This is a genomic window from Cohnella silvisoli, from assembly GCF_021190915.1.
Lineage (GTDB): Bacteria > Bacillota > Bacilli > Paenibacillales > Paenibacillaceae > Cohnella > Cohnella silvisoli.
Genome location: NZ_JAIOAP010000014.1, coordinates 57,672 through 173,014, shown reverse-complemented (window position 1 = coordinate 173,014; position 115,343 = coordinate 57,672). Strand labels below are relative to the sequence as shown.

General features: G+C 49.3%; 98 protein-coding genes and 2 pseudogenes (2 of these 100 cut by a window edge). 62 read left to right on the top strand and 38 right to left on the bottom strand.

Annotated elements, in window-relative coordinates:
• A protein-coding gene (locus K7P76_RS23730; RefSeq protein ID WP_232187827.1) for a TrkA C-terminal domain-containing protein crosses the window boundary here: on the bottom strand, positions 1-265 show its 5' portion. Its footprint begins 224 nt before the window's first position; 265 of the gene's 489 nt are visible here — the first part of the coding sequence; it begins with the start codon at positions 263-265; its stop codon lies beyond the left edge, outside the window.
• Positions 266-768: 503 nt separating this feature from the next.
• Here K7P76_RS23730 and K7P76_RS23725 point away from each other — a divergent pair.
• Together K7P76_RS23725 and K7P76_RS23720 are read left to right on the top strand one after the other, a co-directional pair.
• Complete coding sequence (locus K7P76_RS23725; protein ID WP_232187826.1) at positions 769-2,520, top strand: ABC transporter ATP-binding protein; 1,752 nt, start codon at positions 769-771, stop codon at positions 2,518-2,520.
• A 34-nt stretch (positions 2,521-2,554) separates the two neighbouring features.
• Positions 2,555-4,576 carry an ABC transporter ATP-binding protein gene (locus K7P76_RS23720; protein WP_232187825.1) on the top strand — a complete coding sequence of 674 codons (2,022 nt, stop codon included), beginning with the start codon at positions 2,555-2,557 and terminating at the stop codon, positions 4,574-4,576.
• A 99-nt stretch (positions 4,577-4,675) separates the two neighbouring features.
• Here the strand turns inward: K7P76_RS23720 and K7P76_RS23715 are convergent, their stop codons facing one another.
• Positions 4,676-5,440 (bottom strand): SDR family NAD(P)-dependent oxidoreductase, encoded by a 765-nt coding sequence (locus K7P76_RS23715; protein WP_232187824.1) that lies wholly within the window; start codon positions 5,438-5,440, stop codon positions 4,676-4,678.
• Between the two features lie 202 nt (positions 5,441-5,642).
• Between K7P76_RS23715 and K7P76_RS23710 the strand changes: the two genes are divergently transcribed.
• Positions 5,643-5,993 (top strand): winged helix-turn-helix transcriptional regulator, encoded by a 351-nt coding sequence (locus K7P76_RS23710; RefSeq protein WP_232187823.1) that lies wholly within the window; start codon positions 5,643-5,645, stop codon positions 5,991-5,993.
• A 173-nt stretch (positions 5,994-6,166) separates the two neighbouring features.
• Here K7P76_RS23710 and K7P76_RS23705 read toward each other — a convergent pair whose 3' ends face one another.
• The gene (locus K7P76_RS23705; RefSeq protein ID WP_232187822.1) at positions 6,167-6,322 is read right to left on the bottom strand and encodes a DUF1540 domain-containing protein; all 156 of its coding nucleotides are present in this window, start codon (positions 6,320-6,322) and stop codon (positions 6,167-6,169) included.
• Positions 6,323-6,587: 265 nt separating this feature from the next.
• Here K7P76_RS23705 and K7P76_RS23700 point away from each other — a divergent pair, with 265 nt between their 5' ends.
• The 4 genes from K7P76_RS23700 (at position 6,588) to K7P76_RS23685 (ending at position 11,573) form a co-directional block, all read left to right on the top strand.
• A complete protein-coding gene (locus tag K7P76_RS23700; protein ID WP_232187821.1) occupies positions 6,588-7,805 on the top strand; it encodes an SPFH domain-containing protein in 1,218 nt (405 codons plus the stop codon).
• Positions 7,806-7,817: 12 nt separating this feature from the next.
• The gene (locus K7P76_RS23695; RefSeq protein ID WP_232187820.1) at positions 7,818-8,564 is read left to right on the top strand and encodes a hypothetical protein; all 747 of its coding nucleotides are present in this window, start codon (positions 7,818-7,820) and stop codon (positions 8,562-8,564) included.
• Positions 8,565-8,582: 18 nt separating this feature from the next.
• The gene (locus K7P76_RS23690; protein WP_232187818.1) at positions 8,583-9,323 is read left to right on the top strand and encodes a hypothetical protein; all 741 of its coding nucleotides are present in this window, start codon (positions 8,583-8,585) and stop codon (positions 9,321-9,323) included.
• A 192-nt stretch (positions 9,324-9,515) separates the two neighbouring features.
• Positions 9,516-11,573, top strand: a complete 2,058-nt coding sequence (locus K7P76_RS23685; protein ID WP_232187815.1) for a DEAD/DEAH box helicase — start codon at positions 9,516-9,518, stop codon at positions 11,571-11,573.
• 64 nt (positions 11,574-11,637) lie between these two features.
• Here K7P76_RS23685 and K7P76_RS23680 read toward each other — a convergent pair whose 3' ends face one another.
• Positions 11,638-12,246 (bottom strand): TetR/AcrR family transcriptional regulator, encoded by a 609-nt coding sequence (locus tag K7P76_RS23680; protein WP_232187814.1) that lies wholly within the window; start codon positions 12,244-12,246, stop codon positions 11,638-11,640.
• Between the two features lie 180 nt (positions 12,247-12,426).
• Here K7P76_RS23680 and K7P76_RS23675 point away from each other — a divergent pair, with 180 nt between their 5' ends.
• The 5 genes from K7P76_RS23675 (at position 12,427) to K7P76_RS23655 (ending at position 20,680) form a co-directional block, all read left to right on the top strand.
• Entirely contained in the window at positions 12,427-13,617 is a 1,191-nt protein-coding gene (locus K7P76_RS23675; RefSeq protein ID WP_232187813.1) for a YhgE/Pip domain-containing protein, read from the top strand.
• A 125-nt stretch (positions 13,618-13,742) separates the two neighbouring features.
• Positions 13,743-13,955, top strand: coding sequence for a YwbE family protein (locus tag K7P76_RS23670; protein WP_232187812.1), 213 nt, complete (start codon positions 13,743-13,745; stop codon positions 13,953-13,955).
• Positions 13,955-14,434: a 23S rRNA (pseudouridine(1915)-N(3))-methyltransferase RlmH gene (gene rlmH, locus K7P76_RS23665; RefSeq protein ID WP_232187811.1), complete on the top strand. Its 480-nt coding sequence runs from the start codon at positions 13,955-13,957 to the stop codon at positions 14,432-14,434. Before K7P76_RS23670 ends, rlmH begins: the two co-directional genes overlap by 1 nt.
• 179 nt (positions 14,435-14,613) lie before the next feature.
• Positions 14,614-17,130, top strand: a complete 2,517-nt coding sequence (locus K7P76_RS23660) for a winged helix-turn-helix domain-containing protein (protein ID WP_232187810.1) — start codon at positions 14,614-14,616, stop codon at positions 17,128-17,130.
• A 190-nt stretch (positions 17,131-17,320) separates the two neighbouring features.
• Complete coding sequence (locus K7P76_RS23655) at positions 17,321-20,680, top strand: S-layer homology domain-containing protein (RefSeq protein WP_232187809.1); 3,360 nt, start codon at positions 17,321-17,323, stop codon at positions 20,678-20,680.
• 268 nt (positions 20,681-20,948) lie between these two features.
• On the opposite strand, the gene K7P76_RS23650 is transcribed toward K7P76_RS23655, so the two are convergent.
• The 6 genes from K7P76_RS23650 to K7P76_RS23625 form a co-directional block, all read right to left on the bottom strand.
• The gene (locus tag K7P76_RS23650; RefSeq protein ID WP_232187808.1) at positions 20,949-22,010 is read right to left on the bottom strand and encodes a response regulator; all 1,062 of its coding nucleotides are present in this window, start codon (positions 22,008-22,010) and stop codon (positions 20,949-20,951) included.
• A gap of 6 nt (positions 22,011-22,016) precedes the next feature.
• Positions 22,017-23,858: a sensor histidine kinase gene (locus K7P76_RS23645; protein WP_232187807.1), complete on the bottom strand. Its 1,842-nt coding sequence runs from the start codon at positions 23,856-23,858 to the stop codon at positions 22,017-22,019.
• 36 nt (positions 23,859-23,894) lie between these two features.
• A complete protein-coding gene (locus K7P76_RS23640) occupies positions 23,895-25,223 on the bottom strand; it encodes an extracellular solute-binding protein (RefSeq protein ID WP_232187804.1) in 1,329 nt (442 codons plus the stop codon).
• A 161-nt stretch (positions 25,224-25,384) separates the two neighbouring features.
• Positions 25,385-27,016 (bottom strand): extracellular solute-binding protein, encoded by a 1,632-nt coding sequence (locus K7P76_RS23635; RefSeq protein WP_232187801.1) that lies wholly within the window; start codon positions 27,014-27,016, stop codon positions 25,385-25,387.
• 58 nt (positions 27,017-27,074) lie between these two features.
• On the bottom strand, positions 27,075-27,956 hold the full coding sequence (locus K7P76_RS33515; RefSeq protein ID WP_232187798.1) for a carbohydrate ABC transporter permease: 882 nt from the start codon (positions 27,954-27,956) through the stop codon (positions 27,075-27,077).
• A gap of 29 nt (positions 27,957-27,985) precedes the next feature.
• Positions 27,986-28,969, bottom strand: a complete 984-nt coding sequence (locus K7P76_RS23625; protein WP_232187796.1) for an ABC transporter permease — start codon at positions 28,967-28,969, stop codon at positions 27,986-27,988.
• Positions 28,970-29,227: 258 nt separating this feature from the next.
• Here K7P76_RS23625 and K7P76_RS23620 point away from each other — a divergent pair, with 258 nt between their 5' ends.
• The 5 genes from K7P76_RS23620 to K7P76_RS23600 all read left to right on the top strand — a co-directional run bounded on the left by K7P76_RS23620 (position 29,228) and on the right by K7P76_RS23600 (position 38,174).
• Positions 29,228-34,132, top strand: a complete 4,905-nt coding sequence (locus K7P76_RS23620) for a discoidin domain-containing protein (protein ID WP_232187795.1) — start codon at positions 29,228-29,230, stop codon at positions 34,130-34,132.
• A 52-nt stretch (positions 34,133-34,184) separates the two neighbouring features.
• Complete coding sequence (locus tag K7P76_RS23615) at positions 34,185-36,515, top strand: alpha-L-rhamnosidase-related protein (RefSeq protein ID WP_232187792.1); 2,331 nt, start codon at positions 34,185-34,187, stop codon at positions 36,513-36,515.
• 292 nt (positions 36,516-36,807) lie between these two features.
• A complete protein-coding gene (locus K7P76_RS23610) occupies positions 36,808-37,137 on the top strand; it encodes an ArsR/SmtB family transcription factor (RefSeq protein ID WP_232187790.1) in 330 nt (109 codons plus the stop codon).
• Positions 37,134-37,553 carry an SRPBCC family protein gene (locus K7P76_RS23605; protein ID WP_232187789.1) on the top strand — a complete coding sequence of 140 codons (420 nt, stop codon included), beginning with the start codon at positions 37,134-37,136 and terminating at the stop codon, positions 37,551-37,553. Before K7P76_RS23610 ends, K7P76_RS23605 begins: the two co-directional genes overlap by 4 nt.
• A gap of 156 nt (positions 37,554-37,709) precedes the next feature.
• Positions 37,710-38,174 (top strand): DUF8821 family protein, encoded by a 465-nt coding sequence (locus tag K7P76_RS23600; RefSeq protein WP_232187787.1) that lies wholly within the window; start codon positions 37,710-37,712, stop codon positions 38,172-38,174.
• Positions 38,175-38,264: 90 nt separating this feature from the next.
• Here K7P76_RS23600 and K7P76_RS23595 read toward each other — a convergent pair whose 3' ends face one another.
• The 6 genes from K7P76_RS23595 to K7P76_RS33750 all read right to left on the bottom strand — a co-directional run bounded on the left by K7P76_RS23595 (position 38,265) and on the right by K7P76_RS33750 (position 42,581).
• Complete coding sequence (locus tag K7P76_RS23595) at positions 38,265-38,885, bottom strand: class I SAM-dependent methyltransferase (protein ID WP_232187786.1); 621 nt, start codon at positions 38,883-38,885, stop codon at positions 38,265-38,267.
• Positions 38,882-39,562 carry a DUF4386 domain-containing protein gene (locus K7P76_RS23590; protein WP_232187785.1) on the bottom strand — a complete coding sequence of 227 codons (681 nt, stop codon included), beginning with the start codon at positions 39,560-39,562 and terminating at the stop codon, positions 38,882-38,884. Before K7P76_RS23590 ends, K7P76_RS23595 begins: the two co-directional genes overlap by 4 nt.
• A complete protein-coding gene (locus K7P76_RS23585; RefSeq protein ID WP_232187784.1) occupies positions 39,546-39,764 on the bottom strand; it encodes a helix-turn-helix transcriptional regulator in 219 nt (72 codons plus the stop codon). Before K7P76_RS23585 ends, K7P76_RS23590 begins: the two co-directional genes overlap by 17 nt.
• Before the next feature lies 1 nt (position 39,765).
• Positions 39,766-40,212: a hypothetical protein gene (locus K7P76_RS23580; RefSeq protein WP_232187783.1), complete on the bottom strand. Its 447-nt coding sequence runs from the start codon at positions 40,210-40,212 to the stop codon at positions 39,766-39,768.
• Positions 40,213-40,910: 698 nt separating this feature from the next.
• On the bottom strand, positions 40,911-41,633 hold the full coding sequence (locus tag K7P76_RS23575; RefSeq protein WP_232187782.1) for a hypothetical protein: 723 nt from the start codon (positions 41,631-41,633) through the stop codon (positions 40,911-40,913).
• 693 nt (positions 41,634-42,326) lie between these two features.
• A complete protein-coding gene (locus K7P76_RS33750; protein ID WP_373692471.1) occupies positions 42,327-42,581 on the bottom strand; it encodes a cupin domain-containing protein in 255 nt (84 codons plus the stop codon).
• Between the two features lie 73 nt (positions 42,582-42,654).
• Here K7P76_RS33750 and K7P76_RS23570 point away from each other — a divergent pair, with 73 nt between their 5' ends.
• A complete protein-coding gene (locus tag K7P76_RS23570) occupies positions 42,655-42,864 on the top strand; it encodes an Lrp/AsnC ligand binding domain-containing protein (RefSeq protein WP_232187781.1) in 210 nt (69 codons plus the stop codon).
• Positions 42,865-43,083: 219 nt separating this feature from the next.
• On the opposite strand, the gene K7P76_RS23565 is transcribed toward K7P76_RS23570, so the two are convergent.
• Entirely contained in the window at positions 43,084-43,428 is a 345-nt protein-coding gene (locus K7P76_RS23565) for a helix-turn-helix domain-containing protein (RefSeq protein WP_232187780.1), read from the bottom strand.
• Positions 43,429-43,735: 307 nt separating this feature from the next.
• Here K7P76_RS23565 and K7P76_RS23560 point away from each other — a divergent pair, with 307 nt between their 5' ends.
• The 4 genes from K7P76_RS23560 to K7P76_RS23545 all read left to right on the top strand — a co-directional run bounded on the left by K7P76_RS23560 (position 43,736) and on the right by K7P76_RS23545 (position 48,614).
• Complete coding sequence (locus K7P76_RS23560) at positions 43,736-44,173, top strand: JAB domain-containing protein (RefSeq protein ID WP_232187779.1); 438 nt, start codon at positions 43,736-43,738, stop codon at positions 44,171-44,173.
• A 270-nt stretch (positions 44,174-44,443) separates the two neighbouring features.
• On the top strand, positions 44,444-46,867 hold the full coding sequence (gene helD, locus K7P76_RS23555) for an RNA polymerase recycling motor HelD (protein WP_232187900.1): 2,424 nt from the start codon (positions 44,444-44,446) through the stop codon (positions 46,865-46,867).
• Between the two features lie 64 nt (positions 46,868-46,931).
• The gene (locus K7P76_RS23550; RefSeq protein ID WP_232187899.1) at positions 46,932-47,795 is read left to right on the top strand and encodes a MerR family transcriptional regulator; all 864 of its coding nucleotides are present in this window, start codon (positions 46,932-46,934) and stop codon (positions 47,793-47,795) included.
• Positions 47,796-47,849: 54 nt separating this feature from the next.
• Positions 47,850-48,614 carry an SDR family oxidoreductase gene (locus tag K7P76_RS23545; RefSeq protein ID WP_232187778.1) on the top strand — a complete coding sequence of 255 codons (765 nt, stop codon included), beginning with the start codon at positions 47,850-47,852 and terminating at the stop codon, positions 48,612-48,614.
• Positions 48,615-48,687: 73 nt separating this feature from the next.
• Here K7P76_RS23545 and K7P76_RS23540 read toward each other — a convergent pair whose 3' ends face one another.
• Positions 48,688-49,737, bottom strand: coding sequence for a zinc-binding alcohol dehydrogenase family protein (locus K7P76_RS23540; protein ID WP_232187777.1), 1,050 nt, complete (start codon positions 49,735-49,737; stop codon positions 48,688-48,690).
• Positions 49,738-49,862: 125 nt separating this feature from the next.
• On the opposite strand from K7P76_RS23540, the gene K7P76_RS23535 reads away from it, so the two are divergent.
• Positions 49,863-50,240, top strand: a complete 378-nt coding sequence (locus tag K7P76_RS23535) for a winged helix-turn-helix transcriptional regulator (protein WP_232187776.1) — start codon at positions 49,863-49,865, stop codon at positions 50,238-50,240.
• Positions 50,241-50,302: 62 nt separating this feature from the next.
• Positions 50,303-50,887, top strand: coding sequence for a Crp/Fnr family transcriptional regulator (locus K7P76_RS23530; protein ID WP_232187775.1), 585 nt, complete (start codon positions 50,303-50,305; stop codon positions 50,885-50,887).
• Positions 50,888-50,895: 8 nt separating this feature from the next.
• Here K7P76_RS23530 and K7P76_RS23525 read toward each other — a convergent pair whose 3' ends face one another.
• From K7P76_RS23525 to K7P76_RS23515, 3 genes are all read right to left on the bottom strand, one after another.
• Complete coding sequence (locus tag K7P76_RS23525; RefSeq protein ID WP_232187774.1) at positions 50,896-51,615, bottom strand: DUF4386 domain-containing protein; 720 nt, start codon at positions 51,613-51,615, stop codon at positions 50,896-50,898.
• Between the two features lie 411 nt (positions 51,616-52,026).
• Positions 52,027-52,338, bottom strand: a complete 312-nt coding sequence (locus tag K7P76_RS23520; protein ID WP_232187773.1) for a hypothetical protein — start codon at positions 52,336-52,338, stop codon at positions 52,027-52,029.
• Positions 52,331-52,699 carry a DUF6864 domain-containing function gene (locus K7P76_RS23515; protein WP_232187772.1) on the bottom strand — a complete coding sequence of 123 codons (369 nt, stop codon included), beginning with the start codon at positions 52,697-52,699 and terminating at the stop codon, positions 52,331-52,333. Before K7P76_RS23515 ends, K7P76_RS23520 begins: the two co-directional genes overlap by 8 nt.
• Before the next feature lie 109 nt (positions 52,700-52,808).
• Here K7P76_RS23515 and K7P76_RS23510 point away from each other — a divergent pair.
• Positions 52,809-52,973, top strand: a pseudogene (locus tag K7P76_RS23510) (ROK family protein); the annotation flags it as partial.
• Between the two features lie 400 nt (positions 52,974-53,373).
• Here K7P76_RS23510 and K7P76_RS23505 read toward each other — a convergent pair.
• Positions 53,374-53,904 (bottom strand): phosphatase PAP2 family protein, encoded by a 531-nt coding sequence (locus tag K7P76_RS23505; RefSeq protein ID WP_232187771.1) that lies wholly within the window; start codon positions 53,902-53,904, stop codon positions 53,374-53,376.
• 256 nt (positions 53,905-54,160) lie between these two features.
• A complete protein-coding gene (locus K7P76_RS23500) occupies positions 54,161-55,267 on the bottom strand; it encodes a winged helix DNA-binding domain-containing protein (RefSeq protein ID WP_232187769.1) in 1,107 nt (368 codons plus the stop codon).
• Between the two features lie 154 nt (positions 55,268-55,421).
• Here K7P76_RS23500 and K7P76_RS23495 point away from each other — a divergent pair, with 154 nt between their 5' ends.
• The 5 genes from K7P76_RS23495 (at position 55,422) to K7P76_RS23475 (ending at position 61,602) form a co-directional block, all read left to right on the top strand.
• Positions 55,422-56,291 carry an alpha/beta hydrolase gene (locus K7P76_RS23495; protein WP_232187766.1) on the top strand — a complete coding sequence of 290 codons (870 nt, stop codon included), beginning with the start codon at positions 55,422-55,424 and terminating at the stop codon, positions 56,289-56,291.
• A 17-nt stretch (positions 56,292-56,308) separates the two neighbouring features.
• Complete coding sequence (locus K7P76_RS23490; protein WP_232187764.1) at positions 56,309-58,540, top strand: winged helix-turn-helix domain-containing protein; 2,232 nt, start codon at positions 56,309-56,311, stop codon at positions 58,538-58,540.
• Between the two features lie 85 nt (positions 58,541-58,625).
• Positions 58,626-59,543: an NAD(P)-dependent alcohol dehydrogenase gene (locus K7P76_RS23485; RefSeq protein WP_232187762.1), complete on the top strand. Its 918-nt coding sequence runs from the start codon at positions 58,626-58,628 to the stop codon at positions 59,541-59,543.
• 185 nt (positions 59,544-59,728) lie between these two features.
• On the top strand, positions 59,729-60,664 hold the full coding sequence (rbsK, locus tag K7P76_RS23480; RefSeq protein ID WP_232187760.1) for a ribokinase: 936 nt from the start codon (positions 59,729-59,731) through the stop codon (positions 60,662-60,664).
• Complete coding sequence (locus tag K7P76_RS23475) at positions 60,661-61,602, top strand: nucleoside hydrolase (RefSeq protein WP_232187759.1); 942 nt, start codon at positions 60,661-60,663, stop codon at positions 61,600-61,602. The genes rbsK and K7P76_RS23475 overlap by 4 nt, the downstream gene beginning before the upstream one ends.
• Positions 61,603-61,708: 106 nt before the next feature.
• Here K7P76_RS23475 and K7P76_RS23470 read toward each other — a convergent pair whose 3' ends face one another.
• Both K7P76_RS23470 and K7P76_RS23465 read right to left on the bottom strand, forming a co-directional pair.
• Positions 61,709-63,271 carry a response regulator transcription factor gene (locus tag K7P76_RS23470; protein WP_232187757.1) on the bottom strand — a complete coding sequence of 521 codons (1,563 nt, stop codon included), beginning with the start codon at positions 63,269-63,271 and terminating at the stop codon, positions 61,709-61,711.
• 16 nt (positions 63,272-63,287) lie between these two features.
• Positions 63,288-65,114 carry a cache domain-containing sensor histidine kinase gene (locus K7P76_RS23465; protein WP_232187756.1) on the bottom strand — a complete coding sequence of 609 codons (1,827 nt, stop codon included), beginning with the start codon at positions 65,112-65,114 and terminating at the stop codon, positions 63,288-63,290.
• A gap of 69 nt (positions 65,115-65,183) precedes the next feature.
• Here K7P76_RS23465 and K7P76_RS23460 point away from each other — a divergent pair, with 69 nt between their 5' ends.
• The 6 genes from K7P76_RS23460 (at position 65,184) to K7P76_RS23435 (ending at position 74,595) form a co-directional block, all read left to right on the top strand.
• A complete protein-coding gene (locus tag K7P76_RS23460; RefSeq protein ID WP_232187755.1) occupies positions 65,184-66,473 on the top strand; it encodes an ABC transporter substrate-binding protein in 1,290 nt (429 codons plus the stop codon).
• A gap of 150 nt (positions 66,474-66,623) precedes the next feature.
• A complete protein-coding gene (locus K7P76_RS23455; protein ID WP_232187754.1) occupies positions 66,624-68,318 on the top strand; it encodes an extracellular solute-binding protein in 1,695 nt (564 codons plus the stop codon).
• A gap of 75 nt (positions 68,319-68,393) precedes the next feature.
• Entirely contained in the window at positions 68,394-69,290 is an 897-nt protein-coding gene (locus K7P76_RS23450; protein ID WP_232187753.1) for an ABC transporter permease, read from the top strand.
• 18 nt (positions 69,291-69,308) lie between these two features.
• The gene (locus K7P76_RS23445) at positions 69,309-70,184 is read left to right on the top strand and encodes a carbohydrate ABC transporter permease (protein ID WP_232187752.1); all 876 of its coding nucleotides are present in this window, start codon (positions 69,309-69,311) and stop codon (positions 70,182-70,184) included.
• A 375-nt stretch (positions 70,185-70,559) separates the two neighbouring features.
• Entirely contained in the window at positions 70,560-73,877 is a 3,318-nt protein-coding gene (locus K7P76_RS23440) for an S-layer homology domain-containing protein (RefSeq protein WP_232187751.1), read from the top strand.
• 187 nt (positions 73,878-74,064) lie between these two features.
• Positions 74,065-74,595 (top strand): acyltransferase, encoded by a 531-nt coding sequence (locus tag K7P76_RS23435; protein ID WP_304518420.1) that lies wholly within the window; start codon positions 74,065-74,067, stop codon positions 74,593-74,595.
• Between the two features lie 83 nt (positions 74,596-74,678).
• Here K7P76_RS23435 and K7P76_RS23430 read toward each other — a convergent pair whose 3' ends face one another.
• Positions 74,679-75,281, bottom strand: a complete 603-nt coding sequence (locus K7P76_RS23430) for a TetR/AcrR family transcriptional regulator (RefSeq protein WP_232187750.1) — start codon at positions 75,279-75,281, stop codon at positions 74,679-74,681.
• Between the two features lie 230 nt (positions 75,282-75,511).
• On the opposite strand from K7P76_RS23430, the gene K7P76_RS23425 reads away from it, so the two are divergent.
• A complete protein-coding gene (locus K7P76_RS23425; RefSeq protein ID WP_232187749.1) occupies positions 75,512-77,005 on the top strand; it encodes a DHA2 family efflux MFS transporter permease subunit in 1,494 nt (497 codons plus the stop codon).
• Positions 77,006-77,205: 200 nt separating this feature from the next.
• Here the strand turns inward: K7P76_RS23425 and K7P76_RS23420 are convergent, their stop codons facing one another.
• From K7P76_RS23420 to K7P76_RS23410, 3 genes are read right to left on the bottom strand one after another with little or no spacing between them, the layout of a single operon-like run.
• The gene (locus K7P76_RS23420) at positions 77,206-77,562 is read right to left on the bottom strand and encodes a hypothetical protein (RefSeq protein WP_232187747.1); all 357 of its coding nucleotides are present in this window, start codon (positions 77,560-77,562) and stop codon (positions 77,206-77,208) included.
• Positions 77,540-77,884 carry a PHP domain-containing protein gene (locus K7P76_RS23415; protein ID WP_232187745.1) on the bottom strand — a complete coding sequence of 115 codons (345 nt, stop codon included), beginning with the start codon at positions 77,882-77,884 and terminating at the stop codon, positions 77,540-77,542. The genes K7P76_RS23420 and K7P76_RS23415 overlap by 23 nt, the downstream gene beginning before the upstream one ends.
• On the bottom strand, positions 77,853-78,926 hold the full coding sequence (locus tag K7P76_RS23410) for an ATP-grasp domain-containing protein (protein ID WP_349403264.1): 1,074 nt from the start codon (positions 78,924-78,926) through the stop codon (positions 77,853-77,855). Before K7P76_RS23410 ends, K7P76_RS23415 begins: the two co-directional genes overlap by 32 nt.
• A gap of 171 nt (positions 78,927-79,097) precedes the next feature.
• Between K7P76_RS23410 and K7P76_RS23405 the strand changes: the two genes are divergently transcribed.
• The 8 genes from K7P76_RS23405 (at position 79,098) to K7P76_RS23370 (ending at position 86,717) form a co-directional block, all read left to right on the top strand.
• A complete protein-coding gene (locus K7P76_RS23405) occupies positions 79,098-79,799 on the top strand; it encodes a PIG-L deacetylase family protein (protein WP_232187741.1) in 702 nt (233 codons plus the stop codon).
• 42 nt (positions 79,800-79,841) lie between these two features.
• Complete coding sequence (locus K7P76_RS23400) at positions 79,842-80,570, top strand: glycosyltransferase family 2 protein (RefSeq protein ID WP_232187739.1); 729 nt, start codon at positions 79,842-79,844, stop codon at positions 80,568-80,570.
• Between the two features lie 199 nt (positions 80,571-80,769).
• On the top strand, positions 80,770-81,225 hold the full coding sequence (locus tag K7P76_RS23395) for a DUF2269 family protein (RefSeq protein WP_232187736.1): 456 nt from the start codon (positions 80,770-80,772) through the stop codon (positions 81,223-81,225).
• A gap of 10 nt (positions 81,226-81,235) precedes the next feature.
• Positions 81,236-81,949 carry a hypothetical protein gene (locus K7P76_RS23390; RefSeq protein ID WP_232187735.1) on the top strand — a complete coding sequence of 238 codons (714 nt, stop codon included), beginning with the start codon at positions 81,236-81,238 and terminating at the stop codon, positions 81,947-81,949.
• A gap of 16 nt (positions 81,950-81,965) precedes the next feature.
• A complete protein-coding gene (locus tag K7P76_RS23385; protein WP_232187734.1) occupies positions 81,966-82,715 on the top strand; it encodes an SDR family oxidoreductase in 750 nt (249 codons plus the stop codon).
• A 51-nt stretch (positions 82,716-82,766) separates the two neighbouring features.
• Entirely contained in the window at positions 82,767-84,812 is a 2,046-nt protein-coding gene (locus K7P76_RS23380) for a LuxR family transcriptional regulator (RefSeq protein WP_232187733.1), read from the top strand.
• Between the two features lie 299 nt (positions 84,813-85,111).
• Positions 85,112-86,371, top strand: a complete 1,260-nt coding sequence (locus K7P76_RS23375; RefSeq protein ID WP_232187898.1) for a DEAD/DEAH box helicase — start codon at positions 85,112-85,114, stop codon at positions 86,369-86,371.
• Between the two features lie 4 nt (positions 86,372-86,375).
• A complete protein-coding gene (locus tag K7P76_RS23370; protein WP_232187732.1) occupies positions 86,376-86,717 on the top strand; it encodes a zinc ribbon domain-containing protein YjdM in 342 nt (113 codons plus the stop codon).
• Positions 86,718-86,734: 17 nt separating this feature from the next.
• Here K7P76_RS23370 and K7P76_RS23365 read toward each other — a convergent pair whose 3' ends face one another.
• The 3 genes from K7P76_RS23365 to K7P76_RS23355 all read right to left on the bottom strand — a co-directional run bounded on the left by K7P76_RS23365 (position 86,735) and on the right by K7P76_RS23355 (position 89,562).
• The gene (locus tag K7P76_RS23365; RefSeq protein ID WP_232187731.1) at positions 86,735-87,787 is read right to left on the bottom strand and encodes a bifunctional transcriptional activator/DNA repair enzyme AdaA; all 1,053 of its coding nucleotides are present in this window, start codon (positions 87,785-87,787) and stop codon (positions 86,735-86,737) included.
• Between the two features lie 147 nt (positions 87,788-87,934).
• Positions 87,935-88,990, bottom strand: coding sequence for an LLM class flavin-dependent oxidoreductase (locus tag K7P76_RS23360; RefSeq protein WP_232187730.1), 1,056 nt, complete (start codon positions 88,988-88,990; stop codon positions 87,935-87,937).
• A gap of 128 nt (positions 88,991-89,118) precedes the next feature.
• Positions 89,119-89,562, bottom strand: a complete 444-nt coding sequence (locus tag K7P76_RS23355) for a MarR family winged helix-turn-helix transcriptional regulator (RefSeq protein ID WP_232187729.1) — start codon at positions 89,560-89,562, stop codon at positions 89,119-89,121.
• A 120-nt stretch (positions 89,563-89,682) separates the two neighbouring features.
• Between K7P76_RS23355 and K7P76_RS23350 the strand changes: the two genes are divergently transcribed.
• The 3 genes and pseudogenes from K7P76_RS23350 to K7P76_RS23345 all read left to right on the top strand — a co-directional run bounded on the left by K7P76_RS23350 (position 89,683) and on the right by K7P76_RS23345 (position 91,014).
• The gene (locus tag K7P76_RS23350) at positions 89,683-90,270 is read left to right on the top strand and encodes an NAD(P)H-dependent oxidoreductase (RefSeq protein WP_232187728.1); all 588 of its coding nucleotides are present in this window, start codon (positions 89,683-89,685) and stop codon (positions 90,268-90,270) included.
• 227 nt (positions 90,271-90,497) lie between these two features.
• A pseudogene (locus K7P76_RS33745) lies at positions 90,498-90,620 on the top strand (type II toxin-antitoxin system RelE/ParE family toxin); the annotation flags it as partial.
• 94 nt (positions 90,621-90,714) lie between these two features.
• On the top strand, positions 90,715-91,014 hold the full coding sequence (locus K7P76_RS23345) for a helix-turn-helix domain-containing protein (RefSeq protein WP_232187726.1): 300 nt from the start codon (positions 90,715-90,717) through the stop codon (positions 91,012-91,014).
• Between the two features lie 94 nt (positions 91,015-91,108).
• Here the strand turns inward: K7P76_RS23345 and K7P76_RS23340 are convergent, their stop codons facing one another.
• Both K7P76_RS23340 and K7P76_RS23335 read right to left on the bottom strand, forming a co-directional pair.
• Positions 91,109-91,918: an ABC transporter permease subunit gene (locus tag K7P76_RS23340; RefSeq protein ID WP_232187724.1), complete on the bottom strand. Its 810-nt coding sequence runs from the start codon at positions 91,916-91,918 to the stop codon at positions 91,109-91,111.
• Positions 91,915-92,802: an ABC transporter ATP-binding protein gene (locus K7P76_RS23335; RefSeq protein WP_232187723.1), complete on the bottom strand. Its 888-nt coding sequence runs from the start codon at positions 92,800-92,802 to the stop codon at positions 91,915-91,917. Before K7P76_RS23335 ends, K7P76_RS23340 begins: the two co-directional genes overlap by 4 nt.
• A 204-nt stretch (positions 92,803-93,006) precedes the next feature.
• Here K7P76_RS23335 and K7P76_RS23330 point away from each other — a divergent pair, with 204 nt between their 5' ends.
• The 5 genes from K7P76_RS23330 (at position 93,007) to K7P76_RS23310 (ending at position 97,606) form a co-directional block, all read left to right on the top strand.
• Complete coding sequence (locus tag K7P76_RS23330; protein ID WP_232187722.1) at positions 93,007-93,555, top strand: TetR/AcrR family transcriptional regulator; 549 nt, start codon at positions 93,007-93,009, stop codon at positions 93,553-93,555.
• Positions 93,556-93,945: 390 nt separating this feature from the next.
• On the top strand, positions 93,946-94,593 hold the full coding sequence (locus K7P76_RS23325; protein WP_232187721.1) for a lysoplasmalogenase: 648 nt from the start codon (positions 93,946-93,948) through the stop codon (positions 94,591-94,593).
• 311 nt (positions 94,594-94,904) lie between these two features.
• Positions 94,905-95,162: a hypothetical protein gene (locus K7P76_RS23320; RefSeq protein WP_232187720.1), complete on the top strand. Its 258-nt coding sequence runs from the start codon at positions 94,905-94,907 to the stop codon at positions 95,160-95,162.
• Between the two features lie 555 nt (positions 95,163-95,717).
• Positions 95,718-96,281 carry a beta-class carbonic anhydrase gene (locus tag K7P76_RS23315; RefSeq protein ID WP_232187719.1) on the top strand — a complete coding sequence of 188 codons (564 nt, stop codon included), beginning with the start codon at positions 95,718-95,720 and terminating at the stop codon, positions 96,279-96,281.
• A gap of 152 nt (positions 96,282-96,433) precedes the next feature.
• Positions 96,434-97,606: an MFS transporter gene (locus K7P76_RS23310; protein WP_232187718.1), complete on the top strand. Its 1,173-nt coding sequence runs from the start codon at positions 96,434-96,436 to the stop codon at positions 97,604-97,606.
• A gap of 658 nt (positions 97,607-98,264) precedes the next feature.
• Here K7P76_RS23310 and K7P76_RS23305 read toward each other — a convergent pair.
• Positions 98,265-98,906, bottom strand: coding sequence for a GNAT family N-acetyltransferase (locus K7P76_RS23305; protein WP_232187717.1), 642 nt, complete (start codon positions 98,904-98,906; stop codon positions 98,265-98,267).
• Positions 98,903-99,472, bottom strand: a complete 570-nt coding sequence (locus K7P76_RS23300; RefSeq protein WP_232187716.1) for a hypothetical protein — start codon at positions 99,470-99,472, stop codon at positions 98,903-98,905. Before K7P76_RS23300 ends, K7P76_RS23305 begins: the two co-directional genes overlap by 4 nt.
• Positions 99,473-99,658: 186 nt before the next feature.
• Between K7P76_RS23300 and K7P76_RS23295 the strand changes: the two genes are divergently transcribed.
• Positions 99,659-100,246, top strand: coding sequence for a TetR/AcrR family transcriptional regulator (locus tag K7P76_RS23295; RefSeq protein WP_232187715.1), 588 nt, complete (start codon positions 99,659-99,661; stop codon positions 100,244-100,246).
• A 38-nt stretch (positions 100,247-100,284) separates the two neighbouring features.
• Positions 100,285-103,371 carry an ATP-binding protein gene (locus K7P76_RS23290; protein WP_232187714.1) on the top strand — a complete coding sequence of 1,029 codons (3,087 nt, stop codon included), beginning with the start codon at positions 100,285-100,287 and terminating at the stop codon, positions 103,369-103,371.
• 115 nt (positions 103,372-103,486) lie between these two features.
• On the opposite strand, the gene K7P76_RS23285 is transcribed toward K7P76_RS23290, so the two are convergent.
• Complete coding sequence (locus tag K7P76_RS23285) at positions 103,487-105,148, bottom strand: PucR family transcriptional regulator (protein ID WP_232187713.1); 1,662 nt, start codon at positions 105,146-105,148, stop codon at positions 103,487-103,489.
• A gap of 232 nt (positions 105,149-105,380) precedes the next feature.
• Between K7P76_RS23285 and pucG the strand changes: the two genes are divergently transcribed.
• From pucG to K7P76_RS23270, 3 genes are all read left to right on the top strand, one after another.
• Positions 105,381-106,625 (top strand): pyridoxal-phosphate-dependent aminotransferase family protein, encoded by a 1,245-nt coding sequence (gene pucG / locus K7P76_RS23280; RefSeq protein ID WP_309244790.1) that lies wholly within the window; start codon positions 105,381-105,383, stop codon positions 106,623-106,625.
• Positions 106,618-108,219, top strand: coding sequence for a gamma-glutamyltransferase (ggt, locus tag K7P76_RS23275; RefSeq protein WP_232187712.1), 1,602 nt, complete (start codon positions 106,618-106,620; stop codon positions 108,217-108,219). The genes pucG and ggt overlap by 8 nt, the downstream gene beginning before the upstream one ends.
• A 251-nt stretch (positions 108,220-108,470) precedes the next feature.
• Complete coding sequence (locus tag K7P76_RS23270; RefSeq protein ID WP_232187711.1) at positions 108,471-111,533, top strand: hybrid sensor histidine kinase/response regulator; 3,063 nt, start codon at positions 108,471-108,473, stop codon at positions 111,531-111,533.
• Positions 111,534-111,557: 24 nt separating this feature from the next.
• On the opposite strand, the gene K7P76_RS23265 is transcribed toward K7P76_RS23270, so the two are convergent.
• Positions 111,558-112,166: a hypothetical protein gene (locus K7P76_RS23265; protein ID WP_232187710.1), complete on the bottom strand. Its 609-nt coding sequence runs from the start codon at positions 112,164-112,166 to the stop codon at positions 111,558-111,560.
• A gap of 97 nt (positions 112,167-112,263) precedes the next feature.
• On the opposite strand from K7P76_RS23265, the gene K7P76_RS23260 reads away from it, so the two are divergent.
• The 4 genes from K7P76_RS23260 to K7P76_RS23245 all read left to right on the top strand — a co-directional run.
• On the top strand, positions 112,264-112,593 hold the full coding sequence (locus K7P76_RS23260; protein ID WP_232187709.1) for an ArsR/SmtB family transcription factor: 330 nt from the start codon (positions 112,264-112,266) through the stop codon (positions 112,591-112,593).
• Between the two features lie 102 nt (positions 112,594-112,695).
• Complete coding sequence (locus K7P76_RS23255) at positions 112,696-114,435, top strand: SulP family inorganic anion transporter (protein ID WP_232187708.1); 1,740 nt, start codon at positions 112,696-112,698, stop codon at positions 114,433-114,435.
• Positions 114,436-114,466: 31 nt separating this feature from the next.
• Positions 114,467-114,904, top strand: a complete 438-nt coding sequence (locus tag K7P76_RS23250; protein WP_232187707.1) for an Rrf2 family transcriptional regulator — start codon at positions 114,467-114,469, stop codon at positions 114,902-114,904.
• A gap of 81 nt (positions 114,905-114,985) precedes the next feature.
• Positions 114,986-115,343, top strand: partial view of an NAD(P)-dependent oxidoreductase gene (locus K7P76_RS23245; protein ID WP_232187706.1) — the 5' portion only. 281 nt of this gene lie beyond the right edge of the window; 358 of the gene's 639 nt are visible here — the first part of the coding sequence; it begins with the start codon at positions 114,986-114,988; its stop codon lies beyond the right edge, outside the window.

Below are 115,343 nucleotides of genomic sequence, written 5' to 3'. Positions count from 1 at the left end.
TCTCCAAAGTATGCCCGACCTGGGATGATTCCGGTCCGATGGGAATATCTATGAATGTATCCTCTTCGGTATGAAGAAGCACGTCTTTAATGGGCAGCTCATGAATCTCGAATTTCTGTTCAAGAGGAAGATTAAACTTGGTCGTCAGAATAGGTTTCATCGTCGGAAGCCGCAACAGGAAAAGGATTACGGACAGAACGATGGGGACGACGGCAATCTCGATGACCAGCAACACGATGAGAAAATAGATCGCAATAAACGGCACATCGCCAACCTCCTTCCCGGCTCCAGCTCTTCTACCGTTGTTTACCCATTCGAACACTCTAAACAAACGTATACTGAAATCTCAAATAAAAAACTTATAAATATTTCAAGAATGCCCGTTGACAGTTCTTGGGGGCCGATGGTAAAGTGACAAATATACTTTGATGAACGGAAAGGAGGGTTACGGACATGCGCAACGGACATCTTTATATTGCATTTCCGCCGGTTGGCGGAGCATATGATTTCAATGAATATGGACGTAACCCTCTCGCCAATTGATTATTACGAACTAGGGAATGGTGGATTCTCTTTCATTCGTAGTAGGGCGCATGGTTACGGTGACGTAATCGTGCGCCTTTTATATCGCATCGGGTAGTTGCGACGGTCTATGACCGGTTTCAACGCCCATTGCGGGAACGGATTGCTTGGCAATCCGTGAGGGCGTGTCGCTTACGGCGGTATGCCTTTTTTGTTCTTCATTTAGAGGGGTGTGAAACAACAGATATGTTTATCGTACTGAAGAAGTTAAGCTGGTTTTTCCGGATGCACTGGAAGAGATATACGATTGCTATTTTAATTCTTACGATCGTAGGGATTCTGGAAATCATTCCTCCGAAGCTTATCGGAGTGGCAATCGACGGTATCCATCAGGAGACGCTGACCGCGAGCAAGCTGACGCAGCTGCTCGTATTCTGGGGAGCGTTGACCGTTGGGGGATACATCCTGACTTATATTTGGCTTTATCAATTATTCGGAGGCGCGTTCGTGCTCGAGCGTATGATGCGCTCTCGTCTGATGCGTCATCTGCTGAAGATGAACCCAACGTTCTATGAACGCAACCGCACGGGAGACCTGATGGCCCGGGCAACGAACGATTTGGGCGCGGTGTCGGTAACGGCCGGCTTCGGAATATTGACGCTCATCGATTCTACTTTGTTCATGATCACGATTCTAGTGGTCATGGCGGGGCTGATCAGTTGGAAGCTAACGCTTGCGGCGATGCTGCCGCTGCCGATTATGGCGTTGCTCATGCAGCATTTCGGCAAGAAGATCCACGATCGGTTCATGAAATCGCAGGATGCCTTCGGCGGCTTGAACGATCAGGTGCTGGAATCGGTGTCGGGCGTCAGGGTTATCCGCGCTTTCGTACAGGAAGAAGCGGATCGCAAGCGATTCAGCAAGATGACGGACGATGTATTCGATAAAAATATCGCCGTCGCCAAAATCGACGCGTTATTCGAGCCGACGGTTAAAATTCTGGTAGGAATCAGTTACTTGATCGGATTATGCTACGGCGCGGTGCTCGTGTTCCGCAGCGAGATTACGCTAGGCGAGATGGTATCGTTTAACATGTTCCTCGGGATGCTGATCTGGCCGATGTTCGCCATCGGGGAACTGATCAATATTATGCAGCGCGGCAACGCGTCGTTAGACCGGATCAACGAAACGTTAGGCGTAAAGGCGGACGTGAAGGAAGCCGAGGCTCCCGTTGTGTTGGATGTCCCGGAATCGATCACGTTCGAAGACGTAACGTTCCGTTACCCATCCTCGTCTATCGACAATCTGGTCGATATCTCCCTATCGCTTCGTCGCGGTCAGACGTTAGGCGTCGTTGGACGGACGGGAAGCGGGAAAACAACTTTGCTTAAGCAGTTGCTCAGAGAATATCCGATGGGCAAGGGCAGCCTGAAAGCCGGCGGAGTTCCCTTGACGGAACTGGAGCTTGATCGCTTGCGGAGCTGGATCGGATATGTTCCGCAGCAGCCGATTCTGTTCAGCAAAACGATTCGCGAGAACATTTGGTTCGGCAGCACGGAGGAGGCCGCGGATGAGTCACGCCTTAATCGGGCGCTTGAGTTGGCGTCGTTCCGCAAGGACGTGGCGTTCTTGCCGGAAGGCCTGGAGACGCTGGTCGGCGAGAAAGGCGTGGCGTTATCCGGCGGGCAGAAGCAGCGGGTAAGCATCGCGAGGGCGGTCATCGCCGACCCCGAAATTCTGATGCTCGACGATGCGCTGTCGGCGGTCGACGCGAAGACGGAAACGGAAATATTGGAGGGCATCCGCACCGAGCGGGAAGGCAAGACGACAATCATTACGACGCACCGGCTAACCGCGGTGCAGCATGCGGATTGGATCGTCGTGCTGGACGAAGGACGGATTACCGAGGAAGGCACGCATGAGCAGCTTCTGAAGCTTGGCGGATGGTACAAGGAGCAATATGACAGGCAGCAACTGGCCTCTATCGTAGAGCAATAAAAAGTAAGAGACGAAATGTAGGTGACATTAACCAATGGGTAACAACGGCAAACGATTATTTCAATATGCTTTGAATTACAAGAAACCAATCCTACTCGCGCTCGCGCTGCTGTTGCTAGCGGTGGGCGTTGAACTGGTCGGCCCTTTCCTCGCTAAGCGTATGATCGACACGAACATCATGGGCATCGAGAAGAGCTGGTACGAGACGAAACAGGAAGAGAGCTACGCCGTTTCCTATGAAGGCAGTTGGTATAAGCGCTCGGATCATTGGAAGGCTGGAGAAACCCAAGGCCGGGAAGTCCGCGTCTTGCAGTCGGGGCGGACGTTCTACTTCGTCGACGCGGCGGGTGTTCCGAATACCGGCAAACGAACTGTCAGCGACGGACAATTGTCCATTCTAAGGGATGACGGGAGCACGCAGCAATTTCCCGCAACCAAGCTGACGGCAGGCGAGATGTACGCATTCTATAAGCCGGAGTTCCGCAGCATTATTATACTGGCGGCCAGTTACGTCGGATTGTTGTTGATAGGCGCTGTGCTGGCTTATTGGCAGAGGTATCTGCTCCAAGTATCCGCGAACCGGATCGTCCGTAAAATGCGCAACGACGTGTTCCGGCATATTCAACGCCTTCCGGTGCAATACTTCGATAATTTGCCTGCGGGTAAAGTCGTGGCTCGGGTTACGAACGATACGGAAGCGATTCGCGAGTTGTACGTGTCGGTTCTGGCTAATTTTTTCTCCGGAATTATTTATATTACAGCCATTATCGGCGCCTTGTTCGTGCTTGATACGAAACTCGCATTGTTCGCCTTGCCGTTTATCCCGATCCTGTACGTGTGGATCATGGTGTACCGCAAGTTCGCGGCGAAATATAATCACGTTATCCGTTCGCGGCTTAGCGATATTAACGGGATGATCAACGAATCGATCCAAGGAATGCCGATTATCCAGGCGTTCCGCAAGCAGAAGGAAACGATGACCGAGTTCCACGAGATGAACGACGAGTATTTCAAATATCAGAACAAACTGCTCAGCCTGAATTCCATCACGTCGCACAACCTGGTAAACGTGCTGCGTAACGTCGTCTTTATCGGGGTCGTATGGATGTTCGCAGGTGATTTGCTCGGTGCAGCGGTAACGGTCGGCGTTCTGTACGCCTTCATCGACTACATGAACCGGATGATGCATCCGATCGTCGGGATCGTGAACCAACTTTCAAACCTGGAGGTAGCTCGCGTATCGGCGGAACGGGTATTCACGCTGCTCGATGAGCCTGGGATTGAAGTGTCCGACAGCCGAATGGAGCGGTACAAAGGAAACGTGAGCTTCGAGGCGGTATCGTTCGGGTACAAACCGGGCGAGGATGTGCTGAAGAACATTACTTTCCGTGCGCGGCAGGGCGAGACCGTCGCTCTTGTCGGGCATACGGGGTCGGGTAAAAGCTCGATTCTGAACCTGCTGTTCCGGTTCTACGATGTGGAGCGGGGAGTCATTTCGGTGGATGGCATCGACGTGAGAGATATGCCGAAGCAGCAGCTTCGCCAGCATATGGGCATCGTGTTGCAGGATCCGTTCCTGTTCACGGGAACGATCGCCTCGAACGTCAGCTTGGACGATCCGTCTATTTCCCGGGAAAGAATCGAGCAGGCTTTGCGGGATGTCGGCGCGTACGATATGTTCATGCAGCTGCCGGGTGGGTTGGATGAGCCGGTTATCGAGAAGGGAAGTACATTGTCGGCAGGACAGCGGCAGCTGGTCTCGTTCGCGCGGGCGCTGGCGTTCGATCCGGCGATTCTGATCTTGGATGAAGCGACGGCAAGCATCGACACCGAGACGGAATCGATCATTCAGCAAGCGCTCGACGTGCTGAAGCGCGGGCGGACGACGTTCGTCATCGCCCACAGGCTGTCGACGATTCGCGCGGCCGATCAGATTCTCGTGCTCGACCGCGGCGTCATCACCGAGCGCGGCAACCACGACGAGCTGATGCAGCAGGGCGGCAAGTATTTTGCGATGTACCAGTTGCAATTGGGCGGCGTGGAGAGCGTGGCGTAAATAGGTTTGTGAGGGGAGAGTCCGCGGGCAGCCGCTGGGCTCTCCCCTTTTACTCTCGGTAACCAATTAGTTTGACTAACCCAACGTACGCTTATCGTATTAATGAATGGTTTTGACTAAACCGCCATCAATGATGTAATCCACGCCCGTTATCATCGAGGAATGGTCAGAAGCAAGAAATACGACAAGATCCGCAATCTCATTCGGCTCCGCAAACCTGCCCAACGAGATGCCGAAGGCAAGAGCCATCTCCCGGATGCCCTCTTCAGTCTCCGGCAGTCTGCCTGCCCACATCTCAGTGCGAGTTGGCCCAGGCGCTACCGTGTTGACGCGAATGCCTTGCGCCGCGAATTCTCCGGCTAAATTCTTGGACAAATTAGTGGCAGCGGCTTTGGAAGAGCTGTATGCGATGATAAAGGGATTAGGCATAATGGCGTTCATAGAAGAAATGTTGACGATCGAACCACCCGGTTTGGTCATGTGGGGCAAAGCGGCACGAGTCGATCTCACGACGCTCATTAAATTAATGTCCATCGTCTCCGCCCAATCTTCATCCGTAAGCTGCAGAAACCCTTGCCCTGCCCGAGTATCCGTTGCGCCGATGTTATTGACCAGAATATCCAGTCTGCCATAACGCCTGACCGTCTCCTTCACGACATGCTCCGCGCCTTCCGTCGTTGCGGCGTTCGCAGTAACGATAAACACATCGAAGGCAGCCGCCAGCTCCGCTAGTTCCTCCGTGACTTGCCGTGCGGCCGCCGTTACTTTCGCTCCGGACTCCGCCAACGCTTTAACGGTTGCCAATCCGATTCCGCGGCTTGCACCCGTAACGATCGCAACCTTGCCATTCAGTGAAATGTGCATCCTGATCTTCCTTTCTCAACTCTTGTTGACGAGTATTCGTTACAGCCCCATTATTGGCCACAATCGCACATTTGCAAAGTACGCAGTTTAAACGTACCTAGTATGGAAAAAAGGACTATGGATGCGCCACGGTTATTTTGTTAAGGTACGATTAGGGTGCAAATTTGGGTATAAAATCTCCAGTGAATAAGGAGTCGGATACATGCCAATAGAGACTCAAAGAGTTGCTTCAAAGGACGGAATATTGGTTACTTTGCATGTCATTGGCGGCAAGTGGAAGCCGCTGATCTTGTTCCTATTGTTGAACGAAGGTACGAAGCGGTTCGGGGAGTTAAGACGAGCGTTGCCGAATGTCACTCAAGGTATGCTGACTAATCAACTCCGGGAGCTGGAGCGGGATGGACTTGTCGTTAGACGGATCTTTCAGGAGATTCCGCCTAAGGTTGAATATTCACTGTCTGAACATGGAACAACGTTAAGCACTGTCTTAAACGATATGTGTGGATGGGGTTTTAAGCATATTGATTTTATGGATTCGAATCAGTACATCTGATCTTTGTCTCGTTCGGCGCTATGCTGGCTTTTGAGAAAAAGACATCGGTAAGCGTAGAGGAGCAACTTGCGGCTTAAGTCGGGCTGAGTGATAATAATTCTCAATGTTGGTTACAATACAGAGGAAAGAGCAAAAGGCATCCCGAAGGATGCCTTTGCCGTTCGTCGAAAACCCTACATTTTCGGCTCGAACGTCTTGCAGTCGGTTTCATCGGAATTGGAAGCCTGCTTGTTGCGATTGTTCACGACGTAGATCGATGAGGCGTTGCACGCGTTTCCGGGCGCCCAATACTTGCAAGAATTCACTTCGCACAGCACATCTTTAGCCATCGCTTGTCTCACCTCCTGTCATTAGGATGGTCGAAGGCGGTCGCTTTATACGTGCGCTAACCCGCTTATTCCCCTGAATGGGAGAATGGGACGGGTTTTTGGCGATGTTTAAAAAATCTTTTTCCTCCTATGGAAAATCATTCAAAGGAAATATATCCTATATGTAGAATTGGAAATAGAATCGAAAATTGTAGAATGGCGTAAAAAATAGGCACTAGGCATCATGGACCCCGGTTCTTAAGACATAGAGGAGGCAAAGCGGTTAATGGCTATTGTAGACGTCGTTAAATTTGATGGTCCCGCGGACGTGTACGCGTGGAAATACCCCAATCAGGAATTGGGAACTTGGACGCAATTAATCGTCAACGAAACGCAGGAAGCGATTCTGTTCAAAGGCGGCAAAGCGCTCGATCTGTTCGCGGCGGGCAGACATACGTTGAGCACGCAGAACATTCCGGGGCTGCAGGAGATCGTGAACCTTCCGTTCGGCGGGAAGTCCCCGTTCTCGGCGGAAGTGTGGTTCGTCAACAAGATTAATTCCCTAGACGTAAAATGGGGGACGGCTACTCCATTGCAGCTGCAGGATCCGAAATATCAGATTATCGTATCCGTCCGCTCGTTCGGGCAGTTCGGCTTGCAGATCGAGGATTCGCGGAAATTTCTTCTGAAACTAATCGGCACGCTTCCGGTATTCGACAAGGAAGCGATGACGAAGCAGTTCCGCGGCTTGTTGATGATGAATATCAAGGAATTGATTTCTTCTTATTTGATTTTCAAAAAAATCAGCATTCTGGAAATTAACGCTTATATCAGCGAGATATCGAAGCATATCGAAGAGAGAATCGGGCCCGTATTCCTGGACTACGGTATTCGAATTCTTAATTTTTATATCGATTCCATCAATATTCCGGATGATGATCCGGCTAGCGCGAGGCTGAAGGAAGCGCTCGCGAAGAAAGCCGAAATGGACATCCTTGGCTATACATACCAGCAGGAGCGTACTTTCGATACGCTCGAGGGCGCCGCGAAGAACGAAGGCAGCGGCAGCGCTAACGTGATGGGAGCGGGAATCGGGCTGGGCATGGGGTTCGGAATAGGCGGAGCTGTCGGTAATCAGATGGCGGGATTGACGAATCAGATGAACGCTTCCCCTGTTTTCGCCGCTCAAGCGGCTGAAGTGACTTGCAGCGCTTGCGGCAAGTCTTTCCCGGCCGGAGCCAAGTTCTGCCTTCATTGCGGAGATCCGAACAACGCCTGCGAGAAGTGCGGGGCGGACAATGCCCAAGACGCCAGGAGCTGCTCGAAATGCGGGCATTCCTTTGGCGGCAAACCTTGCTACAAGTGCGGAGAACAAGTCGATCCGGCAGGCAAGTTCTGCATGAATTGCGGGGCTAGCATGTCTCTGAAGTGCGGCCAATGCCAGCATGACGTGAAGCCGGGACAGAAGTTCTGCCTGGAATGCGGCAACAAGTTGATTGAGTAGGGGGCGCACGATATGGACAAACATCGGGATAACGCACGATTGGCGACGGTCATATATGTTCTAGCGTTACTGGTCACCCTCGCGGTCGTGTTTCTAATCGGTCTGCCTTTTGCGAGGATAAGTCATGCATGGATTTCGCTCTTCGCGTTGTTTATTGCAGAGACGGCGCTGTATGGATTGTCGCTATATTACATTCCGAATCGCAAGCATTCCGATGCAACGATTCCGGGATATCTCGCATTCGGTACGATAGCGGGACTTTATTTAATCGTTGTTATTATTTTCATCATCGTCTTCTCGTTGGTGCTCGATTTATCTACCTTTAATTATGGCCTCCTGCACTTTATCGCTCTGGGCGTCGCGGGAATAATGGCGAGTATGGTGGCTATCTACTTCCGACATGCGGATGATCAAGAAGTGAATTCCACGGCCCAAGTGCAATGGGTATCGGGAATGCGGTCGACTCTGCTCTCCATCAAGCAGGAGCTTGCGGGGTGGAACCATGAGGAGAGAGGCGGATTGGCCAAAGGCATCGCAGAGTTGGAGGAGAAAGTTCGCTACAGCGATCCGGTGTCCCATCCTTCCCTTGTCGGCACGGAGGAAAGCTTGATGCAGCAAGTTCATGAGCTGGCGAGCGGTATCAGCAGTCTCGTAAAGGAAACGGAAACAACCGGAGAAACCGAGAGGGTTGGCCGGCAGATTCGCGAGACGATGAACCTCCTAGAGAGCAGGAACCAGCGGCTTCTTCAATTAAAATGACAAGAAAGAGGGACTAACGTGCCAATAGATAAGCCGAAAATCCATGGCGGTTGGATTATTCTGGGTATGATTTTATTTTTCCCGGTTGGGGCCGTACTTCTTCTGATCAGGTTCGTTGCGCATTACAAAGTTAATCATCTGCGTGCCGACGATTATAAATTGGTGGGACATTCGTTCTTGGTGCTGCTCGGGTTGGTATGGGTAATCGTTGCCGCGGCATCCTCGGAAAGTACACCTGACGACACGAACGCGGTATTCATAGTGTTAGGAGTGTTCTTCGGAGTCCCCGCTATTATCTTCTACATTATCGCTTATCGCAGACGGATGAAGATGCAGGCCCTCTATAACCTTTATGATACTTTAATTTATGAGAAGGAAATGGAGTCCATCGATCAAATCTCTAGGCTTACCGGCCAGAGCGTGAACAACGTCATGCAGGATCTCGAATATTTGATCGACACGGAAGTGTTCACGGGTGCGACGCTCGATAAGGAAACTAGGGAAATCTTCGTGGAATACGAAGAAGATGATTCGGATGAAGAGTACGTTGAGGAAGATGAAGAAGAGATAGATGAAGAATATGTAGAGGAAAATGAGGAAGAGGATAATTATACTGAGGCGGTTAATCAAACGGCGGCAACGAGTGCCGCAGTACCGATGCCGATTACGTGCTCCGGATGCGGGGCGAGCTCCCGAGTCATTCCCGGAAAACATACGGATTGCGAGTTCTGCGGCAACGTACTGTATTTGCCGGTTTAGAGACATGTCATGCACGGAGTTAAACGAACCCGCTTGGTCCGTATAGGGACTTTAGCGGGTTTTGTTGTGGGCGAATATGCAGAACAGTACATTTCAATTGCCCGTATGTGGTAGGATAGAAGGTAATGGCTAAAGAATCGGATGGGTTTGGGAAGCCAACAAGGGTTTGGGATAAAGGATGGAGTGGATCAGGTGACGGATTTTGCGGGATTAGGCGTGTCGGAAAGCCGGGTTGCGATACTGAAAGCGATGGGGATCGTAACGCCGACGCCGGTGCAGGAAGAGACGATTCCGATCGTAACGGCCGGGCATGATGTCATTAGCCAGGCGCAGACGGGTACGGGGAAAACATTGGCTTTCGTGCTTCCTATGCTGGACAAAATAAAAACGGATTTGCCGCACGTGCAGGGTTTGATCGTAACGCCTACGCGCGAATTGGCGATACAGATTACGGCGGAGATCAAGAAGCTGATTCAGCCTGAGGATGGCATTAAGGTGCTTGCCGTGTATGGCGGACAGGACGTAGAGGCGCAGTTATTCAAGCTTAAGGGAAATATCCATATTATTGTTGCGACGCCGGGTCGACTGCTTGATCATCTGTCGCGCGAGACCATTTCGTTGGATAATGTGAAAATGCTCGTGTTGGATGAAGCGGATCAAATGCTGCACATGGGGTTCTTGAAGGAAGTCGAGGAAATTCTGAGCAAGACGCCTTATAAGAAGCAATCGATGCTGTTCTCCGCCACGATGCCTGGTTCGATCCGGGAAATGGCTGGGCGGATTTTGCGCAATCCCCAACACGTTACGGTGAAAGCCGAACGCGTGACGGTGAAGGACATTAGACAGTGGGTAATCGAGACTTCCGACCGCGAGAAGCAGGCGACTTTGGTTAAATTGTTAGAAGAGACTCAGCCGTATTTGAGCATAATTTTCTGCCGGACGAAACGGCGGGCGGCGGTATTGAACGAAGCGTTGCAGGAAATGGGCTATTCGTCCGATGAGCTGCACGGGGACTTGTCCCAGGCGAAGCGGGAGCAAGTTATGAAGAGGTTCCGCGATGCAAGGCTGCAGTTCCTGATCGCTACGGATATCGCGGCGCGCGGGCTCGACGTTGAAGGCGTTACTCACGTGTTTAACTACGACGTTCCGCAGGACGTGGAGAGCTACATCCACCGGATCGGTCGGACGGGCCGTGCCGGAGAGTCGGGGCTTGCGATCACGTTGATCTCGCCGAAGGATCGCCGGGAGCTGGCGGATATCGAGAATGGGATCCAGATGGCGATGGAACGCCGGAGCGAAGAGGGCGCGCCGCTAGGCGGCGGTGGATTGGAAGGACCGCGCAGCGGCGGCGGGCTAGGCAGGCCTGGCAGCGGCGCGAGTCGCGGACGCGGGAGCAGCGCGGGAATAGCGAAGGGCAGGAGCATCGGCGCGAGCAAAGCTCGTGGCGGCGACAAGTCTTATGGCGCCGGAGCGGGCGGTGGGCGCGGCGGCGATAAGAAACGCGGCGCGCCGGCCGCGAAGCCGGGTTCGGGCAACCGCACGAGCGCGGGCGCGTGGGTGGATCGCGGCCAGAGCCGCGATGCGGTGAAAGTTGGCCGCCCGGGCAGGTCTTCGGCGAGTGCTTCGGACGAGGCGATTGGGTTTACGTTCAGCGAGAGTGGTGAACGTAAACCTTCCGCCGGCGGCAGAACCGGAGGCGGTCGCAAGCCTTCCGACGATCGCGGCGGCTTTGGCCGGTCCGCGGGCGCCGGGACGGGCGGGGCTGGCCGATTGAGCGGCTCGGGTCGCATGGGTGGATTCGGCGGACGGAAGTCTTCCGATGATCGTGGCGCTAGTCGTCCTGGCGCAGGAGCAGGCTTCGGTAGAGCGTCTGAAGAACGCGGCGAGGGAAGGCCGAGCAAGAGTGGCGGATCAACCCGACGGAATTCTAGCGAACGGTTAGCCGAGCGGGTATCCGAAAGCGGAAGCTTCGGACGTAAAGGCGAAGAGCGCGGAGGGTTTAGCGGTCGGTCGAGCGCTGGTTCGTCCGGCGGCGGGTTTGGTCGTTCTGGAACGGGCGGCGGATCATCGTCAGGAGGACGCAAGTCGGAACAACGCGGCGGCAACAGCTTTGGCGGCGGAAGGTCTTCCGGGCCGAAGAGCGGCGGGTTCGGCGGCGGCAAAGCCGGTGGCGGATTCAAGGGTCCGAAAGGACCGTCCGGCGGAGGTAGTCGTGGCGGCGGCGGTCGCGGTGCATCGCGCGGCAGATAGATTTTTAACTAATTTAGCAATCCCGTATCACCCAATCTTGGGCTGGTGCGGGATTTTTTGCGCGTTAATTATTCCTTATCCCCGTTGAAGCAATCGGACCATGATTGACGATTTGCGTGATCATGAGACCCATTTGATAAGGAGTTTGCGTCATACCGGATTCAAGCCAATGCAGCACCAAGCCGAAGTGGGCGGAAGAAATGTAAGCAATAAGGTAGTCTCGAGGAATGAGGAAGTTCGTTTCCTCTGGTTGCAAAAAGTTAAGTTTATTGAAGATTTGGGAAGCCATGAAATTCCTAAACCGGATCGCATACGACAGGTCGCCGTTAGGCCCTAGTATCACCTTGAGAAAATCCGCATGACGGGCAAGCTCCTCGAAGATCAGAACAGATGTCGGATACGGCTCGGTATGGGTGGCATATTTCATGGCTTCTCTGAAATCGAGCGTGACCATGATACTCTGTATTTTGCCGAACACATCCTCCTTGATCTGATCCATCATGTCGGGCACATCCCGATAGTGCAAATAGAAAGTTCCTCGATTGATATCCGCACGGGTCGTTATATCTGTCACAGTGACTCCATCCGTACCCTTCTCCTCAATGAGCTCCATAAGCGCTTTATACAGAAGCAGCTTCGTCCGGGCTTGCCGCCGATCTATTTTATCAGACATTCCGCACCTCTTTATGAAAAAATAATGAAGATAATATACAGTTGCTTGTTGGAGTGACGATTAATGAACAATGTCGGTGTAAGGTGGTTATTGAATTCGCGGCTCATCTCATTATAATAAACAATGTGATTATTAATCAACATGTTGTTCATTAAAATAAAGAAGGAGCAGGTGGAGAAAATGGCTATTTTTAAGCAAAAATTGTTGTGGATCGGGATTGTTATCGTAATGGTCGTGCTGATCGTGTTCGGTGCGGCAATGATGGGGTCCGTTTTAGGAACGAAACCGAAGGAGATGCCCGTTGCGTTAGTCGTGTTGGATCAATCGGCAGAGCTGCCGACCGGAGGTAAGCTTGCGGTAGGGGAAATGATTCGGGAGAAGTTAACAGCGAATAAGCAGATTCCGATTATTTGGCAAATCGTTGGTTCCGAGGAAGAGGCTCGGGCTGGGCTCGATAAACACGAATACTACGGGGCGCTAGTGCTGCCGGCGGATTTAAGCAGCGGTTTATTATCGCTCGCGACCCCGGCTCCTAAACCTGCTACCGTGCAAATCATCACTAACGAGGGCATGAATATGCAAGCCGCAACGGCTGTGAAACAAATATTAGGCCAGGCGATGAAAGGCGTCAGCTTGGAGCTTTCGAAGCAATGGCTTGGGCAGATCGGGCAACAAACGGAACAGATTTCGGTAGGAGCGGCACAGGCGTTCCTCAGTCCTATTATCGTACAGGAGGAGAGCGTTCATCCGGTTGGCACCAATAACGCGAACGGCAATGCACCGGGGTTGCTTACTCAGATTATATGGATGGGCAGCTTGGTTACCGGGATGATTCTGTTCTTAACCAATCAGAAGGCAATTGCGGCGGGAGCTCGGAGATGGACGGTTATCGTCGCTCAGTCGGCGGCGGGATTGGGGATCACGGGTGTTGCTTCGGGATTCTTAGTCTGGATGGCATCGTCTTGGTACGGGATGGAGCTTACGCAAACTGTTGATACGTGGCTGTTCCTGTGGCTTGCAGGCTCGGCGTTCTTCCTGCTTCAGTCGGCTTTGTTAAACTGGATTGGGCTTCCGGCTATGGCGATCCTTGTTCTGCTTATGTTTTTCTCCATGCCGGTTCTCAATATGGCTCCCGAGTTCTTATCTCAGACAACGCAGGATTGGTTATATTCCTGGACACCATTAAGGTTCGTAGCGGCGGGATTACGCGAGGTCATGTATTTCGGCGGCTTGGATTCGGTTAGCTCAAATGCGGCCGTGTTGTGGGGAATCGCGGGATCATTCCTTGTGATCTTGCTCGCTTCAAGCGTGAAGAAGACGATGGCGGGGAAAATGGAGAAGAGCGCAGTTGTTTCTGCGCCGATCAATTAACGGTTGAAGATGATGAATGATGCCCGGTCAACTTTCTTCGGAGGGTTGGCCGGGTTTTTGGTTGCGCGGTTGTTGTGGTACGATAGGATTTACTAGATGAATTGAAGCAGGAGTTGAACGATTGTATGGCAGGCAGCGGTAAAATTCGTAATGATGTCAAGCCAGGGCTTGAAGTCGATATCGTATTGAAGCAGGATCAACGAACGGGGAAAACAACTCGCGGAATCGTGAAGGATCTGTTGACTAATTCGGCTCAGCATCCACATGGAATTAAAGTCAGGTTGCAGGATGGCCAAGTCGGCCGCGTTCAGAACATCGTAAGCGGGGGAAGCCAGTAATGCAGATTCAGATCGTCTGCGTCGGGAAGCTGAAGGAGAAATACTGGGTCGGGGCGATTGACGAATATTCCAAACGTCTCGGACCTTATGCCCGGCTCGACATTCGTGAGCTGCCCGATGAGAAAACGCCGGACTCCATGAGCCCGGCGGAGGAAGAGCAAGTGAAAGCCCGTGAAGGCGAGCGCATCTTGGCGGCTTTGAAGCCTGAAGCGCATGTTGTCGCACTCGCCATCGACGGCGAGACTTGGACGAGCGAGCAGCTTGCCGCTCAGATCGATAAGCAAGCCGTCTATGGCGGCGGCTCCATCGCCTTCGTCATCGGCGGCTCGCTCGGCCTAGCACCAGCCATCCTTGCCCGCGCCGACAAGAAGCTCTCCTTCGGCCGGATGACCTACCCGCATCAGCTGATGCGGGTTATTCTGCTGGAGCAGGTGTACCGGGCGTTTAAGATTAACCGGGGGGAACCGTATCACAAGTAGGGCGAAAATTATTCGCAGAATAATCCAGCAGGATAAATACAATGGGCCAAGGTGCTCTATTCCTAGAAGCGGGGTACTCTCCCGAATCCGAACACAGCTCTTTTTATATAGCAACTCTTGATTAGAAATCAGATATAATGAAGAATAGATGTTAACAGCCAGATTCGAGGTGCCGACCCATGATTCTGAGTACCAAACTTCATATCCCGCAAACGCGGCGCGATGACCTTGTTGAGCGAGCGGCGATCACCGAGCTATTAAATAAGGGATTAAAGAGCAAACTTACATCCGTAACGGCTCCCGGGGGGTACGGCAAAACAACGGCTTTGAGTCAGTGGCTGCAGCAGTCCGCCATACCTTCCGTATGGATTTCCTTGGGCCCTCAAGATAATGATCTGATTGAGTTTTGGAGCTATACGATCGCTGCAGTCAATAGTAAGAATCCCCAATTTGCGGAAACGGTCACCCCGTATTTGCCATCCTTAAAGTCGGGAGCGTTTGAGCCATTCATCTCAGCCATGATTCGCGAGCTTGACGGCTACTCGGATGAATTGATCATGATTTGGGACGATTATCACGCGATTGATCTTGCCCCCATTCACGCATCGGTGGCTTATTTTCTAGCTTATTTGCCCGCACACATCCACCTCTATGTAACAAGCCGGGCTGAACTGCCCTTTCCTACGGCAAGGCTGCAGACGACTGGTCAAATGGTGAAGATCACAATTCAAGAGCTGCGATTTCAACTTGCGGAGGGAATTCGTTACTTTCAGGATTGCATGGGATTGTCGCTGTCGGGAGAAATGATAGCTACTCTGGTCGACCGCACGGAGGGATGGATCAGCGGACTGTATCTTGCGGCCATTTCGCTGCAAAGAAGCGGCAATTATTCGGATTTTATCCGCGCCTTTAGCGGGGGACACCGCAACATATCCGATTATCTGTTTCAGGAGGTTTTTAGTCTCCAGCCGAGCGAGATTCAGTCCTTTCTATTGGAAACTTCGATCGTAGACAGGATGAACGGCCCGTTGTGCGAGACGGTTACCGGACAAGCGAATTGCCAGGAACTGCTGGAAATGCTGGAGCAGTATAACTTATTCATTGTTTCATTAGATGATCAGCGGGAATGGTATCGTTATCATCATTTGTTTTCCGAGTTTTTACGGAGGCTTTTCCGGCAGAGGTATGCGGGACAATCGAAGGAGTTGCATGTCAAGGCAGCCCATTGGCTTGTGGAGCACGGATTTTTGGAAGAAGCGGTAGAGCAACTGTTTATGGACGGGCATTATTACGAAGCAAGCGCTTTGATCGAAAAGCATCTGCAAAACCTTCATGCGAAGAGAGGGGTGCTTTATCGATGGTTGCGCGAGCTACCGGAGTCCTGTTTCACTGGAAAACCGGGAATTCAGTTTCTTTATGTCAAAGTGATGGTGGAAACGAATGAACTGGAGTTGGCACAAGCAAATCTTCGCCTAATGGAGGACAAGCTGTCGGAACCGGAATGGAAACCTTACGCGGGAACCGTTCATTTTTTGTCCGCGGCTGTTTCTTTTTACCGAAGGGACTATCGACGGGCGAATGAATATTTTGAAATATTTGACCGGCATACGCCGGAGGGCAGCTATGTCCAGATGATTGAAGCGAACTCGTTTTCGATGTATTTCGATACCTTATTGAGCTTTTTTAATGATTTGCATGATGCGGAGCGATTCTTCTATAAATGGATCAAAGTATGGGAAGGTAGAGACAATTACCCCTACGTCGGTTTTTTCTACAATACGTACAGTTTGCTGTTATATGAATGGAACCGTTTGGATGAGGCCGAAGTCTATGCGGAGAGGGTGCTAAAGTCAACGTGCATGCAGCCTTATGCTCTTATTTTGTTAAGCGCCACTGTCAATGCAGCGCGAATTAGTCAGGCCAAGGGGAATTCGGCCAAAGCGTTCGACTTGCTTGAGGGGATTGAGCCGAAGATCCATTCAGTGGACAAAACAATGTTTATGAGGCGGATAGAGGCGGAGAAGGCCTATTTGTCGCTTGCAAATGGTTCTTTCGATGAGCGTTGGCTGCAAACATGCGGCATCAAGCATACCGATACGATCCCGCCCGGTCCGATCAAAGAATATCTGATATTGGCAAGTGCGCTTATGGAACACGGGGAAGTCGATGAAGCATTGCAACTTCTAGAGCAATTGTATCGGCTTGCCGACAAAGCTGATCGGACCTGGGATAAGGTTAAGGTGACCATCCTGCAAAGCATGGCTTTTTATCAAGCAGGAGATAGGTCGAACGCTGTAATAAAGCTAGAAGCGGCACTCCAATTGGCGGAACCGGGGAAATACATTCGTAGTTTCGTGGATGAAGGGGCAAAGATGGCCGAGTTGCTGCGTGAATATATCCAGCAAAGGCAGATCAACGCTAACCGTAAGTCCGCGAGCATGCTCTACGCCAGGGAATTGCTTCTGCTGATGTGGGGTCATATGAATGAGACTGCAAGCTCGGGAGCCCTTATCACGAAACAAGAATCAAAAATATTACGGATGATTGACATGGGGTTGTCGAATAAGCAGATCGCCGAACACCTCCAAATCGCAACCGAAACGGTCAAGAGCCATTTGAAGAGTATGTACAGAAAACTTGATGCGAGCAGCAGAGAACAGGCACTGAGGCAAGGGAAAGAATTAGAATTGTTGTAGAGAGCGATTAATCGCAGTCGAGAAAATACATCATTATACAATAGGTATTGGCATGAGGTGCATCCCCCATCTTTTTTACGTCCCTCCCCCTTAGATGGGGGATTTTTTTATGTTTAATTAGTCTTATAGTAGGACGAGAGTGACAAAAGTCGACAAAACCATACGAATGACAGAAGAGGGGAATGCGTAAATGAAGCAGTACAAGTCAAGATTCGCGCAGTGGTCATCCCGATCAGGAAGGATATTTCTAGTCTTTTTGCTCGCCATTACGCTTGTCCCCTTCATGGGTGCAGGAAAAACGGCCCGCGCGGCCGCGGCAACGCCAACTTGGACATCGGTGGGCGCAGTAGAAGTTCCGCCATATGTACAAGCTTTGGTTGATGTCGATGGCACGCTATATGCGGGAACGAACGACGGCAGCGATGGAATAAGCAATGATGTATGGATGTACAGTAACGGCACGTGGACGCAGATGAGCGGCTCGCCGAGCCAAGTGACTTCGCTGGTCGGTGTCAACGGCTCGCTTTATGCGGGAACATCAGGCGGAGTATACATGCACAGTGACGACGAGTGGACGAGGATGAGCGACTCGCCTGTCGTAGTGACTTCCTTGGTCGCTGACAACGGTACGTTATATGCGGGGACGATCTCCAGCGACAACGGCCCCAACGAAGTGTGGATGTACGATAGTAACGCTCAAAACCCAACGTGGACGCCGATGACCGGCTCGCCGTACGTGGTGAATACCTTGCTCTATGACAACGGCACGTTGTATGCGGGGGGGGGGACCGGCATATACAAGTACAACAGCGGTGACGGCTGGACGAGAATGAGCCAATCGCCGAGCGAAGTGAGATCTTTGGTCGCTGTCGACGGCACACTGTATGTGGGGACGGACAACGGCAGCAGCGCAGGCGACGTGTGGACGTACAACAATACCGATGAAGCATGGCAGCGGGTATCTGGCTCGCCGTATTATGTGACTTCTTTGGTCAATGTCAACGGTACGCTTTATGTGGGGACGGGAGACAAAGTATCGACGTATAGTAACGGCACATGGACACAGATAAGCGGCTCGCCGTACGGGGTGTCTTCCATGATCTATATCGACGGCACGCTATACGTAGGGAGGAACGACGACAGGAACACCGTCTGGACGTATTATGACGGAACATGGACCCTGATCGGCGGCTCGCCGCCCGCTGTGAATTCCATGATCGATGTCAGCAGCACGCTGTATGCGGGGACGGACTACGGTGTATGGATATACAGCAGCGGCGCGTGGACGCGGAAGAGCGGCGGGCCGGATTATGTGCATGCCTTGGTCTATGTCGGCAGCACTTTGTATGCGGCGGCTGATAACAAAGAATGGTCGTACAGTAATGGTACGTGGACGCAGATGAGCGATTCGCCGAGCAATGTGTATTCCATGATCGATGTCAACGGTACGTTGTATGCGGGGGACTTCTGGGGCAGCGTATGGACGTACAATAGTAACGATGAAGTTCTAACGTGGACGCAGATGGTCGACTCGCCGAGCTTTGTGACCTCCTTGGTCGATGTCGATGGCACGCTGTATGCAGGGACGAGCAGAGGCGTATGGACGTACAATCGTAACGATGAGGTTCCAACGTGGACGCAGATGGACAACTCGCCGAGTCATGTATGGGCCTTGCTCTATGTGAACGACACGCTGTTTGCGGGACAATGGAGCGACAGCACTAACGAGGTATGGAAATACAGCGGCGGCACGTGGACGCAGATGGGCAACTCGCCGAGCAATGTATCCTCCTTGGTCGATGTAAACGGCACATTGTATGCGGGAACGGACAACGACAGCGACGACGTGTGGACGTATAACCTTGACGATGCAAATGCAACGTGGGGGTCGATGAGCGGTTCGCCGAGCAAGGTGTATTCCTTGCTCTATGCAAACAGTGCGTTATATGCAGGGGGAAGTCATGGCGTAAAACAATTATTGTTCTCTCCGGGAACGCCTGCGAACCTGCTGGCTGACCGCACGACGTCTTCGTCGACGACGCTGTCATGGGATGCCATGCCTGGAGCGGCTGGCTATCATGTTTACAAGAATGGCGATCAAACGCCGATTGCCAGAGTGACTGGCGCCGCCTATACGGTGGGTGATCTGACGCCGAACACCTCGTATACCTTTACGGTGAGCGCATTCAACGCAGCCGGTGAATCGGCGCAGAGTGGCGCGATCCAGATTACGACTTTGAGCTCTGCGAAGGCCATCACAGCATTCAACTTCGCAGGATTGAACCCTGCCGTTAATGGAACGGTTAACGAAACGGGCAAAACGATTGCATTAACGGTGCCGTTCGGAACGAATGTGACCGCGCTTGTACCTACGTTTACAACAACGGGTGCTAGCGTGAAGGTTGGAAACGACATGCAATTGAGCGGAGCGACCGCGCAGAATTTCACGAATCCGGTAACTTACACCGTAGTAGCGGCTGACGGTAGTACACAAGACTACGTGGTGACGGTAAATGTAGCATCATCAACGACATCGGAAGGCGGAGGCGGCGGAGGTTCAACGATATCGACAAGCGACACCCAAGTAACTTCTTCGGACGGTAAGTTGACACTGCCTGCAAACAGAGCGGGCGAGGTTAATCTGGACGATGCGATCACGGTCTCGATTCCATCCGGCGCAACCCAAAAAGAACTGAAGATCACCATCGAGAAGTTGGTGAACACGCAAAACCTTCAAATGAATAAAGGCGTACTCGTCAGCCAGGTCTACGAGATTCTGAAAAACTTCCAGGAGAACTTCGATAAGCCGGTTACGCTCACCTTCAAATTTGATCCGGCAAACCTGAAAGCTGGCCAGAAGCCCGTCGTCTACTATTACGATGAGGCTAAGAAGGAATGGGTGAAAGTCGGCGGCACGGTGAACGGGAACCATATCACGGCCCAAGTCAATCACTTTACGAAATTCGCCGTATTCGCGGAAGAGGAATCGCCGACTAACGCGGAGCCGGTGGTACAATTCAGCGACATCTTAGGCCATTGGGCGGAAGCAGCCATCAAGAAGGCGGTTAGCCTAGGCATCGCGAAAGGTTATCCGGACGGCACGTTCAATCCGAACCGTACCGTGACGCGCGCAGAATTTGCGGTCATGCTGATGAATGCGCTCAAGCCTCAAGTAGATGGAGCAGCGCTGACGTTTACTGATAAAGGAAAGATCGGAAAATGGGCGCAGAAATCGGTTGCGCAAGCGGTACAAGCTGGCATCATTGCAGGTTATAAAGACGGCACTTTCCGACCGGACGCCGAAATTACGCGTTCGGAGATGGCGGTGATGATTGCCAAAGCGCTGGGACAGTCAGTTGAAGCGACAACGGCAACAGGCTTCGCGGACGACAAAGACATTCCGGACTGGGCAAATGGTGCAGTTGGGGCCATGAAAAAGTTGAGTATTATCGAAGGTAAAGGCGCGAACGCATTTGCTCCGGGCGATAAAACGACAAGAGCAGAGTCGGTAACGGTGCTACTGAAAATGTTGGCGCAAAAGGGCAAGTAACGGAAAATCAAGCAAGGCTGCTTTGGAGTCAATTTCAAAGCAGCCTTGTTTTTGTGTTCGATAATAGTAATAATCTATCTAAAAAACTTGCCATTACAGGCAGCGCGGAGAAAAACACCACAAATGACTATTAATAAGGGGAAACTATTAAGCGCCGCGGCGCAGAAAATTTCGCCTTAGAGATGATGCGCTGAACCTTACCATAAGTGACGACGAAAAATTTGATTATGGGTATTATGATATTCGGGGGCTAGTCCGCAATAGTCCCTTACCTCAAGTCGCTTGGCGTGAAACCGAAGTATCGCTTGAAAGCGCGGCTAAAGCTCCGGTAATTCTGATACCCGACCATGGCGCTGACTTCGTTGATCTTATTCTCCTCTCTCACGATCAGCGTTCTGGCGAGCATCATGCGTTCACGAATGAGAAAATCATTAAAGTTTTCCCCGGTTTCTTTCCTGAACAACACGCTCAAATAGTTCGCATTCATATGCACGCGGTTCGCCAACCACTCCAGCGATAACTCCTCCGTCAAGTGCGCGCGAACGATCGATTGCAGCTTGCTGAACTCCTTGTTTCCTTGCGATACTTGCAGCTTCTCTTGCAAATCAATCGCAAGGTCGATCGTGTGATGCATAAGCTTGTTCAGGTCGTTCGTGCTGGGGGCGGCTTTGAATCGCTTGATTAAATCCAGAAATTCGGTTTGTCTTGCCGCATATAGCGACGAGCTGGAGTCGTTCAAATGGATTTCGATCTCGAATACCAGATTTTGTAGAAATAAGACAAGCGACTCCGCAGGAGGCTCCATATATCGCTGAAACGCAAGCAGATCATCGAACAAACGATTTGCGCTTTGATGCGCCGCGCTGCGATTCCCTTGCCAGAGGAGCGGCAATAAGCTCTCCGTAGCTTGTTTGGTTGTCTCCCTGATGCGGTTTCTTGTTTGCTCTAACGATTGTTGCTGAAGCCGCTTCGACGCGCGTTGAATGATTTGATTAATCTCGCGGTACACGATCGGCTTCAGCACATATTCGCTGACGCCGTAGGAGATGGCGCGCTGGGCATATTGAAATTCACTGTACGCGCTTATAATGACAATCTGCGATTGGATCCCCGACGCGCGCATTCGTTCGATCAGCTCCAACCCACTCATTCGCGGCATATTAATATCGATCAGGATGAGATCGGGAATATCCGATTCCATGAGAGCCATGGCTTCGATACCGTTCTTTGCTTCGCGAATATGGGAAAATCCGTTGATGTCCCAGTCGACGAAGGCGCGCAAATCCTCGCGAATCATCCGCTCGTCATCCACGATCAACGCTGTGTACATCAGTCATCACCTCTCTCTAGGAGTCTGTTCGATCGCATCTGCGGATTCCGGCGAATAGTGAATGTGCAGCGCTACTTCCGTGCCTTCCTCCACGCGACTGCGGATTTCCATACGATAGTCGTTTCCGAACCGATGGAGCATCCGCAGATGCGTATTGTACAACCCGACACCGGATGAATCGCCGGGTTGCGAAGAGGCTCCCTGCAACTTGTCCTCTATCTCTTGCAGCTGCGCCTCCTCCATGCCGCTCCCGTCATCGGCAATCGAGATTTGCAGCTCGCCATCTTTCCAGGCGCTCGTCACCGTAATCAAGACTCGCTCTTTGCCGGAGTTAAATACGCCGTGCTTAATGGCATTTTCCATGATTGGCTGCAAAATCAGATTCGGCACCAGTTTGTTGAGCGAATGGTAATCGATCTGCCATTTCACCTGAAACAGGTCGTCATAACGGATTTGCTGGAGATGCACATACGACCATAACAGGTTGAGCTCGCTCTCTAAAGTCACGAAGTTGCTTATGCGATAAATACTCTCGCGGAGCAACCGGGATAAATGAATAATCATATCGTTGATCTCGGTTTCGCCTCCGGTTTGCCGGATTGCGACCGAGTTGATCGACTGCAAGGTGTTGAACAGAAAATGCGGATTGATCTGGTTGTATAACGCCTTGATTTCGGCCTGGTTTTTCTCCTGTATGATTTGGCCTTCCAGCTGCTTCGCCTCGTGCATCTTCTGGAACAAGTCGCCGATCTGCACCGCCATCCGATTCAGGCAGGAGCTAATCTCATCGATCTCTCTGGCGCCCGATAATGGAATCCGCGTATGGAAAGCGCCGGCCGACAGCTTGTTGATCCCGCGCAGCACCGGGGAAAATAGGCGGGTCAATAGGCGAAAGATGTACATGACGCACAGAATCGAAATAATCAGAGTCAGAATCGGAACAATCACGATCGATTTGCCTGTTTCCAGCATATACTTCGCCAAGCTTGTTCTCGTATACATCGTAATCAGATAGGAGCCTGCCAGCGATTTTTCAACAAAGAAAATATGATCTTTGGTTTCTAACTGGCTAACGTCTTTGTCGAGCGCCTGAGTTTGCAGCAAATCGGCATAGGCATCCAGCCAGGGAGTCGCAGGAAACAGAAATAAAGGCTTCAGATCGCTCGTCGTATAGGCGAAGTTGACGTTGGGCGCGACGTTCAGCTTCTTGGTTACACTCGACAGTCGTTCAGGATTCAGACGGATCTCGATCGCGCCGATCATGGGAGCCGAAGACGAGGTGTTAAGCCTGGTCACTTTGGATATATTGAAATTTTTCATGATTTGCCATTGCGAGATCGAGCCGTCGCTGTTCGCGACCCAGACAAGAAGCGGGGTTTTTTTCTTCACGGCGATATATCCCTCCTGCTCCTCGTATTGGCGTTCGTTCTGAGGCGCTCCTTGGCCGACAAGGACGGCCTGGCGATGCCCGAACCAGATGCGGATGCTATCGATCTCGGTGGAGCTGTCGTAGTAGCCGTTCAAGAGACTGACCATTTCGGCTTTATACTCTGTCAGTCGAGCATCCGAGATATTATTATTGTTGTTTTGAAGAATCTCGTTGATCGCCGGGATATAGGCTTGTATGGTTTTATTTATCATCAGTTGGGTAGAGATTTGGCTGTATTTCTTGTTGTTGATCTCTAACGCTTCCATCGTATCTTTCGTGATTTGACCAATATACCGCTCATCGGAATGCTCGGTTTTGATGTGATTGTATCTCAGCGTCACGAAGGTCAGAATGACCGTTAAGGAAACATTCACGGCCAGAATAAGCAGGATGATTCGGCTCCGAATGGATTTCAACATGTTCTGCGGCACGCTCCAATCCCGTCTGCGGACGTTTTACAAGTTTCCGTCGATCTCCGCTTGAATCTCTGCTTGGAGGCGCTTGAGCTCGGCGGGGACATTCACATCCGAAAACAGCACGTTCTGCAGCAGCTTGTTATATTCGTTCCAGAAGCTCGGCGCATAGTCGGCATGCAGCGGTTTCGTATTTTGCAATTGCGCGGTCAGGACCATCTTCGCGGGATTGTTGGCGAACATCGGATCGTCGACAACCGAGCGCAAGACGGGAATTCCTTCCGTCAGCTTGATCCATTGTTTATAGATGGGCGGTGAATACAGAGCCGTCAACAATTCCTTCGCCGCCTCCTGGTTCGCGCTTGAACGGAAGATGGAAAACGAGAGTCCGGGCGCGAGGATGGACGTGCTCGACTTCATCGACGGGACGATGGAGAACCCGAGCTTGGATAAGTCCATGCCGCCGTTGGCAAAGGAAATTAAGGACCACCCGCCCGTCGTAATAAAGGCGGCCTCTTCACGGACGAAGGTATCTATCCAGTTGACATAGTCCGATTCAGGATTGGCGGTATAACCGTTCGCGACGAGGCTTTTCATCTTCAAGATGCCGAGCACCGCTTTCGGACGATCGAACAGCGCTTGTTTGCCGTCTTCGCTGAACATTTCCCCTCCGGCGCTGAAGATGAACGGAGAGGTCTCGTAAGCGCTGATGCGGAACGTCGTGCCGCTTACGGGTTGTCCATTGCTTGTGTGAAGCTTGGCTTGCTTGATTCGCTCCAGCATCTGCTCGTACTGGTCCCAAGTGAGCGAAGTGAAGTTGGTATTGGCAATGCCGGCTTTGCGGAGCAAGTCCTTATTATAGATAAGGAAAATCGAGTCGGCCTTGATAGGAACGGAATAAATCCTGCCGTCGCTCATCCCTTCCGCAAGCAGATTCGGATACATGTAGTCGCTTCTAAGCGAGGACCGGTTGAACCAATCGGTGATATCCGTCATGAGGCCGTTGCGCATCCACAAGGGGTTCGGAGCGTCTGCGATCATATCCGGCAGGTCTGCTCCGGCGAACAGCACGTCCACCTTCTGCGCCATTTCAGTTTGCGGCACGCCATCGAGCCGAACCTTGATGTTGTATATGGCGCTGTTCCTCGTAGCCAGATCGGCCGCTTGATCCAAAATGGCTGTATTCTGCTCGCGGTTGGTCGTATCCATCAAGATACTCAAAGTGACGTCGATTTTGGCATGGGGGGAGGTACTCGTGGCGAGAGTCCCCGGATCGATGTCCGGCTGCAGGCATCCGCCGGCAAACGCCAGGACAAGCATAAAGACAAATGAGATGAAAATTCGCTTGCGTGCAGCGGTTCGACTTATCATCGGTCCCTCCAACCCAAAAAATTGTAAGCGTTTACCTATGGCTTCATTATGACAGCTGGACAAAGGGGCTACAAGGTAAGACTGCATATGGAGCAAGAACGAGTTGGATAGCAACGAGCCGCCGAAGAAATCGGCAGCTCGCGTTAGAAGGTTTCATCCGGTTACATATTCAACGATTTTCTCATCTTGTCGGCGTTCGCGGTCCACAGCGCCTCCAGTTTCGGCACGCCCATATCATCCATTTTCTTGATAAAATCAGCGTAGCGCTGTTCCAACTCCGCCTCATTTTTCGCCATCAGGAAGGTTGGGAATGCGGCGTTGAAATCGGAAGTCGCCTTCGCCAGAATCGTCGCTTCTTCCGTCTCCGGCCCCGGCTCAATGCTCAACATATACAGCTTCAGATTCTTATGCGGCAAATACAGATCCAGCGCTTCTTTCTGCTCCGGATTTTTCTTCATCTCTCCGCCCTCGATCCAGTGGTCGTAGAGGTCGAGGTTAAACCAGTAGGCGCCCATGCCCAACTTCTTCGTATATTCCTGGTCGTTCTTGATGTTCGCGTTGTACTCGTCGGTTCTCACGGGCGTGCCGTTGTCCATCTTCCAGTCCTTGCCCTCGATGCCGAAGTGAGTCAGCTTCTCGCCTTCGTCCGACATCATGTAGGACATGAACTGGATCGCTTCTTTCTTGTGCTTCGATGTCTTCGAGATGGACCATCCCGCCCAGCCGATGCTGTTCTGCTGCAAAATCGTGGCGTCAGGAAACATCGGAGCGTACACATACTTGATGCTCTTGTCGCTCTCCGGGGACTGGTAGCCTGTCCCAACCGAACCTACTTGATAGAAGACGTTGCCCGAGTCGATAATGGATTTGCGCTGTTCATCGGTCAGAGCAATGTCGTTGCGGGTAATAATTCCGCTGGCGTTAAGCTTGTTCAGCCATTTGAGCGCATCCAGGTATTTCGGATTTTTATAATTCGCATACAGCTTGTTGTCTTTCTCGTAATACATCTCGACGCCGAAGCTGGCGAGGAAGAACTCGTAGCCGAACGGCTGCGCCGTAAACGGAAACTTCGAATTGCCGATGACGAGCGGCGAAATTTTCGGATACTTCTCTTTCACCTGCAGAAGGACATTGTACAGATCGTCCGGCGTATCGATTTTCGGCTTGCCCAGCGCTTCATAGATGTCCTGCCGGACAAGCGGAGCGGGGTTCCACGGACCGACCGGCAAGAACCTGTCGAGATTGCTCGGCCGGATCTCCGCGCTGTTGATCGTATAATTTTTGCCGTCCGCCGCCGCGTTCATTTTCCAGTAATCCTCGCCCATCCGCTGCTTCAGCTCCGGCGCGTACTGGTCCATGAGCGGGCCCAAGTCTTCAAAGAGGCCGGCATCGATCGCTTTATTATAGGTTGGGTTTTTCATATCGTTCACGACGAAGTCGGGCAAATCGCGGTTGGCAATCATCAGGTTGAACTGCTGATTGTCGTCGGCGTTCGGCTTGGTAAACTTCAATGTGACGCCGGTTTTCTCCGTAACCATTTGGGAGATCGTATTGGAGCCCCACTCCGGGAACGTATACCAAGCTCCATTATAGAAGAGCCCCAACTCGACCTGGTTTCCGGCATTACTGCTGCTGGCACCGGCGCTAGCCGCGGAGCTAGCCGTAGAGCTAGCCGTAGAGCTAGCCGTGGAACCGGCGTTGGAACCGGTGTTCTCTTTCGCGCAAGCGCTTAATACGGAACCCAATAGAAGCACAGCGGTCATACTCGACCATAGACGTTTTCGATTTCTCATGGAACAGCCCCCTCGATAGATTGGATGATGCAAGATTCCCCTTTGGCTAAACGTTTTTTTAACCTTTGACCGCCCCGATCAGCATGCCCTTGGCGAAGTATTTCTGAATAAAGGGGTAGATCAGAATGACAGGTCCGATCGAAATCATCATGGTGGCGTAACGAACCGATTCGATGGTGTAGGATGCCGTGTCATTCGTAATGCCGAGCTGTTGTTTCAATCGTTCTTGCCCTGCCGCGAGCGCGATAATCTCATAGAGAATGAGCTGCAGCGTCTTGAGGTGCGGGTTCGTGGTGAAGAACTGCGAGTCGAACCAGGAGCTCCACTGCCCGATGCCGTTCATAAGCGCGATGGTGGCAATGATCGGAACGGACAAGGGAAGGACAATTCTGGCGAAAATGAACACTTCGTGCGCTCCGTCGATTCGCGCCGACTCCAAGAGCGGAGCCGGGATCGTGCGAAAGAAGGACATGAACAAGATGACATTCCAGAAGCTTAATAGCGAAGGAATGATAAAGACCATGAACGTATCCAAGAGTCCCAAGTACTTCAGCACGAAGTAGAACGGGATAATACCTCCGCTGAAGTACATCGTAATGATGCCGATCACGATATATGTCCGTCTGAACATCAAATCTTGTTTCGACAGCCCATAGGCCACCGCAGCCGTGAACAGGACACTCGTCGCGGCGCCGATGAGCGTTCTTGCAACTGTTACCGTCATAGCGCCGCCCATGAGGTTGTTGTCCATCGCGCGGCGGTAGTTCTCAAGCGTGAACATTCGCGGGTAGAAGTACACGCCGCCCAGATTCGAATCGTGACCGTTGTTGAACGACAGCACCAGGCTGTTGTAGAACGGGTACAGCGTCACGATCAGAATGATGATCAGCACCGCATAGATCAGCACATCGGCTATTTTTTCTCCCAAGCTTTTTTTCACGTCGTCCCCCCTTGCTGCGTTGAAGCGGTTTAGAAAATGGCCTGCTCGTCACGATCGATTTTCTTGGCCACCCAGTTCGCGAGGAACACCAGAATCAAGCTGATAGTAGATAACAGCAGGCCGGCAGCCGCAGCGAACGAGAAGCGGCCGAGCTGCAAGCCCATGCGCAGGATGTACGTGTCCATCACATCGGAAGCGCTCATGTTCAGCGTGTTGCCGAGCAAGTAGCCGTAGTTGAAGTTGGAGCCGCCGAGCCCGCCGGTGAACATGGAACCGATGCCCAGGATCAGGATGACGACAATCGTATTCTGAATCATCGGGAGCGTAATTTTGTAGACGCGCTGGAAGCGGGTCGTTCCGTCGACGATCGAGGCTTCAATCACCTCGTGATCGATGCCGGCCATCGCGGCGATGTAGATAATGGCTGAGAACCCTGTAAATTTCCACACGTCGAGCAGAACGGTAATTACTTGGTAATAGCCCGGATACGTCAAGAACGGAATGGCCTCTTTCAGCATGCCGAACTTAACTAGGAGCGGATTCAGAATGCCGTCCGCTCCCCCGCTGAAGAACGTCGTGGCCATACTCGCGATAACGACCCATGAGATAAAATAAGGCAAATAGCTGGCTGTCTGCACGAACTTCTTGAAGAAGCTCGGCCGCAGCTCGTTAAGGAGAAGCGCCAGTATAATCGGGCTCACGAAGGTCAGCGCGAATTTCGCTACGCTCAGAATGACCGAGTTGCGGGCGGAGACCCAGAAAGCATCGTCGCTGAACAACATCCAGAAATGATACCAGCCGACGAACCGACTGAAGATGTAGCCTTTGGCCGGGTCGAAATCCTGAAACGCCATGACGATGCCGAACATTGGCAGGTAGCTGAAGACCAGCAGGAAGACTCCGCCCGTCAACGCCATGTATTGAAAGAACGCCTCTTTCCGGAATCGGAGGAGTCCCTGGCGAAATGTACTGCGTTTCGCAGGATTCAGTTTTGCAGGGCTCGTTGCGCTCATTGCTAATCACCTCCTTGCTTGTCATGTTGACTACTATTAATGGTGCAACGCCGACTCCATGGACTTCAATTGACATTTCCTTTGATCGGTGTTCCTTTTTTGAGTAGTTTCGAGAGACCGGACAAAGGAACGTTCCACAACTCAAAATAGGTGATCTTTTCTAAAGAAATGTCCGTTGAAGGCGACAAACGGGCGGTGCATCATAGGAGTTGAGGCCGTCGAGGTTCACTCGAAGAGCTTCAATTCGAAAGGGGGATTATGATGAGATTAAGTGAGGAATGGAATTTGGGCTGGCGATGGAACTGGAAACGTGGACTCGTCCTGTTGCTGGCTGTTACCCTCGTGACTGGCGGCTATATCCCGATCTTGGAAGGAGCGCGAGTCTACGCGGGGAACTTCAAATTGGCCGTGGCCTCGATATCGGCTTCAAGCGCTGCATCCGGGCATACGGCGGTTCAGGCTTCCGACGGCATTTATGCAAGCGCTTCAAATTACTGGACGCCCGCAGCGCCGCCGACGGTGACCGCGCCGCAATCGCTAGTGTTCGATCTGGGCTCGATGCAGAAAGTCGGCGCCATGGAGCTGTGGCCGCTGGCGGGCAACGGCCCGAAATCGTTCACGATCCAAACGTCCGTGGACGGCAGTACGTATGTGACCATGCTTACGGTGACAGGGAACAAAGACGGGCACAACTACTTCGAGTTTCAGCCGCTCAAGGCCAGGTATGTGAAGCTTAATGTGACGGAGGCGTATGGCAGCGGCGGCGTGCAGGAAGTGATGTTGTACCCGAGCTTCTTCTCGCCGACGATCGACTATGCGGGCACGGCCGGCAATATGATGAACTTCTCCACGACGACGAGCCAAGGCTTCGATAAAATCAAGGCAACCGGCGCGCAGGTGGTGAACCTGTTCTTGGCCGCGCAAGGGGACAGCGGCGTCATGCCGAATGGCGGCGACCTGACGGTGGCCGGCAACTATAATTTCACGAACCTGGACGCCTTGATTGCACGCTTCGCTTCTCATGGTCTGGATGTCCATTTGGGCGTTCCCGGGTTGCCCGCTTCGTTATGGCCGGACATCTACGCGCCGATGGTCAATGAAGATGGCGCTTCGAGCCAAACGACGATTAATTTCTTCAACGACGACACGATCCCGAAGTATATGGCGTTCATCAAGAATGTTACCCAGCACTACGACAGCAATCCTTATGTCAAAATGTTCGACATCAGCGGTCCCGGCTACTATGGCGGTGTGGAAGGCTATCCCGGAAGTTCGATGACGGATCCGAAGCTGTACCTGTACGACAATTATGCCAAAGCCAAGTTCCGTACCTGGCTGCAGACCAAGTATGGCAATCTGACGACGCTGAATGCGGCGTGGGGTTCGTCCTACGCCTTCTGGACGGACGTGCAGCCGCCGTTGCCGGATCGCAGCATGAGCACGGATATCGATATGAGGCACAGTTGGTCCGATCTGATGTACTTTTATCGGGACTCGTTGAACGCCTTCATGGAACCTTTGTTGACAGAGATGAGGCTGTGGACGAACAAGCCGATCAAACTGGAGACGGACGGCGGTTTTATTAACAACCCGATGGAGACGGGCGCTTCGATCGGTCTGACCGCTCGCTTGTTGGCGAACCATCGGCCCGGTGTGCTTGGAGACAGCGTGATGGACGAGAACTTCGGCACGGCGCATCTTCCCGGCTACAAGCGGGCCTATAATCTGGAGACAACGAGCGACAATACGAATATTCAGACGGACAAAATGGCGGAAGACGCTTTCTTCAACAAACTGGTCAATGGCGTCGGTTCGTATCATCGCGTGTATGTCGGCTCGGACTTCGCCGCTTACAACACGTCGACGGGAACGTGGAGCGGCACCGACTACAACGGCAATGGCCATTACACCCAGTTTGCGGATCGAGCGCACCGGCTCACGGACATGGTTCCCGCTTATGACGGGCAGACCGAAACGGCGATTTTCAACTCGATCCTGACGTCCAACTACCGCAAGGGCTATCGCAATCGCGATTATATGGACATCTACAATGCGGATTACTCGCCGGGTTATGTCACCACGCGCTGGGCCAATTGGGCGCGATACTTGTCGCAGCCGGACGTCGTGGACGATTTCTTCATCGAGGATGGACATTTGAACCAGTATAAGGTGTTGATCATTCCGAACTCGGGCTATACTCTCACTTCCCGCGCAGCCGTGGACGCCATCAAAAATTGGGTGTCTAACGGGGGCATTCTGATCGCGTTCGGCAAAGGCTCGCTCAGCTATACGATCGAGAACGATCGCAGCATCTCGGGGGGCACGGGTCTCTCGAATTGGCTGGCAGGGTTGACCGGAGGCACAGCTGCCGTCGCGGCCGCCGGCGACTACGCGCGAATTGTGTCGCCCAAGCCGGCGTGGATAAGCAGTACGTTCTACGCAGGGCAAGCGTTCACCTATGCGGCGGCCTCGGACCAGAAAATGGCGTTAAACACGCTCGCGTCTTCGGCTACGCCGGTGCTTATGGATGCGAACGGGAATGCGCTGATGGTCGAGAATGCCTATGGTTCCGGGCACGTGCTGTTCGGCACGATTCCGGTCAATCAATCCGAGCTGTTCCAAGACAGCGCCATGGGCAATTTGCTCGGCAATTATTTGGACGGCAAAGGAATTTACCGGCCTGTTCTTTTCGATGCGGACCGCTTTAATGTGGCTTACGCAGGCATCAACGAGGTGACGGGCAAGCCGCTGACGATTGTCGCCAACACCGCCGATTCGACGAGCGGGCAAAGCTTGTTTTTCTCGCACCCGGCCAGCTTCAACGGCAAAGAGGCCGAAGCGTTCGTCGTCGCGCCATGGCGCAACGTGGATGGCGGGGTTATCACGGAAACGTCGTTGTCGGGCAATGAGAAGAAGATTGATTATTCCATTTCGTCGGGTTCGGAAGTGAGTTTGCATAACTACCCGAATTCCTCGATTCCGGTCAAAACGGCGACGGCGAATCGTGCGGATAAGCCGATGGCCGCCAAGAAGGCGATCAATGGCATCCAAACGGAAGGGGATGGCTGGGACGGCGGACCCGCGGCGAGCGGCGATCCGGCGCAGATTACGTTCGATTTCGGCAAAACAAGAAACGTAAGCGTATTCGACTTGTTTCCCGAGACAGGCAGGGAACCGGACAGCTTGATCGCAGACGTCAATTTCGAGTTCGGCACCTATGCCGGAATGTCATGGACGACAACCGGCACGGCATTCGGAAGCGGTCCGAACGGAACGCCGCACGGCGGGATGAAGGGATGGCGCGGGGCGAAGTGGGCCGATTCTTACTTGGGCGGAGAGTCCGCTACAGGCACGCTGAGAAGTCCGGCGTTTACCATCGGCAAAGATGAACTGACGTTCCGCAAAGCCGGTTGGGACGGCTCCTCCGGAGGCAATCAAAACTACTATTATCTGAAGCGGGCGTCCGACGGGGCGATATTGTTCACGGCGAAGCCGCCGCAAAGCGATGCGTTCGTCCTGGAGCGCTGGGACGTGTCGGCGTATATCGGTCAGCAGGTATATTTCGAGATTGTCGACGGCAACGGTTCGAGCGGCTTTGCTTGGTTGGCTGCGGACGACCTGCGATATTCGGATAACCTGGATTTCGAGCGAGGCAACTTCCAGGATTGGACGGTAACCGGCAACGCCTTTATGGCTTCGCCGTCTTCCGTGCGAACCAACTGGGGTCATGTCGGGAACGTGCAGGGGCAATATTTTGCCGATTCTCGGGCGCTCGGGGCCAAAGAAAACCAGGCGGCTATCGACGGGGAATCACGGACAGGTACGCTGCGTTCCAAGACTTTCGTGGTGGAGAAAAATCTGCTTCTTTTCGACAAGGCGGGCTGGGACGGCCCATCTGGCGGAACTTCCAACAAATATTACTTGAAGCGGGCTTCCGACAACGCGATTCTGATGACGGATTCGCCGCCGCAGAGCGATAATTTCACCACCCAAGTCTGGAATGTAGCCCCTTATGTAGGTACGGCCGTTTACTTCGAAATGGAGGACACAAACAGCGGCTCGGGGTATGCCTGGATGGCGCTGAACAACATTCGCCAGGCCGACAACCGCGATTTCGTAACCAACACGTATGCAGGATGGACAACGACGGGTACGGCCTGGGGGGCGGCACCGCGGAACACCCCGCATGGCGGCTTAAGCGGCCAGCATGGCCCTTGGTGGGCAGATTCGTTCACCGGGGGCGAATCGGCCACCGGTACGCTGCGCTCGCAGCCGTTCGTCGTCGAAAGCTCGCGCATGTCTTTCCTGAAGGCGGGCTGGGACGGTCAGACCGGCGGCAGCAGCAACTTTTTCCGGCTGCGCCGGGCTTCCGACGACGCGATTCTGCTATCGAGCCCGCCGCCGCTGAGCGATGCGTTCGTCCGGCAAGAGTGGGATGTGTCGAGCTACGTTGGCGAGTCCGTTTACTTCGAAGCGGTGGACAACAATTCAGCATCCGCCTATGCCTGGATTGCCGTCGACGATCTGGAATGGAGAGGAGAGGGACCTAAGAGCTTTACGGTATCGACCTCGACGGATGGCGTTACGTTCGGCTCGCCTGTGCTGACCGTGACTAACCAGGGCAATCAAAGCGCGCAGTATTCGTTCCCTGCCGTCAATGCGCGATATGCGCGGATACAGGTAACGAGTGGGTACAGCGATATCCATTCGGCGTTGCGCGAAGTCGTCTGGTACAGCCCTTACAGCGAAATTCCGGTCGTTTCCGCAACCGCGAATTCGGAGCAGTCGGGAAACGGAGCGCTCAAAGCGATCGACGGCATAACGGATGCGGATAGCAATCTGTGGGCGCCAACGGGCAGTCCGAGTCTCGGCAGTCCGAATTGGATTACGCTTGACCTGGGCTCCGTGCAAACGTTCAAAGCGGTGCAGTTGTTCCCGCGGTGGAACCCGACCGGTCATGCGGGGGGACTGGGGCCGAAAGATTTTCAGATCCAGGTGTCAGCGGATAATGTGAACTGGACGAGGGTGTACACGGCCCAAAATAATAATGAGAATGCGGTCAAATATCACTTCCCGCAGCAGTCGGCGCGCTACGTCAAGCTCGTCATCACGAGCGGCTGGGACAACGCGACCCAGATTCGCGAGTTGAAAGTGTTGCGGTAACGCAAGCAGTACGGGGCGGAAGGGTATATCCGCTGAGGAAGGGGAGAGTCGGGTGGAAGACCGCAAGCGCTGGAAAGCAAGCTGGATATGGGCGGAAAAGGATCGGAACGTGCAGGGTAATGAAATGGTCTATTTCCGCAAGACATTCATCATTCAAGAAACGGGGGCTTCGCTCTCGGTATCCATAAGCGCCGATAGCCGGTATCGTTTATACGTGAACGGGCACTCTGCGGTAGTCGGGCCATGCCGCGGCGATCTTAAAACACAATACTACGAGACGGTCGATGTGAGCCGTTATCTGCGGCCGGGGTTGAATGTCCTTGCAGTAAAGGTCGTCCATTATGTACATGACGGGGCGAGGCCGGAAGGGGTATTCTTCTCTCATACGGGCGGACTCATCGTCGACGGAAGCGTTGTTTTGGCGGACGGAACATGTGCCGGGAGCATCGGCACGGACGAAGCCTGGCTATGTCTGAGGGACGAGAGCACCGTCTTTCTTCCAGAGACGATCACATGCGTGGGCGGACCCGAGAAGGTCGACGGCAGTCTTGTTCCTGAAGGGTGGGAGCGCCCGGAGGGGAGCGCAAGCGGAAACTGGCGTCCGGCTATCGTCGTGAAAGAGACGGAAAGTCCTGCCGACGGTTTTCTCGCGCCATGGCAGTTGGCGCCTCGTCCAATCCCTTTCCTCTATGAGCGCGAGAGAAGTTTCGTGCGAATCATGCGGCAGGAGGGCGAGGCGCGCGTGGCGAACGTCTTCTCCGGCCGAAACTGGCTGCGCGTGGAAGACGGAAAGTCCGCTGCGGTCGAACTCGATGCGGGGGAGCTGACGACCGGTTATTTACGGTTCGTGTTGGAAGGAGGCGCGGGAGGCCAAATTCGGTTTCTCTGCTCCGAAAGTTACGAGACACCGGATGGCCAGAAGGGCGTCCGGGACGACACCAGCGGCAAACAATTGCGGGGGTATACCGAATCCTATTCGGTTGCGGGGGGCAGGGAAGAAACGTATGAAACGTTCCTGTTCCGTACGTTCCGTTTTGTCCGTATAGAGATCGAGGCTTCCCTTGGCGAACCGCTTGTCATCCATCATGCAAACTACCGTGAAACCGGATATCCGCTTGACGTGAGGGCGTCTTTCGCCTGCTCCGACGCCTCGCTGAACCCCTTGTGGGACATTAGCGTTCGTACGCTGCAGCGATGCATGCATGACAATTATTTCGATTGTCCGTATTACGAACAGCTACAATACAGCATGGATACCAGGCTTCAGATTCTGTTTACTTACGCGATCAGCGGAGACGATCGGCTCGCGCGTAAAGCGATCTATGATTTTCATAGCTCGTTGATGCCGAGTGGCATGCTTCAATGCCGGTATCCGTCCGTGATCCAGCAAGTCATCCCCGGTTTTGCCCTGTACTGGGTCATGATGGTTTACGATCATCTGCTGTATTGCGGCGACAAGGCTTTCACGGCCAGATTCCGACCGACGGTCGACGCGGTGCTGGACTGGTTTGAGCGGGAGACCGGCGATGCGGGCCTTGTCGGACCGGCGCCTCTTCGCTACTGGTCTTATGTGGACTGGGTACGGGAGTGGGAGGAGACGCGCGGCGTGCCGGATACGAAAGGACCGGTTGCTGTATATAGTCTCTTGTATGCCGACGCTTTGAACAAGGCTGCCGTCATGAATGAGCAGACCGGGCGTCCGGATACGGCAGTCGAGTACCGTAAACGTGCGGCCCGTACGTTGGAAGCGGTGAAGCGGACTTGCTGGTCCGAAGAGAAAAAGCTTTTTCGGGACGGCCCTTCATTGGAACAGTATAGCCAACATACGCAAATTTGGGCCATTCTGGCCGGAGCAGCCGACGAAAGCGTCGCCGGTCGGCTGGCGGAGGCGCTGGTTGCCGATAAGTCGCTCGCGCAAGTTTCATATTCCATGGCCTTCTTCTTATTCCGAGCCTTGTCTGAGACCGGTCGATACGATTCTTCGTTTCCGCTGTGGGAACTGTGGCGTGAACAGGTGGCGCTGCATCTGACGACGTGGTTGGAGGACCCGATCTCTCAGCGCAGCGATTGCCATGCTTGGGGCTCGGTTCCGCTATATGATTTTACTAGCGAGATATTGGGGGTCAAGCCGGCGGCAGTCGGTTATGAGGCCATACGGATCGAGCCCAAGCCGGGACCGCTTGCATGGGCGAAAGGACGCGTCGTCGCAGGCGACCGCATCGTGGAGGTCTCCTGGGAGAAGGATGGCGATCTCTTCCGTTTGAGCGTAAGCGGGCTGGAGGACGCGCCTGCCGAAATTCGGCTGCCCGACGGTTCCGAATATGCCAGCAAGGGTAGGAACCGGTTCGACGTCGTTTCCGGCCGGGGACAAGCTGGCGCTTGACGAAGGCAATGCAAAGGACTTTCAAAATAAAACGGCGGTTCAGGGCGTTTTTGATGCCCCGGATCGCCGTTTTGCAATAAGAATTTTTTTCGCATGTTCCACGAGCAACCTTCCCCTTTATATGGAAATAAAACTAGAGGTACCTTTGCAGAAGGGTGCCTTTTAAATTTCGCTATTTTCATGCGGAGTTTAAAAACGCTGTTGACACGACACCGAAAGGTGTCTTATAATAAAACCGACACCACACGGTGTCTAATCGGATATAACAGGGCATTACTTAGGGGATGGTGTTGTGAGCGTAAACAACCATTTGCGGGACGTGTTTGACGCCATTGCAGATCCAACTAGGCGCCGACTGATTCGTCTGTTAGCAGAGGCAGAGGAGATACCGCTTCATGAGTTAACGGCACAGTTTCAGATGGGTCGTACAGCGGTATCCAAGCATTTGACCATCCTTAAAGAGGCCGGACTGGTACTTGACCGCAAAGTCGGCAGAGAAACGCGATTTAGGCTAAACGCCTCTCCACTCAGAGAAATTCAAGATTGGTTGGCTTTCTACAGCAAGTTCTGGAGTACGAATATGTTGCGCTTGAACCAACTATTAGAGGAGGAAGAAGAATGAGTTTAGTATTATCCTTGGATTTTCAGTACACGGCATCGATCGAGAAACTTTGGTCCGCCTTAACCGATTCAAGCAAGCTGGCCAAGTGGGTGGCCAACATCCATACCGGTGAGGCGATGGCAAATGATTTTAAGCCTGTCGTAGGACACCGTTTTCAGTTCCGTACGCAGCCGAACGAATGGTGGGATGGCATTATCGAGGGTGAAGTGCTTATCGTGGACGCACCAAACCGGGTGTCCTATACTTGGGCCAGCGGAGGGGAGAAGCACACGGTCACCTGGACGCTGCAGGATTTAGGGGACGGCAAAGTTAACCTTCATCTCGAACAAACCGGATTCGCCAATGCTCAAGGTCTAGAAGGCGCTAGGTATGGCTGGGGTAAATGGTGCGGCAACCTCGAACAGGTCGTTGCCTAGTCCCGATAATCGGTTACTGGGATCGGGAAGTCGCCGCGCTGGCAGGCGTTTGGATCGGCATCACCATGCTGGTGGCATTCCTTTCGCATTTCAGAGTCAAGCATCCCGTCGGGCAAGCTTAAGTTCGGGAATAAAAAGAGACAAGGAGAAATGAAAATGACGTATATCGTTGATTTTAATAATGTGTCTACGGTTGGTTTAGAGTCTTCACCCGTAGCAGAGGCGCTTGCTGGTTTACGTGCGAATGAAGCCCGTTACTTTATGAACAAATACAAGCATGAATTTACGGTTGTACCAGCTAGCGAAAGTCAGGAAAGCCTTGACTACGTGAACCGAATTTTGAAAGAAGAACGTAATATTGAGTTTGCGGCCAAGCCTTTAGAAACATCGCGTTTTCAAGTGGAAAATATCCGATTCACCTACGTCTTTTATGAGGATGGTCTTGGGATTAATGTCATGTATACGGTTGATGATGCAGGGAAACGGGCCGTTGGCTTTAAGCTTTCCGAGGGGATGGAGGTACCAAAGGAGTTAGAAGGGAAGTTTAAGTTTGCTAGGCAGAAGTCGAAACTTGCTGGAACAATTCGGGGCTCGTTTTTTGTGATTAAAGGACAATATTAAGGTAAGGTATATAAGCCTCTATTCCGAGCGGCGGAATAGAGGCTTTTTCTGGTACGCCCAGCATGTCCGTCATCTATACGGTGTAACATATCAAGTCTTCCTAGCAACAATGAAATATTCCTGAGAACTTTTTTTCAAGCAATCCGATTCGACAATTGAAAAATTCCCTTCCTCAATTGAATCGACTAAATTGCGTATTTTAAATGATCTTATATTCGGCACTAAACCAACTCTACCTGCAAAGAATAACAAGTTTCTTAGAAATATCTTTTCTCCCACGCATGGTGTTGCAGAAATCAATAATCCTCCTGGTTTCAACAGTTCATTCATTCTTTGTAGAACGATTTGTTCATCTTCCAACAAATGCAGAACATGAAAGACCAGGATGACATCAAATGAGCCTTTCTTATACCTTTCATCAAAAATGGTCGAATGAGCATAGTTTATATTTGCAATGTTTCGCTCTTTTGCCTTTTTTTCCGCAATTCCTATCATATTAGAAGATATATCAATCGCATGAATCCCTGTCACATATTCTGCAATTTCATTTGCTATCAATCCAGTCCCACAGCCGTAATCCAACACAATGTCGCTTATTTTGAGATGAGTTTTCGTTCTTTTTATTATATTGGCGTAAGTCTGTTCATCCTTCATCTCTGCTTGATCATATTTACTTGCTGTTTTGTCCCAAAAACGTTCTGATTTATTCATTTCAGTGACACCTCCGCCCGGTTGAATCCTTTAAGGATTAGCCATATAGCCAAAACCAATTGTTGAAAGGCTATTGGCATGTCCAACATCATATAGGTTGCATCCAGACCGATGAAGCGAATCATAAATAGTAAGCTTGCCAATATGGACAATGTAGTCCCAATAAGACCCGAAATGGATAACCAACGTGGAACTAATTTGGTTTGGTAAAATATGCAGTTAAACAAGAACATAGCCAAAACAAATGCCAGGGTCGTGGCCACATGGTTCGCCAAATCGCGTCCTTCCCGTAACAATCCACCCAGGGTCTGAAAATAAGAACCATTCAGAGCTCCAACTTTTGCAAAATCTTGGCTTAATGTCAGTAGCAACAATAGAATGATTACACCAATAATAATGAACACACCCGCAATGATGCCGAAAGCAACAGATCCAAGAGCTAAACCTTTATTATGCTTACTTAAAATCGGATACATCAAAATAGGAATACCCACATATGCAACAACCATTAACAACTGGAAAAACGCTCCTATTAGTACTTGATTTTCATTTGTAGAAGCCTTGACAAGGTAGTCTGCTCCATCTATAACAGGAACAACACTAAATATACCTGTAACCAACCCGGCTATTAATAACACCCCAGTAATTACTGCAGACCTTCTATGGCTTATCATCATATTGAAATACCTCTTCGATGGACTTACCGAAAACACGCGCGATGCGAAAAGCCAACTCCAATGAAGGTGAATAATTCCCCTTCTCGACAGCAACAATCGTTTGTCTGGTGACCCCAGCCTTATCTGCTAATTGCTGCTGGGTCATCTCGTTATGATGAAAGCGAAGATTCCGTATATGATTGCTGATCGCATCCTTTCCCATGTTAAACTCCTTTTCTATAAAAATATAATTGAGCGATACGTCCCAGTAGATCGGATAAAAAACCGAAGAGGATCAACACAAGAAACGTTAAGTAAGTTGGAAGATCCGTAACGAGCGGAACCATGGATAATATAAACCCGAGGAAAAACACATAAAGCGAAATCCGGTCTGCCTTCAACTCGATGATCTTATCAAACTCATCTTCAAAAGAAGGCTCATCTTCATTCGTGGCGATTTTATTGAAGATGACAAACCCGATATGAATGATAACCTTAGCTACAATCGACACCGGGAGCAGCACCAGAATGAAGGAACCCCAAAAACTGAAGTCGCTGGCCGAAGTGATGCTGCCTTCCTCGGCATTTTTTATCGCGTATAAAGTGTAGAGGGTGAAGATGAGTATACTGCTGATGATGGAAACAAAAATTTTTTTTTCTTGATAGGACATATTGACCTCCTAATTAAAGTGTAATTCACAAAATGTAAACTAAACTATACACAATGTAATTAAAACTAGATTTTTTGTCAAGTTTGTTTTACACAAGTGCAGATTATCCTACACCATCGCTTTCTAACAAGGAATAAAAATTATCGCGGTCATCGAATTTGCCAAGCGTCTTATCTCCCCATCGACCTGAAAAAAATTTTACGTGAAACCGGATGAATTGGAAAAAGCGATATCGCTCTTCATACTCGGAAATTCATTCCTATTTCGAAAGCATAAGAGGGGATCCCCCGCTATGTCACTCATTTGCACATTATCTCTTGACGAGATGAGATTTGGGGATTGTGATAACGTGCCGGTCAACTCAACAAGGTAAATCAATAAAAAGGCCGACTTTTCGAAGTGCCTCGGCACCGAATCGTCAGCCTGTCGTGCAGATCATGAAAATAAAAATCCATAAGAACATCAAAGAAGGAGCATGCCGCGGGCAGCTCCTTTCGCATTTTTCGCCGATAGACCCGTGTAACTTGTTAGGAGGCTAAAACGGGCCTTATTGATGATACGGACGACGGAAAGAGATGATGAACGGTATCATAAAGTTGTGGTAAAGAAGAAGTTCGAATTGAATAGTTTCAGTGGTGTTTAATTAACAGTAACCACTCATGTGGAATGTATAATAGTCGCCCTGCATACCAGTGCATTCAGCTATTAAACAAATTCATCATAAATAATGTTATAGGCGCAAATGCTGCTTGCATATTTGCTACTACTATCACCATCATTAACAAAGAAAGAACAGCCGTGGCAATTCCAAAAACAAAGTAGGCTTTTTCTTTAAATCTCCATTTTGAATCATTTGATTTAGCCCTTTTTATTAATGCGTTCCAAATATACACACTAAGTCCCACAAATAGTATCAACAATATTCCACAAACAATAGCTTTTGTAGTATGAAACTCAATGCGTTTATTTATCTTTTCCTGAAGAATAGACGGGATATTTTCATTACCTGATTGTATCCATTCATTAAACGCATAGCGTAATTCGTCCTTATATGTTGCTCCATTGGATATTTTAAACGAAACATTAAGCAATGAAAACCCATGCAACGGATTCAATGCATTTGTCAGATTTGCCACAACAATCAAAATCATCAATAAAGCGACGCTACTACTCAAAAGCCCGAAAGAAAAGTATGCTTTTCTTTCAAATCCCCATTTTAACTTGCTTATCTTAGGCGATCTTTTAAATTTAGTCCAAAAAATTATACTAAGCAATGCGAATATGAGTACCAAGCATCCACCAACAATAACGAGTACAGCATGATACTTAGTATAATCACTAATGAGTGCATTCACGGCGGGGTTAGATTGTGAACCTGATTCAATTATCTCACTTAACGTACGTTGTAACTCGTCATTCATTTTAACTGCCTCCGAAATTTGATTTGTGCTTTGTATTCTGTTGTGCCGATAACCATTTGCATGAATAAAAGTCCCACGAATATAACCGCAGGTGGAGCTTAATGAACGTGTCCGGTGTGACGTATGGGTGAAGATGGAGGACAGGCCCGGTGCCCACATCAGGAGCAGCATAAAGATCGGGGATTTCATCGCCAGCACATAGCCAAGTATGGAGAGAGGAATGAGCATTGCGAAGAAAACGAGAAGACCCCGCCTAGCAAAACGAATTCGCTCCTTCTCCCCGTCTGCCCCTATGGTAGGGGGGTGCTAAAGTTTGTTTTCAAGATCGTAGCCCCTTTTTTCAAAGTATGTATATCCATTTTGAAGTATAGCAATTGCTCCACCCTGATCAGAATCAGCTCAAGTCTAGTCTTTTCCCAGACCTAAGCCCTGTAAGGATTGACATATTGTTGAACATTCAGCAAACGGCAGCCGATCGATTTGACCGGCTGCCGGAGAGAAATTGTTTGTTAAGTTGGTGATTTGCGTAAATCCGTGCTGCCGCAAGCCAGATAAACTTGCCGGGATGCGATTTCGTTTAGCATACCGGATTTGCCCTTCCTGGATTGAGCCAGCACTAAAACCATTTTCGGTCAACGTGAGTGGGAACAAGGAGTCAGGTCCGTGAGTGCTCACATCATTCAAGTTTACTCTCTAAACTAACGACAATATTCCTTGGACTTCGAGCAACAAAAATTCAACTGGTTCAGTATAATCAAAATTATATTTAATGTGTGGTAAAAACGCAGGGACGTATATTAAATCTCCAGGCCCTAACTGAACATACTCTTTGAATCTCTCTCCATAGTAAATCCTTGTGTGACCACTCAAAATATAAACACCTGTTTCAGTCTCACCGTGATGATGCGTTCCAGATACTTTGCCGGGGGCTCCAGTAACACGTCCCATCCAAAGATGTGGCGCTCAACATCTGTTCTCATTAGCTAATTTTCGATTTGGTTAGTAGCGGTGTCAAGCTCCGATGCACGTACTCACTTTTATTCTATTAAAAACAGAACATTGCCATGAGTTAGTTGATTTTTGCGAAGGGGCCTGGGAAGTAACCGATTTATTTCGCATTAGTGGAGAATATAATTATCTCATCAAGATCCAAACAGCATCCATTAAGGAACTTTCCGAATTTCAAGATTCCCTTATAAAGCTCGGACCTTCAAGTCTCATATCAGTTTGAAAAATATATTGGAAAACAGGGTTTTGCTCTAAATACGAGAAAACACAATATAACATTCCACAAGTTATACAGTCATAATGCTGGTGCCTATCCATAAAGAAACCGCCGGATCGTGTAGACCGACGGTTTTGCTGTGTTGCGTGATAACAAACGATGGGCGATAAAGTAATCTTCTGACTACCTAATAAATTCCCCCGAAGCTACAGACAGTCATGGAGGTTATTTAAAAGCACGGGTGACTTCTTGAGTTACGCGGCGCAGTATAGCTAATTGTTCTTCCGTCAGTCCCTCCGTTATTGCGATAAATCCGTCAATGGCTTCTCTCCGCGCAATTCCCTCTTTATATTTATCTTGGTCTAGGTAGACCACTTCGTGTAAGGAGACGTTTAGCGCAGAAAGGACTTTTTCCAAAGTATCCATGGAAAAATTACGTTCTCCTCTCTCCAACGCCCCTATGTATCTATAGTCTAATCCAGAAGTATCTGCTAAGTTTTGCTGTGTCAGTCCTTTAGCAAGGCGGACTGCTCGGATACGATTGCCGACATAATTACGTAAATCTGCCATCTAACCACCTCAATACAAGCTTAGGCGAGTTAGAAAATTATATGCAGGGTATCATAAATAGTTTTTATTCTAAATAACTACTTAAAAGTAGTATAATAGTTTAGGATGTTGGCTATTACAGTGTGTGTAATTCTCAGTCTCTAATTATGAGTATACGAGGAGGTTAAAAGTAATCGAATATTCAATGTCGTTGACACCTAGGCTTTCGACCTCCGAGTTTAGAAAAAATGAGTCCTCGCCAACCCGCTTCAAGAGCATAGCCATAGTAAGTCTTCGTATTGTGCGTGAGGCGTCGTTGTTTTCTAGAATGAAAATCGATACTCCCGAGAAGGCCAACGATATATTTCGCCAATTTCTCGATTCTGAAAGCGATCGGGAAGGTTGCGCGCTGCTTTGTCTGGATAGCCACAAGTATCCTACGCACCTTCAAGTGATTTCCATTGGGATACTGAACGCGACGTTGATTCATCCTAGAGAGGTGTTTAAGACGGCAATTTTGGCCAATGCAGAATCAATAATTTGTGCACATTGGCATCCGAGCGGCGATCCTGAGCCGAGTATTGAAGATGTTAAAATTACGCATCGATTAGTAAGAACGGGCGAAATTGTTGGTATAGAGTTGATGGATCATTTGATTTTAGGCTCGGATAATGGTTTTATCAGTCTCAAGGAGAGCGGGCTAATGGACATGATGGAGTTCGTGGGATTAAATAGTTTGGCTGTCCAGGACCACGATATGCTGTAACTTCGAAAGACGATAAAAACTTAAAGCCAAGCCCAATGATTCGGAAACAAAAAGAAGAACCAGTGTATATCTGCCGGTTCTTCTTTTTATATAAAATGATTTGCATGCAAAGAAACATCGTGATAAGATTAAAGGGCCATTGCCAAAAAAATTTCTTAAGACAGAGAAATAACATTTTATCTACACTATTATCATACCACGAGGATTTGCGGTTTGTCAAACGTAATTTTGCTTCTCTATATAAGGCCGAAAAGGAGCGTGTTCGTGAAGATGATTAACGCGAAGGATTGGCAGCAAGAACAGGACCGGCTAGATCTGGTTACGGAAGGACTGCGATCGACAATCGCCGAACTGGAACCGGAGGTGGCCGGGCTGCGCGATCAGGTGGCGGACATTCGCAAGCGATTTTGGGAGGAAGTTACGGTCAACACGAGCACTGACGAAGATTTCGAAGAGACCTTCTACAGTATAAAGCAGCAAGAAGCGGTGTTGTCCGAACGTGAGCGCAGTCATCAACTACGGATGCAGCGATGGAAAAGCATGAAGCGACTGCTGCCGTCTCCCTACTTCGGGCGCATTGATTTTCAAGAGGATGGCCTGAGCGTCAGCGAGCAAATTTACATCGGCGTATCGTCTTTCGTCGATGCAGACGGGATGAGCTTTCTGGTGTATGACTGGCGAACACCAATTGCAAGTATGTATTACGACTATTCCCCGGGGGAGTCGACCTATGAAACGCCGGGCGGACAAATCACGGGCACGATGATGCTGAAGCGGCAATACCAGATCCGCGACGGTCAGCTCCAGAATGTGTTCGACACGAGCTTAACGATCGGCGACGAATTGCTTCAGCAGGTGCTTGGCAAGGGCGCGGATGCGCAAATGAAGAGTATCGTGGCGACCATCCAAAAGGAGCAAAACGCCATCATCCGCAACGACAAGAGCCGTATGCTCATTGTGCAGGGGGCGGCCGGCAGCGGAAAGACGTCCGCGGCTCTGCAACGGGTAGCATACTTGTTGTATAAACACCGCGATAGGCTCAAGGCGGACCAGATCGTTCTTTTCTCGCCTAATCCGATGTTTAACAGTTATGTATCCACGGTTCTTCCCGAGCTCGGCGAGGAGAACATGCAGCAGACGACCTTTCAGGAATATCTGGAGTATTGGCTTGGATCCACGTTGCGTTTAGAGGACCCGTTCGAGCAGATCGAATATGTACTAACGTCAACATTTTCTCAAGCGTATGAGTCACGGCTGAGCGGGATTCAATATAAGGCGTCCGAAGCTTTCCTGCAAGCTCTCCAAAGCTATGCGTTGTGGCTGGGGAAGGAAGGCATGCTATTCCGCAGTATCCGTTTCCGGGACCGCGAGTTAATTACCGCGGAGCAAATGAAATCCCAATTTTACAGCTACGACAGTTCCATCCGCCTGGCTAATCGCGTCGTTCTGCTGCGGGAATGGCTGCTGCGAGAGCTGACTTCGCTGGAGCGTAAGGAGCAGGAGGCGCTCTGGGTTCAAGATGAACTCGACTACCTCGACAACGAGCAATATGCCGAAGCCTACAGCGAGCTGCTCAAGAAATACCAGCGAGAAGAGGCCGTTTTCGATTTTACCAAACAGTATGTGGAAGTCTATGGGGAGTTTCGCGGGAAGGAGCAGGGGGAAGAAAACGTCTTCGACTTTTCCGTGCAGGAAGAAGAGCTGCTGAGCCGCATGATCGTGAAGGAACACTTCAAGCCGCTGAGGCGCGAGGTGAAGCGGTTAATGTTCATAGATGTGATCGGGCTGTACGATCAGTTGTTCAGTGAAGATGCCGCTTATCGGAAAATGACGAACGAGACCGAATTGCCCGAACGGTGGCCGGAAATCTGCAAGCAAACGAAGGAGAAGCTGAGTCGAATCGAACTGTTTTATGAGGATGCTGCCCCGTTCCTGTGTTTAAAAGAACTCGTCGAGGGCGCTCGGACGAACACGGAGGTGCGGCATCTATTTGTCGACGAAGGCCAGGATTATTCGCCATTCCAATTCGCGTTTCTCAAACAGCTGTTTCCTCGCGCACGCATGACGGTACTCGGCGATTTCGGCCAAGCGATCTTCCCTCAAGCAACGAATCTGCACGAGGCGGATTCGCCGTTGATCCGGCTTTACGGCGAAGGTGAAACGAGCCTGATCCGCCTTGTCCGAAGTTATCGTTCAACTCGCGAGATTGTGGAGTTTACGAAGTCGCTGCTGCCAAGCGAAGAGATCGTGCCTTTCCAGAGGAGCGGCAGGAAGCCGTACCTCTCGAAGGCTGGCAGCGGTGAAAAGCGGGCGGCGCGAATAAAAGAAGACCTTGCGGCGCTCAAGGCTGAAGGCTTCGACTCCATCGCCGTCATTACGAAGACTGCAGCCGAAAGCCGTGAGGCCTATGAAGTATTGACGGCACAGGGTTGCGAGTCTCTGCGGCTCATTACGAAGGAGACGCTCACCTTTGAGAAGGGAACGTTGGTTATTCCCGCCTATCTCGCTAAGGGAGTTGAATTCGACGCCGTGCTGATTTACGATGCTTCTTCGCAAACGTATCATCGGGAAAGCGAGCGTAAGCTCTTCTATACAGCATGCACGCGCGCGATGCATCGGCTTCTGCTTTACACGACAGGGGAATGGACGCTCTTCATTCAGGCAATGGATACGTCTTTGTATGAGGTAGTGTAACAAGGGTTTGATGCACGGCTGTTAGAGCCGGCGTTAACTTCATTAAAGCGAGGGGTGACGAGTCATTCTAAAAATCAGCTCTTTTTCTAAATTAAGTCATGTTTCAGTCAAAACATTACGATACTACGATCATCTGGGGCTGTTAATGCCGACTATAGTAGACCAAAGCAACGGATATCGATATTATTCCGCTGAACAGCTTTTGACTGTTAAACGTATTCAAGCGTTTAAAGAACAAGGTTTCACTCTGGAACAAATCAAGACCTTTCTGCAAGAACATGCAGCATCAGCCAATGTGAAAAAGACTTTGACCGCCAAACAAACGGAACTGCAGCTTACGATACAGGAGGCGCAACGTCAGTTAAATGAAGTTTCCGAAAGGCTTACCCGCTTTGAATATTCGGATGAGCCCGATGCGGCACTCCCCGTAACCATGCGGAAAGTAGCGCCTGAGCTTGTTGCATCCATTCGCAGTGTCGCTCCACGCTCAAATTTGTGTCTGCTGCTGGACGAGATCACTCAGTACACTCGCTCATATGGCGAGGATGAAAGTCGCTCATTGATCATAATCTGGCATGACTGGGAGAGTGAAGATCTAGCTGACATGGAGGTTGCCATTCCTATCAAGAAAAGCATACCAGAGAACGACAGAGTAAGAATGACTATGTTACCTGAGCTTAAGCTTGCTGCTTCCGTTGTACACTATCGCGATCCTTATAACAATGATTTTTCAGTTTCTGATGAGATCGTAACTTGGATAACGTCTAATGGGTACCGAGTGTCAGACAAAGAGCCGATAAGGGAAATATATTTAACCGCGGACAAGGATATTTATGGAAATAAACGCAAGTCGGAAATACTCATTCCAATCGACACTGCCCAAAAAAGATCCATTCCATTTCCTTTTTTATTTTTGATTTTAACTTGACTCTCCCCCTAAGGGGAGGGTGTAGGCTTTAACTACACGAAAGGAGTTAAGACAATGAGACGATTAGAAGGAAAAGTTGCATTGGTCACCGGCGGTAGCAGAGGCATTGGGAAAGGTATTGCGTTGCGATTAGCAGAAGAAGGAGCTATCGTCGTCGTTCATTATGGCAGCAATAAAGAATTGGCTGAGCATGTGGTACGTACAATTGAAAATAACGGGGGCCGGGCAATAGCTATTGGTGCAGCCCTCGATTCCGTCGCAGGAGTTACTCAACTTATTCACACCTTGAAAGAAAAGCTGACCCAATCATTGGGCGATAGCCATTTCGATATTTTAGTCAATAATGCCGGAATCGGAACATCGAACACTTTCGAGGAGACAACAGAAGAAGCTTTCGATGCATTATTTTCCGTTAACGTCAAAGCGCCCTTCTTTCTGGTACAGCAAGCACTGCCGCTTCTTCGAGACGATGGACGTATTATTAATATATCTTCCGGCGTGACACGAATCGCCTACCCCCACATTATGGCATACAATTTAACCAAGGGTGCTATCAATACGTTCACGCTGCATCTTGCCAAATTAGTTGGCTCAAGAGGCATCACTGTCAACGCCGTCCTGCCGGGCATAGTCGATACCGACGTTAATTCCTCTTGGCTGCATACCCCTGAAGGTCACAAACATGCGGTCGAAATGTCGGCACTAGGCAGAGTTGGTCAACCTTCTGATATTGCGGATGTCGTCGCCTTTCTCTCATCGCCGGACAGCCGCTGGGTAACAGCACAATTGCTGGATGCGACAGGAGGTTCTCATCTGTAACTGAATCTTGCAAAAGACCGGGGCAACTTAGGCTGCTTCCGGTCTTTTGCAAGTTGTAAACGATGAAGATTGATTAGAAATTTTCCAATACAATCTTTCCTATCGATCTTCCTGTTTCCACTTTTTCATGTACTAAACGCAGGTTTGCTGCATTAATTGGCTCTAGGCGTTCAGTTAAAGTCGTTTTCAACTTTCCGTTATCGATTAAATCAGCCAGTTTATTCAGCAGATCGTGTTGTTTGATCATATCTTTAGTTTGGAACATGGATCGGGTAAACATGAGCTCCCATACAAACGTGATACTTTTAGCAAAAAGCAGGTCCATATCCAAGCTTCCCGTCCAAGAAGCCTTATTTGCAGGAACGATTGAACAAATCTTACCTTGGGGGGCTATGACCTCTGCCATATTCGCAAAATGTTGTATCGTGTCATTTAAGCAAAATATATAATCGACCGTCTCAAATCCTATTTTCTTGAGTTGCGGTGCAAAATCGTTATTGTGGTTGATTGTAAAATCTGCCCCTTGATTTATGGTCCACTGGATTGACTCTGGGCGTGAGGCAGTACCAATTACAGTTAGACCTGCTAATTTAGCAAGTTGAGTAGCAATCGATCCTACTCCCCCTGCCGCGCCAATAATGAGTAAGCTTTTATTTTTGTTTTCTTCTGCGCTATGACTGATTCCTAAACGATCAAATAAGCCCTCCCAAGCAGTAATCGAGGTAAGCGGTAATGCGGCTGCTTGTGCAAAATCCAAACTTTTCGGCTTGTTTCCCGCGATTCGTTCATCAACCAAGTGAAATTCACTATTACCGCCTGGGCGAGTCACACTGCCCGCATAATAGATCTCGTCCCCAGGTTTAAATAATTGACAATCAGGTCCGACCTGTTCCACGATCCCGGCTACATCCCAACCAAGAATTTTGGGTGATTCTTTTTCATAGTTGTTGTTCTTTCGAACGCCCAAGTCGGCAGGATTGACGGAGATGGCTTTTACCTCCACGAGTAGATCACGACCTGTAGGAATCGGTTTTTCTATAAATAGATCAACAAGGCTCTCCGGATCGGATAAATCGAGATAGCGGTAAGCACCGACTGCTTTCATTTTTTGGTTATTGCTCATATTTTTCTTCCTTTCAAGTTAGTTTATCGTACATTCGAATTATATGTTGTATACTTACTTGAAGGAAGTACGCATAATTTTATTATATAGTATTAAAAATCATACCATTGAAGGGGGACTGGGAAATGGGCGATCGAAGAAACAAATACGGTGCTATTCCAAATATAGAAGGATGTCCTGTGGAGACAACTCTGGATGTCATCGGCGGAAAATGGAAAGGGATCATTCTCTTTCATCTTATTGATGGAACGAAAAGATTTAATGAATTCCGGCGTCTCAATCCGGGTATTACGCAGTTTATGCTTACGCTTCAGTTACGGGAGCTTGAACGGGATGGCATCATTCACAGAGAAGTTTATAAAGAAGTTCCGCCCAAAGTGGAATATTCTCTTACTGATTTTGGAAGGACCTTGGAACCGCTCATCGTATCTATGAAAGCATGGGGGGAAACTTATAAAATCAGACTTAGCGAAATTAGAACGCCACAAGGGGAAGATGCTTGAGTGTTCGGATGGGAGAAGTGCAGGATAAGAAAAATTAATGTACGAGATGAAAGGGGAGAAAAATGAAAAGCATATTGTTCAAGTATATGACTAAATTTACATCTCTTAACGATGAGGAACAACAGGCTATCGCTGAAGATATCCTTATTGAGGAATATACAAAGGGAACAATGCTCCTTAGACAAGGAGATGTCCCTGATAAATGTTATTTCGTATTGAAGGGATGTGTAAGGCAGTATTCGATAGATGAAACGGGAAAAGAGGTCACATCCAATTTCTATACAGAAGAGCAAGCGGTCTCTATTTATAATCGTCATCAACAAAATAAGACATCTGCGTACACCTTAACTTGTCTAGAAGACTGTATATTGGTTGTTGGTGATCTTGATGCCGAAAAGGACATGTTTCACAAACACTCACAATTGGAAACCATGATACGCAAGATGGTAGAAGAAAACCTGGGTGAGGTACAAGATGAATTGACTTCATTTATCGCTTCTGCACCTGAAGAACGCTACAAAGCGCTATTGCGAAAAAGACCTCATCTAGTCAATCGTGTACCTCAACACCAATTGGCGAGTTATCTTGGTATTACTCCAGAGTCATTAAGTAGAATCAAGAAGCGGATCAATACCAGTGATTTTTAGAAAAGTTGTCATGTGTTATTAGAGAGTTTTCCTCCTCGGAGAAGCAGCCATATCCCAAAGCCTAGTTCTCCTGCGACCATTGGTGCAGTAAATACAAGATTAAGTATTGAAATTACCCGATCATATTGTGGAAGAAACGTTTTGCTTAGATGAATGACAATATAGCCTATTGAAGCAAGCAACAATAAAATGCTGATAACTTTAGGAATGCTGCCTGATTTGAAAGCCACATAGCCCACAATCAACAGATGCCCACCAAAAACGATCAAACCAATAGACCAAATAGACTCGAATGCTTCAAGGAATAGCATCATAAGCGATTGCGTTTGTTCGATTTTAAATGAGGATAAATCGTTTGTATGTCTCGAGAGAAGCAGCACAAATATCAAGTTCATTATGGCAATTTCCAATATAGTCGAATAGGTAAGACGGAGCCATGCACCGAGCAATGAAAGGCTTTTGTTAATTGGCTTCAGGAAGATATAGAAAGCCCAGGTGACCACTATGTCACAGATCAGGATGATGACCCACCCAAAGATTTCAGCTTTGAAAAGGTTATTTGATGACACGATGTTGTTAAATGTGGCGATGGGATCGCCTTGTACCACAAGACTTTCATGGACAAAGCCATAGGAAAAAAATGAGGCAAGTGCCATAATGATAAGCGAAGTACCAGCAAATAATGCAGATTTTCGCTGATACGATAGTTCATTTACTGAGGTAGCCATAAGATAGCCTCCTATATAAGATTGTTTATTTTCATTATAATTAGGAGGAGTATGACTGGTCATTGACTTAAATCAAGTCGTTATGACCGTTAAGCTGAACCCTATCACAAGTAATAAATAAAAATGAAGCCCGCTTAGCCGTTTTATAGGCTGGAGCGGGCTTCATCAATTATTATTTTTTTATCGTCGCTATATATTTAGGGGCGTTTTTGTTTTTTATACGCATCATAAAAAAGAAATTCGACATAAATAGCGTTTATTCCTTTACTTAGCTGCTGCATATGTTCCTCTAGAGATGGCGGTCCGTGAGTTCATACATCACTCAAAAGAAACCGCCGGATCACGTGGACAAGTCCATGCGGGATTAAGTTGAAACGGTTTATTAAGATGTAAGAGCCCAGTAGATATTGGTCAACCGCCGGTTTCCTTCGATCGCGATCCGATCAAGTATCCGATAATCGTCATTTCGACGGGGAGCACCAGCGACCACAATTCCTTTAATCCGAAGTCGGCCGAACGGTACTTCTCGGGCGTTAAGGTATAGACCAACGCGATGAGGAGAATGCCGAGCGCGATCGTGCCTACGATGTACAAGCGGACGTTGTCCCCCGAGCCGAAGAACTTACCGAGGAAGCCGAGTTCGGCTTTGCGTTTTTCGCTCTCCGCGTTCGCCGCGATGATCTTGCTGGCGACTTTAGGGTCTTGGATTTCGATTTTATTCATGATCCGGGACCCCTTCCCCCGCGTAAAATGTAAAGTTCAGCAACCAAGCCGTCGAATCGAAATTGATGGTCACCTCGTAACGAAGAGACAGTTTGCGATTGTTCAGAACCCCGAGATGGATCATATCCTGGTTGCCGGTCGGCTTGCCTCTCGGAAAGTTGATGCATGCGATTCGCACCTCGTTGTGTCGGACAAGGCGAATGTCCGTCATGAAGTCATCCCGTTCCGGTTCATGTTCAATACAGAATACGAACGTCAAAGGATCGTTCTCTTCGGACAACGTGATTTCGATCGGGCTCATCCCGTAAGCGAATACTCGGCCGTGATAAACGACTTCGAATCCTCCAGACGTTATTTTCATGTTCATCCCCCCCGAGACAGACTTTCATTCGTACGAGCTTTATCTTTCTATTTTACGATAGTAGCGATCGGTACATGACAACTGACACGGGTTTTCCCGAAGTAAGGTCCTTTATTTGACGGTGGGCACTGGAATTGGCGGCGGAGCAGTCGTAAACGGAAAAGTTTGAGAGGGATTCAGTCACCCTGAAATGGGACATATCAAAGTTCAACCGCACCCGCACGATTCTTTTCATGGGTTATGTCCGTTTCTTCTTTCAACGATATCCGGGATCGATGAAAAGAGTAAAATTTATTTTGTTCTTCATCCATAAAGAAACCGCCGGATCGCGTTGACCGGCGGTTTTGCTGTTGTTGCGTGATAACAAACGATGAGTCGAGTACGCCATTGGCTATACGAGGATGTTCCGACGTAGAAAATATTTCGGACCAAGCCAATAGCTGGTTTTTATGCGCTAATTTTTATTATCGAGGGGAATAGTCGTCAGTTGCTGCCAACCTTATTCCGAAGCTTCATTTTCGCATGTTTCATGGGCTTTTTACACCGAATAGTTATTCTAATGATCATGACAACTGCTATGAATACAAAAACAAGCCACGAAATCTTTAATGCATTCATGGCTATTATTGTATCAAAGTTCATCATAAGTGCTCCTTTTGTTGCTAGTCTCTAAACTAATGAATCAAACCGACCATGAATAGAGCGCTGAATGTTCCGAGCAAGCATCCGGCGATGCAGTCCGAGGGATAGTGAAGTCCCATGTAAATGCGCGATAAGCCCACATTCAATGCCAGCGGTATTAAAATGAAAGTCAGCGAATGAGAAACAAATAAGAATGGTGTGATGATCGAGAATATTGCCGTCGTGTGTCCCGATGGAAAAGAATGATCCTTCAGCGGATTTCTGCCTACTTTTGTTTGCGGTAAAACCAAATATGGCCGAGGTCTTTGAATCTTCTTCTTGATTATCGCTGCAATAATATGACTCGCCGTCAAGGCGGCCATGCTCTGCCAGCCTGCAGTGCCCCATGCACTAGGGGCAAACAGGGCCATAGACAACGTGAATAGGATCGTAAAGGTTGCTCCGCCGATATGGGTGAGTAAGCCGAAAATACGATCGAGAGACGTATGACGTATCGTATGATTGCACCAGATAAACATACGTTTTTCATGGCCATGCAGCCATTCCATATATTGATTTATCATAAACCCCCACCGATTGAACCCCGCTAAGAAGATGTTTTTTATCCTACCATATAATTCTGAAGATAAAATGAGTGATTTTCTAAATTTATTTTAAAGACCGAATTGGGTGCGACAACCCCCTCCGGAGAACAATCGGTGACAATCTTCCTCGGGAAGTTATATAGCCATAAAGCTGGTGCTTGATCCATAAAAAAACCGTCGGATCGCGTAGACCGGCGGTTATGCTGTTGTTGCGTGATAACAAATTCCATTGGGATTATTCCACCACTTGAAAGGACGTTGCAGCGACAGGCAGTCCCATAAATTCGCAATATCGCGCGGCAGCCTCGATGATGCGCTCTTCAATGTCTTTCAGAGGCGCAAATAGGTTAAATTCGATATCGATCCCTTTACTTTTAATCGTCCGTTTCCATTTGCCGGCGACTTGACCGTCGATAACGATGGTCGGCATGAATACGCCATTATTGCCGGGGACAATATGGGGGGCATATTCTGCTTTTAATACCGCGCTCCGGTCTTTATAGCCAAGCAGATATTCATCGTATCCCGGAAGCAGATAGACAGTCGGTCCTTCATCTATTGAGCCAATTTGGACGTGGTCGGCTCTCCAATACTCCTGTCCGCCTATCTTTTCCGATACCAGCCGGGACTGTACAGCTTCGACTCCCTGTCTTGCATCCGAGAGCGTGATGCCAGCCCACCAGGCCAAATCATATACGGTTGCTGGACCATGGCTGGTATAATATCGCTCCGCGAGCAAAGCGAGCGCCTCGCTCCTGGATAATTCCTTCGCGGCAGGCACCCACTCATCCAGCAAAACAAAGGTTTGCTGCTTGCCTTCCTTCGGCCCTAGACAAATGTGGCCGCTCTGCGCGAGATACCACAGAAGATGATATCCCCGCTGATTTTTCGTGCTGATCCCATCTTCCTCCAGCAATTGCATGAGATTGGGCCGGGTTATCCGCTTGTTCCCTTGCAATGCGTCATAGATGATCTGCCTGCAGCGTTCGATGATCTGCTGGTTAAGCTCCAATTGTTCCAGTCTACGCTTATCCTGCGCCAGAATGCGCGAAGCCAGAAGCTTCAGCATCCATCTCACGTCTTCTGGAGACACGAAATGAATCGTACCGCGGATCGGCCAAGTCAGCATAATTTTACGATCCTCGATGCTTTGCTCGATATCCGCCGCAGTAGCAGATTGCATACGCATTCCGACTGCCCACAAGGCCTGATGATAATCCTGTGCCTGCAGAGCGCCGAGCTGTTGGACAACCTGTTCTGGCTTGTCCACCTTCCCGCCAGCTATGAGCATATTGTACATCCGTCGATAAGGAATGCTTTGTTCCCTCATGGATTCCATCATGGTCTTGTTTCTCCTTTCATTAAAGTAATACCTTCAAGTGCTGAGTTAATATAAAAAGTTAGAAATCGCATAGCATCAACGTCAAAATAGCTAAAACCGAAATATTGCATGAATGTTGTATGGTATTAGTATAAACAGATTGGGAGTGATTGAAATGAAAAAAATCGTAACACTTAGTGACGGTTCCACATTAGAAGTTGGTTTGACTGGAAAGGCTTCTAGTAAAGTAATTATGCTGCCGGCAGCGAAAAAATCCGTTTATGGTCAGGAAGCGGAAAGCTTGAAATTGTGGGGGGTAGACCCTGAATTAGGGAAAAATTTGGTTGAAGGGCTGTCTGACAAATTTCAAGTTTTGTACTTTGATTATGAAGGTCACCTTTTTGAAAATCCCCAACCAGATCATCTCACACCTGCAAACATTGCAAAAGATTTATTACGGATAGCCGATGAAATGAATGTTGGGAAATTTAGTTACTATGGTTACTCATGGTTAGCTCTAGTTGGATTACAATTGGCAATCAGAACGAATAGACTAGAAAGTTTGATTATGGGAGGGTATCCACCCTATGAAGGACCTTATAAAGAAATGATGATAGTAACCAATAAGACCTACGAGCAAGCTTTGAATAATCAAAATACTTCTGAGTATCGACAAGAACAAATTACTAACCCTGAAGAGATTGATTGGGATAATATACAGGTGAAAATGGATCCAAATCAAACGAAACAGTTTGTTACTATGTATAAGGACTTAATGGATTTCGACGATAAAAAAATTCAAAATACGTTGACTATCCCTAAGCTAGCTTTTGCAGGAGAGAAAGATACTATTGTTTATGGAAAAAATTTCGGGAGTGTTACTGTAGATATAGTCGGATTATTACGGAAAAATAAAACGGAATTGGAGCATTTAGATTGGGATGTAGAAATATTAAAAGGGAATGACATGGATCATACAAAAGCTATGCAGCCTGCTACAGTTTTACCGTTAATTAAACCCTGGTTTATTGATAATTTATTGTAGGTTAGTATAATGAATCTATGACGATACCGATTGTATCCACCAAACTATATATCCCTCCGCCGCGGACGATAAGGGTCTCCCGGTCACGCCTAACCGAGCGGCTAAACGAGGGCTTGCATCGCAAATTGACCCTTGTCTCCGCCTCCGCCGGGTTTGGCAAAACGACGCTGGTCAGCGAATGGCTCGCCGGCTGTGAACGGCCGGCTGCCTGGCTGTCGTTGGACGAAGGGGACAACGATCCGGTTCGTTTTCTGACTTACCTTCTCGCCGCTTTGCGAACGATCGGGGCGAACATTGGAGAAGGAGTGTTTGGCGCGCTCCAATCCCCACAGCCACCGCCGATCGAATCGATTCTAACGGTTCTGCTCAATGAAATCGCCACCTTCCCGAACTCCTTCATCCTCGTCCTTGACGACTACCACGTAATCGATGACAAATCGATAGATCATGCCCTTGCTTTTCTGCTCGATAACCTGCCGTCGCAGATGCACCTAGTGATCATCACTCGCACGGATCCACGATTACCTATTGCCCGGATGCGTGTCCGTGATCAATTGACCGAACTGCGCGTCGCGGACTTGCGATTTACCCACTCAGAAGCAGCCGGTTTTCTCAACCGCGTGATGGCTCTAGATCTCACATCGGAAGAGATCGCCCGGCTTGAAGCCCGCACAGAAGGCTGGATTGCCGGTCTCCAATTAGCAGCGATTTCGATGCAGGGACATGATGATGCCGCCGGCTTCATCGAAACTTTCACCGGCAGCCACGGCTTCGTGCTGGACTATCTGGTTGAAGAAGTCCTGCAACAGCAATCTGAAAGGGTTCAGACTTTCTTGCTCGGCACGTCGATTCTAGATCGCATATGCGGTCCTCTTAGCGATGCCGTTCTGCGACTCGTCCCCCCGTCAAGCGGGCAAGAAACGTTGGAAGAGATCGAACGCGCCAACTTGTTCATCGTCCCGCTGGATAACGAGCGGCGTTGGTACCGCTATCACCATCTCTTTGCGGATTTGCTGAGGCACAGATTGGATCGGAGTACTGCGGCGGAATTACACCTGCGCGCCAGCATATGGCATGAACAGAATGGCTTGGAACTCGAAGCTTTTCGCCATGCCGTCGCCGCGGGCGATGTCGAACGCGCCGCGCGATTGACGGAAGGAGAGGGGATGCCCTTGCACTTTCGCGGTGCGGTGTCCCCCGTACTGAACTGGCTTTCGTCCCTGCCGAAGACGGAACTGGATAAGAGGCCTTCGCTGCGGGTGATCTATGCCTCGGCGTTGTTGATGGTCGGCCAATTGACCGGTATCGAACAGCAACTTCAAGCTGCCGAAACTTCTCTTCAAGGAATCGAGCCGGATGAAAAAGTCCGAGACCTTATCGGTCATATTGCCTCCATAAGGGCTACGGTAGCGGTTAGTCAGCACCAAGTAGAGACGATTCTTGTTCAGTCGCACCGCGCTTTGGAGTATTTGCGCCCCGATAACCTGCCTATCCGCGCGGCAACTAAATGGACGCTTGGATATGCTTACCAGCTCCAGGGGGATCGTGCCGCGGCCAGGATGGCCTTTACCGAAGCATTATCGATCAGTCAAATGATCGGGCATGTCATTATCACCATTATGGCTACAATTGGCCTCGGCAATATACAGGAAGCTGAAAACCAGCTTTATGTGGCGGCTGAGACCTATCGGCGGGTTCTGAAATTGGCAGGTGATCCGCCGTTTCCAGTTGCTTGCGAAGCGCACCTGGGCTTAGCCCGTATTTTATATGAATGGAACGACCTGGACGCAGCTATGCACCACGGACAACAGGCCGTCCTACTGGCGCGGCAGTTAGAACACAAGGACAGAGTCGTTGCAGGTGAGGCGTTTCTCTCCCGACTGTTCCGGACCTTTGATGACAAGGGATATCCGATGGCTAGATTATTGTCCGAAGCAACTGCTCGCGGAATGATGCCAGATTACGTAGGCAAGTTGCTGGCTGAATTCGAAGCCGAGGAGCCGAAGAGCGATCCCCAATCTTTGCTGCGCCAACCCTCGTCATACCCGCCCCTTATCGAGCCGTTAAGCGGGCGCGAGCTAGACATTTTACAGCTCATTGCCCAGGGACTTTCGAATCGCGAGATTAGCGAGCGGCTTTTCCTCGCGCTTAGTACGGTTAAAGGGCATAACCGGAATATTTTTGACAAGCTGCAGGTTAAGCGGCGCACCGAAGCTGTAGCGCTTGCCCGCAAATTGGGTCTATTGTAAGTTTTGCAAAACAATACTTAAGTATCTATATGTCAATACCGTGCAGCAGATATACTAATTGCAAATTGAGGTTTGGAGGAAACCCATGAAAGCAATTGTATGCACCAAATACGGAACACCGGATGTTCTTCAACTCATAGAGATAGAAAAACCAACTCCCAAGGACAATGAAGTCTTGGTAAAAGTTCATGCGACAACCGTAACATCAGGGGATTGTAGAGTTCGAAGTTTCGAAAGCCCTATCTTGTTATGGATCCCCATGCGATTATTCTTAGGCCTCAGAAAACCAAGAAAACCTATTCTGGGGGTCGAGTTAGCCGGGGAGATTGAGGCAATAGGCAAAGATGTGAAGCGATTTAAGAAAGGTGACCAGGTTTATGCATTAACGGGGATGCGCTTTGGTGCTTATGCCGAATACACATGTCTGCCTGAAGACGGAGTCGTGGCACTGAAACCGACGAATGCGACTTATGAGGAAGCCGCTGCCGTACCTTTTGGAGGAACTACGGCCTTGCATTTTTTTAGAAAAGGAAAGATCCAGAACGGACAAAAAGTTCTTATTTATGGAGCTTCCGGGGCGGTAGGGACTTCCGCGGTACAGCTCGCCAAGTACTTCGGGGCAGAAGTTACCGGGGTATGCAGTGCCACAAATTTGGAATTGGTGAAGTCTCTGGGAGCCGATAAGGTAATGGATTACAGGAAAGAGGATTTTACGAAAAGTGGAGTGTTATATGATATCATCTTCGATGCAGTTGGGAAAACCTCAAAATCAAATTGCAAGAAAGCACTAACTCCGAACGGGACATACGTGTCAGTTGCGCAGGGGATGGCAAGGGTACGTACCGAAGATTTGCTTTTGCTCAAAGAGCTTGTCGAGACGGGAAAGATAAAATCGGTCATAGATAGACGCTATCCGCTGGAACAAATTCCCGAGGCGCACAGATACGTTGAACAAGGGCGCAAAAAGGGGAATGTGGTCATCACGGTGGGACGTGAGAATTAAGCCTAACAAACAAGAACCGAAGGCGCTCGGGCCCTCGGTTCTTGTTTGATTTAAACGGTTATCGTGCATATTGCATACCTTAAAAAGTGTACCGCAAGTCCTTAAAATAGTAGACCCGCGTTCTTCTATAATGGGGGCTGTGTACGCCTAGAACCAAATCCATTAGAAAGAACGTGACAGCCCCAATGAAATCCATATGCGTGATCGGAAGTTTGAACGTGGACATGGTCGCAGCCGTCGAACGTTTCCCGCAGCCCGGAGAGACGTTGACGGCGGACGGCTACTCCGTCTTCTTTGGTGGGAAGGGGGGCAATCAAGCCGTCGCTCTCGGCAAGCTGGGTGCCAAGGTGAAGATGGTAGGGAAAGTCGGGGAAGATATTCACGGGAACGATTATATTCGCCACCTGCGGATGAACGGAGTCGACGTCAGTGGAATTAGTACGGAGAAAGGCGCGGTAACGGGAACAGCTATGATCTGGGTCGACAGGCAAGGGGAGAACCAGATCGTCGTCTCGCCAGGCGCGAACGGCTGCATGCAGCCCTCCGATATCGACGCGATGTGGGAGGAACTCGTCGAATCGGATCTTTTCCTATTCCAGTTGGAGATTCCGATCGGCACCGTAGCCTACGCGGTAAAACGGTTGAAGCAGGCGGGAAAGACGATCGTGCTCGATCCGGCGCCAGCTTCCCAGCTGCCCGAAGCCATTTTCCGCTACATCGACTACATGACGCCGAACGAGACGGAAGTCCGATACTATGCGGGTAAGCAAGACCGATACGTCTATCAATTAAAAGAAGCGGCCGGTATCCTCATACGCAGAGGCGTCGGAACGGTAATCGCGAAAGCGGGCGAGAACGGCGCCTATTTGATACGGGATACGGAACTGTCTCATATCGATGCTTATCCGACCCAGGCGATCGATACGACCGGAGCCGGTGATTCCTTCAACGCCGGTTTCGCTTATGCACTGGCTTCTGGCCTCGAAGTTAACGAAGCGGTTCGGATCGGCAATGCGGTGGGCGCGCTGTCCGTTCGCCAAGTAGGCGCGCAGTCGGCGATGCCGACCAGAGAAGAATTGGATCGTTTCCTGGAAACCAGTCAGAGGAGGATAAAGCTATGAACGATAGCAATGGATATCAGCCAACCGGGACGCCGGTCCCGATCCTGTTGGATACGGATATCGGCCCCGACTGCGACGATGCGGGGGCCGTGGCCGTCTTGCATGCGCTGGAACGAATGCGCCAGGTTCGTATCGTCGGCATGATGCACTGCACTTCCAGTCGTTGGGGAGCCGGCTGCCTTGATGCGTTGAACAGCTACTTCGGAAGGGGCGATATCCCCGTCGGCACCTTAAGGCGGATCTCGAGTTTCCTTGATTCCGACGAGTTATACGGCAAATACAACAAAGGTATTGCGAAGGGTTACCCAAACCGATACGCTGAGGGGGAAGAGGCGCCCGATGCGACCGATCTGTATCGCGAACTGCTCTCGAAAACCGAGGACGATACGGTCGTCTTTGTGGCGATCGGGCCGCTCGTGAACCTTATGTATTTACTCCAGTCCGGCCCCGATAGGCATTCCGACTTGTCCGGGGCTGAGCTCGTCGCTCGCAAGGCGCGGCATCTCGTTGCCATGGGCGGCCGTTTCCCGGAAGGCAAGGAGTGGAATTTCGAGATGCATCCCGAATCGGCGGCCTACGTCGCAGAGCACTGGCCTACCGGCATCACGTTCACCGGCTATGAGATCGGCGCGGAGATTCGAACCGGTCGCCGACTTCATACCGATACGCCGGTCGACCATCCCGTGCGGAGAAGCTATGTGTGGTATGGCGGGGAGGGCGGCGTTCGCGAGAGCTGGGATCTAACGGCTGTGCTATACGCTGCGGAAGGGCCGGGCGACTATTGGGACGTGGTCCGCGGCTGCATCGAAGTGGATCCCGATAGCGGAGCCAATCGATGGGAGCCGCATCCTGAAGGCCGGCATGGTTATTTAACGCGCAAGATGGAGCCGGAGAAACTGGTCAACCTGCTCGACGATTTACTTGTACAGCTGCCCTGAATAACGGAAGAGACAGAGAGAGGCCGCATCCCGCCGGCATAGCTGGTAAGCGCGGTCTCTCTCTTTTGTATGCTAATGGGAACTGCTCCTCAAGTTACTCACCTTATCACTCGCCGAGCTGCTGCTGTCGATAATCGGTCGGCGTATAGCCGGTTTCCTTCTTGAACACTTTGTAGAAATACTTCGTATTCTCGTAGCCGGTCATGACGGATATCCGGTCGATGCGGTACTTGGTCGTAAGCAGAAGATGCTTGGCCCGTTCTATGCGGATTCTGCGCAAGTAATCCTGGAATGTCTCGCCCATCTTCTCCTTGAACATGACGCTTAAGTAGACGGGATGTAGGAAGAAACGGTCCGCGACTTCTTCCAGCGTTAGCTGATGCGCATAGTGGCGGTCGATGTATTGCTTGATCTGCTGCGAGAGTCCGGCCGCTTTGGCCGTCCGCCCGGGCACTTGTCCGACTGCGTCTCGCACGAACTGCAGGAAGTGCCGCTCGAACGCTTCGGCATCGATTTCATGACTCAAGAGTGGCAGCATCTCAAGCCGTGCATCCGGAGAAATCCGATGAACGGAGCCAAGATGCTCGACGATGCGGTGGTACAGCGTCCGGCAAATCCGTTTGACCGCTTGCAGCGTAAAGCTTTCGTCGAGCCGGCAAGTGGAGAACAAGTCAGCGGCGAGCCGTACGGCTTGCGCTTCGTTGCCTTCTTCCATCTCGTAGAGGAAATCCTCCATGTGAGGCCAGCGCCATTCCACCCCGTTCTCGGCAGGCTCGCCGGGGCTGCCACTATTCGAAGACATCCGGTGCACGCCGGTCATTCGGCCGAAGGGCCGAGCCTCGAGCAGCGAGAGAGCGCTCCGGTAGGCGCGGGGCAGGCCCTGCACGGAATTGCATTCGCCGCTGACGGCGGCGATAGTCTCGGCCCTTCTAGAGTATTCGGCCAGACAGGCATTGATTTTCGCGGTCGCGGCTTGCCTGCCTGTAAGAGCATCCGAACAGACGAGAAGAGTGACCCCCGGTATGTCGGGATGGGGGAACCGTAAACAGCCGTCCGGCAGCATCTTGAAATCCTCGCTTTCGTTCGCGCCGGTCTTCTTCTCCGAGACGGATGGCTCCAGGAGAACGGCAACGACGAAGGAACCCGCCGACAGAAAAGCACGCAGCGGCTCTGACGAATAAGACTCCGGGCGGGGGGATACATCTTCGTCGGATTGCCGGCACAGCCAGGCCGAGAAGCGCACGAGATCAAGCTCCAACTCGATCTCCATCGCGTTCTTGCGGCTCAGCTTGGTTTGTTCAATCCGATCGATTGCCTTCGCCAGCGCTTGCCGAAGCTCTTCGTTGTCGAACGGTTTCAGAATATAGCCGGCTACGCTGGAGGTGATTGCTTCCCGCGTGTACTCGAAATCCGAATAGCCGCTGACGACGATAAGCTGCGCTTCGGAACGCCGGTCGGTCACGGCCTGCAGGAACGAAACTCCGTCCATGACCGGCATGCGCATGTCGGTCAGCATGATATCGGGGCGTTCCCGTTCGACCAGCGCCAAACCTTCCTCGCCGTCCTCGGCTTCTCCCACCCAGGCAAGGGGCAGCCCGAGCGAAGATATTTGCTTGACGATCGCTTTGCGGATGAGAGCCTCATCATCGATGATCACATATCTGTACATACCTATGATGCTCCCTTCAGAAGTTGGCGGTTGAATTGGTACGTTTCGCAAGAGAATCACCTTCGCTCGGCATAGTCGCGGGCAGCCGGATGCGGACGGTCGTGCCCCGATTATCCGCGCTGTCTACCTCTATCCCGTACGCATTCCCGTAATACAAAGCAATTCGCGCGTGGACGTTATACAGACCGATGGAACGGGCGTCGTTCTTGCCGGGATGGAGTTCTTCTAATTCGGCTGGTCGTCCCAACATGCTCCGAACCTCCATAAGCCTGTCCGGAGGAATACCGACCCCGTCGTCCTGCACTTCGATGCTTATGCCGCCGTCCTGTTCCCAAGCGCGGATGCGAACCGTACCATGGCCTTTCTTCTTCTCGATGCCGTGATATACGGCGTTCTCTACGATCGGCTGAAGAATAAGCTTCAGCACCGGGAAAGTTTCGAGCTTCGGAGGGATCTCCGTCTCCAGGCGAATTTTATCCCCGTAACGGAAAGATTGGATCGTCATGTAATTGTGGACGTGACCCAGTTCCTCCTTGAGCATGACCAGGTCCCGGTTGATCTTGATGCTGTACCGGAACATGTCGCCCAGCGCCTTGGACATTGCGGACAGGCTGTGCACTTCCTCGAGCACCGCGATGCTGTTCATCGTGGCCAGCGTGTTGAACAGGAAATGGGAGTTGATCTGGGCCTCAAGCGCTTTCATTTTGGATGACATTGCGATAAATTGATTGTGGTACCTCTCGCGAATCAAGGTATCAATTTCATGCAGCATCGTGAAGTAACGGTTGTATAAAATGCCGATCTCGTCCGTCCTGCGTTCGTATCGTTCGAGACGGGGCGGAAGCTGGCCGGTCTGGTAACGCTTCATCATCTGAGCCATGAGGTTAACCGGTTGAGAGAATGCCTTCGCGATCCAAAGCGATAAGCCGATGGCCAGAATCGCCCAGCAGATGCCGAACCATAAAGCAAAGCGAGACGTTGATCGGGCTTCTCCGGTAACCGCATCAAGCGAAACGGCGATGACCATATGCCAGTCGTATTCCGAGAACGTATTGTGCAGAATAAGAGTGTTGCTCCGGTCATCGATGCGGCTTCCGGCACCGAAGGCGGAAGAAGCCCATTCCTCGTCGAATTCGCCCTCTCCGTAAAGCCGGTTTCCGATGCCGTTCAACAGAAAAATTCGTTGTTCGGCTAGCATTCCCTCTTTCAGCTCATCGAATAGACTCAAGCTGCAATTGATGAGCAGGACGCCGATCCGACGATTGGTGGCCGGCTCGTACAATGCCCGGGAGAACGCGATGGACGGGTTGCCGGACAACAGGAAGTCTTGATTCTCCAGCTCTCCGACGACCATTTTGCCTTTTGCTCCAATCGTATCGCGGTACCAAGCAGATGATAGAGGACGATAGTCGGTTTTCAGCTCGGAGCCTTTGGTGTTGGCGAACACCGTGCCGTCCTCCGCGAACACGTACAGCCCTTCGATATAGTCATGGTTGAGCAGCAAGCTCTCGGTCGCGGTCTTGAATTCGCGCGTATGGCGCAGCCGATCGTACGGAAGAATGTCTTTTCCTCCGGCATGCTGCCCGAGAAAGGACAGGATCGTGTCCGAGTCGGCAGTCTGCCGATAGGCCAGATAGGCGGACACTCGTCCGATTTCTTCGAGTCGGTTCGTCATCCGAATGGAAGAACGGTCAAGCAGGTTCAGAGACACTTCCTTCACTTGACTCTCCACGAGAGCGGCGTAATTGCGGTTCGTCACGACGACGACGATGACAATCGGAATGAGGGAGAGCAGCAGGAGCGCGACCAACAAACGATTTTTCAGTCCCCAGGCGAACTTCATTCGCATCTTCTCCGGACATGCATTTTTATTTATAATAGTAACATATTTCGACTCTATCGAGGTGAGACGTTGAAGCGAACATGGACGGGTCTTCTTCAATTGCTCTTAGGGTTGTTTATCGTATCTGGCTGCGCACAGCATCCCGGCGAGGATCGGCCCGTGCCGAACCCCGTAACGCTAAAATTTATGCATATGGGCGTATCCTCCGACGGAAGGGACAATAATAGGTACGTCATGCAATTGTTCCCAACGATGGTCGAGGATCGGTTCACCGACATTCGCATCGCGACGGAGATGCTGCCTGAGGACGCGTATACCAAATCGATGCTGATGCAGCTTTCCGCGGGAAAAGGTCCGGATTTCTTCGAATGGTGGCCGATGCGGCAACTGGAAGGATTGGCGCGCGCGGGATACCTGCAAGACTTGACCGGAATGGAGATTCTGAAGGCGTTCTCTCCGGACGCTCTCGAAGGCTTTACGGTCGACGGCCGGGTGTACGGTCTTCCCAAAGGCTTCAGCATGATGGGGGCTTGGTACAATAAGGAACTGTTGGAACGTTACGGCGTAAGGGATTGGCCAAAGGATTGGGACTCGTTTCTGGCGCTTTGCGAGACGCTGAAGCAGGCGGGGGTTACGCCGATCATTATGCCGGATAAGGATTGGTGGTTTCTGCAGTTCGGCTTGTATCCGCTGGCGGCCTCGGTCGTCTATCCGGGGGATCCCGATTTCGACAAACGTTTGTTGGACGGTACTCAAACTTTCACCGGATCGAAATGGCGCGACGTGCTGAATATGTACAAGCTGCTATACGACCGGGGATATATTAGAGCGGGTTCCCTCGAGACCGGTGAGGCGCAAGCTGCGGCTTGGTTTAACGACGGCAAGGCGGCTATGATTTTCGGCGGCAACTGGGATTACGGTAGCCTGACGCGAACAGGCGACGTCCCATTCGGCAGGGGTTTTATGCCCTTGCCCGGCAACGCGCCGGGAGCTCCCCTGATCTTGTCCGTAGGTCCTGCCGGCGGTACGGTCATCAACAAGAATACCGGCAATTTGCCGGAAGTGCTCGACGTAATGGCCTATCAATTCAGCCCGTCCTCCCCTTTGTACCGGGAGTTCAAGCTGCAGTACCAAGTATTCCCCGCCTTCAAGGGGGAAGACGTCGGCATCGCCGAGTTCGAGGAGTATGCGGCTCTCATGCAGAGTAACGAATCCGTGGTTTTCAGCAATCAGGCCTGGCCCGTCGGCGTGGCGGAGACGTTGTGCACCGGATTTCAAGACTGGATCGCGGGCAAAGGAGACGCGGACGCCATTCTCGCCGCGATGGATCGAACGTTGGAGAGGCTCCGGGGAACGTGACCTTTGGAAAGTATACTTCAACTCCTTAAAAGAATAGACTTACATCCTTTTATAATGATGACCATGAACACGTACAACGTGTTTGCGGTCATCTTTCGTTAAGAGGGGTCGGAACTCGGTTTGAAAAAAGAACATAACGGAGGTAACGGTATGAGAGGACAAAAGATTCGCGGCATGATCATGGTAGTAATGGCAATGCTTTTGGTTTTCGCTGCGGCCTGTTCGAAAAAGGACAACGGTCAGGCAAGCGAGTCTCCCGCGGCGCAAACCGGAAGCGCTTCCCCGAGCGCGAGCGCGACGAATACGGAGGCGGAGGCACAGACAGAGGATCCGTTCGGTAAGTATGATCCCCCGATCGAAGTGTCGGTCGTCGGAACGACGGGAACGAACGTCCTGTTCGCCGACGGGGAAAGCATCAACGACAATATTATGACCCGGACTTACAAGGACATTCTCGGCATTCAGTTCGTGAACAAGTGGGTGTCCGACGCTTCCCAAACCGTCGAGAAGATGAATTTGTCTATCAACACGAATAATCTCCCGGATATTTCGAAGGTCGACGTCAACCAACTGCATCGGATGATCAAGCAGGGTCAACTGGCCGATCTGACCGAAGTTTACGAGAAATACGCGTCTCCCTTGCTCCGCAAGGCTATGGAATACGGCGGAGGAGAAGGCTTCGAGGCAGCCAGCGTGGACGGGAAAATCTACGGCATGCCCGTTCCGGTCGACTACTATGAGAACGTAGCCATCATGTATATTCGCCAGGATTGGCTGGATAAGCTGAAGCTCCAAGCGCCGAAGACGATCGATGAGCTCGTAACCGTCGCAACCGCTTTTGCGCAGCAGGACCCTGATGGCAACAACAAGGCCGATACGTACGGAATGGCGTTAGACAATACGTTAGGAATGGGCTTCGACGGAGTGGCTGCCGCTTATAAGGGATACCGGGCGATCTGGATCAAGGATGGCGAAGGCAAGCTGGCTTATGGAAGCGTCCAGCCGGAGATGAAGGCAGCGCTGGCGAAGTTGCAAGAGCTCTATAAAGCGAAAGCGATCGACCCCGAATTCGGCGCCAAGGACTGGGGCAAGACGGCGGATGACATCGGCGCGGGCAAAGGCGGTATTTATTTCGGGGCATTCTGGCAGCCGCTTTATCCCCTCTCGACCACCAAGACGCATACTCCGAATTCGGATTGGAAGGCCTACCCGATTCCGGCAGGTGTGGACGGCGTTGTCGTACCGAAGCGACCGACGAACGTCTATAACTGGATGGTTGCCCGGAAGGGCATGGAAAACCCCGAAGCTCTCGTCAAGTCCATGAACTTGTGGGCGGAGATGTGGATCGAAGGCGGTAAGTACAATGACCTTTTCTACAAGGAAATTCAAGGCAGCGATAAATATAAAGACAAGCAAGTTCATCAATTCGCCAAGCCGTACTTCTTCGACGATCCAGGCAAGAATATGGTGATCGGCAAGCAGTTCAGGGCAGCCATGGAGAAGGATGACGGTTCGCTCGTCACTCATCCGGACGGCAAATGGAAGTGGGATGCCTACAAAAATAATGAACAGAACGGATGGGCGTTCATGAAGTACCTCTCCGAGTCGGAAATGGTGCTGGAGCAGTACGGCGAGAACTACGTTCCCCAGTCGTTCCTTGGAGCGCCGACGGATACGATGGTCAAGCGGCTGGCGAATTTGAACAAGATCGAGTCCGAGACTTTCACCAAGATCATTATGGGCAACGCGAATATCGACGAGTTCGATAATTTCGTCAAGCAGTGGAAGCAACTGGGTGGAGATGCGATCACGGAAGAAGTTAACGCTTGGGCATCGACCAAGTAACGGGGAACGGGGGCGCGGGGACTTTGCCGTCAGGCAAGTCTTCGCGCTGCTGCTCGCAGGAGGTATCTATCGCACATGAAGATTACGAAGAAAGATAGGGCGTTCTTCCATCTGCTGCTGGCGCCCGGCATGCTCATTCTGTTCGTGTTCGCCTATCTTCCGATGTTCGGCATCGTTATCGCCTTCCAGGAATTCAATCCGACTCAGGGCTTTATTCGTTCCGAATGGGTCGGACTTGAGCATATTCGGTTTCTATTCGAGCTGCCGGACACGATGCAAACCGTGTGGAACACGGTAGAGATTTCGCTCATGAAGATCGTAGCGGGATTGCTCGTACCGATCGTCTTCGCCCTATTGCTGAATGAAGCGAGAATCGTATGGTTCAAGCGAACGGTGCAAAGTCTCGTTTACTTGCCGCATTTTCTGTCGTGGGTCATTCTGGGCGGTATTCTGATCGACGTTCTCTCCATTAATGGGGGAGCGTTCAACCAAGTCTTGGCGACGTTGGGGATCAAGCCGATCTTCTTCTTCGGAGACGAAGCTTGGTTCCGCGTCATGCTGGTCGTCACCGACGTCTGGAAGGAGTTCGGCTTCTCGACGATTATCTATCTGGCGGCGCTTACGGGGATCAATCCCGCATTGTACGAGGCTGCCTCGATCGACGGCGCGAGCCGCTGGCAGCGGGTTGTCTATATAACGTTGCCCGGTATTCTTCCCGTCGTCGTGCTGATGTCGACCTTGAGCCTCGGCAACGTGCTTAATGGCGGCTTCGATCAAATTTTTAACCTCTACAACCCGATGGTGATCAGTTCGGCGGATATTATCGATACCTATATCTACCGGATGGGGCTCATTCAGGCGCAGTACGGACTCGCCACCGCAATCGGACTGTTGAAGTCGCTATTCGGCTTTGCTTTGATCGTGACCTCTTACCGATTGGCATACCGCTACGCGAACTATCGCATTTTCTAAAGGACGGAGCGACTCGTTATGAGAATACGCCTGCATCGCTTTCAGGCTTTCGATATTTTGAATTACATCGTGCTCGCCGCCGTGTCGCTGCTCTGCTTGGTCCCGATTTGGCATATCGCCATGGTCTCCATGAGCGGGGAAGGGCCGGCGAACCAATACGTCGTTGGATTGATTCCGATCGAATTCAACCTAAGCTCTTACGCGAACATTCTGCGGCTTGACAAGTTCTGGGACGCGTTCGGCGTCTCCGGGCTGAGGGTCGTTCTAGGCGGATTGCTGAACTTCCTTCTCACCGTCATGATGGCATATCCGTTGTCCAAGGAGAGTGTCTACTTCAAGAGCCGGAGCGTATACATCTGGGCGCTCGTATTCACCATGCTCTTCAGCGGCGGGCTCATTCCTAGTTACATGATCATCAACGAGCTGCACCTGATCGATACGATCTGGGCGCTCATCGTGCCGGGAGCCGTACCGGTGTTCAACGTCATTCTTATGATCAACTTCATGCGCCAACTGCCGAAGGAGTTGGAGGAAGCATGCCTGGTCGACGGGGCTTCGCAATGGTCGATCATGACGCGGATCTACGTCCCGCTTTCCTTGCCGGTCATCGCGACCGTGACGCTGTTCAGCGTAGTCGGACATTGGAACTCGTGGTTCGACGGGCTGATCTACATGAATCAGACGGAAAAATATCCGTTGCAAACATATCTTCACGTCGTACTCGCTTCGCGTAATCTGGTGAACGCAGACCAGAATTCCGTTATGGCTTCGCTCACGAACCGATCCGCGATATCGGCGCAGATTATTCTTGCTTCGCTGCCGATTCTTATCGTGTACCCGTTCCTGCAGCGGTTTTTCATCCATGGCATCGTTATGGGGTCGGTAAAGGAATAAAACGCGGCAACTTTATCAAGGCAAAGAAGAGGCCCGATTAGCTTATTAAGAGCTAAAGCGGGCCTTTTTGGTTTGACGGTGCATCGACTATGGAGTGAAAGTCTCTAGTACTGCGGGGTGGCCGATGTGTATAGCTAATCAGTAATGCGTAGTCTGCGCTAGTGCAGGATGTAGGTTCGATTAGGGGGGCGTGTTCATGAATTGGAGCGCCGACTCGGCCTGTTATTTATTCAGATTTCTAAATGGTTTCGCAAGCAAGCATCATTCCTAAACGTCCCTAATCCAAGGGGTTTTTTTGTCGTCGAAGTTTGTCATTTTGCCGTCATTGGGGTGTGATAGGATCAATTTCATTAAAGAAAAACAAGGAGGACTATCATGAAGAATAAGGTATTCAAGAAGGTTGTATCATTTCTGGTTGTTGCATGTCTGCTATTTTCGTCGTTTGGAGTCGCTTTTGGTGCATCGGCAGCCGTGACTTCGGACATTAAGGGACATTGGGCGGAAGCTCAAATATCCGCATGGATGGATAAAGGACTTATTAAAGGATACGAAGATGGGAGTTTTAAGCCAAACAATAATATTACGCGAGCAGAATTCATTTCAATGATTAATCGATCTTTTGGATTTACGGAAGAGACGGCGATTACGTTTAGTGATGTTCAAGCAGGAAACTGGGCCTATCCGGAGATTGCAAAAGCAGTCAAAGCAGGCTACATAACAGGTTATGCAGACGGCACCATAGGTGCAAGCAAGCCGGTTAGCAGACAAGAAGTTGCGGCGATTGTAGATCGTTTGCTGGGACTATCTAAAAAAGAAAACGCAGCAACTGCAGCTTTTACGGATTCAAGCTCCATCGCAATATGGGCTAAAGGATCTGTAGATGCAGTCGTGGCTAAAGGAATTATGAAGGGCTTTTCAGGAGGCGATAGCTTCAAGCCCGGCAAATCTACTACGCGTGCGGAAGCAGTTGTTACGTTGGATCGCGCGATTAACACGCAAGCAGTTGTATATAAAAAGGCCGGTACCTATGGTCCCGCCGCAGGTGTAGAAACGATTAATAAGAACGTGGTTGTTCTTGTTGCTGGAGTAACCTTGCAGAATATGGTCATCAACGGCGACTTATTATTAGGCGAAGGTATTGGAAACGGCGATGCGTTCTTAAACAATGTTAAGGTTACAGGCACTGTAACGGTTCAAGGCGGCGGCGAGAATAGTATCCATTTCAACAACTCCGTGCTCGTGGATATTATTATCGATAAGAAATCCGGGACAGGCATTGTTCGTATTGTTTCGGAAGGCTCGACAACGGTGTCTTTAGTCGTGGTTAATTCCCCGGCAACGATTAGAGAGATGAATACATCGGGCAAGGGCTTCGCTAATATTAACCTTAGTCCTGCCATTCCGGCTGGCTCGAAAGTAACCTTACTTGGCGCATTCAATACTGTGAATGTAAGCTCGCAGCAGATCCAAGTTGATGTACCCGAAGGCAGCATCGAAACTTTGAATGCAAACGCGAGTGCAACAGGGATAACTGTTAATCTTACAGAGGGAGCGAAAATAAACGCACTCATCTTAGATGCAATAGTCAAGGTATTAGGCAAAGGCACGATTGTAACGGCAACGGTTAACATTCCGGGCACTACATTTCAAACCCCTCCGCAAACGACTACAACACCAACACCAAAACCTGTAGTCACTACGCCACCAAGTGGCGGAGGTGCTCCAACAACACCAAGTGCAGTTATCGTAAGCGGTATTACCGTCACAGGTGCAGGAAATGCTACCACTGTAGTATTTGGTGGGACTTTGCAGATGAATGCAGCGGTAGCGCCAGCAAATGCAACAAATCAGACGATTGCATGGGCGGTTGCCTCTGGAACAGGAGCAGCAACGATAAACGCAACAGGGTTATTAACAGCAACAGGAGTTGGCAATGTAACGGTCACAGCAACTAATGCAGCTTCTGGAGTTACCGGGACTAGAGTGATTACCATAACAGCAGACCCGCTGATTGCTGCGTATACGAATGCGGCAAACGTTGCAGCAATTCAAACCTTGCTTGATGCGAATGCATTGGGATTAACATTAACGGATTATGCTGGCTTAGATGCGACTGGCAAGACAGAAGTAGCAACAGCCCTATTTGGTACGAAAGCTACATTAACAACAAAAGCATTGATCCAGTCCGCAGCAGACGCGGCGATCGGCTTAGCAAAGCCTGCATCAGAAGTGAGAAAAGAGGAGGCATTAGTAGCTCAGTATACGAATGCTGCAGATGTAGAAGAAGTTGAAGCCTTGCTTATTGCGAATGAATTGGCATTAACATTAACGGACTATGAGGGCTTAGATGCTAGAGGCAAGACAGAAGTAGCAGAAGCACTATATGGTATGCAAGATGATTTAACAACAAAAGCTTTGATCCAAGAAGCAGTAACATCAGAAATCTCCATCGCAAAGGTTTTTTCCGACTGGAGAAAAGCGCAAGTAGCTATGTATACGAATGCGGCAGATGTAGGGGAAGTTGAAACATTGCTTGGTGACAATGCATTGGGTTTAACATTAACAGATTATGATGGCTTAGATGCGACCGGCAAGACAGCAGTTGCAACAGCACTATTCAATACTAAAGCTACATTAACAACAGAAGAATTGATCCATTCCGCAGTAACAGAGGCAATCATCGCAGCAAAGCTGGCATCAGACGCGAGGAAATTGGCAACATTGGTAGCTCAGTATACGAATGCGGCAGATGCAGCAACAGTTCAAGCATTGCTTGGTACGAATGAATTGGGATTAACATTAACCGACTATGAGGGCTTAGATGAGGCTGGCAAAACAGAGGTAGCAGAAGTACTATATGATTTGCAAAATGATCTAATAACAAAAGAATCGATCCAGACCGCAGTAATAACTGCAAGCGCCACAGCAAAGCCTGCATCAGACGAGAGAATACAGGCAGCATTGGTAGCTCAGTATACAAATGCAGCAAATGCATCAGCCGTTCAATCATTGCTTATTGAGAATATGTTGGAATTAACATTAACCAATTATTGGGGATTAGATGCGACCGGCAAGACAGCAGTAGCAACAGCACTATTCAATACTAAAGCTACATTAACAACAGAAGAATTGATCCAGTCTGCAGTAGCGGCGGCAATCGCCTCAGCAAAGCCTGCATCAGACGCGAGAATACTGGAACCTTCACTGGTTGCTCAGTATAGGAATGCAGTTAGTGTAGCGGCAATTCAAGCATTGCTTGATACGAATGTGTTGGGACTAACAGTAACATTCTATCTTGCCTTAGATCCGACTGGCAAGACAGAAGCAGCAACAACGCTATATAGTTCTAGAAGTACCTTTGTAGCCGACGGATTTTTTACTACAGATAAAGCAGCGCTCCAGAACCAATTAAATATGGCATCTGGTCAAGCATCGAGTGCATCGAATGCGAGAATAGCGAACGCAGTTGCAGCAATCAATAGTGCAGCCGATGAAGCGGCAATGGCAACGGCAATTACAAATCATGCAGCAACACTAGGACTAGTCTTAATAGACTACAATGCCTTAGCCAACAAAGTTCCAGTGCAAATAGCAATGATAGCACAGGCCTTTGCAAACAGAGCAACAGTCGTAGCAGCTTTCAATACTGCAGTAGCAAATCAAAAAGCGGTAGAAGCCGGCCAAGTAATATGAAATTCCTGAGCCATTGATTGTAATAAACAAAAAGGGTGCCCATTTCCATTTGGGCACCCTTTTTGTTTGGAATGGTTTTGATTGTCTTTAATAAGCTATTCAAAATGAATAACTAATTACCAAAAATCTGCACAACCTCTGGTATACTATTCATTAAGCATACTATTCGGAGGGGGAAGATGTTGATATGGGATATAAGGGAGCATTGTACAAACTTAAAGGTCTCTATAAATTTGGTGATATAACATCGAAGATACGCGGCAAAGTGTTCATTAATAAAAGGGGACAAATCCGAGTCGGAAAAAACCTTTCTATAGTAGGCCATCCGTGGGCTGTTCAAATTACGAGTACCAAGGGTGCCAACTTGGTAATCGGGGATCATGTATACATAAATGCAGGAGTGGGAATAGCGGCTAATAAGGAAATTGTCATTGGAGATAACGTCAAAATTGGTCCAAGAACGAGCATTTTTGACAGCAATTATCACCGTATGGATTCGACCGACAAGGGTGAACTCTGCAAGAAAATAACAATCGGAAATAACGTTTGGATTGGAGCGGATTGTACCATACTTCCGGGAGTCACCATCGGAGATAATTCTGTCATTGCGGCCAAGAGTACCGTTAATAAGGATATTCCTAACAATGTATTGGTCGGAGGAAGCCCTGCTAAGTTGATTCGTGAACTCATCATAGAGGATGGCTGGGTTAGAGATTAGCTGGCTTGCGGTCGATTGGAACAGGGATGAGGCGAAAAAGTGTTGGTGCAGGAGGTTCCTGTAACAACACTTTTTGTTTTTGATCAATTGCTGCTTGTTTGATTTTGATCTAAACGGAACAGCACGGAAAGCTGCTTGGCAAGAAAAAGCGGCGTGTAGGGCATATCATTGCGAAGCCAGAAGGCAATTGTACCTAGGAAGGCGGAGGAGCCGTACCAGATTGCGATATCTTTCGGGACGCTCACAGTCGAAGCAGATGGGGAAGCGCCTCGCTTCTCGATTTTGCTGTTGATAACATCAACCATCAGCTTCAGAAGACGTTCGGTAAAGACCGGTATACGTTTGGAAGCGAGCAGCACCTTGTAAAACTTTGAATTTTCCGCGATATGCTCCAGCATTTTGACCAATATGAACCAATCAGGGTCTATGGAACGGGACTGATCCAAGACATCCTTGTAGATAGCTTGAATCTCATTAACCATGTCATCCGCCATCTTCTCCAGCATATCCGGAATATCCCGGTAATGAAGATAGAAGGTGACACGATTGATGGTAGCGCGTTCCGCAATCCGATTCACGGTTATTTTCTCAAGTTCAATCTCCTCAAGCAAATCGATAAATGCGTCTCGAATCAATTGGCGAGTGCGAAGTATACGCGGATCCGTACGCTGTGATTTTGTTGACATGTGCTCTCATTTCCTTTCCCCATAAATGCTTTAGACGACAATTGCTTCCCGATTTGTATATTATTTTTCGCATAGACGACAGATCCCGTGCAACTGTAAACTAATAAACATTTTTCAAAAAGCTGTTGCTTGTGAAATAGAAGAGAGATGATATAATTCTTTACATTACATTGAGTCTATTATACAACAAAGTGTCTATTAATTTCACGTGAATTTTGAAGGGATTGAGAATGTTGAGTAAAAATTCAGCCTTTGACAGCAGTTCCATTAAGAAAGGTCCCCTGTTGTTTGTCATGATTCTGGGGGCGTTCCTCGCCGTTCTGAATCAGACCATTATGAGCGTCGCGCTGCCGGAGCTAATGGTCGACTTTGATATTGCGGCGTCTACGGCTCAATGGCTGACAACAGGCTATATGTTGGTAAACGGGGTTCTTATTCCGATCACCGCATTTCTAATGCAGCGCTTTACGACCCGCGAGCTTTTTCAGACTTCCATGATTATTTTTCTCGGCGGAACCATTGTTTCGGCAGCGGCGTCCAGCTTTGACATTTTGCTTGCCGGTCGTCTGATTCAAGCTGCGGGTGCCGGTATTATTATGCCGCTGCTGATGAATGTCGTCCTGACCATTTTCCCGCCTGACAAGCGAGGAGCCGCTATGGGCTTGGTCGGTTTCGCCATTATTTTTGCTCCTGCTATCGGGCCGACACTCGCCGGCTATGTCATGGAGCATTATTCCTGGCGTACGATGTTTTATGGAATGATCCCGCTTGCCGTTATTGTTATTGTTGTTGCCTTTATTTATCTGAAAAATGTAGCTGAACGCAGCTATCCCAAGATTGACATTTGGGGTGTCATTCTCTCGACAATCGGGTTCGGTGCTCTTCTTTATGGTTTTAGCAGTGCTGGGAGCAAGGGCTGGTCAAGTGCGGAAGTGCTTGTATCTCTTGCGGTGGGTGTTGTCTCTCTGGTGCTGTTCACCTGGCGACAGTTGGTCTCCAAGAGCCCGCTTCTTGATCTCAGGGCGTTCAAATACAGCATGTTCTCCCTGACTACCGTTATTAATATTGCGGTTACGATGGTCATGTATGCGGATATGATGCTGCTTCCCTTGTATTTGCAGAATGCACGGGGATATACGGCTATGGAGTCCGGACTGCTGATGCTCCCTGGCGCGCTTCTGATGGGATTTATGATGCCGTTGACAGGAAGGCTGTTCGATCGCTTTGGAGCGAAGTGGCTGTCCATTATCGGTATGGCGATTACGATTGTGACAACAATCGGTTTCGTTAATCTGACCGATTCTACTAGTTATACGTATTTACTCCTGATGTCCACAGGACGACGCTTCGGGATGGCCATGTTCTTGATGCCAATCACAACGGCAGGCCTAAACCAATTGCCCGCAAGACTGAATGCGCATGGTACGGCTATCTCCAACACCATCAAGCAGGTGGCCGGCGGGATAGGTACCGCGCTGCTTGTCACGGTTATGACGACTAGCACCAAGACTCATCTTCAGGATATGATCGCCGCAGGCGGCTCCTCTTCAAAGGAGCATATGGTGATGGAGGCGTCTATCCAGGGTATTAATGATGCGTATCTTGTCATTATTGGAATCGGAATTGTCGGGCTGCTGCTTTCTTTCTTCATTAAACGTGCAAGGCAGACCGAGGAAGAAGAAACCGTAATAACCCTGGACCGAACAAGGGTTAGGGAAGCATAAGAAGAGGATTGATCATGTTAGATCGGGCGCCAGCTTCCAGTTTGCTGAAGTTCGATACTATCCAGGCATAGCAGAGCAGTCCTTCGGAGGCACGTGGCCGTCGAGGGACTGCTTTTTGGTCTTTCTTGGCTTAGGAAGCGGATGCCGATTCTGTCATGCATGTGTCGCGAGTTTACCAATGGTCATCTTGTATTTATTTTTCACCGAGCAAGTGGTTTTTTCTTGTTTAGTAAATACTGACGAATATCTACAATCCGAAATCCTCCTTTACCCGTTATTTCTTTGACCTTCCTGCTGTTTAATATCAAATCTTTTACGGAGTGGCTATCCGAAGAGATCAGAAATTGAACCCCCCTATCTTTAGCTTGCTTGATGACCTGCTCGTCGATTCCATTGTATCGGACATTAAATTCCATAATTTTATTGGACACGGCTATTCGGTCGCTAATTTCCCGCAAGGGCAGGTCTTCGTCTCGGACTCCGAATGGTTTTAACTCGGACAATGGGTGGGCGATAATATCTACTCTGGGGTTTTCAAGCATCCGATAAAAGGCCATGAGCCAGTTTTCGATAATCGATCGCTTCGGTAACCGCTCCGCATCCGCTTTGGAGGTCGAAAGTGAGATCCGCGTCAATGTCGCCTTCCAAAGAAACCACCTTCGCTTCAATCCCCGAATAGAGTGTTATCTTATTTGCATATTTCTTCTTCAGTGTTTCAAGATGAGCGGAATAGGCCGGAATCCATGTGCTAGATTTCCAGACATGATCTGTAAGTGCGATAGCTTCATATCCAATTTTAATTGCCGCTTCTATCATTTCTTCGGGCGTATTTTTCCCATCCGAGTAATTAGAGTGCAAATGAAGATCCATGAGCATCATAGAATACCTCTTCCCAATATCGTGTCATTCGAGTCCCCCACCGTACATTCAACTCCGCTTCGGTTGGAGCGATTCCTAAGGCTTGTTTTACTGCAAGCACTGGAAGGTTGATTCCCGCGGCGGTGCAATGAACGATTGTGCCTTGTATTCTTGGATTAATTTCAACTATTTTAGGTGTTCTATTTCGGTCCCTTCTAACCTGCACTCCAATATTTCCATTCAATTGCAGTTTTTCTACGACCAGCACCGCATAATCAATAATATCCTGCTCTTTGGCGATGACGCATTTCGTTGAAATTCCGCCTACTGTAGCCACCCTCAACCGGGGAACAGCCACGACTACCTTCCCTTTGTTTACAAGAAGGTCTACGCTATATTCCTCGAAAGGCAAGAATTCCATCGCAATCGTCTCTGGAATCTCCGTTCTCTTGTCGATAATTCCAAATAGTTCTTCCTCGCTAATATGAGCTGAACTCGGTTTTTCATGAAAAAGCATTCGAAACTTGTCAATTTCGTTATTCAAGATATGGAACCCCCTGCTTCCATCGGAAACGGTAGGTTTAAAACAAACAGGGCGATGCGGGTATCCTAAATGACGGATTGCTTGTTTAAGGTCATCGGCGGTCCGGACAATACGGAAATCAGGCACAGGGATGCCTATTGCTTGAAGCTCCTTGTATAATTCCCCCTTATTGATGACCTTCTTGAGGGAATTTGCAGGGGATATGAGCAAACGAGTTCCAAGCATAAGAAGTTCTTGTTCTGCTTCGGACAATGGAATGAGTTCATCCGTAACAAGGGAAAATAGGAGATCAATCTTCTCATTTACACAAATTTGCCGGATAAAAGGCATGAACCCGTCAACCGAAGCGCGGGGAGCCGTGAATTGCCGGTTTGCCATATGAAACCCGATCGCATCGGGATTGCAATCCACGCCAACAATGTCAAAGTCAATCTCATTGCTTAAGCGGAGAGATCGAATGACACCGGGTGCTGCAGGAGAGCCGACACCCGTCAATAGAATTCGAACGTATGGCTTCACGGATTATCTAACACCACTTTCTTTTTAACCAATATACTCAACTCAAGTTCCGTAATCTTTGGACATGCAACTAATCTTACGAATAAATAGGCAACTACATTTACCATTATTATTTTCTCTCATAGATTATGGAGTATCGATATTACATTCTGAACAAAGGCGGCGATGCGAATGGTAGGCATCCTGTATTCAAATCAGTGCGTTCTGGTTTTAGCGCCGCATGCCGACGACGAGACGCTTGGCTGCGGCGGTGTCATCCAAAAATACATCCATAGCGGCAGCAAGGTTAGAATTGTCATTGCTTCCCTTTCGCTTAGCAACTCCAAACGTTATAAAAAAGAGTCGAAATCCTATAGTTCCTATAACGGAGAAACTCGGATCGAAGAATTAAAAGAAGCCATGCATCGTCTCGGGGTTACGGATTATCATATTATGTTCCCGGATCAAAGCGGAAAAGAAATATACGACGGTAAATTGGATCGAATCCCGCGAGTGGAAATTGTTGCTCAAATCGAACGTCATATCCAGGAATTGGAACCCGAGGTCATCTACATCCCCTCCATTACCAAACATCAGGATCACGAAGCTCTGCATCAGGCCGCCGTAGCCGCCACACGACCCTACTTTTGGAACGGCACTCTATTGATCTATGAAACCGACGGTGAAATTTCGTTTCAACCGAACTTATTCATTCCGCTTACATCAGAGGAGATGGACAACAAAATAAAGGCATTGGAAGCCTATCAAACCCAGATAGAAACGACTCGGCATCCCGTTCACCCTGAAAGCTTGCTGAATAAAGCCAAATTTCGCGGAAATCAGGTCTATGAAGAGTTTGCCGAGGCATTCCAAGTTCAACGTATTCATGGATAGCGATAATAATTTAGAGCAGTCAGGCGCGGGAGCTGATATAAAATGTCCAGGTATTCCATTCGGCATAATGGGGTTTCTGTCATCACGTGTACAAATCGACCTCTCTTTTTTAATCAGATATTAAGTAATTACAGAAGGCAGTTGTATAATAATAAAGAGTTAATCATCATATTAAATAAGGATAGTATGAAGCTATCGGACTATCGCAAACAGGTCCGTTTATACTCGAATATTACTGTGTACCAAGTCCCGCAGAAGTTCACGTTGGGCAGATGCCTGAATGTTGCGGCGGATAAAGCGAAATACCAGTTTATCGCGAAGTTCGATGACGATGACTATTATTCGCCTTATTATCTTCTGGAGCAAATGAGCGCTCTTCACCGGTCTGGGGCCTCAATAGTCGGAAAAACAGCCCATTTCAAATATTTCGAGGGGAAAAGACTGCTCGCCATAACCTCTCCGAAGAGGCAGCATAAATTCGTGAAGTTCGTGGCAGGGGGCACTCTACTATTTAAGAAGCGCTTATATAGTGCAGTCCGTTTCAAAAACATTACTCTTGGTGAAGATGTAGATTTTATGCGGCGCAGTCGTAATAAGGGATATAAAATATACTCTTCTTCGCCCTATAATTTCGTAGGAATTCGAAGAAAAAATAAAAAGAGCCATACTTGGAAAGCAAGCGATGAAAAAATTCTAAAAAACAGCCGGATTATTACGAAGACAAGCCAGTTTCACAAAATAGCCGTTCGCCCCTTGGGATTAAAGGATTGAAATCTGAATTTGTCGTTAACAACAGCCTAAACTCAACCCGACACCTGTGTTGGGCTTTTTTATTTTTCACCTTCTACCCATCTACTACCTTTCTTCTACCTGAGGATACTATCGATCCAATTGCACGCATGGTAAATTTAAGAAGTTCTTGGATGACGCGTCTTCAGAACGAATGATGGAGCTTGGGAGTGAACGGACAATGGAATGGCTTGTTGTGATTCATGTAATGTCGGCGATTATTGGCATCGGGCCGACGTTTTTCGGTCATATTTTGTTCAGGAAGAGACAGCAAGAGGAGCAGCTTCGACAGTCGCTGGCATTATTTCAGACGCTCAACTATTTCCCCAAAATAGGCGGATCGATTGCTGTCGTGTCGGGTGTGGCGCTTGTCGTCTTGTCCGACTGGGAATTCTCGGATCTATGGATTTGGATTTCTCTCGTATTGTATGTGCTCATTCAGGTGGTTGCAGTAGGTATGCTCGGTCCTGTTATGAGTCAATTAATGAAGATATTGAACGGTGGGGATGAAAGACCAGCTGCGATGGATACATCGACGAACAAGACGGCACTTCTCACGAAAGCCAATCGTCTGTACAACACCGCTTCGTTCCTAGGTATCGTATTGTTTATTCTAATGATTGTAAAACCAATGTGAGGTGCTAACAATGAAACAAGTAGGATTATTGGTTGTGTTGATGATGGTGTTATTCGCGAATACGGCTGCTGCGCATAGCAGTACCTCAGCGTCTGAAGCTAAAAAGAAATCCGCGGCGTTATCCGTTTTGATTAATGGCGTTCCCGTGCAATCGAAAGCCAATCACAATCGCAATGGTAAGGTATATGTATCCGTAGAAGCATTCGCCACCGTGCTGGAGCAGAAAGTCTCCTACAACAGCAAGCATACGCAAGCCGTGCTTAACGGCAAAACCATCGCAAATCTGCTCTCGAACAAAGGAGAAGCAACGGCATGGGTGAAGGATTTAGCAGATGCGATCGGCGCTCAAATGGTGACATGGGACCCGCAGAAAATGGAGCTGTACGTGCTCGCTCTGCCGAAGGGAACCATCCCGCTCGATCCGGCCGTCGTTCCGGCGATGGGCGCGCATTGGGCCAATCCGCAAGCAGGTGATGCGCCGATGGGGCCGATCTATGGCGTGTATAAAGGGAAGCTCGTATTCATCGAATATATGATTGCCCAAGAGGATTTCGTTCAAGGGAAGAGCCACATCAACCTTGGTGGCACGAAAGGAATGCCGATGCCGCGGATCGAACAGACGGACATTGAGTTTCAACCAGACGGGCATCCCGGCTTTGAAGTGCCGCATTATGATATTCACAATTATTTCGTGACGGATGAAGAGCAGCAGCTCATCAAATAAGAGGAGCAAACAACAGATGAATTTACATGGGAAAATAGCATTCATCTCGGGAGGCTCCCGAGGAATCGGAGCGGCTACGGCGCTGATGCTGGCCCAACAGGGCGCTAAAGTTATCGTAAATTATGTTCAGCAGGAGGATTCCGCCCAGGCGATCGTGGATCGGATTCGGAACGCCGGGGGGAAAGCCGAACTGGCAAGGGCGGACGTGCGTGATCCCGAGCAGGTGAAGAGCGTCGTGGACCCTATTCTAGAAACGCTTGGAAACATCGACATCCTAGTGAGTAATGCGAATATGTCTTTTGTAATGAAACCGCTGATCGAGATGCAATGGGAGGAATTTGCCCAGAAGCTGAATGATGAGATGAAGGCAACATTTACGTTGACACAAGCGATTTTGCCTGCTATGATTGCCCAAAAATATGGAAGAATCATCTATATATCCAGCAGTGCGGCCGATGTCGCGACGCCTTATATGGCGGCGCATGGCTCAGCCAAAGCAGCGCTCAATACGTTTGCGAAATATGTAGCGTTGGAGAACGCCCCATATGGGGTGACGGCGAACGTCGTTTCACCGGGACTCGTCCAGACAGACGCATCACGGTATACGCCGGACGCGGTCAAGCAGCATATTGCGGCCATGACGCCGCTGCAACGGGTGGCGATGCCTGATGACGTGTCGGGCGCGATTGCTTTTCTGGCCAGTGAGGAGAGCCGGTTCTTAACGGGTACTTCTACTAAAGTGAATGGCGGATTGATTATGGTGTAAGCAGGCAACTCAGCAAGCGGTATTCGGCGGGGGAAGGGAGTGGTTCGGAGCATGTCGAAGGAAAAGGGCAGAGCTGGAGAAGCTGGGGAACGATTCGTTCACGAAATCGATCAGATTGAACGGCATTATCTGGTAGGAAGGCAGAAGGAGATCCAATTTTTCCGTGAACAGCTGTCAAAGAAGAGACATAGAGGACATATTCTCAATATTTATGGCACCGGCGGCGTAGGCAAAAGCTACCTCCTCGACGAATTCCGCCGGATCGCCCTTCATTCGTGTTCACGGTTCCTGCTGCTCGACAGCAGGGATTTCCCGCATAATCCGCAGGAGTTCTGTCTCCATCTGCTGCGGCTGCTTCGCTACAACTTGTCAAAGGATGAGCAAACGGATAACTTAAGCCGCTTGATCGAACTATGCCAGGAAGCGATTCAGCAAGAGCCTGAGCCGGGCGGAGTCGTCCTCGCGCTGGATACGTTCGAGGAGTTGGGAGAGCTCGAATACTGGTTCCGCGAAGAGTTCCTTCAGCAGCTCCATTCCGAAGTGCTCGTCGTCATATCCGGACGCTACCCGATTCAAGGCGCATGGCTGTCCTCGCCCGCTTGGCGCCAGTTGATCAGCCATATGCCCATTGGGGATCTGGATTATTTCTCGGTGAAGGAGTATCTGAGCCGTTCTGGCATCGAGGTGGAAAACGACATCCACCAAATTTGGAGCAAGACCAAGGGGCATCCGCTAACCCTGTCATTGCTCGTTTCCACGACGCTGTCCCAAGCGATGCAGCCATTGGCGATCGCGGACGATAACGGCGTGTTCGCCCAGGTGGTGCATACCTGGCTGAAGGAGCTGCCGGATCCGCAACTTCGGGGGCTGGTGGAGACAGCAGCGGTGATGCGTCATTTCAATCAGGAGCTGCTCTCGTGTGCTATGGAAATACCGGTTACGACGGAGCAATTCCTTAAGCTCGTGGGGCTTTCCTTCGTCCGCCGAGTGGATCGGGGCTGGCTGCTTCACGACCTCATGCGTGATGCGATCTGCCACGAGCTGCAGGTGCGCGCGCCTGAGCAATACAAGGGGATTCGGAAGCGCTGTATCCTTTTCTATTATGATCTGATCAAGGAGTCGGTGCAGAAGAAATTGGTCGCTTGGGAGACTGCGGAGTGGTTCTATTATATTGGCGATCCGGCAATCCTAGCCTTCTTCTATCAGAATTCAGGCACCCATCGGTGGGAACCGCTCAACAGCTTCAACTGGCGCGAGGCTGAGCGATATATCGAGAACAGGTACTCATCGAGCAAAGAGGCGAAGATTACCTATACCAATCCGGAAACCTTGGAACGCTACGATTACGTGATTTCTGCGGAAGAAAACCTATATACTTTGAAGCATATCCATCTCCAAGAGTTGCATGAGTTGGATCCGAGTATCGTTAAGCTGATCCGGAACGGGCAAGGGGTTCTGTCGGGGCTGTCGGTGATCATACCGATCAACGTTCACACATTGGACTATCTACGCACTCAGCCTCTGTCCTCGGCTTATTTTGCAGGCTTGTCGGAGCAGATGCTGAAGGAATTGAAAGTATCGAAGGAGTCGAAGGCGGGGTATTTCGTGAAGACGATCGATATTCCCGACTTCGCCGACCAATCGATGCGTGCAGCTGCCGGCTTAACATTCATCACGCATATCATTTCAGCCGGATTCCTCGTCGCTGCGCCTCCGGCTAATCCGTTCTTCGGAGAGATCCACCAAGGCCTCGGCTGTCAGGTTGCCAAGCATGCGGTGCATTATGATTATGACGGCATAACTCCGACGCCCTATTATGTCATTGATACAAGAGGAAATAAGCTGCAGAGTTATCTGAACAAAATGCTTGCGAACTACGGCATGCTGGACGAACGCAGAGATGCGCAACAGGAGCTCGCCGCCCTGACATCGCGAGAGAAGGAAGTCGTGGAGCTGATCATTAAAGGCCATACTAATATGGAGATCGCAGGCAAACTGTACCTCAGCGAGGTTACGGTGAAGAAGCATTTAACGAATATTTTTAGGAAGCTTGACATTAAGAACAGAAGCCAACTGATTCAGAATTATAAAGTGTAAGGAATAGATATTGATATCGTCAAGTTTGGTGGGATATTTCAGAATGATAGAAGAACATGCGAAAGAGCTTCTCCGCTTTGTAAAGCTGGAGAAGCTCTTCTGTGTGCGGGGAGATTGAAGAAATGCGTAAACCCGCGAACTCTGGTGGATAAAGGGCATCTCAATCATGTGGCAAGAGGTTTATCCCTCCCGGATGGCCTGATATACAAGATGGCATTGTATGACGTACAATTAAAAGAACTGGAAAGGTCATCTTGCACTTTGTGAAAAATATAGATATCCAAGATCAAGGAGATAAAATGACATTTAATGACTTAGGTATAATACCCGCGGTTTTAAAAGCTTTAAGCAAGGAGAACTATACTGCACCGACACCCATACAGGAACAGGCGATACCTGCAGTGTTAGCCGGCAGAGATTTACTTGGCTGCGCCCAGACTGGGACAGGAAAAACGGCCGCATTTGCCGTGCCGATTATCCAGCTATTAAGCGAACAGCAAAGCAGACCCATTACGCAACGCCGCATTCGCTCATTGATTTTAACGCCTACAAGAGAACTTGCTCTTCAGATTTCCGAGAACATTCAAGCGTATAGCCAATACACCCATTTGCGTTGTTCTGCCATCGTTGGCGGCGTTTCGCAAAAAGCTCAGGAGCGGTCGCTAAATCAAGGTGCGGATATTATTATTGCAACTCCGGGCAGACTCATCGATTTAATGAATCAAAAGCGCATTGATCTGCAATATGTCCAAATATTAGTACTTGATGAAGCCGACAGGATGCTGGATATGGGCTTTATTCATGATGTAAAGAAAATTATTCTAAAAATGCCCAGCAAAAAACAAACTCTTTTCTTCTCGGCAACGATGCCGCCAGAAATAGCCAAAATGGTTAAATCGCTGCTGGTTAATCCGGTGAAAGTGGAAATCACTCCGGTGTCTTCTACTGTGGATAGGATAAAGCAATCTGTTTATTTGGTTGATAAGGCAAATAAGCAAAATCAATTGAATTACCTTCTACAAGATAAATCCATTGTTTCCGCGCTCGTGTTTACCCGTACAAAGCATGGCGCTGACCGTGTAGTGCGAGACCTAACTAAAGTGAAAATTTCCGCTCAGGCCATTCATGGAAACAAATCTCAAAATGCCCGCCAAGCTGCACTTAGTAATTTCAAGAGCGGCGAAACGAGGGTGCTGGTAGCGACGGATATCGCAGCAAGAGGAATTGATATTGAGGAACTTTCTCACGTGATCAACTTCAACCTCCCTAATATTTCAGAAACCTATGTTCATCGAATTGGCCGTACCGGTAGAGCAGGACTGAGCGGGATCGCTATCTCCCTTTGCGAAACCGAGGAGATTCCGTATCTTAAGGATATTGAGAAATTGATCGGGAAAACCATTCCCGAAGTGAAAGACCATCCCTATCCGATGCTAGGTACAACCCAGCCTTTAAAGGCAGAAGATTCATCGACATTAGCAGCATTGAAACCTCCTAAATCCAAGGCAAACCCAGTGCTCAAGCCCAAATCCGAGTGGTTTAAAAAAGGAAGGAACTGAGATTATGTCTAATTTGCCAAATTGCCCACAATGTAATTCAGAATACACTTATGAAGATGGAAGTTTCCTGATTTGCCCGGAGTGCGGACATGAGTGGACTTTAGAATTAGGAACCGATAATGGCGGAGAGAATAAAATTATCAAAGATGCAAATGGCAATGTCTTGAACGATGGCGATTCCGTAACCGTAATCAAAGATCTGAAAGTTAAAGGAACCTCATCGGTTGTAAAAATAGGTACGAAGGTTAAAAACATCCGTTTGGTTGATGGAGATCATGATATCGATTGCAAAATCGACGGTTTCGGAGCCATGAAATTGAAATCCGAATTTGTTAAAAAGATATAGATTACAAAAGAGCCCCTCTAGTTTGAAGGGCTCTGTTTTTCATGATGGAGCAGCCAGCTTTTCCTTGCTAAGCCGCCGCCATAACCGCCCAAATCGCCATTCGAGTTAATGACTCTGTGGCAAGGGATCACGATGGCAAGCTGATTTGCGCCATTGGCTTGAGCTGCGGCGCGAAAAGCGGATGGTTTACCCAGCGAGATAGCGATGTCGGAATAGGATCGGGTTTCTCCCGGCGGGATCCTCATTAATTGCTCCCACACGCTTTTCTGAAAAGGCGAACCCAATAAGCAGAGGGAGGTTTTGAATTCGGTCAGTTTTCCGTTGAAATATTGGCTTAGTTCGCTTTCAATCGATTCTATGGGCCCCGTGGTACCAGGGATAATCGCCGACTTCGTCCTTATTCTGAGCCGTTCCACCTCGCGTTCCAGACCTCGGCGATCCACGAATTCCAGAAGATAGATCGCATCCTCATCTCCAATGGCAATCATGGGGCCAAGCTTTGTATCTATCCAAGATGCTTTGAGAATCTTGTTATCCGCTAACAAAGTAGGCGCTGCACCCATAATTCGAGAAAAAGCGTCTCTAAAGCCGCTGCTCGATTCATAGCCGGTCGATAGTTGGGTATCGATGATTGTTTGACCTCCTCTAATATTCTTTAAGGCTAGTCCCATTCGGCGAGCGCGTGCGTACTCAACGAATGTCATTCCGAATCGCTTCTTGAATTGACGACGCGCCGTTGATTCATCCACCGAGAGATTTTTGAAATCTTGCTGTTTCCAACGTTTTTCAGGATTTTTCTCTACGACATCAACGAGCTGACGGACGATATCGGAGACATGATTCGGATGGGATAACGGGCGACATCGTTGACAAGGCCGATAGGAAGCGAGAAGCGCTTGCTGAGCCGTCTCGTAAAACTCGCAGTTCTCGTACTTTGGCTTCCGCGCCGGACAAGTCGGGCGACAGAAAACGCCGGTAGTCTTGACTCCTACATAGAATACGCCTTCATATTCCGATCTTTTTTCCAATAACGCCTTGTAGTATTCTTGATTGTGTTCGGCAGGTATCATTTCATGTACCCCTTAGCTTGAAAGATGTTCCTATTATAGCTCCTCCAATAATCAGATGTAGCCGAAAATCAGGCATTCATTTTTAAAGCCGCTTACAGCTCCCGATGGGGTGTAAGCGGCTTTTATCTTTCCCTGGTTCCTTGCCCCTTACCGGGCCAGCTCCTTACGTACGATCGGTGCGACCTTGGTGCCGAGCAGCTCGATCGCGCGCAGGACTTCACGGTGCGGCATCGTGCCGACATTCACATGTAGGAAGAACCGGGTGATCCCCAAATTTTTGCGCAACAGAAGGATTTTTTCCGCGACATATTCGGGATCGCCGACATAGAGGGCGCCCCGGAGGCTGCGCGCTGCGTCATAAGCTTCCCGGCTGTATGGAGGCCAACCCCGCTCTCGCCCGATGACGTTCATTTGGGCCTGAGTTGAAGGGAAGAACAGATCGGCAGCTTGTTCGGTTGTCTCTCCGACAAATCCGTGCGAGTGTGTCGCTATGGATAACGTTTCAGGGTCGTGTCCGGCCCGAGCGGCAGCCTCCTTGTAGAGATTGACTAGTGGAGCGAACTTCTCCGGCATTCCTCCGATGATGGCGAATGCGATAGGGAGACCCAACATGCCTGCCCGAATAGCCGACTCCGGATTCCCGCCGCTTGCAATCCACACCGGCAGCGGGCTCTGAACGGACCTTGGATATACACCCAGGTTATCGATGGCGGGACGATGACCGCCGCGCCAAGTCACCTTTTCCGAGGATCTGATCGCAAGCAGCAGTTCTAGCTTTTCTTCGAACAATTCGTCATAATCATCTAGGCTATATCCGAATAGCGGAAAGGATTCAATAAACGAACCCCTGCCTGCCATGATTTCCGCCCGACCGTTAGAGATACCGTCAAGGGTGGAGAAAGCTTGATACACACGAACCGGGTCATCCGAGGATAATACGGTAACGGCACTCGTGAGCCTGATCCGCTTGGTCATGGCAGCAGCGGCTGCCAGTACGACAGCGGGCGAGGTGCCTGCATAATCGGCTCGATGATGCTCCCCTATTCCATACACATCGAGACCGACCTGATCGGCCAGCACGATCTCCTCAACCGCGTTGCGCAGCCGCTCGGCATGGCTGATAACCTCTCCTGTCACCGGATCCGGCGTAGTCTCCAAAAATGTACTGATTCCTATTTCCATTGTATTTGCAAGATCGGTCATTCAGATCCCCTCCTTCGATAGCTTTAGTTTACTAAATTATTTATTGTTTCTCAACTAAAGTAAGCGACTATCCTAAAAAGACAAGCTCTCCCTAGTCTAGGGGAAGAGCTTGTCGGCGTGTACTCCCATTACAATGATTTACCTGAATGAAACACTTTTGTGTTAAGCACATCCAGAGCGCGATCGATTTCTTCCAGCTCTTCTTCGGAAACATCCTTTATCCGTTGCAGGAAACGGGTTTCGATGTGTTTAAAAGCTTCATTCATCATGGCCTCCCCGTCTTTGGAAAGACGGATAAATTGCTTTCGTCGATCTTCGGCAACGGCAAATTTTTCGCATAAATTTTTCTCGCTTAGTTTTTTTAGTTCACGGCTCGTGTTCGGCATGGACATATGCTGACAGTCGCTAATTTGACTAAGGGTAACGGGCTGGCTAACCGCTATATATTCAAGAATACTGTATTGAACGGGGGTAATGACATCGGATTTAACACCTTTTGTAATCTCGTGCGTCATTTGATGAACAGCAGTAGTAAAGGCCACGAATTTATGGAAAAAAGCTTTGTTGTCCATAGGGATCACCTCTTACTGACACGATATCAAAATAATTATCATAATACAATTATCATTTGACAACTAAAAATGGATTGTGTTACGATTTGATTGTCAAATGATAAGTAAAGAGGTGGCGCGATGAAAACGCTGATTATTTATACGCATCCTAATCATGAGAGCCTAAGTTATGCATTTTTGCAAAAAGTCATCCAAGGGAGCAGGGAGAATCCCAATCTAACGGACATAAAGGTGCTGGATTTATATGAGGAGGAGTTTAATCCGGTCCTCGTTTTCAATAAGGATAAACGCAGAAGGGATATGCACACCGATCCACAGCTTGCAAAGTATCGAGAACAAATCATTTGGGCAGATAAAATCGTTTTCGTGTATCCGATCTGGTGGGGAAGACCTCCAGCAATGCTTTTGGGTTATATTGATCAATTGTTTGCTTCAGGTTTTGCTTACCAAGATAAGGGTGGAATTATGCCGGAAGGACTTTTGAAGGGAAGGTCGGTTGTTTGTATTTCAACAATGATGGGGCCTCCGCTGTATCCTTTGTTCTGGTTGAATAATGCGCACAAAGTATTAATGAGGAGAGCCTTGTTCCGTTACGTGGGAATAAAAAAAGTGAAGTTTTTTGAATTCGGGAATATGGAAAGTCCGAAGGGAAAACATGACGAGAAATTAAACAAGGTGTATCGTTATTTCAAAATAATAGATCGTTAAAAATGTAAATTTCCGATATCGGAGAATCTTTATAATAAAATAGAAACTTGAATATTTATGCCGAATACGATATTATTATATCATATTCGGCATATGCTATTGTTGCATTGGAATTAGTTATGAAGGAGCTAACCGACCAGTGTATGAGGTTGAAATTTATGAAGATATGGATGGCAACTCAGCACTGAAAGTTTGGCTACGCGAACTCAAAGGAGGGAACTTACGCTCCAGAGGACATTGCCAAACACATTATTGAAGATATTTGGGAGCTACGCCCTGATAAATATAGGGTAATGTTTTTTCAAGTTAAGGATGGAAGGCTCATTTTGTTGAATCACTTCCGTAAATAAACGCAGAAAACCCCACCAAAAGAAATCAAGAAAGCAATGCAATTAAGAGATGACTGGAACAAAAGAAATCAATAAGTGAAGTGGAGGAACTGCAATGAAATTCGATGATTTTATGAAAGAAATCGGGGAAGATACAATAGAAACTGAAACGATTCGACAGCTTGCACATATGGTATCAGATATAGTTAAGCGTCGCAAAATGCTTGGATTAACTCAGGATGAAGTTGCCAAGAAAGCGGGTCTTACTCAAGCCCAGGTAGCACGCTTAGAAAACAGTTCGCAAATTCCTAGAGTTGATACTCTGATTAAAGTAGCTATTGCTCTTGGGTTAAACATCAAATTCAATGAGGTGGATGAAGAGGCTGCTACTCTGAGTCGCTTAGCGCACGTTTAAGAATAGTAAGTTTGCCGCCCCCATCCCGAGAAAAATAAAACTCCAAGCCGCTTGTGGACTTGGAGTTTATTCATTTGCACGTAATTCATACATGCTACAAAAGCAGGTCTCGTTTTCGAAACAGAACAATGGCTAGGCTGATCGAAACCAACCCGATGACGGCGAGAATGAGGAAAGGTACAGCCAAATCCGCATTACCGTTAATAATTTCGCCGGGTTTATATAAGGAGAAGATGGAGATGTTTCTAACCCAATCGATCTTTTCGCTGAATTTACCCACCAGATCCAAACTGAAGAACCCGAACGTAATCAATCCGGAAATGCTAAGCGCCTTCTTCTCGTCATTGGAAAGAGAGGATACCAGGAAGGAGACGCCGCCGACAGCAAAGAAGAGCAAGAACGCAGCCACATTCATCTGAATGAACTTGGATGTATCAAATACATAACCATCTCCAAGAAACCATGCATTTCCAGCAAACCCGGCGATGGTCGTGACGGCCATAATCAGGAATAGTCCGGTCGTCAAAACGCTTGCTTGCGTGAAAGCGACTTTCCCTCTTGTCGTCGGACTGGACAATAAATAAGCCATGGAGCCTTGATCCACTAATTTAGCCATAAGCTGAGTCGATACCTGAACGCATACGATAGAGAGGATGAGAACTAAAATTAATCCGTAGTATTCCCCCGAGATGAATGCTTCTGCACTGCCAAAGCCGTTGAGACCGAAGGCTTTCCCTACACCTTCCGGCATGGTTTGGACCAATTCATCGATGGCTTTCGTGTTTTTGGCGAGACTGGGATATAACCAAAACATGAGAAGGATATAAAAGGCAGATCCGAATGCATAATTCATGAAGCTCTTCATGTTCACTTTCATCATCTGTTTATATAAGGTGGCATTCATTTCATCGTCTCCTTTCGTTCATAGTAATTCATGAATATATCCTCAAGGTTTTGGGTGAAAATATCGATATTGCGTATCTTGTACTTTGCCGTCTCTTCCACAAACTTATCGTAATTGCCCTGGACGGAAACCCTTACCCGATCCCCTTCGTGCGATTCGATAAGCAAGCCGGAATCCAGAAAAGTTTTCGCCTCGGCTTGGTTTTCGAAGGTGACTTCGAACAGCTTTCGCTGCATCGATTGCAGTTCATGAACATCCTTGACGGTAATGATGACGCCATCCTTGATAATCGCAGCCCTGTCGCAGGTTCTCTCGATTTCCGGAAAGTTGTGCGAAGACATCAGGAACGTTTTCCCGCGGGCCTTCTCCTCAAGCACAATTTCAATAAATACCTTTTGCATGAGCGGGTCTAGACCTGAGGTCGGTTCATCCAAAATAATCACGTTAGGGTCATGCATGAATGTGGCTACGATGCCAACCTTTTGCTTCATGCCTTTGGACATTTTGCGGATGGGAGTATGGACGTCGAACTGCAGACGATCGATTAAGCGTGCGCGCTTGGACAAGTCTTTCATCCCCTGCATGTCAGCCATGAAATCCAGAAAAGTCTTACCCGTCATCCCATCGAAAAAAGAAATTTCTCCAGGCAGGTACCCGACGTAAGATTGAAATTTTCCCTGCTCTTTCCAGGTGTCCAGCCCATTCACCTTCACGTATCCTTTGTCCGGTTTCATGAAGCCCATGATATGCCGGATCGTCGTAGATTTGCCCGCCCCGTTCGGTCCCAGAAAGCCGAAAACCTCCCCTTCCTTCACCGAAAAAGAGACATCGAAAATTCCTTTCCCGTTTGAAAATGTCTTCGTCAAATTTTGAACGGTTAACATACCGGCACCTCCGTAAATAAAGAAATGAAATATAACTACTATCATATTTCATATGTTATACTATACCCGACCGACTGGTTCGTCAATGGTTTTGTGAACTATTTTTATATTATTATTTCATAAAATTTATAATATTCTATGGAGTTAGGGTGAACCGTGATGAATGGTTTTGAGAAAAGGGCCAAATTAATCAAAGAGAAAATCATGAAAACCACCTTGAACATGCTGCGGACATCGGACCCCAAGAGAATTCGAATCGCCGATATTTCCAAGATGGCTAATGTTTCGCAGGTCACGATCTATAATTATTTCGGAAGCAAGGAAGCTCTGCTCCGCGATGTGTTCAAGAACTACTTCGACAAGGCCACTCGCGATTTCGAGGAATATATGAACGAAGGCCACTCGTTAAAGGAAAAGATCGAGCATATTATCTTTCTGGAGAAAGAAACCTATAGGGATTTCCCGCCCGGTCTTATTAAAGAACTATTGATCGAAGATGATGAACTAACTCGTTATATCGATGAGCAATACAAGTTGAGAGCTATTCCATTGACCATTCGGATCATTGAGGAAGGGAAAGCCAGCGGCGAGATTTCGGAAGACGTTACCACTGAGAACGTTCTGGCTTTTATTCAACTGTTTATGAATCAGTACGAGGCGGTACTGGAAATGGCCAAACAAAGCGCGGATATGGATAAATTTCTCCAAGGCATGGTCCATATGTTCTTTTACGGCGTCTGCGGGAAATCATAAACTGCTTAGCGGATAGACGCAGCGGAACAGGTACTCCGGCATTATGGAACGGATAAACGGCGGGTTTGTATAAGAAACCTTCTACAAGAAAAACGAGCCTTAGAAGCAATTCTCTAGGCTCGTTTTTCTTTGGCGTTCCATACGATCAACAACTCCCCGCAGACTAGCGCATTATTGACGGGGGGTGATCTCCCGGCTTCCTCTTTACAGGCGAAATGCGATGGGAAGACCCAGCGTTCCTGTCCGAACGGCTGACTTAAATTAAGTAAGCTGTTTTCGGGACGGATTTGGGAGAATTTTGAGAGTGTGTTCTGATATCCTTCTATCAGATTGTCAATCAAGCTGGAGCTTAGCGATCGTTTCATAATTTATTTTTGGAGGGGTACTAGGATGAGCCGAGAGCGAAAGCTATTATTAGCCGCAATTGTTCTGTCTGGGGCGGGGTATTTACTTGTTATGGCAGAAGGAAATACGATGATGCGCTGGATATTGAAGCCGGGAACTATTCTGCTTATTATTGGATTGGTCGCAACGATGCGCGATGTCGCCAAAACGTACCGCAATCTGGTTATCGCAGGGCTGCTTCTTTCAGCCATAGGCGACTGTTTCTTATTGTTAGCCGGAGACAAATGGTTTGTGCTTGGGCTGAGTTCCTTCTTGTTCGCACATGTGGTGTATTTCGCGGCGTTCGTGACAAGGTGGCAAGGTTTGTCCTTCTATCGCCTGATAGCATTGATCCCGATCTCAGTATATTCCGTGTGGCTGCTATCGGGACTGCACAAAGGTATCTATAATGGGGGAGATACAGGACTATGGCTTCCCGTGCTTGTTTATGTCATTGTCATATCTAGTATGATTTGGAGTGCTGTGATCAGCGGCAGCCGAATCGCCGTTGCAGGCGCCATCGTGTTCTTCGTGTCCGATTCCTTATTGGCCTGGAATATGTTCGTTTCCCCCATTGCGGGGGCCGGATACGGCGTTATGATCACTTATTATGCAGCTCAATTTATGATTGCCAAGAGTATTGAAAGTCGATAAACAATCTTTGAAAGGGGCTGCCCCATAAGGTCGAGAATGAAACACCTGCACGTTTTGCAGGTTGTACCTGATGAGTGGTAACTGAATCGCAGGGGGTTACCGGTCAGACCCTTCGTGTTAATGGCGGGTTTGTATAAGAAATTTGAATTCGGGAAAATGGAAAGCCCGAAGGGAAGACATGACGAGAGATTAAATAAAGTGTATCGCTATTTCAAAATAATAAATCGTTAAAGGCTACTCAATATTCCAAGTTCTTTTTACAATGAACAATCATGGTATAATTGAAACAAATTGTACGGAGGTGACAAGCTGTGCAATGGGAAGAAGTTCGTGAGAAGTTCCCTGATAAGTGGGTCGTATTTGAGGCTACAGATGCTTTTTCTCAAGAAGGATTTCGATGTGTGGAGGAAGTAACGATCATTGATCGATATGATGATTCATTGGAAGCTATGCAAAGATACAAAGAACTCCATCGCAATGAGCCGTCAAAGGAAATTTACTTTCTGCATACCTCACGTGCCGATCTGAAGATTGAAGAGAAATGGGTCGGTTTTAAGAGATGGGGATAGAGCTCGGGTTACTCTGTGATCTTCCTATTGTTTCAGTAGACATTGTTTATAGCGGACATAAGCTTCATTTAGATAGAGTTTTATTGGATACCGGATCTGCGGGGACTATCTTTGATGCAGATATTGTATCTGGGATTGGAGTTCGACCAGAAGGATCAGATCAAACTGCAATATTGCACGGGTTAGGCGGTACAGAGATTGTATTCACCAGATGGTTTTGTGATTGATACTGTTGAGATGCGAATATACTCCAAAGAGAAAATGTTGTAAGAGACTCGCCTCGCGTCGAAAATGACGTGGAGCGGGTCTTTTATAAAGGGTACAATTTGCCTTACTTCCGTTTTCCAGCCAGTTGCTAGCTCTTTTCTAGGGGAATTCGTTTCAGCAAGAAACGGGGAATTCAGTTATGACATTGAATTGGTCGAGCTAATGGTGCAGGGGTGAAAATGTTCCAATAAAATAGGCTAATCCGCTTTTTGGATTTTTGCTATCCGTATCATTTTGATGATAGACTTAATTGCTGGGAAAGTCGCGTCATGCGAGGAGGTCACGGTTATGTCTATCGTTCCGAGTTTACTGGAGCTTAATAAGAAATTCGTAGAAGAGAAGAAGTATGAGGACTATTTAACGGACAAGTACCCGGATAAAAAGGTAGCGATATTGACTTGCATGGATGCCCGGCTAAGCGAACTTCTTCCGAAGGCATTGGGCTTTAAGAACGGCGACGCTAAGTTCATTAAAAATGCCGGCGCAATATTAACTCAGCCTTTCGGCAGCGCTATGCGCAGTATTTTGGTAGCGGTGTATGAACTGGAAGCGCGCGAAGTTATTGTGATCGGCCACCTCGGCTGCGGCATGACAGAGATCGATCCGATGAAAATGGTCAGCAAGTTCGCCGAGCATGGCATCGATCCGTTAGCGATAGAGACACTTGAAAACGCCGGTATTCGCATGGATAAGTTTTTACGCGGTTTCGACAGCGCTGAGGAAGGCGTTATGCACAGCGTTAAGATGATCCGCAGGCATCCGCTTTTTCCGCAAGCGATCCCTGTTCATGGATTTGTTATGGACCCGGAGACAGGGGCAATAGATGTCATCGTCGAGGACTACAGAGAATAATGATAGATGAAATCCATTACATCGAAACCAAGGAGATGTTGACATGAGATTCGCTCGTCCTCCCTGCTAAGCCTTAAAGCCGATTGGTCCACGAGGTCCTCCGTTTTGTGGTTGCGCACGTTGCAATCAGAAACGGGAGGAGCTTGTTAATCATGAAGAATATGGACAATATATGGAAACTGTATGCCATCCGGTTCTTTCACAGCCTAGTACCCGCCTATGTAATTGAAAGGTTGTTTTGGGAACAGCGGGGCATGACGATCCAGATGGTCGTATATACGGAAATTATTTATGCGATAACTATTGTTTTACTTGAGGTTCCTACAGGAATCATTGCCGACAACTGGAGCCGGAAGAAAATGATGGTGCTAAGCGCTGTTTTGTGGTGTTACATGTTCCTTATATTGTTGTTTGCGACGGAGTTCTGGCACTTTTCCGCAGCGATTTTCCTGGCGGGCATTGCTAGATCAGCAACCAGCGGGTCGGAAAATGCATTGCTTTATGATTCATTACGGCTAAGCGGTAAGGAACAGTTTTTTGAAAAAGTTCTGGGCCGCTTGAATGTGTTCGATTTCGCGTCAGCCATAATAGCCGCCTTATGCGGGAGTCTTCTGGCTAGCCGGTTTGATTTCGAGTTGAATTATTGGATATCCTTGGTCAGCATGCTTGTTTCTTTATGCCTATCGTTAATGCTCGTTGAACCTTCCGTTAAAAGCAATACCGATGAGCCGATAGAGATTAAAGAATATATAAGAGCTTCATTGCTCTTTTTTAGAAAAAACCGGGGAGTTTCCCTTTTGTTGCTATCAGGCATGGTTACGGGTGCGTCCTTGAGTTTCATCTATGAGTTCTGGCAGCTTTATTTAGAGAGACTGGACATTCCGGTGGTCTATTTTGGGTTGTTTTCCGCAGCATTTATGTTGTTGGGACTTCCAGGGAACATGCTTGCGCATGCGATGAAAGGCTGGTTCAGCTACAGGACTTTGCTGTCGGGAGTGACCGCTGTAATTGCCGCAGGGTTCATCTATATATCGTTAGTTAAAGACTATACCGGGTTGGCGGCGATTTTTCTAATCGGATTGTTTGCAGGCGTAATCGAACCGATTACAACCGGATATTTGCATCATAGAATTGATTCCTCCATGAGAGCGACGATGGATTCGTTTCAATCTTTGGGAGAAAATGCAGTACTTATGATAATAGGCTTGGGCTTTGGTTTCTTCTCATCGAGATTTGATATTTTCGGTGGATATGGGTTCATTGCCTTCATTTGCAGCGTGTTCTTCGTTTATTTTGTATTCGCATCCAAAAAAGTTGTTGAATAGTACGCCGATTGGAAAAATGGCTTACGGCGTCCAAGACTCCTCGCATACGGGGGGGCTCGGGCGCCTTTTTGAACGTAACGCTGCGGTTCAAAGTGATGAGGGCAGTTTTTTGGCCTTGGCGAAGTCGCAACGCTGCGATTCAATGTGATGAGGGCAGTTTTTTGGCCTTGGCGAAATCCCGATACTGCGGTTCAAGGTGGTGAGGGTAGTTTTTTGGCCTTGGTGAAGTCCCAACTCTGCGATTCAAGGTGATGAAGGCAGTTTTTTGGCCTTGGCACCATATCGCAGTGGAATTGGAGAAGGAAGCCCGGATTATAACGCCATTCCAATCAAATCTGCCAGAACTGAGGACTCCAAACCACCCAAACCACCCAAACCACCCAAACCACCCAAACCACCCAAACCACCCAAATACTCCACGTCCCGCACAACGCCAAACACTCTCTGCCCATAGTCGGATAAACCGACTATTACGAGAACAACCCCAAACATCTCCTGCCCATAGTCGGATTATCCGACTATGGCGATGGCCTAAGATTCGTTCTATAGGACTTCGCGCTAATTCTGCATATGCTCACCTATTCTAGTCTTATAGAATTGCACAAAACCTCATAGCCCACTTACCTATACGGAGTGAAAGGGCTTGATTTTTGTCGAGTTAATGCAGTTCCTTTTGATAGAACATACAATACACAGGCAAGTTATCGAATCGTGTTTCGCTGCTTAAAGTAAATCCAAATCTCCGATACAAATTTACATTTTGTATATTTTCCGTATCCAGCGCGACCCCTTGTGATTTCTTGTCCGCATCTGTCGTATTCAACAGGTGCTGGAGCAGGGATTTACCGATTCCCTTGCCCTGAGCGTCCGGCTTTACTCCAATCATGATGAGGTAGTGATGCGGCAATGGGGGAGCGGCGGATCTTGTGATTCGCATATAGGAATTAAGACGACTCAAAGTTTTTCCCGACATTAGAAAAAACAAAGGAATCAGCCTCCCGATTAGCAACAATCCTCCTATCATATTCTGAAGCTTGCTTGCGTGCGGTTTCTCCACAATGTAGGCCCCTAGCAATTTTTCATTTTCAAAAGAACCCCACACCTCTTCATGGAGCAGAAAGCTTTTATCAAACATAAAGGATACGAAAGCCGTCACGCTGTTTCTCGCTTTGCTATCTAGCTCCGGATCGCCGAATAAATGCAGGAATAAGGGATCTCTGGCAAATGCCTCGCTCATGAGCGACACGAATATGGACTTATCCGACTTGGTTAGCTTAGATACTCTATACGAAGTTCTCATGCTTCTTCACTAGTATTGTTTATTGCTTTACCATAATGATCAACGGCGAAGCTAAATAACACTTTAAGCATAAATAATGAGCAGATGATCAACATATAAGGCTTCATATCGGTCAGCATAGGTGTGCAGCCCAGTCCAACACTTAGGAGCAAGCCTGCAACGAATAGCTGAGAATGTTTGCCGATAAGCGCATTCACGATAAATGCTCCAGCGATCGTATATGCCCACACTCCTATCGAATACCAAATATCCGTATTTAATAAAAGCGCAACAAGCACGATATGAAAGTGTATCGAAATGAATACGAGTCGATTCGTCGATCGCGCCGCATAGAAGTTGCTGGTTGAAGCCGAAAAATTGGCAATACATCCTGAAAATATATCGAAAATCAATAATAATGCCAACGCGCTGCGCCACAACGGTAAATTTTCCGTAAGCTCAGGGAATATGAAATATAACGCAGGGGTCAGCAGTCCGCCAAAAAGCAGTATGGCTACAATAGATCCAAATGGCTGTCTTTCACCAAAAACATCATGCATAAATGATGGAATCCGTATTTGTTTCATTTGATTACACTCCCTTTATCAATTGGTACTTGCAACGATCACTTTCGGTTTTAATAATTATGTACTAAAAACACTCAAACACTACAAAATTATTATAACTGCACTAAATTAAAACATCAATAGATTTGTACTTAATTCATTGAATAACTCTAAAACTTGAGCTAAACTACAGGTGAGGTGAAGGAGATGAACGGCTTCGAACGACGGAAACAGAAAAAAACCGAGCAAATTTACAGCGTTTCCTTTCAGCTATTTTCCCAACACGGATTTCAGAAAGTCAGTGTGAATGAGATCGCTCACAAAGCGAAGGTTTCTCCTGCGACCATTTATAACTACTTTGGTACTAAAGAACAACTGTATTCCGATATGCTAATGAATTGGATGGACAAACAGTTGGAGCAGTATGGGAACATTCTTGATTCAGGGCTTTCCTTTCCTGAGAAGACCAAGGAAATCATGCTGAGCGAGGCCAAAAACTTAAAGATCTTATCGGATGAATTTCAGAAAGATCCATCCTCTGAGGTTAGCGGGTTGATGCAAATGATGGAAAGGTACAACGAGCAGAAGGTCTTACCCTTTTTTATGAAGTTTGTCGCGACGGGGAAGCAAGAGGGTTATATTCATAAAGATCAGACAGAAGAGTTGACTATGATGTACTTCACAATGTTCAAGAATGAGATGGGCCGGTATTTGGAATCGTCGAATCAAGAACATGCAACTCGGAGTATAGATCAATGGGTGGAGTTGTTCTTCTACGGGTTAAGACGAAATTAAAGGAATATAGCAATTATTGACGAATTATAAGGTTTATTATGACTAAAAGAAAAATAGTTGCCATTATCGGTTTGTTCGTGCTCGTTCTGACAGGTATCCGTCTGCTGTGGTTTCAACTTCAAACCTCTCCTCTTCATGTCGAAGCCGTTAATGGCCAATTGGATTTACGAGGTTGGGATCGACACTCCAGTCCAATGCTCTCGTTGAATGGTCAGTGGGAATTCTACCCCTATAAGCTAGTTGCGCAAACCTCCAATGATGGGGGCGTGCTAGATAGCGGCACCCAAATCGCGCGGGTTCCTGGAAGCTGGACAAAGGACTTATCCCAGAAAAACAATTCAACCTTTGGATACGGATCTTATCGCTTACGTATCTTGGTTGAACCGAATAGTAAAGAACCTTATAACATCCGAGTACCGGGTATATCCTCTTCCTCCGCTTTATTCGTGAATGGCCAATTGCTTGCCCAATCCGGTCAACCGGCTGATCGTGCTGAGGCGTATACAGGGGGGAACGTACCTTACTCGACTTCGTTCACGACCGATCGGAGCGTCATTGACATTGTCATCCACGTTGCGAATTACGATGATCACGTTATGGGCGGAATGATGCAACCGATCAAGTTCGGAACGGAAGCTGCCATGGATCGAGCCTATTGGTTCTCCATAGGCACGCAATTGACGGTTTGTTTTATCCTGCTGATGCACGCCATATATGCGCTTATCCTCTATGTTATTGGAGCCCGGCAGAAAGCGCTGCTCTATTTTTCTCTATCGAATATTAGCGCGATTATGACGATTCTCATTGATGACGACCGCATTTTACCGGCATGGTTCCCGGTTAACTATGAATGGACCTATAAGCTGTATTACCTCTCTTTCTTGGGCGCCGCCGTGTCTATCTTACAGTATACCAAGCACCTGCTGCCCTCGTTCTCGATTCTCAAAGGTGCTCGTTGGTACGTGGCCTTGTGCGGCCTCTATGCCTTATTCGTCTTGTTCTTGCCGACCCGGCTTCTTAGCTATACCGACCTCGTGCATACGTTAATCGTCTTTATCCCGTATATTATCGTTCCCACTCTTATGGTGCTGGCTACCCGAAGAGGCATCCCCGACGCGATTTATTTATTGCTCGGCGTTACGGGCATTACCGTGAACATGATATGGGGGGTCATCAAAAACACGGGCTGGATCGAAAGCGGTTATTACCCTATCGATATGATTGCCGCCTTTATCGCTTTCGCTCTGTTCTGGTTCAAACGCTATTTCCGTACCTCGGCCCAAACGGCCAAGCTAGCCGAGCAATTGCAAGCGGCAGATAAGCTCAAAGATGAGTTCTTAGTGAATACATCCCATGAACTGAGAAATCCGCTTCACGGCATTCTGAATATTGCTCAAACCGTATTGGATAGCGATAGCCCCTATGACGACGATCGAAATAGAACCCACATGAAGCTGCTTGTCTCCGTAGGCAAACGAATGTCCTACATGCTGAACGATTTGCTGGATCTAACCCGATTTAAGGAGAATCGCGTACGATTGCATCCAACGAGTCTCCAAGTTCAGACGGTGGCTTCAGGCGTGCTGGATATGATCCGATTCATGACGGAAGGCAAGCCTATCCAGCTCATTAATAACATCCCAAGCACACTGCCGCCCGTTCTCGCGGACGAGAACAGGCTTATCCAAATTATTTTCAATCTTCTACACAATGCGGTCAAATTCACGAATGAAGGACAGATCATGATCGACGCCTTTACCGAGGACGGCAAAGTTTTCATCCAAATCTCGGATACCGGGATCGGAATGGATGAAGAGACGCAAAGTAGAATATTCCAGCCCTATGAACAAGGCGACGTCGAAACGACGGCCAGCATAACGGGTCTTGGGCTTGGATTAGCTATCAGCAAACACCTGGTAGAGCTCCATCAGGGCACGCTTACGGTCAGCTCCAAGCCAACGCGTGGATCTGTATTCACCTTTTCCATGCCGATTTCCGATTCTGCCGCTCCGATAGCGGATGGGTTTATTGCCCAGCCACTCGCTTCCTTCACGGCTTCCGAGATAGCTTCTGCCAACGAAGCGGTCACATCCGGACGTCCCGAGCTTGTGCCTGCAAACGCGAATAAAGATAGACCGCATATTCTTGCGATTGACGATGACCCTGTTAACTTGAGCGTATTAATAAGCGTGCTTTCCCTGGAAAATTACGATATCGTAACGGCTACAAGCGGCTCGGAGGCTTTATCTCTCTTGGACGCCAAAGTTTGGGATCTCATCATTACTGACGTTATGATGCCTCACATGTCCGGCTATGAAGTCGCCCAAGCCGTTCGAACCCGATTCTCCCACTCGGAGCTGCCGATACTGCTTCTTACGGCGCGCAATAGAGCGGAAGATATCGAAGCCGGCTTTCTGTCGGGGGCTAACGATTACGTGACAAAACCCGTCGATGCGTTGGAATTAAGATCCCGGGTGCGGGCATTAACGGAAGTGACCCGGGCCGTGCGCGAACAGATGCGTATGGAAGGTGCATGGCTTCAAGCGCAAATTCAGCCGCATTTTCTATTTAACACGCTGAATTCCTTAGCCGCGCTCAGCGCAATCGATATCGGAAGAATGAGAAAATTGCTGTTGGTATTTGGGGACTACCTGAGGGCCAGCTTCGACTTTCATAATTCGGAGCGCTTTGTTCCGTTATCTAAAGAACTGGAGCTCGTTCGTGCTTATCTGTATATCGAGAAGGAGCGTTTTGAAGACCGGATTGAAGTCATATGGGAAGTGGATGACGACTTGCAGCTGTATATCCCGCCGCTGTCCATACAGCCCCTTGTAGAGAACGCGGTTCGACACGGCATACTGATGCGTGCCCGCGGAGGCAAGATTCATATTCGCATCACCGAATTCGAAGGCTACGTGCAGATCTCCGTTCAAGATGACGGAATAGGCATGGACGGGGAAACGCTGCATCAAGTTCTGCACAAACAAGCGGAAGCGGTCGGACGAGGAGCGGGAATCGGCCTGATCAATACGGACCGTCGCTTGAAGCAGCTCTACGGCGAAGGTCTTCAAATTCATAGCTCTCCCGGAGAAGGCACCCTCATTTCCTTTGCCGCGAGAAAATAAAGCGATGCTTAGCTCTTATCCACTTATACCAGTTCCTAACGGTCCATGATTCCATCCTTTGCGGATGGACTTTCTCGGGATCTGCCGTTGTTGACATCGCAGTGGCAGAAGATGTTCAAGGGGACATTGACGTAATCTTCAACAGAGGTTCTATAAGGAAGGCGATGCGAAAACGAAGGCTGTCCCCCGGCACGTCGAATTCCCGGCCTGTCAGCTGCTGCAGCTTATTCAATCGATAGACCACGGTATTGCGGTGAATATAGAGCTGCTTGGCGGTATCCGCGATTTGTCCGTGATTGTCCAGATAGACGAGCAAAGTCTTCAGCAACTCGTGTTTCTCTTTCTTTTCCAGCCCTTCTAATCCTACGAAAGTATTCTCATAGAAGTTCAGCAGTTCTTCCTCCGGCACAAGCCGGAACAAATCGATGAGCTCCTTCCCCGAGTAAAACTGGACGAACCGGCTCCGTTTAGAACGGTATCCATATTGCAACGCCTCGACCGCTTCCTTATAGGTGACGGGGCAATCAAGCAGCTTGACCACGGGCTTTCCCACCCCGAGGGAGACGGCAATACCTGAAACTCTCTCGATCCGCAAGATCGCTTCCTTTAGCCTCTCCTCCAGATTCGCGGGCATTTCGTGACCTTTGCTCTCGCTCTTAGGCAACGAGACGACGAGAATGAGCGCGTCATTCTTGTTGAAGATGGCGAACGATAGGCCGGCGCTCTTGATTTCTCTCTTGATGACTTCGTAGAATACGTCGCTCTCCGCAACTCCCTTATCCTCCTGCGGTCCTCTATTTTTCGCCGGTATCGGATCTCGCTTAACGGCGATGCAGAACGACAGGCAGCGATCGGTCAGCCCGTATTTTTTGCCGCGGTGAAGCACCTCCAGCTCCGACGTGAAGAACCCTTCGACCAAGTCGCTTAAAAACTCGCTTTTATAGCGCCGCGACCGTTCCTTGACCGCTTGCTTTTTCAACAGCTCGAACCGGATGACGTTTACGGCTTGCTCCACCGCTAGCTTAGGCAAAGGGTTTTTCTTGTCCTCGTCGGAAAATGCGATCAGATAGCCCTGGAACTGAACCGTCTGGATGGGATGAATGACAAGCTGCCGAAACGGAAGGTGATCGGGCTCGAGCAGGCGAAGGTTGCGGGTCGGCTCGTTGGGTGAATAAGCGGACATGAGCTCCTTAAGAGGCCCGACGGCTTCCGAATAAGGAACTACGTTGAAGTGGGCGGAAGTTGCGATCGAGTTCAAAGAAGGATCAAGGAGCAGCACCGGGGCTCCGAGCAGTTGGGATAGGGAGTTGATGATCTCGGGAATTCCTTGGCCTTGCAACACCAGGTTCGCGAAGTTCTGATGGCTCTCGAGCGAGTACTTGAGCTCATCGGTCCGTTTCTCCAGAAGAAAGCTGACGGAGTCATAGAGCACTTCGCCGAGAGTGTGGTTCAAGGGCAATTCGATAATCGGAAAATGGAGCTCGTCGGCAATCTGGATGGCAGGATGCGGAACCTCGGATAAGAAGCGTTTGGTTTTGATGGCGATTCCGGCGCATCCGACTTGGCTCATATTGGATATAAGCATACGCAGCGCATGGGGATCGTCCTTCACGATGTAGGCTGTTGTCAGGAGAAGCTCTCCGGGCTTTAAGTATTGGATAATGTCCGGGGCGTCCATGATGTTGACCGATTGAACTTCGCGGGTCAGCCCATTCGCGCCGGCAATAACGCGGGCGGAGGCGAGGACGGGGACATTCATTAAATCTTTGAGCATCATGGCGTTGCACCTCTGCGATGTAATGATATTTAACATTAAATTAGCATAATCGCCGAAAGAAAGGTGTAATTATTTATATTAGCTAACGTATGAATATATTTTTGTGCACTTTAGCAAATGACTTTTACATTTTTTAGAGATAAGATGGAGTTGTTATCTGTCTCCGGTTGTCCGACGTGGTAGTTTTCATCCCGAGTTCACAATATAAGCTAGCATATGGGGAGGAAGCAACGTGAAGAAATATGCGGATTTATCTCCTTCACCCCGCATCATTATGACGCCCGGACCGGTCGAGGTCGATCCGCGCGTATCCAGGGCGTTGTCCTATCCGATGCTCGGTCAATTCGATCCGGAATTTACTTCGTTAATGAATGAGACGATGGAGATGCTTCGGGACTTGTTCCGGACGGCCAACCGCTGGGCTTTCCCGGTTGACGGAACGTCCCGCTCGGGAATCGAAGCGGTGCTGACCGGACTGATCGAGCCCGGGGAACGGGTTCTTGTGCCTATCTACGGCCGCTTCGGCTACCTCTTGGCCGAGATCGCCGAGCGATGCGGAGCCGAGGTCGTCACGATCGAGAAGGAATGGGGATCAGTATTTTCCACGGAGGAAGTCATTGCCGCTATCGACAGGGAGAAGCCGAGTATCGTAGCCATCGTTCATGGCGAGACGTCGACGGGACGGCTTCAGCCGCTCGCCGAAATCGGCCATGCTTGCCGGGAGCGGGACCTGCTGCTCGTTGTCGATGCGGTCGCGACGATCGGCGGCTTGCCGGTCGAGACGGATGAATGGAAGCTGGACGCGGTTATCGGCGGAACGCAGAAGTGTTTGTCGGTTCCTTCAGGCATGTCGCCTCTTACTTACAATGAACGAGTCGAAGCGCGGCTCTTGAAGCGGAAGAGAATCGAGAGAGGAATTAGGCCCGAAGGATACTCAGACAGCGGCGAGGTATCGTTCATCCGCAGCAATTACTTGGATCTCGCGCAGCTCCAGGATTACTGGAGTCCGCTCCGGCTGAACCACCATACCGAAGCGACAGCTATGCTGTACGGATTGAGGGAAGGCTTACGGCTTGCGCTTGAGGAAGGTTTGGAGGAAAGGTTCGCAAGGCATCGGTTGAACGAGCGCGCGCTGATGGCGGGGCTTGAAGCGATGGGCCTTAACTTGTACGGAGATCCGGCTTGCAAGATGACGGTCGTTACCTGCGTCGCCATCCCGAACGGGGTAGACGGGGAAGCGGTCAGGAGCCAATTGCTGGCGGATTTCGGCATCGAGATCGCGAGTTCGTTCGGTCCGCTTAAAGGGCGGATATGGCGAATCGGAACGATGGGATACAGCTGCCGTAAATCAAACGTTCTGCTAACTCTGGCCGCGTTGGAGGCTGTGCTGCCTTTGCGTGGCTATCATCCCGTTGCGGGACGGTCGGTTCAGGCAGCTCTTGCCGTATATAGGGAAGGGGCGGGTCAAGATGAATAACGTTATGCCGCGCGCGTATCGTTTCATGGTTACGTCTCCCCATTATTTGGCCAGCCATGTCGGAAGCTTGGTGCTCGCGCAAGGCGGCAATGCCATCGACGCTGCCGTCGCCATCAGCGCCGCGTTAGCGGTTGTGTATCCTCATATGACGGGACTCGGCGGGGATAGCTTTTTCTTGATTTACTCGGCCGAAGAGGGCAAGGTCATCGGGCTTAACGGCAGCGGCCGTGCAGCGAAGACGGCGAACCCCGACGTTTACCGAAGCGAAGGGTTAGCCAGACTGCCGGATCGCGGCGTTCGGAGTGCTCTGACCGTTCCCGGCATGGTGGACGCTTGGTGGGAAGTGTGGTCCAAGTACGGCAAGCTCGCATGGGAGAAGCTGCTAACGCCGGCTCTCGAGTATGCGGAGAAAGGTTTTCCGATTTCCCGCGACTTGCACGGCTGGATGCAACGGGATGAGCTGCTGCTTAGGGCGGACCCCGTGTTGTCCGAATTGTTCATCGATCCGTTGACGAACGAATTAAAGTCCGAAGGAGCCCGGCTTGTTCAAACTCAGTTAGCCGAATCGTTGCGGTCGATTATTAGCGGAGGCCGCGATTCATTCTATAATGGTGCACTTATGCGCCGAATTGTCGATGCGGTTCGCAAGGACGGCGGAATTCTCGCAGAGGAAGACTTTCGCTCGCACCGCTGCGATTGGGTGGAGCCGTTATCTGTCACCTACAGGGGGAAGGACATCTATCAGATGCCGCCGAATTCCCAAGGCTTTTCTTTATTGATGATGTTGAATATTCTTGAGACGATAAATTTAGAGGGCATACCGAGACATTCCGCGGAATTCTACCATCTTGTGACGGAAGTGATCAAGCGGGCTTTCTCTTATCGGGACATGTACCTTAGCGATCCGGACTTCGTTTCTGTACCTATCGAGCAACTGTTGAGCAAGGAATTGGCAACCCAACTCAGCGCCCAAATCGCGTTCCCCCCTAATCAGGCCAGTCCTTTCCATTCGGTGCCGATGGGCCAAGATACGGCGTATGCGGCGGTCGTGGACGAGGAAGGAAACGCGGTTTCTTTTATCCAAAGCCTCTATTACGACTTCGGTTCCGCTTACGTCGCGGGAGACACCGGAATTATTTTGCAAAATCGGGGCTCTTATTTCTCGCTGGACGATACCCATCCGAATGTGCTCGCACCGGGAAAGAGGACGTTCCACACCCTTATGCCCGGGATGGCGCTCAAGGACGGCAAGCCGTATTTGCTCGTGGGAACGCAAGGGGGAGAGGGCCAGCCCCAGACGCAATTATCTATTATTACCGGCGTCATGGATTACGGGTATACGATTCAAGAAGCGATCGGGCTCCCGCGTTGGGTGTACGGTCGGACGTGGGGAGAAGAGAGCGACCGGTTGAAAATCGAAAACCGAGAGCTCGGGAAAGAAATCGAACGGCTCGAGGAATGGGGCCATGAGGTTGATGCGATGAGCTCGTGGGACGGAATCATGGGGCAGGCGCAAGGAATTCTGATCGAAGATAACGGAGTTATCAGCGGAGCGGCCGACCCGAGAGGCGACGGATTCGCGATAGGCTGGTAGAAGAGTGCCGATAGAGCGTCAACATACCGGCTTTGCCTTCCTTGATGGGAGGGCGAAGCCGGTTTATTTGCATTCCCAACAGGCCCAGCGACTAGATGGATTCCGCCTTCTTATTTCCTTGCTGGGTAAGGAGTAAAGGATTTCTTTACCAATCTATCGAAACAATAATAGTAGGGATTAGGGTATACCATTCGACATTTCACATTTCCCGCCGTTCGGGCAGCGAAGACGGGTTTCAACTTGGAGGAACCATGCTTAAATCTTGGAAACTGTGGCTGCTGTTCGTTCTCTTTATCCTGGCTATTATCTATCGTGCGGTTACTATTTTCGCCCCAGCGCCTTCGGGCCCCGCCGCGAATAATGGTCTCCTGGATTTGCGAGAATGGAATTTGAAGGACGAAGGTCCGGTTGCTTTTCGGGGGGATTGGCAGTTTTTCAGTGGAAAGCTTCTGACGCCAGCGGAAATATCCGCACATTCACCGGGACAGCGGGTACAATTGCCGAGAAACTGGAATGATTATGTGCGGGAAGGGAAAACAACGCCGTTCGGTTACGGAACCTATCATATTACCGTTCAGCTTCAAGAGAATACGTCCTCCTTGCTTGGTATGCGGATTTCCGACATTCACTCTGCGCATGCGTTGTACGTAAACGGTAGGTTAATAGAAACGAGAGGCAATCCTTCTTCCTCGAAGCAGGACTATATCGCCGATCAATCTCCCTATCCTATTTATTTCGAATCGGATCGCCCCTTGCTCGACCTAGTCATTCAAGTGGCCAATTATGATACCGCTTATGCAGGAGGCATGCTGCAGCCTATTTGGCTCGGACTTCAGCCGGACATTATGGTCATTCGGGAATCCTCCATCGTCTACGACATGTTCTCCTTTTGCATTTTTGGCCTGCTCGGCGTTTGTTTCCTCGTTGTATATGCATTTATTCGGAAGGATAAGGCCGTTCTCTACATCGGCTTATTCTTGGCGATCGCAGCTATATACTTAACTACCTTAGGAGAGAAGTTGCTGCTGGAAACCTTTCCCGACATAAGCAACGAGTGGGGAGGAAAAATCCATTGCCTGTCTTACGCCGTCATGATGTATTCGTATATTAGCGTTACTGCCTATTTGGGAGGGAAGTACAGTTCGGTTGTCTGGGTTAGAATCTTCCAGGGGATCATCGCCGTGTATGGGTTGATCTGTTTGCTGGCGCCAGCCCCTGTTTTCACGAGCCTAGAGTTGCCGGCAACCGTCCTAACCGTCGTGATGAATGCATTCTCGATTTGGGTGCTGATGAAAAGCTGCCTTCGCGGCAATAAGGACGCCGCTTATTACCTTGTCAGCACGTATGGCATGCTGTATCAGATGCTGATGTATGTCTATTACTTGAAAGAATGGATCAGTATGGACGACATCGATATTCTTGGACTGCTATTATCGATGGGGGCCATGGTATTGTTGATTTCCGGCCGGATACTTCGGAATTTTGTCCAGAATGAACGACTTTCGCAGCAGCTGCTCAAGTCGGATAAAACCAAAAACGAGTTTCTCGCCAACACTTCGCATGAGCTTAGAACTCCCCTTCACGGAATGATCAATATCGTGCAATCTTTGTTGGAAGGCTCAGAAGGGCGTTTAACTGCCGGGCAAGAGGCCAATTTGAAGATGGCGCTTACCGTAGGTCGGCGAATGTCGCACCTGCTTCACGACATTCTTGATCTTTCTTATATTAACGATGACGCGGTTGGATTAAACCGACAGCCGGTGCATGTGCGTCCGGTCGTTGCTGCGGTTCTAAGCGTAATGAGTTATCTGACCGACGGGAAAAATATTTCGCTGAATAATCGGGTATCCGACCAACTGCCTGCCGTGTATGCGGACGAACATCGCTTGTTCCAAATTATTTTTAACCTGATTCATAATGCGATCAAGCATACGCCGGAGGGTGAAGTGAGGATAGAGGCTTCCGAAATGTCCGGCAGCATCGAAATCATCGTCTCCGATACCGGGGTCGGTATACCGAAAGAACGGCAGGAAGAAATTTTCCAAAGTTTTATCAAAGGGAACGGGGACAACAATACCCGAATGGCAGGGGTCGGCCTTGGATTAAGCATATGCAAACGGCTTGTCGAGCTGCACGGAGGAAACATTCGCGTTCAGTCTGTTCCCGGAGAAGGTACTGCATTTTCATTCGCAATTCCGGTCGCCTCGGAGCAGCCCGATTGTTGGAACGGGGATGGATCCATTGCCGCGCTGCTTGCCTCGACGCGTACCGATACGGAGATCCTCGAGGAGTATAATCAGAAGCTCCCTTCCTTTGTCGATTCCGAAGGGGAGAAGCATATCGCGATCGTCGATGACGATCCGGTGAATGTCCACGTCATGTTGCAAATTTTGTCGTCCGAACGAATGAAAATATCCGTGTTCTCGAATGGAGAGGACTTGCTTAAAGAACTGGAAGGCATGCTTAAATTTGACTTGATCGTACTGGATGTGATGCTTCCGCAAATGTCCGGTTATGAGGTGTGCAACAAAGTCCGAGAACGTTATACGCTGTACGAACTCCCGGTCCTAATGCTGACCGCCAGAAGCCAATTGGCCGATCTGGTAACGGGATTTCAAGCAGGGGCCAACGATTATGTGGTGAAACCGATCGAGAGAGCGGAGTTGAAATCTAGGGTAAGAACCCTTCTAAGCGTCAAAGTGTCCGCGATTGACCATATTCGTATGGAAACGAATCTGCTCCAAGCCCAAATCAACCCGCATTTTCTTTTTAATACCTTGAATTCAATTGCTTCTCTCATGGAAGAAGATTCGGAGCAAGCGAGGGAACTGTTGATCCAATTCGGCAATTATTTGAAAGGAAGTTTTGATCCGCACAACCAAAGCAGGTTCGTTCCGTTTTATAGGGAACTGGCGCTTGTCCGATCCTATTTGTATATTGAGAAAATCCGGTTTGACGAGCGGCTGGAAGTCGTCGTTGACGTACCGGAACAGCTTCATGTTCAGGTGCCTCCGCTTATTCTGCAGCCGATCGTGGAGAACGCCGTACGGCACGGAGTGATGAAGCGTATCCAAGGCGGCACCGTTCGTCTCACGGTCACGGATGAAGAGAACGACATCGTGATTCAAGTGGCAGATAACGGGGCAGGTATGACGGAAGCCCAGATCGAGGCGGTATTGAGCGGAACCGGCGCGGGAGGGGTCGGGATTTTTAACACGGACCGTCGGCTGAAGTACCATTATGGAAGAGGTCTGGACATCAGAAGCGTTCCAACGGAGGGAACGCAGGTTACGATGCGCATTCCGAAAGGGTAGACTCTTACTCGGGACCGGTGACGCTTATTTATATTCACTTAATGCTTTGTGAAATCGAGGGAAGTGGATGGATAAATGAGCGATATTCCTTATTATCCTAGTCTGCTTTGCGGAATCAGCTTTGTAATACAGGAATTGATCGATGTATCTATCGAGTTTCTCTCTTAGTTCAAAGATGAAGCCGATCGTAATATGTGTTCGGAGCAGTTCCTTCAAGTCGGATGCCAGGGCTTCGCTAAGATCTCCCATGGGTTGAACGTGCAGTGACTTTTGGATATAAAAATATTCCGGGGTAAAATCCTTACGATGATCTTGCCCAGGCACCTGGTCCCAAAAATCATTCCATTCCTGCAAATGTCCGGTTTCAAACAATACGTATTTGAGGAAACCGCATAACCAAGCGGTACAGCTCGTATTACGAAGCGTGCAGCCAGTTCCATTCTTAAGATGGCTGCAACCGCTGCAGCAGGAACCGCCGTGTGAAATACAAACCTTACAAATGGGGTCGGAGCCGATCTCCTGCAAACAATTCATGCCAAGGTCAATGACAGCCTTCTTGCTTATTTTCTGCCTTGATTCCTGAATGGGTTGCGAGTTTTTGACTGATTGATCGTTGATCGTAAAGCTGGGCATTCGCATCCATTCCTTTCTGATAAGCATACAACGGAAGCATGATTAACGGCAATGTGCTATTGTATTCCTATATTCCAAAGTTTAAGGGGCATGTGCCATGAACCAGAATATTCACCAGTTTAAAGCGGATTTCTTTAAAGCTTTGGCTCACCCATTGAGAATCCGAATCCTTGAAGTTCTATGCGATGGGGATAAGAATGTGAATGAGCTTCAAAGCATTTTAGGGTCGGAAGGCTCCGCTATGTCTCAGCAACTGGCCGTATTACGGAATAAAAATGTCGTCTATGGAATAAAAGACGGGACTTCCGTCATTTACTCGTTACGGGATCCGTTGATTAAAGACCTATTGGCGGTAGCTAAGCAGATTTTCGATAATCATCTTGTTGATGCGATTTCATTGCTCGAAGTCATTCGAAATGAGCCATAAACGAAAAGATCGATTATTGTAATTGACTTCGGAGAGTTGCGGGAGTATCATTTCTTATATATTCAAATAATCAAATATATGAATAGAAGAAGGGTACAGCGAATGAGATGGAAGGGAAGATTTGAAGGATACCATGCATCCGCTATGCGTAAGGATCTTATATCGGGTCTGATTGTAGGCATTATCGCCATTCCACTCGGAATGGCGTTTGCTATTGCTTCCGGAGTCAAACCCGAATATGGGATATATACGACGATAATAGCAGGCATTATCATTTCCCTATTCGGAGGTTCCAAATTCCAAATCGGGGGTCCTACGGGAGCGTTTATTCCGATTCTCTTCGCTATCGTTATGCAGTATGGCTACGAAAATCTACTGGTTGCCGGTTTCCTGGCGGGGATTATTCTAGTTCTAATGGGGGTGTTTAAGCTTGGTTTGCTCATCAAGTTTATTCCCCGGCCCGTCACGATCGGATTTACGGCAGGTATTGCAGTCATTATTTTCAGCGGGCAAATCGTCAATTTTCTAGGACTGAGCGGTATTGAGAAACACGAAGGTTTCTTGCCGAATATGAAAGAAATTACGATGCATATCGCGACTATTAATATTTACAGCGTTGCAACCGCGGGAATCAGTCTGGCGGTTATCGTATTCACGCCGAGACTTCTGCCTAAAGTTCCAGGATCTTTAGTGGGGCTTGTCGTTTCTAGCGTTGTTGCCGCATTGTTCTTCCAAGGACACGTAGCGACGATCGGGTCTTCCTTCGGCGCCATTCCAAGCACGCTGCCCCATTTTCATCTGCCGGAAATAACCTGGGATCGGATTCAGACTTTAATTCGTCCGGCCTTTATTATTGCCATGTTGGGCGGTATAGAATCCTTATTATCGGCTGTTGTTGCCGATGGCATGGCCGGCAGTCGTCATAACAGCAACCGAGAGCTGATCGGGCAAGGCATCGCGAATATGGCGGTTCCATTATTCGGGGGTATTCCGGCGACGGGAGCCATAGCACGGACGGCGACCAATATTAAAAATGGGGCCGTCTCTCCTTTTTCCGGTATCATTCATGGCATTGTCGTTTTTCTGACCCTCATTTTATTCGCTCCTTACGCGTCCCATATTCCCCTTGCAAGTATGGCTCCCATTCTAATGCTGGTTGCATGGAATATGAGCGAGCGGAAAGAATTCGCGCATGTGTTAAAAACAAAAACGAGCGACTCCATCGTACTTCTGATTACGTTCTTGCTGACCGTATTCACGAATTTAACGACAGCGGTAGAAATCGGCTTAATCCTTGCCGTTATTTTATTCGTGAAGAGAATGGGCGAATTGTTGACGGTTGCCAAAGTATTGCCCGATCCGAACAATAAACACGAGAAAGTGCAGGCTCATATGGTATATGAAGGACATGATTGTCCTCAAATCAGCATTTATACGATTGAAGGCCCCTTGTTCTTCGGTGCTGCGAATATGTTTGAGAAATCGATTATGGACACGATCCATCAGAGATCCGGAATTTTACTGCTGCGCATGGGGAAAGTCCCCTTCATGGATACGACGGGAGAATCCAATTTAGCCAGTTTGGTGAAGCACTTCGAGAAAACGGGCGGACTGATGCTGCTATCGGGAGTCCAACCTCAGCCTTTGGAAGTGTTGAAGAAAACCGGTTTGTATGAGTTTATAGGGGCGGAACACCTATTTGCACATACAGGTGAAGCCATCAATTATGCATTAACCCGATTGGATAACAACAAGTGTTTGGGTTGCAAGCATTTTGCGTTCCGCGAATGTACGGTACTTTCGAAAGGCGGAAGGCCGCTTGACAGGGATGTAGAATTGTAACTATAATGGTTACAACGAAAGGGTGTTACACATGAAGATCAGCAGCCGTTTTTCCATAGCCGTACACATATTATCGTTGCTGGCTATTACGCCAAGCGCCCACTGCACATCAGAATGGATTGCCGGAAGCGTCGGAACGAATCCCGTAATTATTCGGAGAGTGTTGGGGCAACTTAAAAAGGCTGGATTGGTTACGGTTCGTGCCGGAAGCGGCGGGTCTTTCTTGGCGAAGGGCTTGGACGAAATCCATTTGTTGGAAGTGTATCGTGCTGTCGACGTCGTGGAAGAGGGACGGCTATTTCACATTCATGAGCAGCCAAACCCGGAGTGTTCGGTCGGCGCCAACATCCAAGCCGTGCTGGAGATACTGCTGGCACGTGCACAGGACGCGATGGAGAAGATTCTCTCGGACATCACGATGGATGAATTGGTTTCCGTTCTGTCACAACAGATTAAGTCCAAGGTTTAACACTAATTTTTTTTCGCCCTGTTGTAACTTTTGATGTTACAACTCCCCCTTTCGAAACTACTTAATGGAGGTTTGTAATCAATGAAAATCGGAGTTATCGGAGCAAGCGGCAAAGCGGGATCCTTAATCATCAAAGAAGCGGCAGCTAGAGGACATGAAGTAACGGCAATCGTTCGCGATGCGGCGAAAGTACGCGAGTCTAACGTGGCGGTAATCGAGAAAGATATTTTTGATTTGGCTGCGAAAGATGCAGCAGCGTTCGACGTGGTCGTGAATGCTTTTGGCGCTCCTCATGGGCAAGAGCATCTGCACGCAGAAGCTGGAAAAGCGCTTATTGCAGCAATCCAGGGATCGCCGGACACCCGATTAATCGTGGTAGGCGGTGCAGGAAGCCTCTATGTTGACGAAGCCCAAACGGTTCGTTTGGTCGATACGCCGG

Bases quoted from the DNA above. Each gene is read 5' to 3' on its own strand.
- K7P76_RS23440 (WP_232187751.1), top strand. From the start codon at position 70,560: ATGAAGAATAAGGTATTCAAGAAGGTTGTATCATTTCTGGTTGTTGCA.
- K7P76_RS23375 (WP_232187898.1), top strand. From the start codon at position 85,112: ATGACATTTAATGACTTAGGTATAATACCCGCGGTTTTAAAAGCTTTA.
- K7P76_RS23415 (WP_232187745.1), bottom strand. From the start codon at position 77,884: ATGATGCTCATGGATCTTCATTTGCACTCTAATTACTCGGATGGGAAA.
- K7P76_RS23585 (WP_232187784.1), bottom strand. From the start codon at position 39,764: ATGGGAAAGGATGCGATCAGCAATCATATACGGAATCTTCGCTTTCAT.
- K7P76_RS23625 (WP_232187796.1), bottom strand. From the start codon at position 28,969: ATGAGCGCAACGAGCCCTGCAAAACTGAATCCTGCGAAACGCAGTACA.
- K7P76_RS23305 (WP_232187717.1), bottom strand. From the start codon at position 98,906: ATGAGAACTTCGTATAGAGTATCTAAGCTAACCAAGTCGGATAAGTCC.
- K7P76_RS23575 (WP_232187782.1), bottom strand. From the start codon at position 41,633: ATGAATGACGAGTTACAACGTACGTTAAGTGAGATAATTGAATCAGGT.
- K7P76_RS23485 (WP_232187762.1), top strand. From the start codon at position 58,626: ATGAAAGCAATTGTATGCACCAAATACGGAACACCGGATGTTCTTCAA.
- K7P76_RS23355 (WP_232187729.1), bottom strand. From the start codon at position 89,562: ATGGACAACAAAGCTTTTTTCCATAAATTCGTGGCCTTTACTACTGCT.
- K7P76_RS23335 (WP_232187723.1), bottom strand. From the start codon at position 92,802: ATGTTAACCGTTCAAAATTTGACGAAGACATTTTCAAACGGGAAAGGA.
- K7P76_RS23290 (WP_232187714.1), top strand. From the start codon at position 100,285: ATGACTAAAAGAAAAATAGTTGCCATTATCGGTTTGTTCGTGCTCGTT.
- K7P76_RS23360 (WP_232187730.1), bottom strand. From the start codon at position 88,990: ATGACCGATCTTGCAAATACAATGGAAATAGGAATCAGTACATTTTTG.
- K7P76_RS23505 (WP_232187771.1), bottom strand. From the start codon at position 53,904: ATGATAAATCAATATATGGAATGGCTGCATGGCCATGAAAAACGTATG.
- K7P76_RS23310 (WP_232187718.1), top strand. From the start codon at position 96,434: ATGAAGAATATGGACAATATATGGAAACTGTATGCCATCCGGTTCTTT.
- rbsK (WP_232187760.1), top strand. From the start codon at position 59,729: ATGAAATCCATATGCGTGATCGGAAGTTTGAACGTGGACATGGTCGCA.
- K7P76_RS23390 (WP_232187735.1), top strand. From the start codon at position 81,236: ATGAAACAAGTAGGATTATTGGTTGTGTTGATGATGGTGTTATTCGCG.
- K7P76_RS23680 (WP_232187814.1), bottom strand. From the start codon at position 12,246: ATGTCTGATAAAATAGATCGGCGGCAAGCCCGGACGAAGCTGCTTCTG.
- K7P76_RS23330 (WP_232187722.1), top strand. From the start codon at position 93,007: ATGAAAACCACCTTGAACATGCTGCGGACATCGGACCCCAAGAGAATT.
- K7P76_RS23395 (WP_232187736.1), top strand. From the start codon at position 80,770: ATGGAATGGCTTGTTGTGATTCATGTAATGTCGGCGATTATTGGCATC.
- K7P76_RS23370 (WP_232187732.1), top strand. From the start codon at position 86,376: ATGTCTAATTTGCCAAATTGCCCACAATGTAATTCAGAATACACTTAT.
- K7P76_RS23420 (WP_232187747.1), bottom strand. From the start codon at position 77,562: ATGGCCTTTTATCGGATGCTTGAAAACCCCAGAGTAGATATTATCGCC.
- K7P76_RS23590 (WP_232187785.1), bottom strand. From the start codon at position 39,562: ATGATGATAAGCCATAGAAGGTCTGCAGTAATTACTGGGGTGTTATTA.
- K7P76_RS23450 (WP_232187753.1), top strand. From the start codon at position 68,394: ATGAAGATTACGAAGAAAGATAGGGCGTTCTTCCATCTGCTGCTGGCG.
- K7P76_RS23470 (WP_232187757.1), bottom strand. From the start codon at position 63,271: ATGTACAGATATGTGATCATCGATGATGAGGCTCTCATCCGCAAAGCG.
- K7P76_RS23535 (WP_232187776.1), top strand. From the start codon at position 49,863: ATGGGCGATCGAAGAAACAAATACGGTGCTATTCCAAATATAGAAGGA.
- K7P76_RS23640 (WP_232187804.1), bottom strand. From the start codon at position 25,223: ATGATAAGTCGAACCGCTGCACGCAAGCGAATTTTCATCTCATTTGTC.
- K7P76_RS23400 (WP_232187739.1), top strand. From the start codon at position 79,842: ATGTCCAGGTATTCCATTCGGCATAATGGGGTTTCTGTCATCACGTGT.
- K7P76_RS23295 (WP_232187715.1), top strand. From the start codon at position 99,659: ATGAACGGCTTCGAACGACGGAAACAGAAAAAAACCGAGCAAATTTAC.
- K7P76_RS23720 (WP_232187825.1), top strand. From the start codon at position 2,555: ATGGGTAACAACGGCAAACGATTATTTCAATATGCTTTGAATTACAAG.
- K7P76_RS23655 (WP_232187809.1), top strand. From the start codon at position 17,321: ATGAAGCAGTACAAGTCAAGATTCGCGCAGTGGTCATCCCGATCAGGA.
- K7P76_RS23300 (WP_232187716.1), bottom strand. From the start codon at position 99,472: ATGAAACAAATACGGATTCCATCATTTATGCATGATGTTTTTGGTGAA.
- K7P76_RS23580 (WP_232187783.1), bottom strand. From the start codon at position 40,212: ATGTCCTATCAAGAAAAAAAAATTTTTGTTTCCATCATCAGCAGTATA.
- K7P76_RS23570 (WP_232187781.1), top strand. From the start codon at position 42,655: ATGCACGTACTCACTTTTATTCTATTAAAAACAGAACATTGCCATGAG.
- K7P76_RS23495 (WP_232187766.1), top strand. From the start codon at position 55,422: ATGAAAAAAATCGTAACACTTAGTGACGGTTCCACATTAGAAGTTGGT.
- K7P76_RS23595 (WP_232187786.1), bottom strand. From the start codon at position 38,885: ATGAATAAATCAGAACGTTTTTGGGACAAAACAGCAAGTAAATATGAT.
- helD (WP_232187900.1), top strand. From the start codon at position 44,444: ATGATTAACGCGAAGGATTGGCAGCAAGAACAGGACCGGCTAGATCTG.
- K7P76_RS23365 (WP_232187731.1), bottom strand. From the start codon at position 87,787: ATGATACCTGCCGAACACAATCAAGAATACTACAAGGCGTTATTGGAA.
- K7P76_RS23465 (WP_232187756.1), bottom strand. From the start codon at position 65,114: ATGAAGTTCGCCTGGGGACTGAAAAATCGTTTGTTGGTCGCGCTCCTG.
- K7P76_RS23380 (WP_232187733.1), top strand. From the start codon at position 82,767: ATGTCGAAGGAAAAGGGCAGAGCTGGAGAAGCTGGGGAACGATTCGTT.
- K7P76_RS23715 (WP_232187824.1), bottom strand. From the start codon at position 5,440: ATGCACATTTCACTGAATGGCAAGGTTGCGATCGTTACGGGTGCAAGC.
- K7P76_RS23700 (WP_232187821.1), top strand. From the start codon at position 6,588: ATGGCTATTGTAGACGTCGTTAAATTTGATGGTCCCGCGGACGTGTAC.
- K7P76_RS23530 (WP_232187775.1), top strand. From the start codon at position 50,303: ATGAAAAGCATATTGTTCAAGTATATGACTAAATTTACATCTCTTAAC.
- K7P76_RS23645 (WP_232187807.1), bottom strand. From the start codon at position 23,858: ATGTTGAAATCCATTCGGAGCCGAATCATCCTGCTTATTCTGGCCGTG.
- K7P76_RS23265 (WP_232187710.1), bottom strand. From the start codon at position 112,166: ATGCCCAGCTTTACGATCAACGATCAATCAGTCAAAAACTCGCAACCC.
- K7P76_RS23490 (WP_232187764.1), top strand. From the start codon at position 56,309: ATGACGATACCGATTGTATCCACCAAACTATATATCCCTCCGCCGCGG.
- K7P76_RS23525 (WP_232187774.1), bottom strand. From the start codon at position 51,615: ATGGCTACCTCAGTAAATGAACTATCGTATCAGCGAAAATCTGCATTA.
- K7P76_RS23250 (WP_232187707.1), top strand. From the start codon at position 114,467: ATGAAGATCAGCAGCCGTTTTTCCATAGCCGTACACATATTATCGTTG.
- K7P76_RS23475 (WP_232187759.1), top strand. From the start codon at position 60,661: ATGAACGATAGCAATGGATATCAGCCAACCGGGACGCCGGTCCCGATC.
- K7P76_RS23560 (WP_232187779.1), top strand. From the start codon at position 43,736: ATGAAAATCGATACTCCCGAGAAGGCCAACGATATATTTCGCCAATTT.
- ggt (WP_232187712.1), top strand. From the start codon at position 106,618: ATGAATAACGTTATGCCGCGCGCGTATCGTTTCATGGTTACGTCTCCC.
- K7P76_RS23545 (WP_232187778.1), top strand. From the start codon at position 47,850: ATGAGACGATTAGAAGGAAAAGTTGCATTGGTCACCGGCGGTAGCAGA.
- K7P76_RS23260 (WP_232187709.1), top strand. From the start codon at position 112,264: ATGAACCAGAATATTCACCAGTTTAAAGCGGATTTCTTTAAAGCTTTG.
- K7P76_RS23315 (WP_232187719.1), top strand. From the start codon at position 95,718: ATGTCTATCGTTCCGAGTTTACTGGAGCTTAATAAGAAATTCGTAGAA.
- rlmH (WP_232187811.1), top strand. From the start codon at position 13,955: ATGCAGATTCAGATCGTCTGCGTCGGGAAGCTGAAGGAGAAATACTGG.
- K7P76_RS23325 (WP_232187721.1), top strand. From the start codon at position 93,946: ATGAGCCGAGAGCGAAAGCTATTATTAGCCGCAATTGTTCTGTCTGGG.
- K7P76_RS23340 (WP_232187724.1), bottom strand. From the start codon at position 91,918: ATGAATGCCACCTTATATAAACAGATGATGAAAGTGAACATGAAGAGC.
- K7P76_RS23405 (WP_232187741.1), top strand. From the start codon at position 79,098: ATGGTAGGCATCCTGTATTCAAATCAGTGCGTTCTGGTTTTAGCGCCG.
- K7P76_RS23705 (WP_232187822.1), bottom strand. From the start codon at position 6,322: ATGGCTAAAGATGTGCTGTGCGAAGTGAATTCTTGCAAGTATTGGGCG.
- K7P76_RS23520 (WP_232187773.1), bottom strand. From the start codon at position 52,338: ATGAATAAAATCGAAATCCAAGACCCTAAAGTCGCCAGCAAGATCATC.
- K7P76_RS23725 (WP_232187826.1), top strand. From the start codon at position 769: ATGTTTATCGTACTGAAGAAGTTAAGCTGGTTTTTCCGGATGCACTGG.
- K7P76_RS23600 (WP_232187787.1), top strand. From the start codon at position 37,710: ATGACGTATATCGTTGATTTTAATAATGTGTCTACGGTTGGTTTAGAG.
- K7P76_RS23350 (WP_232187728.1), top strand. From the start codon at position 89,683: ATGAAAACGCTGATTATTTATACGCATCCTAATCATGAGAGCCTAAGT.
- K7P76_RS23500 (WP_232187769.1), bottom strand. From the start codon at position 55,267: ATGATGGAATCCATGAGGGAACAAAGCATTCCTTATCGACGGATGTAC.
- K7P76_RS33750 (WP_373692471.1), bottom strand. From the start codon at position 42,581: ATGGGACGTGTTACTGGAGCCCCCGGCAAAGTATCTGGAACGCATCAT.
- K7P76_RS23515 (WP_232187772.1), bottom strand. From the start codon at position 52,699: ATGAAAATAACGTCTGGAGGATTCGAAGTCGTTTATCACGGCCGAGTA.
- K7P76_RS23675 (WP_232187813.1), top strand. From the start codon at position 12,427: ATGGCTATTTTTAAGCAAAAATTGTTGTGGATCGGGATTGTTATCGTA.
- K7P76_RS23385 (WP_232187734.1), top strand. From the start codon at position 81,966: ATGAATTTACATGGGAAAATAGCATTCATCTCGGGAGGCTCCCGAGGA.
- K7P76_RS23620 (WP_232187795.1), top strand. From the start codon at position 29,228: ATGATGAGATTAAGTGAGGAATGGAATTTGGGCTGGCGATGGAACTGG.
- K7P76_RS23270 (WP_232187711.1), top strand. From the start codon at position 108,471: ATGCTTAAATCTTGGAAACTGTGGCTGCTGTTCGTTCTCTTTATCCTG.
- K7P76_RS23285 (WP_232187713.1), bottom strand. From the start codon at position 105,148: ATGATGCTCAAAGATTTAATGAATGTCCCCGTCCTCGCCTCCGCCCGC.
- K7P76_RS23710 (WP_232187823.1), top strand. From the start codon at position 5,643: ATGCCAATAGAGACTCAAAGAGTTGCTTCAAAGGACGGAATATTGGTT.
- K7P76_RS23455 (WP_232187754.1), top strand. From the start codon at position 66,624: ATGAGAGGACAAAAGATTCGCGGCATGATCATGGTAGTAATGGCAATG.
- K7P76_RS23695 (WP_232187820.1), top strand. From the start codon at position 7,818: ATGGACAAACATCGGGATAACGCACGATTGGCGACGGTCATATATGTT.
- K7P76_RS23565 (WP_232187780.1), bottom strand. From the start codon at position 43,428: ATGGCAGATTTACGTAATTATGTCGGCAATCGTATCCGAGCAGTCCGC.
- K7P76_RS23255 (WP_232187708.1), top strand. From the start codon at position 112,696: ATGAGATGGAAGGGAAGATTTGAAGGATACCATGCATCCGCTATGCGT.
- K7P76_RS23435 (WP_304518420.1), top strand. From the start codon at position 74,065: ATGGGATATAAGGGAGCATTGTACAAACTTAAAGGTCTCTATAAATTT.
- K7P76_RS23445 (WP_232187752.1), top strand. From the start codon at position 69,309: ATGAGAATACGCCTGCATCGCTTTCAGGCTTTCGATATTTTGAATTAC.
- K7P76_RS23430 (WP_232187750.1), bottom strand. From the start codon at position 75,281: ATGTCAACAAAATCACAGCGTACGGATCCGCGTATACTTCGCACTCGC.
- K7P76_RS23345 (WP_232187726.1), top strand. From the start codon at position 90,715: ATGAAATTCGATGATTTTATGAAAGAAATCGGGGAAGATACAATAGAA.
- K7P76_RS23425 (WP_232187749.1), top strand. From the start codon at position 75,512: ATGTTGAGTAAAAATTCAGCCTTTGACAGCAGTTCCATTAAGAAAGGT.
- K7P76_RS23540 (WP_232187777.1), bottom strand. From the start codon at position 49,737: ATGAGCAATAACCAAAAAATGAAAGCAGTCGGTGCTTACCGCTATCTC.
- K7P76_RS23670 (WP_232187812.1), top strand. From the start codon at position 13,743: ATGGCAGGCAGCGGTAAAATTCGTAATGATGTCAAGCCAGGGCTTGAA.
- K7P76_RS23635 (WP_232187801.1), bottom strand. From the start codon at position 27,016: ATGAGAAATCGAAAACGTCTATGGTCGAGTATGACCGCTGTGCTTCTA.
- K7P76_RS23660 (WP_232187810.1), top strand. From the start codon at position 14,614: ATGATTCTGAGTACCAAACTTCATATCCCGCAAACGCGGCGCGATGAC.
- K7P76_RS23605 (WP_232187789.1), top strand. From the start codon at position 37,134: ATGAGTTTAGTATTATCCTTGGATTTTCAGTACACGGCATCGATCGAG.
- K7P76_RS23650 (WP_232187808.1), bottom strand. From the start codon at position 22,010: ATGTACACAGCGTTGATCGTGGATGACGAGCGGATGATTCGCGAGGAT.